The following is a 115343-nucleotide window of genomic DNA, read 5'->3' as shown; positions in this document are numbered from 1 at the left end:
GTGCCATCTTTCTCGACGAGATGAGCAAGCTGCTGGATCATCTCGAGCGCGATGCCAGAATCGATGCCATCGTCTTTCAGTCTCGGTTCCCTGAAGTGTTCTCGCGCCTGGCGGGATACAAGACATTGAAGGGTGCCTCATCCCCCCAGGTCGGCGATGACGACAGCAGAAAACGTGAGTTCAAGCGTCTTCTTGCGCGAATCGAAGACCTCCCGCAGACCACCATCGCCAAGGTGGAAGGCATGGCCCGGTATGGAGGCCACGAGCTCGTCATGGCGTGTGACGTACGCATTGCCGCAAGAGGCCTTGCGAGATTCGTACCGATGGAGGTCGGCTTGACGGGGCTGCTGGCCCGTGGCGAGTCTTACGGGCACGAGAATCGTGTGGGTCCGGTCGGTGGACTGAGTTCCTTGCTGGGTAGCCGAGACTACGGAGCCGATCAGGCGGAATATCTTGGCACCATTCACCGTGCCCTGGACCCGGAAGATGTCGCCGCCTATGTCGATGATCTGGTGAGACGCCTGACGGGCCAGACCAGCGAGACAGACGAGCGCAGAGACATCGACCCTGCGTCGACACCCTTGCACGATAGCCCAAGGGAAGATGCGCAGACGGATTACACAGGCTTCGCCCTGGCCTAGGGCTTGTCTGAAAAGTGCCTGCGCTCGGTAATACGGCGTTAAAAATCGGATCAAAATGCTCATTTACACCCCGTAAACTGCGCTTTCTCACCGATTTTTGCCTTGTCTAACCTTCGCTCATCGACTTTTCGGACAGCGCCTAGTCGAGAGGAATGACGCGCGACCTGACAGACGGTATGACAAGCCCGGTGTGAACCTCCCGGGCCGGCAGGACCATGGCTTCCCGCGTGCGAGCATGCCGACATCGACAGCACGATCCTTGATGTAACGTTCTGTTGTTTAATTGCTTTCTTTTGGATGTTTTTCCGTTTTGCCGGTCATTGGTGAGATAGGCTGGGGGCGCCGATAGCTCGGCGACTTTTCACCAAAAAAGACGGGAAGGATCCATGTCACGACACCTCTTGCTTGCCTCTCTGCTGATCGCGGTATCCACCAGCGCCATGGCCAGCGACCTCAAGCCTGGACAATGGGAAATTATCCAAAGCATGTCAGGCGACCAGATGCCTGAGCAGATGACTCAGGAGACGACCGAGACGCAGTGCATGACCGCGGAAGAATCCAGTGACATGATCGCCACGTTGCGCGAGGACTGGACATCGTCTGGTTGCGAAGACATCAAGATCAGACGCGATGGCGATACCATCGATGCCCAGGCAACCTGTCCCGCCGGCGCTCGCACGACCACCTTCGACGCCAGTATCACGATGCACAGTGACGAGCACTTCAACAGCATGATCGAGATGGACAACGGCCAGCAGGTCACCATCGAGCAGGAAGGTCACTGGGTCGGCGAGAACTGCGAAAGCTAGGCCAGGAGCTCAAGCCCTGCAGTGCCAAGCCAAGTAGCCAAGCACGGCCCTCGAAGCCCTTGGCTTGCAGCATGGCTGATCAAGCAGAAGGCCCGCCTATGGCGGGCCTTCTGCTTTTCTCCATCAAGGCGATAGCGAGTGTGGGCGTTGCAACCTGGCCAGGTTCCCTCACACATTCTCGGGTGGGATCGGTAGTTACTGCGCCTTCTCGATATCACCTGGCTTCCAGCTACCATCCAGCGCCGGTTCGGCGGGGGCATAGAGGCGCAGGATGGCGAAGAAGCCGCGCCCCGGGGCGGTGGCGAGCCAGTTGTCCTGCTGGCCCTCCGGGGCCTTGGGACCGAGATAAAGCTGGGTGCTGCCGTCATCCTCCTGGGCGGGTTCATCGAGCTTGCCGAGCGAGGGAAACGGTTGGCCATTGTCGAGGCCCGAGGCATTCTCAGCCTCGTACAGCGTCACCGACCAGAACAGTTCCGCCGGGATATCGGGGGGCAGTGTCAGGGTGTAGTGCTGGTCGCCGACCAGTGGCTCGCCGTCCGCATCCTCGAAGGCGATCATGTAGAAGGCGCCCTTGCCGGGGGTCATCGACACCATGCCGGGGCTGATCGAGAAGTAGTCGGTGAAGAACCAGGCGCGAGCGTCCAGTTCACGGTATCCCGCCTCACTCGACATCCAGTCGAGCCCGACCGGCACGTCGGGCCAGCGGGCCGAGACGTTGTTGACTGGATTCAGCCATTGGCGGTCCTCGTACACGCGGAAGTCCTCGCCGTTCAGACCGTGCTGGAAGCCGATGACGCGGCTGGTCTTGTAGCCGGTCTGGGCGGCGGCTTCCAGTGTCTTTCGGGTCGACTCATCCGGGGCGAAGTCCCGATCCGAGGCGATACCGATACCCTCGAGCATGCCCAGCCAGTCGGGGCCGGCAAGGGCTTCTCCTTCGGTATCGACCAGATACTTGAGCTGGTCGAATGCCGTGGCATCGGAGCGCGGCAGCATGTTGTAGGAGCCGCCCGCGGCGTCCGGGAATTCCATCGGCCTGGCGCTATCCTTCTCGCCGAGGGGATAGATCAGCGACTGTTTCAGCAGGTCCGTCGCCGGCGCGATGTTGTCGAGGGACTGATAGAACGAGCGCAGGAAGAAGAAGACGTTGTTGGTGCCCGAGCGATAGACGTAGTGATCCTCGGGGACGTCGCCCTCCCAGCCCGGCGGCACGATCAGAAAGTTGCCGCCCTCGCCACCGTCTGGCCCCGGCAGGCCTAGATCACCGAAGTATTCGCCGCCATCGACGGGAATCGGGCGTTGCCAGGCATCCAGCAGGATACCCTGCAGCTTCGGTGGCGCCTCGAAGACCAGTGGACCGCTCTCGCCCAGGTCGGCGAATACCATGCCGTAGATCAGGTCCGAGTTGGGCGTCGTGATCAGTGTCCTGGCGTCCAGGCGCTCGGTCCAGATGGGCATGACGTTGTAGCCGGTGCCGAAGGCCTCCGCCGCGCCGTCGCGCATTCCCATGGTGTTCAATAGTGGCAGCGCCCACAGATAGGTCTGCGTCGCTCGCTGGAAGGTCAGCTCCTCCATCAACTGCTGGGCGGTCTGCTCGGTGGGACGGTTCTGTTCAAAGGGCAGGTTGGCAAGTTCCGTCGCGCGCTCGGACTGGGCCATGGCGACCGGTGTCAGGGCCAGTGGCAGGGTCAGGGCAAGACCGGCACACAGAAGGGGTCTGGACAGGCATTTCATGATCGGCTCCCGCGGCGTGAAAAGGGGCGACCCGCCGGCAAGGGCGGCGGGTCGAACAGGGGATTACTCGACGAGTTCAAAGTCCGGGAGTGAGAAGGACTTGTCGAAGAAGGCCTGGCCTGGTGCGTAGAGGCGGAAGTACACGAACCAGCCGTCATCCTCGACCGTCTTCATGTGGTTGCTTTCCAGGCCGCTCGGGGCATCCGGACCGATGTAGAGATCGATGGAGCCGTCTTCGTTGTACTGGAGCTGTTCCATGCGGCTGTCGAGGCTGACATCGGAGATCTCCGTTCCTCCGTTGTCATAGGGGCGGCGCGTGTCTTCGCTGTAGAGCGTCAACGACCAGAACTGCTCCACCGGGACCTCCGCCGGGACATGCAGCACGTAGTTGCGATCGGCGCGCAGCATGTCGCCGTTGGCATCACGCTTGGTGGTCATGTAGACCTGTCCCGCGCCGGGCGTCGGGTTGACCATGCCCTCGCTGGAGCCGACCGCCTCGTAGAACCAGGTCGCACGTTCGTCGATCTGCTGCAGCGTATCGGTGGCCTGGGCGACGACGAAGTCGAAGCTCTTGTACCAGGAGGTGCCCTCCCACCAGACATCCGCATAGCGCGGATTCACCTGGAGGTTGCGGGTCATCAGCTCACCCAGGGCCGCGCCCTGAAGCAGGATCTCTCGCTGGCGCTCGTCCGGTGCAAAGGCCTCGCCCTTGACGATGCCGAGCGGCGCGAGCATCGCCATCCACGCCTTGTCGATCTCGCGCACCGGCTCTTCGTCGATGATCGAGGCGAGCTTTTCCCAGTAGGCGAGGCCCCGTGGGGCAGTGGCGCTCCACTCGACGTCCTTGCCCTTGACGAAGGTGCTGGGCGAGGTGTCACCCACCGGCCCCATCTGGTACTGGGACACATAGGTGTCGTAGTAGGCCGGGTCGGGATCGAGGATACGGATGCCCACCAGCACGTTGTTCGTCTCGCTCTGGAAGACGTGGGCATCTTCTTCGCTGTAGTCGTCGGGATCGTCACCGGGGCCGACCACGATGTAGGTGGCGCCTTCGCCCTTGTCGGGGCCGGTCAGGCCGAGGTCGAATACCGGGCGCATCCACATGTCGAGCACCCCGCCGGCGGTCTGGCCGGGTGGGTAGTCGATCTGCACCGGCCCATCGGAAAGATCGGTGAAGTTGAAGATGTAGGGGGTGGTCAGGTTGGCGGTGACGATGCCGCGTTTTTCCTTGAGCGTCTCGAGGACGGCAAAGGCACCGGGTTCATCGGTACCGAAGGCTTCGCCCTGGTTGTCCCGCCAGGTCGTCGTGCTGACCAGCGGCGTCGACCAGATATAGGCCTGGGCGGCCCGTTGCACGTCCATGGTGTCGAACAGTCGCTGCGACGCCTGTTCATCGAAGTAGCTGTCCTGCAGTTCGATCTCGCCGGCGGGCGTCTCGATCACCTCGTCGCCCTTGAGGGTTGCCTGATCGAGTGGAACGGCCGACTGCGCAAGCCCCGAAGCGCAGAGCAGCGCCCCGGCGACGGTGGCCGTGGTCATGTGACGAAGCATCTTCCCGAACTCCCTTTCTGTTATCGATGGTGGTCTGAGCCGGGCGGAGTTCGCCTCCATCCCGCTAATCCGCGCCGTCGTGCTGTAGATCAGATCGTGCCTGGTTGCGTCCGAGTCTCGTGTGGGGGCCCTGCGCATCGACAGGACGCAACAAAGCCCGCCCGGCGCGGCGCCTGATTCGCCACCGCTCGAGAATCGTCTTCAAAATATTTCTGATTTAGAAAGCTGGCACAGAGCCCGAGATCCCGCCACTAAGCCGCCTTCGGGCTGATGGTGATTCTGCATACTTTTATGTGACCGGATCCAGGCCTGCCTGGTGTCGTTTCGAGTCGTAGCTGTCAGGGAGCGGACGAGGCATGGCTGAGGTAGACACCAGGGATCGCTGGCAGGAAGAGAGCCGTGGCCTGATTGCGTCCGGGGGCACTCCGGATATGGTGTTGGCAGACATGCCCAGGTCCGATGTTCCAGACGGATGATCGTAGGGAGAGGGTGGCTACTTGGCGGCGGGCGTGAAATGAAGATGGGGATGGCGGTTGTCATGGTGAGCGGCCGCCAGGCGACCGCTCACACCCGATGGGGTCAGGCAAATTTCCGGGAGAAGGTGGCGAGGGTGGACTTGAGGTCCCTGTCGTCCACCGCTTCACCGATCGAGCGGAACTTCCAGCTCTCACCGTGGCGGTAGACGCTGGCCATGATCATGCTGATCTTGCCCGAAAAGCTGGCGTCATTGGCGACATCGAAGGTGCCAAAGACCGAACCACTGCCGTCATGAATACGAATGTTGGCATAAGGGATGTCGGCGAAATCCTGCTTTCGAAACGAGTTCAGGACAAGGCCGAGCCTGGTGATGTTGGCAGGGATTCGATTGAGGTCGATGGAGATGACCTCGTTGTCGCGGCCGTCGTCACCGCCGATATCGCCGGTCAGGTCGTCACCGCTATGATGGATGGCTCCACACCTGGATTTCAGCTGACCGAAATAGACGATATCGACGACCTCGCCTGACTCATCGAAAAGCCCTACCGAGGCGTCGAGGTCAACGTCTACATTCCTTGTTTTTTCGCCGCCAAAAAAGCCTTTTGTTGTCTTTTTGATGGCGCCCCAGTTTACACCGATTTCAATACGGGAAAGGGAGGTCCCATTCTTTTCAAGACTGATGCGCTGCCCCTTGGAGAGATTGATGCTCATATGAGATTTTCCTGGTGATGTCTGTTTAGGCTCTTGCGAAACGATATCGGCCGGTTGAAATACGCCGAGACAAGGACGAGAGGTGATGACGCTGCACCTTTAGCCGAAGAGCCCGAAGAGGCCTTTCTTTTGCAGCTTCGCCTGGTCGACGTTGGCGAACGTCTTGGTGATATTTCGCTGGCGGTTGTAAGAGGGGCCTTTTGACGCTTGCTTGCCCTTGAAGACCGCTGGGCCGTTGACATCGACATCGACTGAGCTTCCGTGCCAGGAGATCCAGGCGGTTTCTTCTTCACCTGGTCGTGAGGTCTTTCCCGATGGAGCGAGGATTACCTCGGACTCCGTGACGATGGCGTAGCCGATGACGTAGGTGTAGATGTTGGGGTTGGCTGCGCTTATATCCTTGGAGAAGTCGTAGGAGCAGACGACGACATCCGTGCCGCAGCTCATTTTCATTTGAGGCTTCAGCGATGCGACCGAGACGGCGCCGTTGCCAAGCGCGGAATAGACGCTGAACACCATGGCCACTGGCCCACCGGCCCTCTTGGCGATGTCCTTGGCTACCGTGATGACTTCCTCTCCCGGCATTTCCTGGCTGGCATTCTGAACATCGCCGTGGTGATGGGCATAAGGCGCCTGGTCGAGCGCGCAGCGGTACTCCGCATCGACCAGATACATCTGCCCGTCTGGAAAGAGAATCGAACAGCGAAGATCCAGATCATCGTTGTCACTTGAGGCATCGCCGTTGTCTACCCACTGGGCCTTGACGACCAGGTCGGTGGTGCCCTTGGAGAGATCGATCGTGGCAGTTTCGTCGACTTTGTTGAGGTTGATCATCGTCAGCTTCCTTACTGTTGATGTTGATACTCGGCTTGCAGGGAATGGATTCGCTGCGCCCAGGACCCATGGCAGGTCTGCTCGAGCATTTGCCCGTTATCCTGGAAGACGGCGTCTCCACGTGTCAGGAGTTGGTTGGCCTGTTGGCGCTGTCGCTGGATGGCCTGCTTCAGGTGGGCCTCGATGACATCGATCTGCGATGGGTGGATGCAGGTCTTGGCGTAGAATCCCCAGGCGATGTCCTGAGCGACCTCACGGGCCAGTGTCTCCGGCTCGCCGATCAGGTCACAGACCGGCGCCGCTATCTCGTAGCCGGCCGGTCGGAACAGGGTCACGATGCGCTCCAGTGTCGAGCGTAGCGGTGTGTCGTAGATCGTCATGCCCGGTTCGCGCTTGATGCCGAGCGTGCCCAGAAGATCGTTGGCTCCGATGCGCAGTGTGATGACGGGATTGCGCAGTTCTTCCAGAGACTCGCCGATGGCATCCGCCGTCGCATCGCGAAACAGCGCGGTTGTCTCAAGAGTGGGCATCAGTGGCAACTGTGGGGCGCTGTCGAGGACCGACTTCCAGCGCGCCGCGCTGCGGCTGTCGAACTTCGGCACCACGATACCGTCCAGGGCGTCCAGCGCTCCCGCTGACTCGACCAGTTGGCGTAGCACCAAAGGCGAGCGTGGCCTGACGAATCGCAGATGTCGGGTATCTCTCGGTGTGCTCTTGAGTGCCTTGATCAGGCGCTGCACGGCCCAGACGACTGCATCGGGTGCCACCGCATCCTCGGTGCAGAAGATGATCGAGCGTGCCCCGTGGCAGCCGTGGGCAAGGATATGGTCGAGACGCGGGTGGGTTGCCGGAACATACAGCGAGGCGCCCAGCGCGGCGTAGACTCGGGAGACGCTCATGGGCGTGCCTCGGCGGTCAGGGTCTTGATGATCGAGCAGGCGTGGAAGGGCATGTCCGGACGCTCCACAACCGCAACGGCCTTCTCACCAGCCAGCAGCAACAGGTGTTCCACATCAGGATGGCGCTTGTCTCGCACCAGCAGCAGGGCCGGTACGCGACGCAGCATGACGCGTGTGGCCTCGGCAATGCCGGGTTTGATGTGATTGATGTCACTGACCTGATAGTCCCGGGCCAGGGTATCCAGCATCGTCAGCATCGATTGCCGCTGGCGGGCACGTTCGGCGGTGGTGGTGGCGCGGGAAAGGGAGCTATCGAGGCCGGTGAAGTGCGTTGAAACCTGATCCAGAAAGGCATGAGAGCGGTCGTGTTCGGCCAGGTCATCATGGATCACGCAGCCGTGGAAGGCGCCGGCGGGCACCTGGTCATTGACCACCGAGCGGGAGACGAGACCCGAGACGGTCGCGTTGAGTACGCCGGAAGGAATGGCGTAGTCATCGAAGGTGGCCGAGTAGTCGGCGGTGCCTCCGATGTCCGAGATGACGGCCAGGCGCACCGGGACCGGCGACTTGCCAACCGCTTTGCGTTCATCGTTGTAGCGCGCCAGGCTGGCACGCAACTCCCGCGTGATGACGCCTTTGGCGGTCCAGGCATCGATGAAGACCAGCCGCTCCGGTGCCAGGCCGACGGTGTCGAGAAGATAGTCCAGTGCCTGGGTGTCGATGCCACGGTCGCGAATAATGGAGATGCTGTAGTGCTCGCAGGGCTGTTGCCCCTGCCCCACCAGGGCGCGCCGCAGCAGTGCGCCCACCGGCGTCCCGGCCCGAGCGAGGCTGACCAGTCCGATCGGCGCCTGACCGTGGCCGATGTCGGCCAGCAGACGGCCAGCGAGCGAGCAGACTTCCTGGGCCAGACGCTGGGCGTAGCGGTCACTCAGGGCGTCGAAGAGGCTCAGATACCGAGCGCTGGGCGCCGCCTCGCGATGGATCATCTCGCTGTAGTGGGCTTGTCCCGTCTGAATTCGCCTTTCCTTCTCCTCGATGGACAGAAATCGTGGGCGGATCGGGGTCAGCAGGAACTGGCAGTCGTCGGGACAGTAGGATCCGTGGATGGGAGTAAGGCCGATCATCGAGGTCATTGGGCAAACTCCTGTAATTGGCGCCAGATCTGGCTGTTGGTCGGCGCCACGGCCATATCGCCAGTCCCCATGAAGTCGATGTCGGACAGGCTGTCACCGAAGGTGAGCACAGTGTCTTCAGGGTGGCGTTCCAGCAGCTGTTCGAGGACAAACCTGACGGCGCTGGCCTTGCAGGTGTAGTGAGGGCGCAAGGCTGCATTGCGTGCGTTGGCGTGGAGTCTCAGCCCAAACCGAGCGGAGGCCTCGCGAAGCGCCGCGACAAGGCGCTCTGGCAGTTCAGCGCAAGACTTGACGGAGAGATAGACGGGAACATCGAGGTCATGCAGGACACGCAGATGGATGTCGCCACCTGGCGCGAGTCTGGCGACGAGCGGTTCGAGATGATTTCTGGCCTGTTCAAGGGCCGTCTTGGCCTCATCCAGGTGAGGTGCCAGATGCTCTGCCCAGGCCGGGACGATAGTGCCATCCAGTGTCACCAGGGCACCGTGGCTAGCGATGGTGTAGCCGCCTCGGGCCAGCAATGTCACTCGTTCGACCGCGTAGCTGGTGCGGCCGGTCACCGGAATGATGATATCGGCGGTGCGTTCGATCAGCTTCCACAGCGCACTTTGCTGGGCTGTCTGGAAGCAGAGGGGGGCTCCCTGGCGATCGACTGCAGCAAGATGGAGTCGCTTGTCCTTGGTGGGCTCTGCGCGATGGGTGCTGAACCAGGTATCGTCGAGGTCGCTGAGAACGATCAGGCGGTTGGTCATGGACAGGCCTGTCGGCTGAAGGACTGGAGATGGTTGGCTTCCAGTTCACGGCTAAGGTCGATCCGTCCGATACCGTCAAAGGCCAGTGGCAGGTGTCGAGCCGGAGCGTTGTAGAGGTAGTGCCTTTTGCCTCCGGCATCCGGCGCCGCGTGCTCGATCCGGGACGTCACCGCGTCGGCCACGGCAATGGGCGAACGTGTCGAGCTTTGAAACAGCACTTCTTGTCCACGCTGCTCCAGCTGAAGCGCCAGGCGAAAGGGGGCGTCAAGATACTCACCCATGCCGAACACCACGACAGGCACGTCGGGGGTGATATCGATAGCCTCGAGCATTGCCGGCGGGGGCTGCTGGCGAGAGCTCATGACCTTGCCGTAGAGGCCTTCGTTCTCGATCGGCAGCGGTCGATGTTGGCGATGCGCAATCGCCTGGCAGAAGCCAGTGTCAACGTCGTCGGGCAGGGATGGAGCAAAGTCAGGGCGGGGGTGGAACGTGAATTCTCCCGCCATCAACTGGACGAAGCGTACCTCCAGCGTCTCAGGCAGTTGATCGAGAAGCGCCTGTCGAGCGGTCGGCGAAAGCCAGCTTACCAGAGAGACGATATGGAGCCGCTTCACCCGCGCAAGCTCGGGTTGAATCATCAGCGCCCGTGCCAACTGGGCCAGCGTTCTGCCGGTCGTGATCTCATCGTCGACCAATACCAGATCCTGCACCTCGCTGACCGCAGCTTGAGCCTCCACACCAAGCCTCGCCAGGTGCATGGTATCTGCATGGGAATGGGCCTCCCTGATACGGATCCAGGGCGTCGCGACGGTGAAACGTGTGGTGTGATGGAAGACGCTGTCGTCATGGGTAGCGGCGAGGTGACGGCTAACCCCGGCACCGAGGCCGACGGCGGTTTCCGCCATGCCTACGACGTAGGCGGTCGAGCCCAGCAGTTGGATCGCGGAAGCCAATTCTGCGTGAATGCTATCCATCGCGCTCGGGCGGACAGGGATATGCTTGCCCAGAACCCTGGAGATAAACAGATAGCCACGGCGCGGATTGAGGCGCGAGCCGAAGGCCAGCAGTTCCTCCAGTCTCTCTCCCTGCTCGTGGAGGGTCAGCTCGAGAGTGCCGGCGCAGATGGTTGCACTATGCTGCGTGATAGGCACGGAATCCCCTATCGTTGGTGCAAGCGAGGGTCAGCCCATGAAGACGGGACCTGGCGCTTTCCTTGACGCTTGATGGATGAAGGTGGGGCGAAAAGCCCCACCGTAGCTGCTCAGTTTCGGGCTATGGCTGGGGGCCAAACGTCTGCAAACAATGAAACGACAATGAGAAGATCGGCAGCTAGCCTGAGCTCACCAGATGCAAGAGCACCTATTGAGCCGATCCATCATGTCGTAGTGCCTGATGCAGACTCATGGCCGCCAAGCCTCAGGCAGCGTTGAGGCCATACTTGCTGACAAGATCAGCCAGACCGCCGTCGAAGCCCTGGCCAATGGCGCGGAACTTCCACTCTTCGCCGTGACGATACAATTCACAGAAGATCATGGCGTCTTCGGTGCTGTAATCCTCTGACAAGTCGTAACGAGCCACTTCCTGGTTGTTTTCCGCGTTCACCACCCGGGCAAAGGCATTCTCCACCTGTCCAAAACTCTGCCCACGGCTCTTTGACTCATGGATGGTGACGGTGATAGCAATGCGATCAATGTCGCGAGGGACAAGAGGCAAGTCGATGACGATGGTTTCATCGTCGCCTTCACCGTCGCCTGTAGTGTTGTCTCCAGTGTGTTCGACAGACCCGTCAGTAGATTTGAGGTTGTTGTAGAAGATGAAATCTTTCTCGTTACGGCATTTTCCGTTTTCATCAACCAGGAACACGCTGGCATCCAGGTCGAAGTCATGCCCGGTAGTGATGCGAGCATCCCAGCCAAGGCCAACCCGAATTTTCTTGATGCCAGGCGCTTCCTTGGTCAACGAGATGTTGGCGCCTTTGGAAAGTGAGATTGCCATGATGACCTCCGTTAGTGGCTTTCGCTCTTTGTCGGCTAGTGGAAGAGGTGTTACTGAAGTCCGTATTCCTTGAGGAATGCAGCCAGTCCTCCTGCGAAGCCATCTCCCTTTGCCGCGAAGCGCCAGTCACCATCTTTCTTGTAAAGCTCGCCGAAGATGACAGCCGTCTCGGTAGAGTAGTCTTCGGAAAGGTCATACCGTGCGATGACATCCTCACTGCCATCCTGAAGGATGCGGACATAGGCGTTGCTGACCATGCCGAAGTTCTGTCCACGACTTTCGGCTTCATGGATGGTTACCAGAAGAATGATTTTTTCGATGTTGCTATCTATGGCAGTGGTATCGACAATAATGCTTTCATCATCACCGTCTCCTTCCCCGGTCAGGTTGTCCCCAGAGGATGCGACACCGCCACACGGTGATGTTTGCTGACCATAGAACACCAGTGACTTTGGTCCGCCGACCGGTTTCTCGCTGGCGTCCAGCAGCAGGGCCGAGGCATCCAGGTCAAAGTCGGTACCATCGGTCTTGCGCGCGTCCCACCCCATGCCGAGAATAAACTTGGTGGCGCCGGGGGCTTCTTTTGACAGGTTGATGCGGCTACCTTTACTCAGATCAATCATGATTTGCCTTCTCCTTGGCTGGTGGCAGCGCTCAGTAAAGAGGCGCTGGAAAGTCTTGAATGGCTTTCCAGTGCCTCCTCAGTGGAGGCATCGGCTGACTTATGGATCAGAGGCATGTTGTTCCTTCTCGGGAAATAGAAGGCTTGCAACCACGCCAAGCGTAATAAGGCCAAGCACCACGATAAGACTTACTTCATGATGGATGTGATACAGACCCAAGGCGGAACTGCCGAGCTTGATAGCGATGAATACCAGCACGAGTGCGACGGCCTTCTCCAGGTGGATCAGGTACTTCGCTGCCGCTGCCAGCATGAAGTAAAGATTCCTGAGTCCGAGTATGGCGAAGATGACAGCCGAATAGACCAGGAATGGCTCCTTCGTTACTGCGATAATCGCCGGGACGCTATCGAAGCTGAAGATGATGTCCGAGACCTCGATGCAAAGAAGACACAGCAATAAAGGTGTCGCATATAAAGGTGCGCTTCTGGAAAGTGAAAATCCTTCCTTTTTAGCAACGCCATCGGCTATTGAGCGTTTCACAAGGAACTTGTTTTCCACCAGGCGGGGCAAGACGGGCAGCAGCTTCTTGGTCAACCGCACCGACCAGTGGTTTGAATAGTCGACGGTTTCATTGTTTTCCTCGTTGCCGCTGAACATCTTGATGCCTGTCCACAGGACGATGGCGGCGAACAATAGTTCGATCCAGTGGGAGAGACCAAATACAGCGGTGCCGGCCGCAACAAAGGCGGCACGAAATACCAGCGCACCAACGATGCCGTAGTAGAGGATACGGTGCTGCAAGATCCCCTTGATGCCGAAGCTGGAAAAGATGGCAACGAACACCATCATATTGTCTATCGACAGCGCTTTCTCGAGCACGTATCCCGACAGGAAGAGGCTGGCAAACTCTTCGGAGTATCTAAAATGAAGATAGCCGTAGAACGCTAGTGCCAGGCATATCCAGAAGACGGACCAGGCGGTCGCATTCTTCAAGGTGACCTCTTCGCTGTTTCGGTGAAAAAAAAGATCTAGCCAGACCGAAGAGACGACGGTTACCCCCAGAATTACTACGGCCTCGGAGGGGAATCCAAAATCCATGGGGACATTCCTTTATCAAGAGGGCAGGTCAAACTCTGACGGGGAAAGCCCCAACTCCTTGGCGATCTGTGATGCCTTGGCCTTCTCTTGGTCGTCAAAGTTGCCGTCGGCCCCGCCAATGGCGATAGCCAGACGAAGCACCATTCGCGCTTGTGCATCGTTTTTCTTTATCTTTCCAATGATTTGCATTGAAGTTATGCTCGCGATATCGACGTCGGTGCCAGGGTTGTCCGGGTCAAGGCGATCCAGATGCTTCTTGAAACACTTTCCTACCTCAATCGGATCAAAGATCTGAAGGGCTTCCAGGTTTTTGACAAAGTTGAATGCCTTTTCCTTCTCTTCCCGAGTGATGCTTCCGTCGGCAATGGTAATCATCGCACTTGCGGCCATTGCCGATTCGAGAAAATCAGCATTGCGATATTTTTTTGCATTTGTTGCTAGGTCGCTTAAGCCTTTCTTGGTCTTTTCAAGGAAGCTGTTCAGCATGTTTATCTCCGTTTTTTCGTGGTTTTTTATTCCTGTCTCAGCGTATCCCATCGTGACTTTTATCGATAAGTGTCGACTAATCTATTTCGGTAGGTCGGTGACAAGGGATGATCGAGATCATTTTTTACAGGGAGGCGGAAGTTTATGGACTGGGCATAATCTGGTGAAAAGGGGCTGGGCGACAACGCCATGTTTGGATCACTGTGATGGGGAGTTCTGGTGACCGTTTCTGGATATCGTCATCTGTCGAGTGGCAACACGGTGTCAAATGACGACGCCAATAGCGTCGGCTGCACTGATCGCGGCGTTTCATCTGGCCCCCGGCGGCCCCTTGGCGACGGGGCCGGTATAGACAAGGGGGCGTGCCGTTGGCGGGGGAGGGCTGAGGCGGCGGTGAAGGAAAGCCCTAGTCGCTGCCGCCCTCGACCATTTGCAGCAGCAGCAGACGCTGCCCAGGCCGTGTACCGGCAAGCAGCTTGAGATTGGCACGCAGTTCGATTCTGGCGCCGACAGGACAAGGAACGTCGGTATCGGCATTTTTCAACTCGGGCATTCCCTCGTTCACCAGAAACCAGCGTCCCTGGTGCTGCACGAAGTAGCCGACCCGTCGCCTATGAGCCGCAGGCAGGCGTTCATTCGGGGTGATGGTGCGGTCGATGTGCCAGGGAAAGAGGCTCAGGTTGGAGTACACCATCAGGCGATGGTTGTCCGGTCGATATTTTTCGCCACGCTTCGAGTACAGATTGATGATCGGCAATTGGCCCGTGTAGTGCGTGCCACAGAACGGGCAGCGTGGTGCCGTGGCATTGTCGAAGACAAACCATCCCTGCTCACAGGCGCTGTTGTGGCAGGGCTGTATCAGGTCGACGGTGCGTACCAGCGCCGACTCCCACTCGTCCGCGCTGGGCCGCATCGCCGGGTTGTGCAGTCCGTCAATGAAGGCTCTGTCGAAAAGCACCTTGAGGTAGGGGCCGGTGGCGGTGTAGGGGAGGCTGTCGGGGTCCACCCAGGGCAGTTCCGTGGGTCTTGCCCCATCGACGCTGAGGCGGTTGGAGCTATCTGCAGGGTGCTCGATGAACACGGCCTTTTCCCCCATGGCCAGCCGCTCGTCCTCGACCGGGTCCTTGGCGTGGATCTTCTTTCCACGCAGAGGGTGACGCAGCAGCAGCAAGCTATAGATCATCACGGCCAGCGCGTGGCTATCGGTGCTGATGCTGGGTAGCACGCGGCGAGGGTCATCCCGCGGCAGGCAGCTGCTCATCACGACCTCTGGCGCGATGAAGTCGGGTGTGCCGACCACCTCCGGTGGAAACCGAGCGGGGACCACCAGGCCATCGACATCGATGATGCAGACCCGGCCGCTGGTGGGGGCCAGCAGTACGTTCTTGTAGCTGAGGTCGGAGTGGGCGAGGCCCGCTGCGTGCAGGCGTCGCAGAGCGCGTGCCAGTTTGAGGCAGAGCTGCAGGTAGCCAAGCCAGTTGCCGCGCTCTCTGGCATCCAGAAACTTGAACTGATGGTGAGGAGAGGCAAACCATTTGCCTTGCTTGTCCTTGCCTCGAATCTTGAGCATGTCGTTGTTGAACGAACCATGCTTGAAGAAAAAGTGGTCGTGGTAGAACGGGGCCACGACACCGATGCGCCCGCCATGCTGGACCGTTGTGGTGGGCCAGCAGAACAGTTGTTTCCAGTAGTCCCCGGCCTCGCCTTCGAATATCCGCTCGCGGTAGGGGCCGGTGATCATGTCGAGCCGCTCGATGGCATGCACGTCCGGTGCCTTGCGGTAGAAGGCCACGACATAGTCCCTTTCTGGGCTTGCGTAGACATCCTTCATGCCGCCACTGGCGATGATTCTGTCACGGAACTTGATCGTCTCGCCGTTGGCGGCCGTCAGCGTGGTGATGGCATCAGTCATGCTGTCCCCCACCGACGGTTGATGCCGCTTCGGCGTCGGTGACGCCACCGCGACGATGCAGCAGCGCGATCGTGCGGTCATCGTGGTGCCGCTCGACGAAGAAATCGAGATACTCCAGCAGCGGATCCATGGTCTCCGTCGTTGATGGGGCCACCAGGTGCGGTCTGATGTCCTCGAACAACGACCACCAGAGGGGGCCATTGTGCAGATCATTGTCGGAGTCGAACTTCGGGTCGGTGACCCCATCGGTGGCCAGCACGAGCGCCTCCAAGGCAGGCAGCACCTGAACGTGAATACGCCGGTACAGATCATCGACCTCCTGGAACAGAGCCCTGTCGAGGAACCGTGTCTGGCCAGCGTGGTCTCCGCAATCGGGCGTATTCATCAGACGGACGTCATCTGGCGCCGCCAGCGCTGCGATCGCGCCATCGCCGATGCCGAAGCTGATGATCAGGTGACCGTCTTCGGTCGCTTTATGGACCGCCAGCAGCAGGGTCGTGGCGAAGGCCTTGACGGGGTGGCCGGAGGCCTCGGCTTCCTCGACGATGGCCTGGTAGCCGGCATGAATCGAGGAAACGACGGTACTGCTCAGCGCTGTGATTGCTGTCTGGGGTAGTGTCGATCGATCCGTCGACCTCCACCATTCGGTCAGCGCCTTTTCCAGGGCGCCACCTTCTCGGTTCAGTGATTCGCCAAGGACCTCAAGGGTACGGGTGGTGGCCAGCCGGCTGCCTTCCCGGGAAAAGTGACAGGAACCTGCTCCGTCACCGATGACCAGCAGGTCCCAGCCGCCCTCATGGTGGGTGATGACGCCATGATCATCGCGGTGACTGCCACGGTGGGCGTGTGATCGTCCTCGTTGTGACCCCACCGTCAGCTGCCAGCCTGGGCGGGACGCGCATCGATCGATGTCGCCTTCGGGTTTCGCGTAGGGTGCGGTCTGATCGGAAGGCATGTTCTGCCAAAGATCACGCGAGTTGGGGATGACGGCAAATTTCAAGACGGCATCCACCAGCGGTTGGCCATCATGGCCCACGCCGCGTACCCGTAGGCGATGAGAGCCTGTGCTGGAGGGGTATCCGCTGAGGCATGCAGGAGGCTCGAGCACCAGGCCGATATCGTCCCCCTCCATCATGGTTACCTCGGCACACGCTTGCAGGCCGGAACACAGGCGGGTCAGGTCCGCCCGGTAAAGCTGACCCAGGCGCCCGTTGGGTATGCTCAATGTCAGCGTGGCGATGGCTGGCTCATGGGTAGGGCGCGGCGTCATGTTCGTCGGGAGTTCTTCGCACGCCTGTGGTGTATTCGATGGACGGCTAGTGTCGACGGGCTCATGGGGAGCGCTGCCAGCCTCCTTGTCGGGTACCGCCGGGTCCTGCGGCAAGGAAGTCCGAACGTCTGCTGACTGGGCTTCGCCATAGGCGCGCATGGCCTCGCCGAGGTCTTGCCTGAAGCGCTTGATCAGGTGCTGGATCGTCGGCGATTCGGCGAGTCGATCCAGTTGCGAGGGGTGTCTGGGCCGAACATTCGGGTCCGGGTACAGGGTGGCGAGGATGATGCGAGCGTTGTGTCGCGGGGTATCGTATTTCACGTTCATCCAAGCCCCCGGGTCATATCGAAGCCGGCTCCATGGCTTTCGGCAACGAACTCGACCGACTGGTCGCACCAGGGACACTGCTGGACGCCGGGACCGTTGCAGCACATCAATTTTCCACAGCTGCACTTGGCGAGGGTGGTGCGGGCACCGCAATGGGGGCAGGGGGGAACGCCCTCGATCTGGCTTGTGGAAAGCGCCGCGTGAAGAGGCACGATAGATGACCACTCGAAGTAGCTTTCTTCCAGTGGGTAGCATCCTTCAAGACCGTAGAAGTGGTCCCAGTCACCCGTGCCGAAGGTACCGGGGACGGCCACACTGGCGTACTTGAGCAGATAGGGGCGAGATGTTCGGTGGCATCGACCGGTGAAGACCGCTACCCGTTCATCCATCGGTGCCCAGGATGATACGTCCGATTGCTTGATCAGGTTGATTCCCGCTTCTTCTGCCTTGGCGATCGACAGACGCGACGAAGTCCCCTCTGCGATATCGATGGCCTGGCTCTGGGCGGCCACGGAGGCGGTGACCCATTTTGCGAACCGTCCCAGTGCCTCGGCGCTGGCGGATTCCATGGCGACCACGTCATCGGTGAGGCGCTTGAGTAGCGCCAGGTCCGCCGCCGGACCCAGGGTCACGGCAATCAGGTGGGCGCGGCTGGCGAAGTGGCGTTGCCAGCGTGCTATCGCGTGATCGGTGTTGTCGGTAGGACGGCCGTCGGTCAACAGGTAGACGATGGGCTCCCAGTCCCCGCGCTGATCGGCAGTCGTCTTCTTGACGTCGACTTCGATGCGGGTCATCAGCTCGTCTAGGGCCGCCCCTAGCGCTGTACCGCCGCCAAGCGGCAGTCGTGGCGGGTAGAACGTCATCAGTTCGACCATCGGCACGATCAGCTGGGCCTTGCCGGCGAAGGCGATGACCGACAGGTGAACCGACTCCAGGGCGTGGGGATCCTGGCGCAGCGAGTCGACGATGGACTCCATCGTGTGTCCGAGTTCGGCCAGGGGGTCACCCGCCATGGATTCGGAGACATCGAGAACAAGATAGATCGGTAGACGACGCATCGGCGATTCCTCAGATCACGACCTGGACTTCATCGGGCGGTGGGGGCAGGTCGATGTCCTGGTCATCGTCCTGCTGTTGGCCGGATGCGGAAGCCGCGATCGAAGCCGACACCCACTGGAAGTAGTTGGCGAAGCTGGAACTGTCCATATGCTCCAGCGATACCGTCTGGGTAGCGAAGCGTTTCAGCTCCTGCGTCCTGGCCTTTGGCCCGGCGGCGCAGGCGATGATCTGGGCGAACTCCACGCCCTTGAGGCGCTCGACGGCACTGTTGAAATCCATGAGATCGGACGGTGAGCCATCGGTCATGACGAACAGCATCGGGCGAAAGTCGCCCTTCTGGTGGTCTGTCGAGGTACGGACATCCCTGGCGATTCGATCGCAGACGAAGTGGAGACCTTCTCCCAGGTGCGTCGCCCCCGAGCGAGGCAGTTCGATATCATCGATGTGCGCCGTTTCCAGGGCCTGCAGGGGGACCAGCTCCTTCACCTGGTTGTCGAAGGTGATGATCGAGATATGTACCGTTTCGAGGGCATAGGGATCCTGGCGCAGGGCGGACAGCATGGCGCTGATGCCGACGTTCACGGATTCAATGGGTTCACCGCGCATCGAGCCTGAAGAGTCGATGAGCAGATAGATGGGGAGTCGACGATCCATGTGAGTCCTCTTGTGATGGGGGCATGTCTTGGCGATATCGGTGATCTGGCTCTCGTCAGGGGCGGGGAAGCGGGGTCGGGTATCGAGACCAAGCCCCGGGACCAAGCCTCGGGACAGGCATCGATGCCCACCCGCACAGGTCGCAGATGTCAGCGGCTTCGAGAACGTCGAAGCAAGCGACCTGAACAGGCGGGTGTGGCGCGCTTTCCCGTGTCCTCGCCGTCGACGTGGAGACGAGCCCCCGGCCCGGTGCTCTAGCAATTATTAGGTTAGTCTGATGCTGACAAGCCGGTGCAACCCGGAACCTGACCTGGGTCCTGGGTTGGGCGAGTCGAATGCTCGATGGAAGCTAGGCGCTGTCCGAAAAGTCGACGAGCGAAGGTTAGACAAGGCAAAAATCGGTGAGAAAGCGCAGTTTACGGGGTGTAAATGAGCATTTTGATCCGATTTTTAACGCCGTATTACCGAGCGCAGGCACTTTTCAGACAAGCCCTAGAAGGAAGGCTCGCCAAGGTAAGTAGACGGTGCATGGCTCGTCACTCGTCGTGGGCGAAGGTGGGGTGACCTTCCCCCTGATCCAGGTTCACCCCCGTTTCATGCGTCATCGACACAGGCCCGGGACAGCAATTGCGTCAGGAGGCCCACTGGCATCGATAAAAAGAAGACGACAGGCTTGAGGGGTTCGTGATGTCGGCCTGGTCGAGGGAGCGGGCCTGGAAAAGCGGGCCTGGAAAGGCGGGATAGAGGCGGATGCGGTCGGAGAATGCCGGCCCTGGCAGTGGAGGGGCGAAGCGAGCAGATAGGGACCAGCGAGACGGTGTAAGGGCGTCGATGGCACCCTCTGCAGGGGGCGATAGAGACTTTTAACTATTTGTTATTAATGATTTTTTATTGGGTTGTGGGATTTTCCTTATACCATTCGCTATACCATCTTCTCTCAATACACGGCTGTGCATCCATGCCTTCGCAGCGAAGGCCACGCCCCCTGTCCACTTTCGGCCAAAAGCGGACATTTATCTAAAACTGATATAATGTTTCTGATAACCGGAATGCATCACTTCAGATCGTAATTATCACCGACGGCTTATGCGTGCCACCGGTTTGTCCAGATCGTTAGCGCATGACATTCCTAGCAGTTATTATCCTTCATTGCTGCATGCCACGATTTGAGCATATAAATCGAACACCATTGTCTAAACCACGCCTATAAGACACTACCATAGTAGTTGGCTGACCTGGAGCAACCGAACCAAACGTAGCTGAATTCGAAGAGATACGTTCGCTTGAATTTGGAACCCATCCGTAATCCAAGATGATACCTTTGGCAGTTTGATTCAGTCCATAGAAGACCATTTCTCCGCTCTTATAATACGTGGATGGCGCAACGACTACAGCCTCATTATGCTCCCATTCAATCTTAGGGATTCCGCCATCAACGTCCCACCCAGCCCGGCGAAGAATAGAAATTAGTTGCTCTCTGGAATATACTCCCCTGCATTTGAACTCTTCTCCATTTGGAGTTAATTGCGTCCAATAGCCTGTATGATGAGATGCATCATGCTCAGATGCATAAGTGACAGGAAAGACAAAAATAAGTGTCGCAAAACCAAAGAATTTTATTAATGTGGAATTGAGTTTTCTCATGTAATTCACTCTTTATCTACCTGCTCCACGATAGGCGACGAAGGGTCGAGCAACACATTGTCACTCTTTCTACTTTCAAGATTCGGTTGCCTCCCCCCATCCCACGAATACTCAACCATTGTTTTGCTAGAAATTACGAATGCGACCAAGAACACTCCTAATGTCACCATAAATAGACCAGGGGAGCTCATCGATAAGTGCCCTTTGAACTCGCCTTTCGTAGCTTCCAACTCTACTCTAGACTCTGCAGTCCTTAGAACATACAAAGCGCCAGTAAAAATCAAAAGAAAAGACAAGAATAACGCTGAGGTCTTAGCAACAGCGAAATCCCACGCTCGGGAATAGGTCAGAATGCTTGCATGATCTACATATTGATGATCGGCCGAGGCTATCTCAATTCCATCGCGGTAGTTAGAATATTGAAACAGCAAGCTTGACACGAGGATAGCGATGAGCGACAGCAACAAAACGGCAACCGCACCGAATATTGCGATGTCTAGCTTGTTTAAGAGTCTTCTGCCCATATCGTGCCTCGTAAGGGTTAACATGGATGAACGTGTATGCAGCGTTTTCCGGCAAGGCCGCTCGCTGACGAATGCCGAACAAGCTCCTTCAGCATAGTCTGAGGTTCAGCATGCGGCCAGAAGCGGACATTCAGCCAGCGCTGATATAACGCTGAGCACAGGGGTGCCTCGACAGTGGCCTCCGGCGACCATCGGCCGCGTACTGATGCGATTTGTTATGTGGTTGCTTCTTGGTCGTCTTGATACACAGGATAGTCAAATGATTTTGAGTACTTGTTTCGCAAAAGCTGATCCTGAACAACTGCCCGGAGTCTGCGCTCGCTAGCGCTTTCCAGAACCTCCTCTAAAACTTCATGAGGAATAAAAATCTCATGGAATTTCCCAGATTCTAGTGCGACAGGACATCCGTCCTCGACTTCGTAGAGATTTTGCGCACTGTGGCACCAGTCCACTGCTCTCGGTATGCGGCGATACTTAAGTCTATGCGCAGGCTTTCTCCAAACGGACTCCCTTCGAAGCGGATATAGAAGTTGAATGTTAGCCAAGTGAACCGTGTGCGGGGAAGGATTTTTGACTGACACGAAGATACCGTGATCGAAATCGTCGCCTTCCCCCGTAACTTCAAATATGAGGTCTACTTTATACCGAGGGATAGCTCGGCGGTCTCAAATCCCAAGTAGCCTCCTATCTAACTGAAATATAACGCCCGCATTATAGGTGCGAGCTTGCGAGCATCCTAATTGATGAGATTTTTAGGTTTCGTCTTCCCATATCTGTATGACATGCTCAGGTAAGAAAACTACTGAGTCTTCAACTTTAAGATGTTCTTGCTCGTCGGAACAGGCTGGTACGTTATTTAGCTCTCCCGTGTAATAAGGCCCTGCTTTCCCAGTTACAATTACCCACATCCTTTCCGCAGAAACATCACCAAACTCTTCATCTTCAGGAACAGAGATTTCAAAAGGAAGCTTTACAACATCGCCTTTTACCAATGACCGACGATCTTGCTCTGGTGGCATGTAGAATGTTTCAGGAGTGCGTTGATGCTGTGCTAGGCCGCTTAATAATTGATAACCATCCAAGTCTAAAGTTGCTAACCTCAACTCCTCAAAATCATTTGTGTCACCTAAGGAAATTGAAACAAAGGCGGGCTTTGCACCAAGATTAGGTGCTTGGTGCAACGGCTCTTTGTAAACTGTCCGGAGTAGTGTTTCTAAATTACCATCAAAGTTTTCGTCATCACGCATATCAATTGCGTAAATACCAAAAAAATGGGGAGGGATTGAACAATTGTCACCAGGCTCGAACTCACCATTTTTTATAATTGGTATGAACTTGCCTCGTTCTATTCCCGCTGCTATTTGCCCACTAATTATTTGTTGTTCATATCCTACCCCACCACTTCGACTTGTGGATTTTTGGCAGTAGTTAGGAGTACAAATAATAATAACGTAGTCACTACTAGTTGCTTCTTCTTCCATGAATTGCGTAAGACTCTGCCCCGGTGCGACATGCCATTGATCCAAGCGCGCATCAACACCATTTACTATTAATCGCTCCGATAACTCTCTAACCCAAGATTTATGTTCTTCTGAGTCCCAAGAATAAGAAATAAATACCTTCGGATTACTCAAAATTTCTCCTAGAAACTTAACAGGTATTAGACAGCGCGCTCGTTTATTGGATTGAACGATCACGCCCGTTCAATACTCTTATGCCGACACGCTAACCCATTGATTTTTATGTGAACTTTCGTCGACGAGGCTATGTTATACCAATAAACGCGCTTGCTGCCTTTGTCTGCATCACCGCTTTGGGTCGTAAGCCTCCTCCGGACCAGTCAGGCTTTTCTAAGAGCATACTGTTGCGAACTTGGCATAGATTCACCTATCGCGCCACTGACGCTACTCCAACGCGTAGCATCCTCAGTATAAATTCGCATGATCCTTGGTGACCCTCTATCACCGGCAGAGCCCAGTAGTGGTGCGTGTAGGCGGCCGCGGCCAGCGCATGGGTGCATTAAAGACCGACAGGTCTAGCGCGCAGGCGGGGCGGGGTGTCGACAGAGCGCCATATTGTGGTGGCGATGGGTAGAAGCGCAGCTTGGGGAGGGCGGAATTGGCCTCAGAATGAAGCGCTTACCAGCGCTGCCTCCAGCTCCTCAGGCGTCTCGCTGTCGCCCTGCAGTTCTGGATGGCCTCTCGCGGTATTTCACCGCTTAGCGCTGGGATCTCTGTTTGATGCTCATCGCTGGCGTTGGGTGGCGGTAGCAGTAGCAGCTTGAGGAAGAGGCCATCGATAGCGGCCAACTGTCTTCGCTCAACGTCATGTTTGACCTGTTGAGTTTCCTGCCGGACGAGGTCGCTGAAAGCTCCTCTACGGACTGCTTGCTGTTGCCGATCTGATGGCCGGTGTCGATCTTGTGTCAGCACCGAGCCGGGCCATAAACAAGGCGTGGGTCATCTTTGAGCAGCAGGATTGATGAAGTGCAAAGTACGGTTGAGCCCGGGCAGGAAGGGCTTGCAGCAACATCCAGGAGCAATAATCGGGGAAAAAACGCCGGAATGTCAGGGGAGGGGGCATGGATCGCAGATCTGACATGGCGCCCTCTGCAGGATTCGAACCTGCGACCTGCCGCTTAGGAGGCGGCTGCTCTATCCTGCTGAGCTAAGAGGGCGTTGGGGCGGCATTATAAGCGGCTGACTCGCCAAGATAAACCCGCAGGTGGCTGGGACGGTGGCTGGGACGGTGGCTGGGCAGGTGATCCGGGCGGGTGTCAGCGCTGGCCTGGCTCGGTAGAATGCGCGCCACGGCTCTTTGTTATCCACACCTGTCTGGCGTTTTCGATGTCTCAACACCCCACGAGTGACGCTGCCGTCACTCCCGCTGCCGGTTCTGTCGCTGCTTCTGATGCTGCCGCTTCTGTTGCTGGTCATGCGTCCGGCGGTGCGCCGCTGTCTGCCCATGGCGATCGTCACTTCGATGGACTGGCGGACAAGTTCTCGGCGTCGCTCTACGGGCACCTGCGCGGCGAGCTGCGCCTGTCGTTGCTGGACCGTCTGCTGCCAGAGATGCTCGATCTCGAAGGCCAGCCGGTGCTGGACGTGGGCGCGGGGCTCGGTCAGCAGGCCCAGTGGTTTCTCGAGCGTGGGCATGCGGTGACGCTGGCCGAGCCCGCCGGCGAAATGCTCGACCGGGCCCGGGAGGCGATCGACGCCCAGGGTGTCGAGGCGTCCCGGGTCCGCTATCTGACGTCGCCGCTGCAGGACCTGGCGGGCGAGGCCCCTGGGCCCTGGCCGCTGGTGGTGTGCCACGCGGTGCTCGAATGGCTGGGCGACCCCAGGGCGGCCATCGATCGTCTGGCCGCGCTGATGGCGCCGGGGGCTCAACTGTCGCTGATGGTGTTCAACCGCGACGCCCTGCGGCTGTCCAACGTTGTAAAGGGCAACCTGGACAAGGCGCTGGAGGATCGGCTCGAGGGCAAGGGACAGCGCCAGCGGCTGACGCCGATCTCGCCGCTGACCCATGACCAGGTGATGGCCTGGACCGAAGAAGCCGGGCTTCGTTGCGAGGGCGTGGCGGGAATCCGGGTGTTCCATGATTACCTGCGCCGCCCGCCCCAGGACGACAAGGAGCTCGACAAGCTGGTGGCGCTGGAGCACGCCTACTGCCGCCTGGACCCCCACTGGCGGCTGGGCCGCTATCTGCTCTATACCTTCCGCCGTCCCGCCGACCCCGAGGGGAGTCCATCGCCGCGCGACGGCGACGCTGTCACCCGTGAGGAGACCCCGACATGAGTGCCGAAACCCCGGTGTGCCAACTGCTGGAGCGTCAGGACGCCGACTATCGCGGCTGGTGGTGGGTGGCGCCGCCTCGGGATGGCTGGCTCGAGCAGGGCGAAGGGACCCTGATCAGCGCCGATGTGTCGGTGCGCGCCGCCTGGCAGGCCCAGGGGCGTCCGGCGCTGTCGCCGTTCTCGCCCGAGGCATCGCCGCCGCCGGGTGTGGTGCTGTTCTGGCCCAAGTCCCACGCCCTGGGGGAGTGGTGGCTGCTGTGGCTTTGTCAGGTATTGCCCGAAGGCACGCCGATGCAATTGGTGGGCGAGCACCAGGGCGGTATCAAGCGGGTACTCAAGGTGCTGGCGGCCCTGGGCATGGGCTGTCGCAAGCTCGACAGCGCCCGGCGCTGCTCGTTGTTCGCGACCCGCTCGGCGCCCCAGCCCCTCGACCCGGAAGCGGTGTGGACGCGCTTCGAGGCCGCCGGCCTGACGCTGGCAAGCCACCCGGGCGTCTTCGGACACGGCAAGTTCGACGAGGGCACGGGGCTGCTGATCGAGCAGCTAGAGACCGCCTTGCCTCGGGGTCAGGTGCTCGACATGGGCTGCGGCGACGGCATTCTGGCGGCCTGGATGGCACAGCAGGGGCGTGATGTCACCGCGGTGGACGTCAGCGCCTTTGCGGTGGAAGCGACCCGGCGCTCGCTAGCGGCCAATGGGCTCAACGGCGAGGCACTGGAAAGCGACGTCTACTCGGCGCTGGCGGGTCGTCGCTTCGACGCCATCGTCTCGAATCCGCCCTTTCACCAGGAGCGTTCCATCGATTACGGTCCGGCGGCCCGTCTGATCCAGGAGGCGCCGCAGCACCTGACGCCGGGCGGGCAATTGATCCTGGTGGCCAACGCCTTCCTGCCCTACGCAGATCCCCTGGAGAAGGCCTTTGGTGGCTTCGAGATCCTGGCCGACAATGGCCGTTTTCGGGTCTACCGTGCCCGCCTCGCCAGGGGCTAGCTAGGTACCTGCCGGGCTAAGTGCCTGCTGGGCTAGGTCTTCTGACCCGGCGTGCGGTAGTGGATCTCGGTGATCAGCCAGGTGGTCTCCCCGCCGGGGGCGGCCACCGTCACTTCGTCGTCCAGCGACTTGCCCAGCAGCGCCTTGGCCAGCGGCGCGTCGACACTGATCCATCGCTTGCTGGTGTCGGTCTCGTCGTGGCCGACGATGCGCACTGACATCTCTTCGCCGTCTTCGTCCTCCAGGGTGACGAAGGCACCGAAGAACACCCGATCGGTGTCCGCCGGCAGGCGGTCCACCACCTGCAACTCATCCAGGCGTTTGGTCAGGTAGCGAATGCGACCGATGACCCGGTTGAGTTCCTTCTTGTTGTAGGTGTAATCGGCGTTCTCGCTGCGGTCGCCAAGGGCCGCCGCCTCGCCCACCTTGGCCGATAGCTGCGGTCGCTTGACCCGGCTCAGGTGGTCGAGAATGCCTCTCAGGCGCTCGGCACCTTCCAGGGTGATCAGGTTGCTTTTGGGTTCCTGACGGGGATCCTTCGCCGGGTCACGCCAGCGAGTCATGTTGCGGCCTTTCATGGCGATCCTCGGTGCGTCGTTGAATCAGACAAGGTCCACGAGGGTGCCGCGACTTGGGGCAGGTCGCAAGCGCTTTGGGTGGTTGGGGAAAGGTCAGGGGAGCGATGCAGTGAGCGGTCGACGAAGAATGCGACTGGCGAATAAATCAAACGTTCGTTACATTTCAGGGAGGGCGCCAGAACGCGTGTGGCTTTGCGTATCGGGTCACAACGCCTGGGTCAGTGCTCGGCACCGCTTGGCCTGATCGCTCGGCCTGATCGCTCAGCCTGACTGCGCACTACGGCCGCCCATCATGACCACCCAGCATCAGGGTGCATCACAATAACAGTATCCGGAGCCGCCAAATGTCACGAACCCTGTTTTCCGCCTCGCCTGATGTTCCATCTACCGCGTTGCGCCGACGCCCGCGTCGGCTCTTAGCCACGACGGCGCTGACGCTTGTCACCCTGTCCGCCTGCCTCGCCAGCGGCGTGGCGCTGGCCTGGCAGGGTGAGCTCGACCAGCTCAGGAACCGCTGGGAAAGTGTCACCACCTCGAGCGCCTTGTCGGCCCAGGAAGCCCCGTTGACGGCGCTGGCCGCCGAGGCCCACGAGCTGAGCTCGGCCAATCCCAACGTTAGCGAGCTGCTGGTATGGGAGGGCATCATCGAGGCGTCCCTGGCCAAGGCCAAGGGTGGGCTTGGCGCGCTGGACAACGCCAAGGCCGCGCGGCGGGCGCTGGAGCGGGCCATCGCACTGGACGCCAATGGCCTCGATGGCTCGGCCTACGTGACCCTGGGGGCGCTGTATGACCGTGCTCCGGGCTGGCCGGTGGCCTTCGGTGATGACGACAAGGCCGAGGAAATGTTCAAGCGCGCGCTGACGATTCGCCCCGGCGGTATCGACGTCAACTACTACTATGCCGCCTACCTGGCCGATGAAGGGCGCGATGCCGAGGCCCGCCAGCACGCAGAAAAGGCCATCGCCGGCGCGGTTCGCGCCGGACGCGAAGCCTCGGACCAGGCGCTCAAGGCCGAGGCGCGCGCCCTGCTCAACGAGCTCTGATCAGGCGCTCGACGAGCTCTGACCCGCGCCGATTTCCCTGTCGTTTCCCGCCTTGACAGGAGGCCCCACCTGGACTCGCCTTGTGGGGCCCCTGACCGATCCGGATAATGGGCCGATCTGTCTGCGGAGGTCCCCATGCCGGAAACGAGCAACATCGATGCCCCCTTTACCGCCCAGGACGTCGAACTGGTGTCACGCGATTGCCTGCACCAGGGCTTCTTTCGTCTGGACAAGCTGACCTTCCGCCATCGCAAGTTCGAAGGTGGCTGGAGCGAGGCGGTGGTGCGCGAGGTGCATAGCCGGCACGACGCCGTGGGCGTCATGCTCTATGACCCCGAGCGCGACAGCGTGGTGCTGGTGGAGCAGATCCGTGCCGGCGCAATGGAAGACGCCCACACCCCGTGGAAGCTCGAGTGCGTGGCCGGACTGGTCGACAAGGACGAGTCTGCCGAGGAAGTGGCCCGTCGCGAGGCCCTCGAGGAGGCCGGTTGCGAGGTCGGGGACCTCATCTTGCTGCATAGCTACTATCCTAGTCCGGGTGCCTGCGACGAACGTGTGACGCTTTTCTGCGGCCTCGTCGATACCAGCGGACTGGGTGGGGTGCATGGCCTGGACGAAGAGCACGAGGATATCCGCGTCCATGTGTTGCCATTTCATCGTGCCTGGGAACTTCTCAATCAAGGGAGACTCGATAACGCCATGTGCCTGATCGGCTTTTACTGGCTGGCCGCCGAACGGGCGTCGTTGAGAGCAAGGAGGTAGCGTGACCCAACGCAGCGCCTACGTCACCGATCTGCGCACCCTGCAGAGCGAGTGCACGGCCAACTACATCCGCCTGACGCGCCTGCTGGGCGAGCTGGAAGAGGGCGAAAGTCGCGAGGTCGAACTGCTCAACGGCGAGCGTCGACTCGGTGCCCTGCGCCTGCATGTCGAAGAGCTGGCGCCCTATACCAGCATCATTCGCGTCAGCCAGGAGGGTATCCTCGACGGCGTCATCGACAGCCCGCGCATGCGCGTGCACCTGTATCACGATGTGCGCATGGCCGAGGTCACCGACTTTCAGCGCCGGCGCCACTTCGATGGCCGCTACCGCTATCCCAACGCGCATATGCACCAGCCCGACGAGAAGCTGCAGATCAATCGCTTCCTCGGCGAATGGCTCGATCACGGGCTGGCCCACGGCCACTCGCTGGATCTGCCGCAGTTGCCCTGAGCCGGTTCGCCGTTGCCGCCCGTCGAGAGATCTCCATGCGCCTGATCCAGATTAGCGATTGCCACCTGTACGCCGACCCGATGGCGCGCTCGCGCCGAGGCCTGCCCGCCCATCAGCTGGAGGCGGTGGTCAAGGCGGTGGACGCCGACCGCCCGGACCTGGTGCTGGTCACCGGTGACATCAGTCAGGATGAGTCCGAGGCCGCCTACCGGCTCGCCATCGAACGATTGAGCCAGCTCGACTGTCCCTGGTTCTGGATTCCCGGCAACCACGACGACATGGCGTTGATGGGCGCCGAGCGGGACATCCTACCCGAGGTCGAGGCCGGCCACTGGCGGCTTCTGCAGCTCGACACCCAGCTTGTCGGCGAGGCCTCCGGGCAGCTGGGAGAAGAGGCCCTGGCCGCGCTCGGCGCGCGTCTGGCCGAGGACGATCGCCCGACCCTGATCGCCATGCACCATCCGCCGCTGTCGGTGGGCAGCGCCTGGATCGACGCCCTGGGCCTGGTAGATGCCGACGGCTTCTGGGAGGTGCTGGACGGCTATCCCCAGGTGAAGATGGTGCTGTGCGGTCACGTGCATCAGGCCTTCCACGGCGTGATGTCTCTGGCCCATGGACGGGTCGACGTCTACGCCTGTCCATCTACCTCTGATCAGTTCCTGCCCGGCAGTGAGGACTTCGCCGTGGACGAGGCGTCGCGCCCCGGCTACCGGGTGGTGGAGTTGAAACGAGAGGGAGAGTGGCAGACTTGGGTAGAGCGCGTCGATATCTAGGAGTCTTACGCTTGGTTCTAAAAAGATAGTTATTAATTCTTTTACGTTATTACTCGCCCCGCAGTATCCTCGCTGACATCTCCACTTTTCCCGTCATGCGAGGTGTCCGGCCATGACCAGCCTTTCCGCACCAGCCCGTGAGCGCGCCGCCCAGGCGTCGCTCACGCCGAAGCGACTGACCCACCTCAAGCAGCTCGAGGCGGAGTCCATCCATATCATCCGTGAAGTGGCCGCCGAGTTCTCGAACCCGGTGATGCTCTACTCCATCGGCAAGGACTCCTCGGTGATGCTTCACCTGGCGCGCAAGGCCTTCCATCCTGGCCCGCCGCCGTTCCCGCTGATGCACGTGGACACCACCTGGAAGTTCCGCGAGATGATCGCCTTCCGCGACCGCATGGCCAAGGAAGCGGGCATGGAGCTGATCGTCCACACCAACGAGGAAGGGCGTGCCGCCGGCATCAACCCCTTCGACCACGGCTCCAGCGGCTATACCGACGTGATGAAGACCCAGGCCCTCAAGCAGGCGCTGGACCAGTACGGCTTCGACGCCGCCTTCGGTGGCGCCCGCCGCGACGAGGAGGCCAGCCGTGCCAAGGAGCGGGTGTTCTCCTTCCGCGACCGCCACCACCGCTGGGACCCCAAGAACCAGCGTCCGGAACTGTGGAATCTGTACAACGCCCGCATCAACAAGGGCGAGTCGATCCGTGCCTTCCCGCTGTCCAACTGGACCGAGCTGGATATCTGGCAGTACATCTACCTCGAGAACATCGACATCGTGCCGCTTTACTTCTCCGCCCCGCGCCCGGTGGTGGAACGCGACGGCATGCAGATCATGGTCGATGACGAGCGCCTGCCCCTGGCCGAGGGCGAAGAGCCCGAGCAGAAGTGGGTGCGCTTCCGCACCCTGGGCTGCTATCCGCTGACCGGTGCGGTGGAGTCGAAGGCCCAGACCCTGCCGGAGATCATCCAGGAGATGCTGCTGACCCGCACCAGCGAGCGCTCCGGCCGTGCCATCGATCACGACCAGGCCGGCTCCATGGAGAAGAAGAAGCGCGAAGGCTACTTCTGACGCCGGCACCGACCGCACGCAGCCACGCGCCTTGCTCCGGCCGACAGTGATCGGGAGCGAGGACGCAGATGACAGATCAAGGGCCCGGCGTCCTGCACGACGTCGGGTCACCATCAGGGGTACAGCATGTCTCACCAGTCCAGTCTGATTGCTGACAACATCGAGCAGTATCTGCACGAGCACGAAAACAAGGACCTGTTGCGGTTCATCACCTGCGGCAGCGTCGACGACGGCAAGTCGACCCTGATCGGTCGCCTGCTGCACGATTCCAAGATGATCTTCGACGACCAGCTGGCGGCCATTACCCAGGCCTCCAAGACCAAGGGCACCACCGGCGAAGAGGTGGATCTGGCGCTGCTGGTCGACGGTCTGCAGTCGGAGCGCGAGCAGGGCATCACCATCGATGTGGCCTATCGCTTCTTCTCCACCGACAAGCGCAAGTTCATCATCGCCGACACCCCGGGGCACGAGCAGTACACCCGCAACATGGCCACCGGTGCCTCCACCGCTGGCCTCGCGGTGATCCTGATCGACGCCCGTTACGGCGTGCAGACCCAGACCCGTCGTCACAGCTTCATCGCCGACCTGCTGGGCATCCAGCATCTGGTCATCGCGGTCAACAAGATGGACCTGGTCGACTACTCCCAGGCGCGCTTCGACGAGATCGTCGCCGACTACCGCGCCTTCGCCGAGCAGCTCGACGCCAGCGACATCCACTTTGTGCCGCTGTCGGCGCTCAAGGGTGACAACGTGGTCGATCGCGGCGAGCGCCTCGACTGGTACCAGGGCCCGGCGCTGCTGGAGCTTCTGGAGACCGTGGAGGTCAGCCGCGACCAGAACCTGAGCGATCTGCGCTTCCCGGTGCAGTACGTCAATCGCCCCAATCTCGATTTCCGCGGCTACGCCGGCACCCTGGAGGCGGGCATCCTGCGCCCCGGCCAGGCGGTCAAGGCGCTGCCGTCCAACAAGCTCAGCCGGGTCGAGCGCATCGTCACCTTCGAAGGCGATCTTGACGACGCTTACCCGGGCCAGGCCATCACCGTGACCCTGGAAGACGAGATCGATATCTCGCGTGGCGACTGGCTGGTGGCGGCAGACGCGGACATCACCCTGTCCAATGCCTTCGACGCCGACATCGTGTGGATGCACGACGACGCCCTCGAGCCTGGGCGTCAGTACGATATCCGCATGGCCGGGCGTGCCGTGGCAGGCCACGTCGACGCCATCCACTATCAGGTCGACGTCAACAGCCTGGAGCGTCATGGCGCCGAGCGACTCGAGCTCAACGCCATCGCCCGCTGCCGGGTAGCGCTGACCGCCGAGGTGCCCATCGATGACTACGCGCGGGTGCCTGGCACCGGCAGCTTTATCGTCATCGACCGGCTGACCAACGTCACCGTGGGCGCCGGCATGATTCGCGGTGCGGCCAGTGTCGAAGGCGGCGCTGCCGAGCAGGTCGACTGGGCCGGCTTCGAGCTGGAACTCAACGCCCTGGTGCGCAAGTACTTCCCCCACTGGGAGGCCAAGGACGTGCGCGAGCTGCTCAAGCGCTGACGTCCGCGACCGGCTTCACCATCGTTGGTTCGCTGCAACAGCGGCGTCTCAGTGGCCTGGTTGAATCAGGATACTAGTGCTTTCCGATGGATTTAACTCCAACTGAGCAGCTAGATGGTGGCGGGCTGGTGCCTGGGCTAGACCAAAGGCAGGATGCGTCGCGTGTGACGTCATGACGACGTCTTCCATTCCCCCACGGAAGCAGGGAGGGCATGAACATGGTGGCCTGCCATCTCTATGACAATATCGAAATCGCCTGCCTGTACCATTTTCCGGTCAAGCTGTCGCTGCGAGACGGTGACGAGAAGCACGGCGAGGCACTGGATACCGCCTTCAACGAGGATCGCGAGGAGTGTCTGTCGCTGAAGACAGAGCGCGGCGAGCGCATGGTAGTGCTCGACGACATTACCCGCATGGAAGTGCTGGTCGACAACCCCCATTTCATGGTGCTGGACTTCGTTTGACGCGGATCCGCCACTGACATAGCCCCTGACACCGCCCCTGACACCGCCCCTGACGACGACGCCCCGCTGACTGGATCAGCGGGGCGTCGCGCGTTATGGGGGCAGGGGGGGGGCGCGGAATCAGGCTGGGCGCGTCGCGATCACTACGGCCCGACGCGGGGCCGGGTGTCCCTCGCGGGTCAGGTGGGGGCGCTCGGGGTCGAGGAAGTCACCCAGCGACTGAAAGGTCATCCAGTCGGTGGAGCGCTGCTCCTCCAGGCTGGTGGGGGCTTCATCCACCACCCGAACGTCGCAAAAGCCGACCTTCTCGAGCCAGCCCACCAGGGCGCGCGACGATGGCAGGAAGTAGACATTGGGCATCGCCGCGTAGCGATCGCCCGGCACCAGCACTCGGGTCTCGTCGCCTTCCACCACCAGCGTCTCGAGCACCAGTTCGCCGCCCCGACGCAGGGCGTCGCGTAGCTGCATCAGGTGGTCGAGGGGGGAAGGGCGGTGGTAGAGCACGCCCATGGAGAACACGCTGTCGAAGAAGCCCAGGCCCTGGGGCACATCGTCGATGCCCACCGGCAGGAAGTGGGTGCGCCCGCTGTCGGCATCGCCGACGAAGTGCTTGACCGCCTGGAACTGCCAGTAGAAGCGCGGTGAGGGATCGATCACCAGCACGAAGTCGGCGCCGGCGCCGGCCATGCGCCAGGCGTGATAGCCGTTGCCGCCACCCACGTCGAGCACCCGTCGACCGCGCAGCGGCGACAGGTGCGGCGCCAGCCGCTGCCACTTCCAGTCCGAACGCCACTCGGTATCGATCGCGATGCCTGCCAGCCGGTACGGGCCCTTGCGCCACGGCATCAGCGCGCGCAGCAGGTTCTCGCTCTGGCGACGACGGCTGTCATCAAGCTCCAGCTCGACCGTGACCTCGTCGCGATCGAGCTGGACCTGGCGCTTGTCGGGCAGCGCCGGCAGCTTGGCCACCGCCTTCTCCCAGGCCGGCAGGTCGCCGTGACGCTGGCGGTCGAGGCCACGGGCGAACTGCTCGGGCAGGCGGGCAAGCCAGTCGCCCATGCCGGCGTGGCGGAAGGATTGCTCGAGAAAGGCGCGGTACACATTGCGCTGATGCTCGGGAATCATTTGAAGGCCACCATGGAGGCGAAGTTCAGATACTGAAACCAGGTCAGCGAGCGCGCAAAGCCTACCTGCGCAAGGCGCTGGTGGTGCTGCTCCAGGGTGTCGGGCACCAGCACGTTCTCCAGTGCGTTGCGCTTCTGGCTGATCTCCAGGTCGCTGTAGCCATTGGCGCGCTTGAAGTCGTGATAGCGCTCCACCAGCCAGGCATTGTCCTGTTCGTCACCGGCCTTGATCTTCTCAGACAGGATCAACACACCGCCGGGCTCCAGCGCCTGGTAGAGCTTCTCGAGTACGCCGTCGCGATCTTCCGGGGCCAGAAACTGCAGCGTGAAATTCAACACGATCATGCCGCTGGGACGGTAGTCGAGGTGGCGGATGTCGCCTTCGATCACCTCGATGGCGTGGTCGGGGCACTCGTGCTCGAGGGTCTGGCGGGCGCGCTCGACCATCGCCGGGGACAGGTCGACCCCGGTCAGGCTGAAGGCGTCCTTGGGTAGCTGGCCGGCCAGCGCCAGGCCCACGGCGCCAAGCGAGCAGCCAAGGTCATAGACGTGGGCGCCGTGGCGCAGGTGGCGCTCGGCGATTACCCCCAGCATGCCTAGGATCTGGCCGTAGCCGGGGACCGATCGGCGAATCATGTCGGGGAAGCAGGCGACGACCCGCTCGTCGAACGAAAAGCGCGCCACCTTGTCCAGGGGTGTGGAAAAGATGGCGTCACGGTAAGATGCGTCACTCATGGATTGCCAGTGTTGTCGGGCTCGGGGGGAGTGATTGTACGCGCCCCGCGGTCAGGCTGCACGATGAGGCTTGCCGTCGCCGTTCGGCCCAGCTTTGCCCACCAGACAGGGCCCAAGGAGAGGAATCATGCCATCGATCGATCAAACGCCGGCCTGGCAGGCGTTGAAGCAGAAGGCACAGGAAGTCGGCAAGCGGCACCTGTGCGACATGTTTCGCGAGGATGCCGGGCGATTTGCCACCTTCAGCCACGAGGCTGCGGGGCTGAAACTCGACCTGTCCAAGCAGCGCTGGGACCAACAGACCCTCGAGGATCTGCTGGCGCTGGCCGACGAGGCCGGCGTGCCCGACGCCATCCGTCGCCTGCTGGCCGGTGAGCGGGTCAATGTCAGTGAGGACCGCCCTGCGCTGCATACCGCGCTGCGTCTGCCGCAGGATGCGTCTCTGGTGGTCGAAGGCGAGGATCTGGTGCCGGCGGTGCACGCCACCCTGGACAAGATGGCGACCATGGTCGAGCGCTTCCATTCCGGCCAGTGGCGCGGCGCCACCGGCAAGCCGATCCGCGACGTGGTCAATCTGGGGGTCGGGGGCTCCGACCTGGGGCCGTTGATGGTGACCCACGCCCTGGCCGACTATCGCCCGGCGGATACCCATCCGGTCGAGGTCCACTTCGCCTCGACCATGGACGGCTCCCAGCTGGTCGACTACCTGATGCGCTTCGACCCCGAGACCACGTTGTTCGTGCTGTCGTCGAAGTCCTTCACCACCATCGATACCCTGTCAAACGCCAACACCGCGCGGGACTGGCTGCTGTCCCGGCTGGTCGAGGCGCGCCAGGAGGGCGTGGATCGCGAGTTGGTGCTGCGCCAGCACTTTATCGGTGTCTCGGCAAGCCCGGACAAGATGGCCGAGTGGGGCATCGCCTGCGACCACCAGCTCGAGTTCTGGGAGTGGGTCGGCGGGCGCTACTCGCTGTGGGGTGGCATCGGCCTGCCCATCGCCCTGGTCATCGGCATGGACGGCTTCCGCGACTTCCTGGCCGGCGCCCACGCCATGGACGTGCACTTCCAGAAGGCGCCGCTCGAGGACAATCTGCCGGTGCTGCTGGCGCTGGCCGGTATCTGGAACAACAACTTCCTGGATATCCGTGCCCACTCGATTCTGCCCTACGACGGACGCCTGGAATACTTCGCTGCCTACCTCGAACAGCTCGAGATGGAGTCCAACGGCAAGTCGGTGACCAACGACGGCGATATCGTCGACTACTCCACCTGTCCGGTGCTGTGGGGCCAGCTCGGGCCCAACGCCCAGCACGCCTTCTACCAGTTGCTGCACCAGGGCACCCAGGCGGTGGAGTGCGACTTTATCGCGCCGCTGGCCCGCTACGATGACGTCGAGGATCCGGCCACCCGCGAGCACCTGATGGGCCAGCACCGGCTGACGCTGGCCAACTGCTTCGCCCAGTCCCGTGTATTGATGCTCGGAGACGACGCCATCGCCGATGACGGTCCCAGGCCCGAGCACAAGCGCTATCGTGGCAACCAGCCCTCGACCACCCTGCTGCTGGAGCGGTTGACCCCGCAGACCCTGGGCGCGTTGATCGCCCTCTACGAGCACAAGGTGTTCGTCCAGGCCACCATCTGGGGCATCAATCCCTTCGACCAGTGGGGCGTTGAACTGGGCAAGAAGATCGCCAACGAGACCCGTGACATCATCGAGGGGCGCCAGGGCCTGGAGGCGATGGATGACTCCACCCGTGGGCTGATCGAGGCCACCTGGCAAGCCGCGCGGGACTGATGGCCGTTGGCATGCGTGATGGCGACAGCGCCCCTGCAGGCGCAGGGGAGGGTCGAAAACTGGCCATTTATACAGGTTTTCCGTTATGCTGAGCCCATCAACAGCGTCGAGTGCTGCCGCAGCGAGCGGCGTGCTCTACCTGCATGGATTCAATAGTGCCGGCGCCTCGCCCAAGGCGCGGCTGATCAAGGCCGCCTGTGCGGAGCTGGGGCTTCCCTGCGAGACCCCGGACCTGTCCTCGCAGGCGGCCGACGCCCTGCGGCTCGCCGAATCGCTGTTACCCCGGCTGGGGCCCAGCCCGATGCTGATGGGCAGCTCCATGGGCGGCTTTCTGGCCACGGTGCTGGCAGAGCGCCATGAGCTGCCGGCGGTACTGGTCAATCCGGCGGTGCGACCGGCCAGGCTGGTCGACACCATGCTCGGCGAGAGCTTCGTCAACGCCTACACCGGTGAGCGCTTCGTGGTCGAGCAGGGCCACCGCGACCAGATCGCCGAGATGACGCCGGAGGTGGTGACCCCCGGGCGCTATCTGCTGCTGCTGGTGACCGAGGACGAGACGCTGGACAGCGCCGACGCCTTCGCCGCCTACCGCGGGGCCAAGGCGATCCTGCATCCCGGCGGCGAGCACGGCTTCAATGCCCTGGCCGACTACCTGCCGGCGGTGTTCGCCCACGGTGGTCACGCCCTGGCGCCCGGGCGAGTGGCGCCGGTACCGGCCGAGTGAGCCGTTCAGTCGACGGCGCAAAGACGATCCCAGTCATCCTGATGATGGACCACGCATGACCCAATACAGTGCCAGTTCGATCGAGGTGCTTTCCGGGCTGGAGCCCGTTCGCAAGCGCCCCGGCATGTACACCGACACCTCCCGTCCGAATCACCTGGTCCAGGAGGTCATCGACAACAGCGTCGACGAGGCGCTCGCCGAACACGCCAACGAGATCCGCGTGGTACTGCGGGACGACGGCGGCATCGAGGTGACGGACAACGGTCGCGGCATGCCCATCGACGTTCACCCGGAGCATGGGGTATCGGGGATCGAGCTGATCATGACTCGGCTGCACGCCGGCGGTAAGTTCTCCTCGTCGAGCTACCGCTTCTCCGGCGGCCTGCACGGGGTCGGGGTGTCGGTGGTCAACGCCCTGTCGCGACGCCTCGAGGTCGAGGTCCTGCGCGACGGCGAGCGCCACGCCATGGCCTTCGAGCACGGCGACAAGGTCGAGGACCTGCACGTCATCGGCACCGCCGCCAAGCGTGCCAAGGGCACCCTGGTGCGCTTCTGGCCGGATACCAGCTACTTCGACAGCCCCAACCTGGCGGTGGGACGGCTCAAGCACCTGCTGCGGGCCAAGGCGGTACTCTGCCCCGGGCTCAAGGTGGAGCTGGTGGAAGCCGACGGCACCGCCACCACCTGGCAGTTCGCGGACGGTCTGCGCGACTATCTGGCCCAGACCACCGACGGCTACGAGGTGCTGCCGAGCTCGCCCTTCGTCGGACACTTCGCCGACGACGAGCAGGGGGTGGACTGGGCGATTCAGTGGTTGCCCGAAGGCGGCGACTCGCTGATGGAAAGCTACGTCAACCTGATCCCCACCGCCCAGGGCGGCACCCACGTCAACGGCCTGCGCTCGGGGCTGCTCGAGGCACTCAAGGAATTCTGCGAGTACCGCAGCCTGCTGCCGCGCGGGGTCAAGCTGACCGCCGAGGACCTGTGGGAGCGGGTCGCCTACGTGCTGTCGGTGAAGATGCTCGATCCGCAGTTCGCCGGCCAGACCAAGGAGCGGCTGTCGTCACGCACCGTGGCGGGCTTCGTCTCCGGCGTCGTCAAGGACGCCTTCTCGCTGTGGCTCAACCACCACGTCGACCAGGCCGAGGCCCTGGCCGAGCTGGTGATCAGCGCCGCCCAGCGGCGCCAGAAGAGCTCGAAGAAGGTGGCGCGCAAGAAGGTCACCTCCGGCCCGGCGCTGCCCGGCAAGCTGGCCGACTGCAGTGGCCAGGACCCGGCCTTGAGCGAGCTGTTTCTGGTCGAGGGTGACAGCGCCGGAGGCAGCGCCAAGCAGGCGCGCAACCGCGAGACCCAGGCGATCCTGCCGCTGCGCGGCAAGATCCTCAACACCTGGGAGGTCGATTCCCACGATATCTACGGCTCCCAGGAGGTCCACGACATCGCCGTGGCCATCGGCGCCGACCCGGCCAGTGCCGACCTGTCCAAGCTGCGCTATCACAAGATCTGTATCCTCGCCGATGCCGACTCCGACGGGCTGCACATCGCCACCCTCCTGTGTGCGCTGTTCGTGCGCCACTTTCCGTCGCTGGTCGACGCCGGCCACGTCTTCGTCGCCATGCCGCCGCTTTACCGCATCGACCTTGGCAAGGAGGTCTACTACGCCTTGGACGAGAGCGAGAAGGCGGCCATCCTGCGCAAGCTGGAAGGCAAGCGCGGCACCCCCAACGTGCAGCGCTTCAAGGGCCTTGGCGAGATGAGCCCGCTGCAGCTGCGCGAGACCACCATGGCGGTGGAGACCCGGCGGCTGGTGCAGCTGACCCGGGAGGAGGGCGACGGCACCATGGAGATGATGGACATGCTGCTGGCCAAGAAGCGCGCCTCGGACCGCAAGAGCTGGCTCGAGGACTACGGCAACCTGGCGGATATCGAAGTGTGACGGGCCGCCATCGCGGTGACTTGCACGCAGTGACGCTCCCGGATTTCACGTCGTCGGTTCAGGCGACCAGGATTGAGAACGAGGGATCATGACTCTGGACATTGAGGTGGCGGAGGGCGACGTCGAGCGACTGTCCCTGCGCGAATACACCGAGAAGGCCTACCTCGACTATTCGATGTACGTCATTCTCGACCGGGCCCTGCCCCATATCGGCGACGGCATGAAGCCGGTGCAGCGGCGCATCATCTACGCCATGCGCGAGCTGGCGTTGAACGCCAACGCCAAGTACAAGAAGTCGGCGCGTACCGTCGGCGACGTGCTCGGCAAGTTTCACCCCCACGGCGACAGCGCCTGCTACGAGGCCATGGTGCTGATGGCCCAGTCGTTCAGCTATCGCTATCCGCTGGTGGACGGCCAGGGCAACTGGGGTAGCCCGGACGATCCCAAGTCCTTCGCCGCCATGCGCTACACCGAAGCGCGGCTGTCGAAGTTCGCCGAGGTACTGCTCAGCGAACTCGGCCAGGGCACCGTGGACTGGGCGCCCAACTTCGATGGCACCATGAACGAGCCGGTGGTGCTGCCGGCACGTCTGCCCCACGTGCTGCTCAATGGCGGCACCGGCATCGCCGTGGGCATGGCCACCGATATTCCGCCCCACAATGTGCGCGAGGTGGTCGAGGCCACCTGCGAGGTGCTGCGCAATCCCGGCGTCACCACCGCCGACCTGATGGCGCACCTGCCTGGCCCGGACTTCCCCACCCGGGCGGAGATCATCACCCCGCGCGCGGACCTTCGAAAGCTCTACGAGAGCGGTCGCGGCAGCGTCAAGATGCGCGCCCGCTACGAGCAGGAAGAGGGCCAGGTGGTGATCACCGCGCTGCCCTACCAGGTCAGCGGGGCCAAGGTACTGGAGCAGATCGCGGCGCAGATGCAGGCCAAGAAGCTGCCCATGGTGGCCGACCTGCGTGACGAGTCGACCCACGAGGAGCCGACCCGTCTGGTGATCGAACCGCGCTCCAATCGGGTCGATATCGAGTCGCTGATGGCGCACCTGTTCGCCACCACCGACCTCGAGAAGAACGTACGGGTCAACCTGAACGTGATCGGCCTCGACGGCCGCCCGCGGGTGATGCCGCTGCCTGAGCTGCTCGGTGAATGGCTCGACTTCCGTCGCACCACGGTGCGCCGTCGCCTCGAACACCGGCTGGGCAAGGTCAACGACCGCCTGCACCTGCTCGAAGGCCTGTTGATCGCCTACCTCAATATCGATGAGGTGATCCGCATCATCCGCGAGGAGGATGAGCCCAAGAGCGCGCTGATGGCAGCCTTCGGTCTGACCGACCGTCAGGCCGAGGCGATCCTGGAGCTGCGCCTGCGCCACCTGGCCAAGCTCGAGGAGATGAAGATCCGCACCGAGCAGGACGAGCTCGAGGCGGAGCGCAAGCGTCTTGAAGAGCTGCTCGGCAACGAGGCAGCGATGACCGACCTGATCGAGCAGGAGCTGCGCAAGGCCGCTGAGGAGCACGGCGACGAGCGCCGCTCGCCGATCGTCGAGCGCGAGGAGGCCAGGGCGCTGTCCGAGGTTGAACTGGTGGGCGCCGATCCGGTGACGGTGGTGCTGTCCGAGAAGGGCTGGATTCGTGCCGCCAAGGGTCACGATATCGACCCCTCCGGGTTGTCCTACAAGGCCGGCGACGCCTTCCACCTGGCCGCGCGAGGCAAGACCAACCAGCCGCTGGTGCTGCTCGACGACACCGGCCGGGCCTACACCCTGCCGGCCCACCAGCTGCCAAGTGCCCGTGGCCAGGGCGAGCCGGTCACCGGCAAGGTCAACGTGGTGGCCGGCGCGCACATGGCCGGCGTCATGCTGGCACCGGGGGACGCCCGCTTCCTCCTGGCCTCCGACGGCGGCTACGGCTTCGTCGCCCGGCTCGAGGACCTGACCGGCAAGAACCGTTCCGGCAAGGCGGTGCTGAGCCTGCCCAAGGGCTGCAATGTGCTGCCCCCGGTGGAGCTGCCGGCGGCCGAGGAATTGACCGTGGCCACGGTCTCCAACGAAGGCCGACTGCTGCTGTTCCCGCTGGACCAGTTGCCGGAGATGTCCAAGGGCAAGGGCAACAAGATGCTGGATATTCCCGGCGCGCGGGCGGCCCGGCGCGAAGAGTTTGTGCGCGGCCTGGTGGTGCTGGCGCCAGGGGATACCCTGGTGGTGCACGCCGGCAAGCGCAAGCTGTCGCTCAAGAACGGTGAGCTCGACTACTATCGGGGAGATCGCGGACGGCGAGGCAGCAAGCTGCCACGCGGGCTGCAGAAGGTCGACCGGCTCGAGCGCCTCGAGGCGTAACCCTTACGACGGTACGGCGCCCGCCGGTTGCTGCGGGTGCCCAAGGAAGACACATCATGACACGACGAATCCTGATGCGCGCCACCGGCCGGGCCCGGCCCGGTCAGCTTGCCGGCCTGGGGCGGATCCTGGCCCGCAGCGGCGCGCGCCTTCTGGACATCAACCAGAGCGTGACCTTCGGTATCGTCTCGCTGGAGGCGCTGGTAGCGCTTGACCACGAGGCCGACCTGGAAGGCGCCCTGTCGGGCGCCGGCGATGAGCTGGGCCTGGACGTCCAGGCGATCCAGATCAGCGCCGAGGAGTACCATCGCTGGAGCGAGACCGCGAGTCAGCCGCGCCTGATCATGACCCTGCTGGCGCCGCGACTGCCCGCCGGCATCCTGGCCGAGGTAGGGGCACTGACCGCCGAGCACGGCTTGACGGTGGAGTTGATCCATCGCCTGTCCGGGCGCGAGCCGCTGGACGGCGAGGCGCCGGCCCAGGGTAGCTGCGTCGAGTGCTGGCTGCGCGGCGAGGACGTGGACCTTGAGTCGCTGCGCGAGAAGGCGCTGGCGCTGGGTGCGACCCACGGGGTCGATATCGCCCTGCAGGAAGACTCCATCTGGCGCACCCACCGTCGCCTGGTGTGCTTCGACATGGACTCGACCTTGATCAAGGCCGAGGTCATCGACGAGCTGGCGCGCCGCCACGGGGTCTACGACGAGGTGGCCGAGGTGACCGAGCGGGCCATGCGCGGTGAGCTCGACTTCCAGCAGAGCTTCCGTGAGCGCATGGCCAAGCTGAAGGGCCTGGACGAGTCGGTGCTGGCCGAGATCGCCGAAGAGCTGCCGCTGATGGACGGGGTGGAACAGTTGATGGCCCAGCTCAAGCGCTTGGGCTACCGCACCGCCATCCTGTCCGGCGGCTTCACCTACTTCGCCCGACATCTGCAACAGCGGCTGGGCTTCGACGAGATCCATGCCAACGAGCTGGTGATCGAGGACGGCAAGGTCACTGGCGAGGTGCGCGAGCCGATCGTCGATGCCGATCGCAAGGCCGCGCTGTTGCACCAGATCGCCCAGCGCGAGGGGATCGCCATGGAACAGACCATCGCCGTGGGCGATGGCGCCAACGATCTCAAGATGCTGGCCGCCGCCGGACTCGGTATCGCCTTTCGGGCCAAGCCGCTGGTGCGTGCCCAGGCCCGTCAGAGCATCTCGACCCTGGGGCTTGACGCCGTGCTCTATCTGATCGGCTATCGCCAGGCGGATCTTTCATGCCAGGCGCCGGGCCACGAATAGTCCAGACGACATCGACATCGCCGCTTGGACGCGATGTTTACTTCTACTGCAAGGGAGCCCAGGGCTCCCTTTTTTTGTGTCTCCCATTCCCACTCGGTCCAGCGAGCCTGGATGCTGTCGCGAACCTGGTAGCGACATGGCGCTGCAGGCACCCGCGAAGCAAAGTTCCCTCGCTCAGGACGAGCCATTGACCGCAACTCCGAGGGAAAGGTCGTTGCAAGCGGCCGAGATCAAACAGTGGTGGTGGAGCGATATAACCTGATCGGGGTCGTTATTATGTACGTCGAAAGGCGTAGTTGACACGAGTCAGCAGAGAGGTGTGTACGGCGGTTTCGGTAGCCTCACGGGGCCAAAAAGAGAGTAGCCTGAATTGGCAAACTTTTGGTCCCCACGAGGAAACCCTTCCCATGGAAAATGACACAGGAAAGCTGAGACTCGGCGCCTTGCTCGCGCTGGTCGTCGGCTCGATGATCGGGGGCGGTATCTTTTCGCTTCCGCAGAACATGGCGGCGAGCGCCGCACCAGGGGCGGTGCTGATCGGCTGGGGAATTACCGCGGTCGGCATGCTGGCACTGGTGTTCGTCTTCCAGACCCTGGCCAATCGCAAGCCGGAACTCGACGCCGGCATCTATGCCTACGCCAAGGCCGGTTTCGGCGACTATCTTGGCTTCTCTTCCGCCTGGGGCTACTGGATCAGTGCCTGGCTCGGTAATGTCAGCTACTTCGTTCTGTTGTTCAGCACCCTGGGCTTCTTCTTCCCCATCTTCGGCGAGGGTAATACGCCGGCGGCCATCGGCTGTGCATCGATCCTGTTGTGGGCCGTTCACTTCCTGGTGGCCAGGGGAATCCAGCAGGCGGCCTTCATCAATCTGGTGACCACCATCGCCAAGATCGTCCCGCTGATCATGTTCATCGTGCTGGCCGCCATCGGGTTTCACCTGGACGTCTTCACCATGGACTTCTGGGGTACCGGCAACGCCGATCTTGGCAGCGTGATGGACCAGGTTCGCAACATGATGCTGGTCACCGTCTGGGTATTTATCGGTATCGAGGGCGCCAGCATCTATTCCGCCAAGGCTCGCGATCGTCGCGATGTCGGGCGCGCCACCGTGATCGGCTTTGTCGGTGTGCTTCTGCTGTTGGTGATGGTCAATGTGCTGTCCATGGGCATCATGAGCCAGCCGGAACTCGCCGAGCTCAAGAACCCGTCCATGGCGCTGGTGCTGAGCCAGGTGGTCGGCCCCTGGGGCGGTCATCTGATCAGCCTGGGCCTGGTGATCTCGCTGCTCGGCGCCTTGCTGTCCTGGACACTTCTGTGCGCCGAGATTCTTCACGCGGCCTCCAGCGACGGCACCATGCCTGAACTGTTGAGCAAGGAAAACGCCAACAAGGTGCCGGTCAACGCCCTGTGGCTTTCCAACGGCCTGATCCAGCTCTTTCTGCTGCTGACGCTGGTCAACGAGTCCACCTACCTGAGCCTTCTTTACCTCGCAAGCTCGATGATCCTGGTGCCTTACCTGTGGTCGGCGGCCTACGCCCTGTTGCTCGCGGTAAAGGGGGAAACCTACGAGAAGGAGCCTGAGGTACGCCGCAAGGATCTGTTTGTCGGCGGCCTGGCTACCCTCTACGCGATCTGGCTGCTGTTTGCCGGCGGTATCGACTATCTGTTGCTGTCGGCGCTGCTTTACGCCCCTGGTGCCGTGTTCTTCTACAAGGCCAAGAGCGAGCGTGATGAAAAGGTCTTTACCCCCATCGAGAAGATTATCTTCGCAGTCACTATCGCCTCGGCGCTGGTGGCCACGCTGGGGCTCTATCAGGGGTGGTTGAGTCTGTAGTTATGTAGTTAGACCTCGATGTTCAACATGTTACAGCGGTCAGGTTCATTGATGATGCGGTAGTGACAGTCCCGCAAAAGGGAAGGAGAAACAGAATGAAAAGTGGATCTTCACGATTGGGTGTCTATTCCGAGGTAGGCAAGCTTCGCAAGGTCATGGTGTGCTCGCCAGGGCTTGCTCATCAGCGACTGACCCCCAGCAACTGTGATGACCTTCTGTTCGATGATGTGCTGTGGACCAACCAGGCCAAGCGTGACCACTTCGACTTCGTGACCAAGATGCGCGAGCGTGACATCGAAGTGCTCGAGATGCACAACCTGCTCACCGAAACCCTCGAAAATCGCGACGCCATGCGCTGGATTCTCGAGCGCAAGGTGACCTCCAACCTGGTCGGCTTCGGCCTTGCCGATGAGGTCCGCGCCTGGCTCAGTGAACTGGAGCCACGGCGTCTGGCCGAGTTCCTGATCGGCGGGGTGTCCTGGGCCGACATCACCGAGAGCCACGGAGGCGAGACCCTCAAGACCTTCCGCGACTATCTGGGCCAGTCCAGCTTCGTGCTGCCACCGCTTCCCAACACCCTGTTCACCCGGGATACCACCTGCTGGATCTACGGCGGGGTGACGCTCAATCCGATGTTCTGGCCGGCCCGCCGCCAGGAGACGCTGCTGACCTCGGCGATCTATCGCTTCAACCCGCGCTTCGCCGGCGCCGACTTCAAGGTGTGGTACGGCAATCCCGACCAGGACCACGGTTCGGCCACCCTGGAGGGCGGCGACGTGATGCCGGTGGGCAATGGCGTGGTGTTGATCGGCATGGGCGAGCGCACCTCGCACCAGGCCATCGGTCAGGTGGCGAGCGCCCTGTTCCGGGCCGGCGAGGCCGAACGGGTGATCGTGGCGGGACTGCCCCGGTCGCGTGCCGCCATGCACCTGGACACCGTCTTCAGCTTCTGCGATCGCGACCTGGTGACGGTCTTCCCTGACGTGGTCAAGGACATCGTTCCCTTCAGTCTGCGCCCCGACGAGAGCAAACCCAGTGGCATCGACGTGCGCCGCGAGAAGGGGAGCTTCATCGAGGTGGTGGCCGAGGCGCTGGGGCTGCCGAAACTGCGAGTGGTGGAGACCGGTGGAGACAGCTTCGAGGCCGAGCGCGAACAGTGGGACGACGGCAACAATGTGGTCGCCCTGGAGCCAGGCGTGGTAGTCGGCTATGACCGCAACACCTACACCAACACCCTGCTGCGCAAGGCCGGGGTCGAGGTGATCACCATCAGCGCCAGTGAACTGGGCCGTGGGCGAGGCGGCGGTCACTGCATGACCTGTCCGATTCAGCGAGATCCCGTCGACTTCTGACGACGTCGTTACGCGTTACTTCGCTTCTTTAACTGTGAATCGACGGCTGCCCTGGTGGCCGTCAAGGAGACCCTCATGTCCTTCAATATCCACAACCGTCACCTGCTGTCGCTGATGCATCACTCCGAGCGCGAGCTGCGCTACCTGCTGGACCTGTCGCGGGACCTCAAGCGGGCCAAGTACAGCGGCTGCGAGGCCCAGCGACTCAAGGGCAAGAACATCGCCCTGATCTTCGAGAAGACCTCCACCCGGACCCGCTGCGCCTTCGAGGTGGCCGCCTATGACCAGGGCGCCAACGTCACTTACATCGATCCCACCTCGTCCCAGATCGGGCACAAGGAGTCCATGCGTGACACCGCCCGGGTACTGGGGCGCATGTACGACGCCATCGAGTACCGCGGCTTCAGTCAGGAGGTGGTCGAGGAGCTGGCGGCGTTCTCCGGGGTGCCGGTCTACAACGGCCTGACCGACGAGTACCACCCGACCCAGATGATCGCCGACGTCCTGACCATGCGCGAGCACGCCGAGAAGCCGTTGCACCAGATATCCTTCGCCTACCTGGGTGATGCCCGCAACAACATGGGCAACTCGCTATTGCTGATCGGCGCCAAGCTGGGCATGGACGTGCGGATCGCCGCGCCACGTTCGCTGTGGCCGGACGAGGAGCATCTGGCCAACTGCCGACGCTTCGCCGAGGACAGCGGCGCGCGCATCTGCCTGACCGAGGACCCCCGCGAGGCGGTCAGGGGCGTCGACTTCATCCACACCGACGTCTGGGTGTCCATGGGCGAGCCGGTGGAGGCCTGGGCCGAGCGCATCGACCAGTTGCTGCCCTACCAGGTCAACAAGGCGCTGATGGAGGCCGCCGGCAACCCCAGGGTCAAGCTCATGCACTGCCTGCCGGCCTTCCACAACTGTGACACCAAGGTGGGGCGCCAGGTCGCTGAGCAGTACCCGATGCTGAAGGACGGCATCGAGGTCACCGAGGAGGTGTTCGAGTCACCGGCCTGCATCGCCTTCGAACAGGCGGAGAACCGCATGCATACGATCAAGGCGGTGATGGTCTCGACCCTTGGCGATGTGTAAGCCACGTACCAACGGATCGGCAAGATAGCCTGGCGGCCCCTGGGCCGCCAGCAACCCCGAACGGGAAGGACACTGTTATGCGTATCACGATTGCCCTTGGTGGCAACGCCCTGTTGCGGCGTGGCGAGGTCATGAACGGCGAGGCCCAGCGCGCCAACATTCGTATCGCCTGCGAGCAGATCGCGCGCATCGCATCAGGCAACGAGCTGGTGATTGCCCATGGCAACGGGCCCCAGGTGGGCCTTTTGGCCCTGCAAGGAGCAGCCTACGACGAGGACAACGCCTTTCCTCTGGATGTGCTGGGTGCCGAGACCGAAGGCATGATCGGTTACATGATCGAGCAGGAACTCGGCAACCTGTTGCCGCCGGAGGTGCCCTTTGCGTCGCTGTTGACCCAGGTCGAGGTGGACGCCGATGACCCGGCCTTCCAGCAGCCGAGCAAGCCCATAGGCCCCATCTACCAGCGCGACGAGGCCTGCCGGCTGGCAGAGCTCAAGGGCTGGACCATGGCGCGAGACGGCGATCACTACCGCCGGGTGGTGCCGAGCCCTAGACCCAGGCGGATCTTCGAGATTCGCCCGCTGCGCTGGCTTCTGGAGAAGGGCACCGTGGTGATCTGTGCCGGCGGTGGCGGCATCCCCACGGTCTACGGGGAGGATGGCAAGCTCGAGGGCATCGAGGCGGTGATCGACAAGGACCTGTGCTCATCGCTGTTGTCACAGCAACTCGCCAGCGATCTTCTGATCATCGCCACCGATGTGGACGGGGTCTATCTGGACTGGGGGACCCCGCATAGCCGTCGGGTGGCGATGGCCGATCCCGATAGCCTGGAAGCCCAGGGTTTTGCCGCAGGATCCATGGGGCCCAAGGTGCAGGCGGCCTGTGAGTTTGCTCGTTCAAGCGGCAAGACGGCAGTTATCGGGGCGCTGGCCGATATCGAGGCTATCGTCGCAGGCCACGCCGGCACTCGGGTGAGTATCAGGGCCACCGGCATAAGCTTCGCCAAGGAGACGACGACTCCTTGAAGGAGGAGCGGGACATGCCTGGTTGCCTGCCCTCGTCTGGAGGCGGCTGGCTACCGCCGATGGGGGAGCGCTCTCCAGGTTGACGATCGTTAGGATGGAGCCCTCGGAATGGCGTTAGGGGCGCCAACGCCACGGAAGGCGTTCTGGCCGGGTGGTTATCCACCCGGCCGTTTTTATGCGTTCCGACCAGGTTCGCTGGTGGTCATTGCCGCTTATTTGCCAACTCGTCGGCCATGCAGTTGGCGTAGAAGGTGACCGCCGCCGGCCAGTCAGAGAACACCGCCTTGACCCCGATATCGCGGGCCATCACGTCAAGCGCCACCATCTTGTCGCCATCGTTGTCGACGACATTGTCGATGGTCTGGTGGTACCAGGCACCGTCACGGGTCAGCGGCGCCGAGCGCTCGAAGGACCAGGCGATCAGCTCCAGTCCTGCCTCCTTGGCCTTCTCGGCGTAGACCGATGGCACGATGGGCCGGTCTTCGCTGTCCCCCTCGGCCAGCAGCATCCACATCGGCGGGGCCAGAATTTTCACTCCCATATCGGCCAGCTCCTGCATCGACGGCTCCCAGCTTGCGGGGTCGGTCACGTCGAAGCCTTCCACGTCATAGCGATCGTCCAGGTACACCGCCTGGTCGGCGAACTCGGTGTTGTCGACCCAGTAGCGCACGTCATCGAGCAGAAACGACTGGGGAAAGACGTCTTCTGCGGGCACGCCGGCCTCGACGTACTCGTCGATCAGCTTCTGGGCATAGTCCTGCTGGCTCATGCCGTCGAAGGGCATCTCGACGCTCGGTGTCTTCAGCTCCGGGGTCATCTTGACGCCCAGGTCCTGAAACAGCGCGATGCTTTCGGCGTGGCTCATCAGGGTGCCGCGATCGGCATAGAGCTCGGTGCGCCAGCGCGGGTTGCCGGCCAGGTAGGCCTCCAGGGTGTCGGCGCTGGTGTCGACGCCGTCCATGCGGCCTTCCAGGGTCTTGAACTCGGCCAGGGTGATGTCGCTGGTGCAGCACTGGACGTCGGCGGCGTTGGTCAACTTGCCATCGGCATCGAAGGTCGGTGGCACGCTGCACTGCTCGGCAAGCTCGGTCTCGAGGATATTGGTGGTGCCGTGCAGGTCGCACTGGGAGTGGCGGCAGACCAGTTCCTTGTCTTCGGTAAAGGCCACGTCGCACTCGAGCACGCCAGCGCCCATGCGCGCGGCGGCCAGGTAGGATTCCCGGGTGTGCTCGGGGAACATCAGGGGGGCGCCGCGGTGGCCGATGGAAAAGTCGCTCCGGGTGGGCTGCTCAAGGTTGGCCGCGCACTGCTCAAGGGTCGCCTTGAGCTCCGCGGACTGGGCATTGTCCTCGTCCATGTCGTCGATCAGGAAGTAGGGGCGGGGGCCCAGACTGACCGGCAGGGAGGAAGAAGCGCTGGCGTTGGAGGCGTTGTCCTCGGCCATGGCGGGCGCGACACTGGCCCCGCAGAGCGCGATGGCAGTGATCGCGCATGACAGTAACGCGGCGAGGGGAGCGGGGCGGCGGTGGTGATGGGCATCCATGGAGCGTCTCCTTTGTGTCAGCCATGCTGAACCATCAGCACGAGTCTGGTGGTGTTGTCAGAGATTACGATGGTTCCGGGGCGCCGGAATCGCTCTATTACCCTAGTCCGGCTCGAGGACATTCACATGACAGCGAGCGCTCTTGGCGCCCGTGCTGGCGCACCGCAGTTGACAACGTCGCTGAAGACTGATTTTCTAGAGCGCATGAACATGACATCTCGCCACCTCGACCTACGACTACTACTACGCGTTTGAATGCGCGTGGCGACGCCCTTTGTGCTTGCGTCGCCGGCAGGATCGCCACCAGTCAGGTTGAGTCGAGGTTGCAAGATGTCCGTCAGTACCCAGTGCCCCACCATGAACCCGTCCCGTCACGCCACCTGTGGTGTCCGCTCTCGTCGTTGCGACGATGTACGGATCGCCGGTGCGCGAATTGTCGTGGTCGCTATCGTCTCGGTCCTGGAACGACTTATGACGCCCCGCTCGCCTCTGGCGAGCGGGGCGTCGCCGTTTTTACCTGGCCTTTGCTCACAAGGCGCTGGCCGGGCCGCCCAACAGGCCTTCCAATAACGCTTCGCTCGACACACCCTATTCCGGAGAAAACGCCATGATGCTCAAGGACCCTTCGACCAAGTACCGCCCCTTCGTGGCCGTGGACCTGCCTGATCGGCAGTGGCCCAGCCAGCGCATCGAGACCCCGCCCCAGTGGTGCAGCGTCGATCTGCGCGACGGTAACCAGGCGCTGATCGATCCGATGGACCAGGAGCGCAAGCAGCGCTTCTTCGATCTGCTGGTCAAGATTGGCTTCAAGCAGATCGAGGTGGGCTTCCCCTCCGCCTCCCAGACCGACTTCGACTTCGTGCGCAGCCTGATCGAGGAAGACAAGGTCCCGGACGACGTCACCATCCAGGTACTGACCCAGGCCCGTCCGCATCTGATCGAGCGCACCTTTGAATCGCTCAAGGGCGCCAAGAACGCCATCGTTCACGTCTACAACGCCACCGATCCGGTGTTCCGTCGCGTGGTATTCAATGTCGACAAGTCCCAGTGCATCCAGATCGCGGTCGATGCCACCACCCAGATCCGTGACCTGATGAAGGCGGCCCCCGAGACCAACTGGACCTTCCAGTATTCTCCGGAGCTGTTCACCACCACCGAGATGGACTTTGCGGTGGAGATCGTCAATGCCGTGAGCGAGACCTTCGGGGCCAGCGCCGACAACAAGATGATCGTCAATTTGCCGGCCACGGTGGAGTGCGCCACCCCCAACAACTACGCCGACCAGATCGAGTGGTTCTGCCGCAACGTCGAGCACCGCGATCACCTGATCGTCAGCGTCCACCCCCACAATGACCGTGGTACCGGTGTGGCCGCCGCCGAACTGACGGTGATGGCCGGTGCCGACCGGGTCGAGGGCACCCTGTTCGGCAACGGCGAGCGCACCGGCAACGTCGACATCGTCACCCTGGCGATGAACCTCTACACCCAGGGCGTCCATCCGGGCCTCGACTTCTCCAACATCACTCCGATCATGCGCGAGGTCGAGCACTGCAACCAGCTGCCGGTCCACCCGCGTCATCCCTACGTCGGCGATCTGGTGTTCACCGCCTTCTCCGGCTCCCACCAGGACGCCATCAAGAAGGGCATGGCGCTGCGCAAGGAAGACCCCGACAGCGTCTGGGCGGTGCCTTACCTGCCCATCGACCCGCTCGACGTTGGCCGCAGCTACGAGGCGGTGATCCGCGTCAACAGCCAGTCCGGCAAGGGCGGCGTCAGCTACCTGCTGGAGCAGGAGCACGGCATCGAACTGCCGCGCCGGCTGTCCATGGAGTTCAGCCTGGTGGTGCAGGAGGTGGCCGATCGGGTCGGCAAGGAGATCACCTCGGCGATGATCTACCAGACCTTCGTCGACGAGTACCTGGCCAAGACCGAGCCCTACAGCCTGGTCAGCCACCGTCTGTCGTCCGAGCCGGACAGCCCGACGGTGACGCTGGAAGCCTGCATCGCCAAGGACGGTGAGCGCCACACCATCAGCGGCGAAGGCAACGGCCCGCTGGCGGCCTTCGTCAAGGCGCTGCGCAGCGAAGGCCACGACATCGAGATCATCGACTACCACGAGCACTCCCGCGGTCAGGGCGCCGACGCCGAGGCGATCGCCTACGTCGAGGTCCGGGTCAAGGGCGAGGCGGTGTTCGGCGTCGGTACCGACGAGAGCATCACCAGCGCCTCGATCAAGGGTGTGATGAGCGCGATCAACCGCTGCCTGTCCACCGAAGAGGTGGCGCCCAACGTCACCGCCGACAGCGTGGCCTGATCCGCGCCGCTGGCAACTGGCGTAAACGCACCGCCCCCGGGGGAGACCCCGGGGGCGGTTTTTTTGCAGCATGCTTGGTGTGGTCCAGGGAGGGGCGTTCTGCGGAGTGGGTCACCAGCAGTCGTTACTAAAGACGTTTATCGGGAGCGAAGGGCATCTCTCGGGCTTTATCGACCATCGCCTTGAAGCTGACATGCGCCGGGTTGATCAGGTAGTTCGTTTCCCTCGGCACGATGACGCTTGGCACCGCGAGATTCGTCACCGACGTTGTGGATTAACTGCTTTCGCAAGGCGAGTGTCTGTCATGAGCGATACTCACACGCAGACGCCGTGCTCGAGCCGTCCAATCAGGTTCAGCACGGCAGCTGTACCAGCCGATGTCACCACCATATCTACCGGCCGCGTGTTTCCAAGACCAGGGGCAGGGGTAAGCAGCCACTGGTTAGTCTGCTGCGTGTCACCCTCGAACAGATCAATGGCGCAGTGGTATACCTCGGCAACACGATAAAGCCGGTCGCCCTCGTCCACGGTGAAGCGGCCAGTCGTCGCTCGACGCCTCAGTGTGGTGGGGGAGATGGCGACAAAGCGTCTCAGGTCCTGCTTTCCTAACCCCGTGAAGGAGGCGAGCATGGAGTACACCTCGTAGGCGACACCATTTCTTAACGCTTCGTGCAGTTGCGGGCCTCGCCGGGGAAGCCCAATGGCGTGCCAGAGGTCACTTTTGTGGTCGGCCTGCTTCGGTCGGAAAACCTTGATGGCAGACTTCATGTTTCACCTTTCCTTGTGGCATCGGTCGATATCACAAAAGAGGACGAGAGGCTGTTGCAGCTTCCCTCGCCCCACGACGGGCCTGATAACCAGCGTACTTTGACGATTGCGTCACAGCTACAACGGCGTCTTGCTGGCTTCGCCGGGGATCTCGCGGACCAGGGTCGGCATCAGGAAGCCGGGCAGGCGGGTGCGCAACTCGTCGACCAGGGCGTTGGCGCGGGCGTCGGCCACGTCGAAGTGGGCTGCCCCGGACACCGGGTCGAAGGCGTGCAGGTAGTAGGGCAGTACGCCAGCCTCGAATAGCCGCTCCGAGAGCGCTTCCAGCGTATCTACCGAGTCGTTCACTCCCTTGAGGATCACGCTCTGGTTGAGCAGGGTCACGCCGGCCTGCTTGAGCCGCGCGCAGGCGCCGGCGACGGCCTCGTCGATCTCGTTGGCGTGGTTGATATGCAGCACCATGACCTTCTGCAGGCGGGTGCCGGTGAGCCACTCGAGCAGGGGGCCGTCGACGCGATCGGGGATCACCACCGGCAGCCGGGTATGCAGGCGTAGTCGCTTGAGATGGGGGATGGCGTCGAGCCGCTCGACCAGCCAGGCCAGCTGGCGATCGCTGGCGGCCAGCGGATCGCCACCGGACAGGATCGCCTCGCGCAGGGTGTCGTCCTCGCGCAGGTAGTCCAGGGTGTCGTCCCACTGGCTGCGTGAGGGCGCGTTTTCCTGGTAGGGGAAGTGGCGACGGAAGCAGTAGCGGCAATTGATCGCGCAGGCGGGGCTGGTGATCAGCAGTACCCGTCCGGCGTACTTGTGGATCAGGCCGCGACGGGCGGTGTGCTGGGCCTCCTGGAGCGGATCGGTGACGTAGCCCTCAGGGCTTGTCTGCTCGGCATCCAGGGGCAGCACCTGGCGCAGCAAGGGGTCGTCCGGGTCTGCGTGGCGCATGCGCGCGGCAAAGGCCTCGGGCACACGCACCTCGAACAGGGAGTGGCCGGCCTCGGCGCCGGGGATCAGGGAGGCGTCGAGCCCCAGGCGGCGGCACAGCTCGCGCGGGTCACGAATGGCGCCGGCCAGCTGGCGCTGCCAGCCGCCGGGGGCGGGAAGTCCCGGCTCATCCGGGGCAGAGCAATGCAAAAGCGTCGAGCTTCGGGTTATCATGCGGGCCATCCATCGATGCGTGCGAGGGGCTTGTCCTCGCAAAATGTCAGTTGAGTGCCGCTCTGAGCCGATGGCCGGGCCGGGCACCGAAAGGAACGAGATCTCATGGCGAACTATTCTACCAACGAATTCAAGGGCGGTCTGAAGGTGATGCTCGACGGTGACCCCTGTGCCATCGTCGAGAACGAATTCGTCAAGCCCGGCAAGGGCCAGGCCTTCAACCGCGTGAAGCTGCGCAACCTGATGACCGGCCGCGTGTGGGAGCGTACTTTCAAGTCCGGCGAGTCGCTGGAAGGCGCCGACGTCATGGATCTGGACATGGAGTACCTCTACACCGACGGTGACATGTGGTACTTCATGAAGACCGACGGTTCCTTCGAGCAGTACGCCGTCGAGAAGAAGGCCCTGGGCGACAGCGACAAGTGGCTCAAGGAGCAGGTGGTGTACACCGTGACCCTGTGGAACGACAACGCCATCTCGGTCTCCCCGCCCAACTTCATCGAGCTGGAAGTGGTCGAGACCGACCCGGGCCTCAAGGGCGACACCGCCCAGGGCGGCTCCAAGCCGGCGACCCTGTCCTCCGGCGCGGTGGTGCGCGTTCCCCTGTTCATCAACCAGGGCGAAGTGCTCAAGATCGACACCCGTAGCGGTGATTACGTCTCCCGCGCCTGAGGCGAGGGCGATATCCCCGGATCGGCAGATCGAGATACAGACAAAGGCCACGCGATCGCGTGGCCTTTGTCGTTTGGGCAAGTGGTAAGGAACGAACGATGACAGACTGGCAACCCACGGCCTCGTTGGACACCCTGCGCCGTCGCGCCGTGCTGATGCAGCGGGTGCGCGGCTTCTTTGTCGAGCGCGGTGTGCTCGAGGTGGAGACCCCCTGTCTCGGTCACGGCGGCAGCACCGACGTGCACCTGGCGTCGCTGTCTTGCCAAGCCGTCACCCCGGCGGGCAGCGAGACCCTGTGGTTGCAGACGTCGCCGGAATTACACATGAAGCGCCTGCTGGCGGCCGGCAGTGGGCCGATCTTCCAGATCGCCCGCAGCTTTCGCGACGGCGAGGTGGGACGCCGCCACAATATCGAGTTCAGCATGCTGGAGTGGTATCGCCCGGGCTGGAGTCTCGATGCTTTGATCGAAGAAACCCAGGCGCTGATCCGCGAGGTGCTGCCGTTCGATCCTGGCCCGACGCGAAAGCGTCGCTATCGCGAGCTGTTTGGCGAGGTGCTGGATATCGACCCCTTCGACGTGGATCTCGCATCGCTTCGCCGTCTTGCCGGTGAGCGCGGTGGCCTCGACATGGGTGAGGCGCCGCGGGATGAGTGTCTCGACCTGCTGATGAGCCTCGTCATCGAGCCCGAGCTAGGCCGCGACGGCATCGACGTGGTGCTGGACTATCCGGCCAGCCAGGCGGCGCTGGCCAGGCGTCACCAGGACCCCCGCGACGGCGCCTGGGTGGCCTCGCGCTTCGAGGTCTATCTAAACGGGCTCGAGCTTGCCAACGGCTACGACGAGCTGACCGATGTGGACGAACAGCGCGTACGCTTCGCCGACGACAATCGCGCCAGGCGTGAGGAAGGCCTTGCCGAGGTCGACGTCGACGAGCGCCTGCTGGCGGCGCTGGGCGCCGGCATGCCCGAGGGCAGCGGGGTCGCCCTGGGGCTCGACCGGCTGATCCAGCTGGCGCTGGGCAAGTCGCGTCTTGAAGAAGTGATCGCCTTTCCCACCCCGCGCTGTTGAGGGGGGGCTGGGCACCTCGTGGGGTGGTGATCCAGACAGCGTCCGGATCATGCAATCATCCGGGACCTGACAGCTACGCCAAGAAGGGCGGCCATAGCCGCCTCTGTCAAAGGTGTTACCAATACGCCTTGGCGCTTCAGTCCGCGCTGGTGGTCGCTTCGCCGTCTGCCGTCGCCGCTGTTGCGCTAGTTCCCGGCTCGCCGCCCAGGCGTTGGCCCATGCTCACCGCGACGGGGCTGCCGGCCTTGCCGCTCAAGGCATCGAAGTCGACCTTTTCGGCGAAGGCCATGACCACGGTGGAGCCGAGCTTGAAGCGGCCCATCTCGGCGCCCTTGGCGAGGTGAATCGGGCGATCGAAGCGGACACGCTCGACCCGGCCGGACTGCGGTGTCACCTGGCCGGCCCACACCGTTTCAATGGCGGCGACGATCATCGCGCCCACCAGCACCAGCACCATGGGGCCGTGTTCGGTCTCGAAGTGGCACACTAGCCGCTCGTTGCGGGCGAACAGGCCCGGGACGTGGCGGGTGGTGGCGTCGTTGACCGAGAACAGGCGCCCGGGCACGTAGACCATCTCGGTCAGGGTGCCGGCAAGCGGCATGTGCACCCGGTGGTAGTCCTTGGGCGACAGGTAGACGGTGGCGAAGCTGCCGCTCTGGTAGCGGGTGGCCGCCCTGGGGTCGCCGCCGAGCAGCTCGGTCATGCTGAAGCGATGGCCCTTGGCCTGGACCAGCCGGCCATGGTCGATGGCGCCCCATTGGGACAGGGTGCCGTCGGCGGGGCACAACAGGCCGTCTTCCAGCGGGCGGGCGCCGGCCGCCAGCGCCCGGGTGAAGAAGGCGTTGAAGCTCGGGTAGACCCTGGGGTCCGATTCCACCGCCTGGCTCATGTCGACCTTGAAGCGCTTGATGAAGGCGCGGATCAACAGGTTCTTGAGCCAGCCGATACGACAGTCGGCAAGCAGGCCGACCAGGCGCGACAGCAGGTGGTGGGGGATGGGGTACTGGATCAGGGAAAACAGCTTGGCGAGGGTCACGAAGGGACGATCTCCGGGTGGTCAATGACGCGCACGCGGCCTCACGGCCGCGCCGCTGGTGCAATCAAGTGCCCTAGGCTCAGTCCGAAAAGTCGACGAGCGAAGGTTAGATAAGGCAAAAATCGGTGAGAAAGCGCAGTTTACGTGGTGTAAATGAGCATTTTGATCCGATTTTTAACGCCGCATTACCGAGCGCAGACACTTTTCAGACAAGCCCTAGATGGGCAGAGGAGCAAGGGCGTCAGTGTTCGATGGGGGTATCGTCGCGATTGCCCCACTCCTTCCACGAGCCCGGGTAGGCACGCATGCGTTCGAACCCCAGTGCCTTGCCTACCAGCCAGGTGAAGCCGCTGCGATGATGGGTCTGGCAGTGAGTGACCACTTCCATATCCGGGGTGATACCCATGGCGCCCAGTTCGGTGATCAGCTCGGCGTAGTCGCGCAGGCGAAGTGAGCGTTCACGGTCCATGGCGTCGGTCCACTCCATGTTGACCGCTCCGGGCAGGTGGCCGAGGTGCCGGTTCTGGCCCTTGTTGCCATCGAACTCGTCGACGGAGCGGGCATCCCAGATGGCGAAGTTGTCGCTGCCCAGGCGCTCTTCAAGCTCGAGTCGGTCGATCGCGACCTCGGGATTGAGGACCTCGGCCTGGTAGTCCGAGGGCTTCGGCGCATGGTCTTCGGTGGACTGGGGCAGACCCTCGTCACGCCAGGCGTGAATGCCGCCATTCAGGTAGGAATAGCGCTTGTGGCCAATCAGCTCCAGGGTCCACAGCAGGCGCCCGGCCCAGCCGCCGCCCTCATCATCGTAGGCGACCACGTGGGTGTCCCGGGTCAGGCCCAGCGACGAGAACAGTTGTGACAGGGCCTCTTCATCGGGGACGTCGTTGGGGACGTCGCCGGAACCTTTCAGCAGACGACGATGGTCGAGAAAGATCGCGCCGGGCACATGGCCCTCGGCGTAGCTTTCCGCCTTCAGCGGCACGTCGATCACCAGGATGTCCTCGTGATCCAGCACGCCGGCGAGTTCCTCGGGCTCGGCGATCAAGGGCAACAGATTGTCTTCTGAGCTCATGGTTCTCTCCTGGCGGATCCACACGGATGAAAGGGGCGGGCGCTGTGTCTGGCGCCTGGCACTTCGCGAGGGGACGCTACTGGCGTTTCCCTATTGGCTATCCAGACTATCGACGATACGACGATAACTGGCAAAGCGTTCGGGGTGAATCGCCCCCTCGTCGATGGCGTCGCGAATGGCGCAGCCCGGCTCCTGCCGGTGGCGGCAGTCGCGGAAGCGACACAGGCCGAGGTAAGGGGCGAATTCGATAAAGCCCTCGGTGACCTCGCGCTCTGTCAGGTGAGTGAGGCCAAACTCGCGGATGCCGGGGGAGTCGATCAGCTCGCCCGAGGCCAGGCTCTCGTCCGGTGCGGGCAGGTGGTAGAGCTGGGCGGTGGTGGTGGTGTGGCGACCCTTGCGCGAGTCCTCCGACAGCGCGCCGATGCGCAACTGTTCGTCGGGCAGCAGGCGGTCGATCAGTGAGGACTTGCCGACCCCGCTCTGGCCGACGAATACCGAGGTGCGGTCGGCGAGCTGGGCGTAGAGGGCGTCGAGTCCGCCGTCGACCTCGGTGGAGGTGGCCACCACCTGGTAGCCGATGCCGCGGTAGCGATCGAGCAGCCCGCGCAGTTCGCCGCCCTCGTCGGGCAGCAGGTCGGTCTTGTTGAGTACCAGCACCGGGGTGATGCCGGTGGCCTCGGCCGCCACCAGGTAGCGATCGATCAGGCCGGCGTGGGGCTCGGGTTCCACCGCGAAGACGATCAGTATCTGGTCGATATTGGCCGCCACGGGCTTGAGTAGCCCGCGCATATCCGGGCGTTCGAGCACATTGTCGCGCTCGCCTCGGGCCACCACCACGCCGCTGCCGTCCTCGCCGGCCCGCCAGATGACGCGGTCTCCGGTGACCAGGCCCTCGAGGTTGGCGCGCAGATGGCAGCGGGTGGGCGTCTCGCCGGCACGGCTGGCGACGTCCAGGGTCCGTCCGAAGTGAGCGATCACTCGGCCGTCGCGCTCGGCGCCGTATTCGCCGGCGGCAAGCTTCTCGTCGTCCTGGCCGGCCTTTCTGGCGGCGCGCTCGGCGCGTTCGGCCTGGATCTTCTCGATGCGCCAGCGCTGCTGGCGGCTCAACTTGCGTTTGCTCATGAGCACCCGATGGTCGGTACAATGGTCGGCATTGTACCTACACGCACGGCCCCTGTCCCGACAAGGGCCACCGCCTGATCAAGGAAGCGACGATGTCCGATGCCAGCGCCAGCCCCGACGATACCCTCAACCCGCGTCCTGACGATGCCAAGACCGGCCCGCGAAACGACGCCCTGATCTGGATCGACCTGGAGATGACCGGGCTCGACCCGGAGCGTGAACGCATCATCGAGGTGGCCACCCTGGTCACCGACGGCGAGCTCAATGTCATCGCCGAGGGGCCGGTGATCGCGGTTCACCAGAGCGACGCACTGTTGTCCGGCATGGATGAGTGGAATACCCGTACCCACGGCAATTCCGGGCTGGTCGAGCGGGTGCGCAAGAGCCAGATCGATACCCGCGAGGCCGAGCGCAGGACGCTCGAGTTTCTCTCAGCCCATGTGGCCCCGGGAACGTCGCCGATGTGCGGCAACTCGATCCACCAGGACCGGCGCTTTCTGGAGCGCGAAATGCCCGAGCTGTGGGCATTTTTCCACTACCGCAATCTCGACGTCTCGACCTTGAAGGAGCTGGCCAAGCGCTGGAACCCCCAGGCGCTGGAGGGCTTTTCCAAGCGCAACGTGCACCTGGCCATGGACGACATCAAGGAATCCATCGCCGAACTCGCGCACTATCGCAAGACGTTCCTCAAGGCTGGGGAATAGTCAGCAGTTGACGCCGGGTTCGAGGCGAGGGGCGCGTTCAGCTCGAGGCGTTCGGCTCGACACGCTCAAGCAGAGGTGATCAGCTCGGCGCGCCGCTGGCGCTGGCGGGCGAGCGCCCAGCGTACGTGCTCGCGCACCAGCTCGGAGGGATAGGCCAGGCGGGTGAGCAGGGCGCGTTCGATGGCGGCGCTCCAGGGGGCGTTACCGAGCCCCACCGCCAGGTTGCGCAGCCAGCGTTCGTAGCCGATACGACGAATCGGGCTGCCGGCGGTGCGCTCGAGAAACTCCTCCTCGCTCCAGCCGAACAGGGTCAGCAGCTCCACCCGGTCGAGATCGTGGCGCGGCGCGAAGTCAGGTTCGCTGCTTGCCCGTGTGAAGCGGGTGAAGGGGCACACCAACTGGCAATCGTCACAGCCGAACACCCGATTGCCCATGGCCTCGCGATAGCGCTCGGGAATGGCGCCGAACAGCTCGATGGTCAGGTAGGAAATGCAGGCGCGGGCGTCGACCACCTTGTCCTCGACGATGGCGCCGGTAGGGCAGGCGGTGCGGCAGGCGCTGCAGCTGCCACAGTGTTCCTGCTCGAATGGCTCGTCCACCGGCAGCGGCAGGTCGGTGTAAAGCTCACCGAGAAAGAACATCGAGCCGGCTCTGGGATTGAGCAGCATGGCGTTCTTGCCGAACCAGCCGATACCGGCCTTGCGCGCCAGGCCGCGCTCCATCACCGGGGCCGAGTCGACGAAGGCGCGGTAGCCGAAGTCCCCGACTTCCGCCTCGATGGTCTTTGCCAGGCGCTGTAGCCGCTTGCGCATCAGCTTGTGGTAGTCACGCCCGGTGGCATAGCGTGACACATAGGCGCGGCTGGGCTGCCCCAGCACCTTGGTGGTCTCCACCTCCGGCGGCAGATAATCCAGGCGCACACTGATGACCCTGATGGTGCCGGGTTCGAGCTCGGCCGGACGGGTACGTTTGGTGCCGTGCTTGGCCATGAAGCCCATCTCGCCGTGGAAACCTGCTTCCAGCCAGCGCTCGAGGTGAGCCTCGTCGTCGCTCAAGTCGACGTCGGTGATGCCGACCTGCTGGAAGCCGAGCTCCCGCCCCCAGGTGCGGATGCGCGCCGCCAGGTCGTTGAAGTCGACGTCGGTGGACGGGGACGATGCAGACATAAATGAGGACATACCCGGCAAATGGCAAGACAGCCCGGCTCTGCGCTTGGCGCGAGAGGAGAAGGGCTTAGACTTCATAGGGAAGGAAGTGACCGCCATGGTAGACCATCACGATCGAAGGGAGAACCGCATGGACATCTTGGACGGCGGCGTGATTGAGCCAGGACAGACTCCGTTGTACACCGCCGAGCAGGTACGCGAGCTGGACCGACGGGCGATCGCCGGCGAGAGCGACGGCTTCGCCCTGATGCACCGGGCCTCCGGCGTCGCCTGGCGCTGGCTGAAGGCGCGCTGGCCGGCGACCAAGTCGCTGACAGTGTTCTGCGGTGGCGGCAACAACGGCGGCGACGGCCATGTGCTGGCAGCGCTGGCCGCGACCGAAGGGCGCCAGGTACAGCGGATTTCCCTGACCCCGCGCGAACGCCTGAAGGGCGACGCCTTGCGCGCGGCCGAGATGGCCGACGACGCCGGGGTCGGCTTTATCGAATGGCGAGAAGGATTGAGCGTGGAAGGGGACGTGGTGGTCGATGCCATGCTCGGTACCGGTTTTGCCGGCGACCTGCGTCCGACCTACGCCGCGGCCATCGCCGCCATCAATGAAAGCCGGTGTCCGGTGCTGGCGGTGGATATTCCCTCGGGCATCACCGCCGATGGCGGCGCCGAGCCGAGCATGGCGGTCAGGGCGGTGATGACGGTGACCTTCATCGCCGACAAGCTGGGGCTGCATACCGGGCGAGGCGCTGCCCTGGCCGGCGAGGTGGTGGTGGAATCACTGGGGGTGGACGCCCTGGCCCATGACGATATCACGCCCACCGCCTGGCGCCTGCAGTCGAGCCTGGTGAACCTGGCGTTGCCTCCGCGTGAGCGCGACATGCACAAGGGCGCCGCCGGATTCGCCGGCATCTTCGGTGGCGCACCCGGGTTCGGCGGGGCGGCCCTGCTGGCGGCAGAGGCCTGCGCCAGGGTGGGCGCTGGCCGGGTGCTGCTGGCCACCGCGCCGGAGCACGTCGGTGCCAGTCTGGTGCGCTGCCCCGAGGTCATGGCGCGTGGGGTGACCCATGCCAGCGAACTCGATGAGCTGCTCGATCGCCTGAGTGTGCTCGCCGTGGGGCCAGGGCTTGGCCAGGGGAGCTGGGGCCAATCGGTATTGCAGACCGCGCTGAAGCGCTCGATTCCGCTGGTGCTGGACGCCGATGCCCTCAATCTGCTGGTCAGCCGCTTTGCCGATCAGCGGCGTGACGACTGGGTCCTGACCCCCCACCCGGGAGAAGCGGCACGCCTGCTCGAGACCAGCGTGGCCGAGGTCGAGGCGGACCGCCCGGGTGCCGCGCGCGCCCTGCAGCAACGCTGGGGCGGGGTGATCGTGCTCAAGGGGGCCGGCACCCTGATCGCCGGTCCCGAGGGCCTGGCGCTGTGTCCTTTCGGCAACCCGGGCATGGCCAGCGGCGGCATGGGCGATACCCTGACCGGTGTGCTGGCGGGCCTGATGGCCCAGGGCCAGGCCCCGGGCTGGTCACTGGAACGCACCGCGCGGCTGGGCGTGCTGGTACACGCCCTGGCCGGTGACATGGCGGCGAGAGAGGGCGGTGAGCGTGGTCTGTTGGCCAGCGATCTGGCATCCTGTGCACGAAAATTAGTCAATCCGACGATGGGCGAGGAAGATGCAGCTGCGACTCGATGATGAAGACCGCCAGGTCGCACTGGGGGAGTGCCTGGGACGGGCCTTGCAAGGACGAGGACGCGTCCACCTGTCGGGGGAGCTTGGGGCCGGCAAGACCACCCTGGCTCGCGGTGTGTTGCGCGCCTACGGCCATCAAGGTGCGGTGAAGAGTCCTACCTATACCCTGGTGGAGCCCTACGAGCTTTCGCTGGACGGGGAGCCGGTCACGCTGCACCACTTTGACCTCTACCGCCTGGGCGATCCCGAGGAGCTTGAGTTCATCGGTGGGCGCGATCTGCTCGCCGAGGGGCATCTGTGCCTGGTGGAGTGGGCCGAGCGCGGCGAGGGCTGGCTGACGCCGCCGGATCTCGAGGTGGCGCTACGCCACGCCGAGACAGAAGGGCGCGAGGCGCGCATCAGCGCCGCCACGACCCTGGGTGAAGCGCTGCTGACACGCCTGGAAGACGAAGTCTCCCGCGATCAACGACTGGCGGGAGGCAAGGCATGAGGCGTCGCCTTCCGGCCCGTATGGGTGCTGGTCTATTGACGTTGGTGGCCACACTGGGCCTTACGCTTTCGAGCCTTGCCCAGGCCGCCAGCGTGGACAACATGCGCCTGTGGGCCGCGCCGGATCACTCGCGGCTGGTGTTCGACCTGTCGGCGCCGGCCACCGCCAACGTGTTCGAGCTCGACAACCCGCGCCGGCTGGTCATCGATCTCAGCGGCACCAGTCTGGCCGCCGATCCTGCCAGCATGGACCTGTCCAACAGCGCCATCAGCTCGGTGCGCACAGGCGTGCGCGATGGCGGCGATCTGCGCGTGGTGCTCGAGCTCAGCCGCGCCATCGAGCCGCGTCACTTCTCGTTGGCGCCCAACAACCAGTACGGCGATCGTCTGGTGGTGGATCTGGAGTACCCCGGCGAGAGCGCGGTGGAAGACCCCATCGATCCGATCGAGTCGATGATCCGTGAGCAGGAGATCGCCGCCGAGCGGGCCAAGACCGTGGCGGTGGCCGAGGGCCGTGACCCGGTGGAGGCAGCACCGGTGATCGACACCGCTCAGCCCCATCCCAAGCGCGACATCATCATCGCCGTGGACGCCGGGCACGGTGGCGAGGACCCCGGGGCGCTGGGCCCGAGCGGTACCCGCGAGAAGGACGTGGTGCTGCAGATGGCCGATCGCCTGGCGCGCATGATCAACGACTCCCCCGGCTTCAAGGCGGTGCTGATCCGCGACGGCGACTACTACGTCGGGCTGCGTCAGCGCACCCTGATCGCCCGCGAGCAGAAGGCCGATTTCTTCGTCTCCATTCACGCCGACGCCTTCAACAGTCCGCGTCCCCACGGCAGCTCGGTGTTCGCGCTGTCCCAGAGCGGAGCCACCTCGGAGACCGCCAAGTGGCTGGCGGCCAGCGAGAACCGCTCGGATCTGATCGGCGGGGTCGACGGCAACCTGTCGCTCGATGACAAGGACCAGGTGCTCAGGGGCGTGCTGCTGGACCTGACCATGACCGCGACCCTCAATGACTCCCTGACCATCGGCGATGAGGTGCTCAGTCGCATCGGGCGCATCAATGATCTGCATAAACCCAGGGTCGAGCAGGCCGGCTTCGTGGTGCTGAAGTCCCCGGACATTCCTTCCCTGCTGGTGGAGACGGGCTTTATCTCCAACCCCGAGGAAGAGCGACGACTCAAGGACGGCGGCTACCAGCAGCGGATGATGAGCGCCGTGTTCGGCGGCATCCGCTCGCACTTCGAGCGCAACCCGCCACCGGCAAGCCTGCTGGCCTGGCAGCGCGATCAGGGGCGGTCCACCGCTACCAACGAGTATCGCATCCAGCCAGGCGACACCCTGTCCGCCATCGCCTCGCGTCACGGCGTGGCGCTCAGCGCGCTCAAGCAGGTCAACGAGCTGTCCGGGGACGTCATTCGCGTCGGCCAGGTGTTGAGGATTCCCAGTTCATGAGTGATATCCCGTGTCAGAGCGAGCCTGGCGTCCAGGTGTCACAGCGCCGCTCGATCAAGATTCTCGACCCCCGGCTGGCCAACCAGATCGCCGCCGGCGAGGTGGTGGAGCGCCCGGCCTCGGTGGTCAAGGAGCTGATCGAGAACGCCATCGACGCCGGCAGCACCCGCATCGAGGTGGACATCGAGTCCGGCGGTGCCCGGCTGATCCGGATCCGTGACGATGGCTCCGGCATCGGCGAGGAGGACCTGCCGCTGGCGCTGTCACGACACGCCACCAGCAAGATCCTGTCGCTGGAGGAGCTCGAGGGCGTCGCCAGCCTCGGCTTTCGCGGCGAGGCGCTGGCCTCGATCAGCTCGGTGTCGCGACTGGAACTGACCTCCAACGTCGAGCAGGACCCTCAGGGCGGCTGGCGGGTGGTGGCCGAAGGGCGGCGCATGGAGCCCCGCGTCACGCCGGCACCCCATCCGCGTGGTACCTCGGTGGCGGTGCGTGATCTGTTTTTCAACACCCCGGCACGGCGCAAGTTCCTGCGTACCGAAAAGACCGAGTTCAACCATGTCGAGGAGGCCTTTCGGCGCCAGGCGCTGTCGCGCTTCGACATCGGCTGGACCCTTCGCCACAACCAGAAGACCATCCACCAGTTGCCGGTGGCACGGGATGACCACGCGGTGGAGCGACGTCTCGCTTCGCTGCTGGGAAAGAACTTCCTGGACAATGCCCTGACCCTGGACATCGCCACCGGCAGCCTGCGCCTGTGGGGCTGGGTGGGGCTACCGACCCACTCTCGCGCCCAGGCCGACCAGCAGTACTTCTTCGTCAATGGCAGGGTGGTGCGCGACCGGCTGGTGGCCCACGCCATCCGCCAGGCCTATCGCGATGTGCTGTTCAATGGTCGCCACCCGGTATTCGTGCTCTATCTGGACGTGGACCCCACGGTGGTGGACGTCAATGTCCACCCGACCAAGCACGAGGTGCGCTTTCGCGACGGGCGCATGGTCCACGACTTCCTGTTCTCGAGCCTGCACCGGGCGCTGGGCGAGGCCCGCGCCGGGCACCAGGACGGCCAGCATCCGGGTCAGCAAGCGAGCACCGATACCGATGGCCTCGACGTCGACCCCGAGACCGGCGAGATCCGCGAGCCGGCCCCCCAGGGCGGGAATCCCGGGCGACACCCGTCCCGGCAACAGCCCTCCTGGCAGCAGCAGCCCATGGCGCTGCACCCGCGCCGCGACGAGGGCGAGGGCGGTGTCACCCCGGACCGGGTGCGCGCATTCATGGATGGCTACCGCAAGCTGCACCCGGACCACGAAGACAGCCTGCTGACGCCGCAGCCAGGAGGCCCAGGCGCCGGCGGTCTGGCCGCCGGCACGGCCCAGGCCGAGCGCCATAGCCCCACGCCGAGAACCTGGCCCGACGCCGGTGGCGAGGCTAGCGAGTCCCCTGCCGGGGTCGGCGGCGCATCGCTCACCTCATCGACGCCTGAGGTGATGCCGGAAGACGACGCCACCCAGGCGCCGCCGCTGGGCTACGCCATCGCCCAGTTGCACGGCATCTACATTCTGGCCCAGAGCGCCCAGGGGCTGGTGCTGGTGGACATGCACGCGGCCCACGAACGGATCGTCTACGAGCGCATGAAGACCCAGGTCCACGGTGGCGCGCTGGATGCCCAGCCGCTGCTGGTACCGGTGTCGCTGGCGGTCAGTGCCGCCGAGGTCGAGACCGCCGAGCGCGAGCGCGAAGCCTTCACCCGGCTTGGTGTCGAACTCGATACCGCCGGTCCAGAGACCCTGCTGGTGCGCCAGGTGCCGGCGCTGCTGGCCGATGCCGACGTGGAACCGCTGGTGCGCGAGATGCTCTCGGACCTGGAGCGCTACGGCCGCTCCGATCGCATCGAGGCCCATATCAACGAGCTGCTGTCGACCATGGCCTGCCACGGCAGCGTACGCGCCAATCGCCAGTTGACCATTGCCGAGATGAACGCGCTGCTGCGTGACATGGAGCGCACTGAGCGCAGCGGCCAGTGCAACCACGGCCGCCCCACCTGGACCCAGATGAGCCTCAAGGATCTGGACCGGCTGTTTCTGCGAGGGCAATGATGGCGCCGACAGACGCTCCGGCCGCGGCCACGCCGCCCGCGCAGGACGACCGACCGCTGGCGCTGCTGCTGATGGGCCCCACGGCGGCGGGCAAGACCGATCTTGCCATCGAGATCCGCGAGCGCCTGGGTGGCGAGATCATCAGCGTCGATTCGGCGATGATCTATCGCGGCATGGACATCGGTTCGGCCAAGCCATCGGCCGAGGAACTCGCTCGGGCGCCCCATCGACTGATCGATATCCGTGATCCGGCCCAGGCCTACTCGGCGGCGGAGTTTCGCGACGATGCCCTGGCCGAGATGCACGATATCGCCGCCAGTGGCCGGCTGCCGCTGCTGGTCGGTGGCACCATGATGTACTACAAGCGCCTGGTCGAGGGGGTCGCCAACCTGCCCTCGGCGGACAGCGCCGTGCGTGAACGCCTGTCCCGCCAGGCCGAGCAGGACGGCCTCGAGGCGCTGCATCGGCGCCTGGGCGAGGTCGATCCCGAGTCGGCCGCGCGCATTCACCCCAATGATCCTCAGCGCCTGATGCGGGCGCTGGAAGTGTTCGAGCTGTCCGGGCGGCCGATGAGCGAGCTGTGGAATGAGCAGCGTCGTGAAACCTTTCCCTTTCGTCTGCTGTCCATAGGGCTCGCTCCCGCCGAGCGCTCCGTGCTGCACGAGAGAATCGCCAGGCGCTTCAACGCCATGCTGGACGGCGGGTTTCTCGATGAAGTGGCGGCGCTCAAGGCGCGTGGCGATTTGACGCTGTCGCTGCCATCGATGAAGAGCGTGGGCTATCGTCAGGCATGGCAGTACCTGGATGGCGAGTTTGATCGTGAGACGTTCATTCATCGTGGTGTGGTGGCGACGCGTCAGCTGGCCAAGCGGCAGCTGACCTGGATGCGTAGCTGGCCTGCGCTCACCTGGGTGGACCCGTTGGCGGCCGACCCCGCCGAGCGCCTCGTGAAACTCGTGCGCGAAGCGGGGACTTAGCGTAAGATAACGAGTTCGTGCGACCACTTGCAGGGTCCCGCCGAACAACCGAATACCTGTCGCCCGCCGTCTTGAAGACCTCGGCGGGCGGCACCATAACCTAAAACCCTAAGACACTTCAGGGAGAGCAACATGTCCAAAGGGCAGTCCCTTCAAGACCCGTACCTGAACATTCTGCGCAAGGAGCGCATTCCGGTATCGATTTTCCTGGTCAACGGCATCAAGCTGCAGGGCCAGATCGAATCCTTTGACCAATTTGTCATCCTGCTGCGCAACACCGTCAGCCAGATGGTCTACAAGCACGCCATCTCCACGGTGGTGCCGTCACGCAATGTGCGTCTGCCGGCCCAGGATCCAGCTGCGCAGCCGGAGAGCTGATATTTCGTGAGGTATTGATTGTTTTTTGAACGTCCCGACGCCGGTGAAACGGCGGTACTCGTCCATATCGACTTTCAGGACGAGAAGGAGCGCGAAGATCCCGGTGAGTTCCACGAGCTGGTGAGGTCGGCGGGTGCCGAACCCGCAACCCTCGTGACCGGCTCGCGGCAACGACCCGACCCCAGGAGTTTCGTGGGGTCGGGCAAGCTCGAGGAAATCGGCGAGGCCCTGGCGGTACACAAGGCCGAGCTGGTGATCTTCAACCACGCGCTCAGTCCTTCCCAGGAACGCAACGTCGAGCAGACGCTGAAGTGTCGTGTGCTCGATCGTACGGGCCTGATTCTGGATATCTTCGCCCAGCGGGCGCGGACTCACGAGGGCAAGCTGCAGGTGGAGCTGGCCCAGCTCGAGTACATGTCCACGCGGCTGGTGCGAGGCTGGACCCACCTGGAACGCCAGAAGGGCGGTATCGGCCTGCGCGGTCCGGGTGAAACCCAGCTCGAGACCGACCGCCGCCTGCTGCGTGCGCGCATCAAGTCGATCCACAAGCGCCTGGACAAGGTGCGTAGCCAGCGCAGTCAGAATCGCCGCGCCCGCTCGCGTGCCGAGATCCCCAGCGTCTCGCTGGTGGGCTACACCAACGCCGGCAAGTCAACGCTTTTCAACAGCTTGACGGCGTCTGAGGTCTATGCGGCGGACCAGCTCTTCGCTACTCTCGACCCTACGCTGCGGCGTCTTGAGGTCGAGGACGTGGGGCCGGTGGTGCTGGCGGACACGGTGGGCTTTATCCGCCACCTGCCGCACAAGCTGGTGGAGGCGTTCCGTGCCACCCTGCAGGAGGCCGCCGAGGCCAGCCTGCTGGTGCATGTGATCGACTCAGCGGATCCTGATCGTGAGCTCAACGTCACCCAGGTGGAGGCGGTGCTCGACGAGATCGGCGCGCTGGACGTGCCGACGCTCAAGGTGATGAACAAGATCGACCTGTTCGACAGTTCGCCACGCATCGAGCGCGACGAGCACGGGGTACCGCAGACGGTGTGGCTGTCGGCGCAGAAGGGGCTGGGATTGGACCTGCTGACCCAGGCCCTGACCGAGCGGCTGGCGGAAGACATCATCGACTTCTCGCTGACCCTGACGCCGGAGCAGGGCAAGCTGCGCGCGGCGCTGCATGAGCTGAATGCCGTGCGCGACGAGTCCTTCGACGAGGACGGCCAGACGCAGCTGGATGTGCGTCTGCCGCGTCGTGACTTCAATCAGTTGATGGCACGCCTTGGCGAGCGTGCCGCCGATTACCTTCCCGTCGCGCTGCAGGAACGCGACGTCTGGGAAGCCTGAACCGACCCGCCTGACGGGTCGGCAAGAGCGTCGCCCGGATGGCGACGCCACAAGGAAAGCACTGAAGAAATGTCGCGAGCGACGACAGTTCGGTCTCCGCCGGAGCGGAAAGGTCGGAGTTGACACAGGGTTAAATGAGAACCTTGAGCACCGCCGGCGGCCGAGATGCCGAGCGCAACAATGTATGCAGTGTTTTCCAAGGATCGCAATCGATGCGCCTCGTCTAGGCGGGGGCACAGAGTGGAGACGACGTATGGCCTGGAATGAGCCTGGTGGCGGCAACGGCAACCAGCACGACCCCTGGAGTGGCGGGGGGCGCCGTGGCGGTAATGGGGGCGGTGGCAACCGCGGTGGCGACAATCAGGGTCCCCCCGACCTCGATGAGGCCCTGAAGAAGTTTCAGGACAAGCTCAACGGCATGCTCGGCGGCCGCGGCGGCAAGCGCGGCGGTGGCAAAGGTGGCGGCAAGGGCGGCGGCAATCGCCCGCGCAATACCTTCGCCTTGCCGGGCCTGTTGATCATCATCGGTCTCGCCGTATGGGCGGCCAGCGGCTTCTATCTGGTCGACCAGTCGGAGCGTGGCGTCGTGCTGCGCTTCGGCAAGTTCCAGGAAGTCGTCACCCCGGGCCTGCAGTGGAATCCGCCGCTGATCGACGACGTGCGCATGGTCAACGTTACCCGCGTGCGTTCGGTCAGCCAGACCCAGTCGATGCTGACCCAGGACGAGAACATCGTCTCGGTCGAGATCTCGGCCCAGTACCAGGTGGCAGCGCCGCGTGACTACGTGCTCAACGTGCGTGATCCCGAGCTGTCGCTGGAAAACGCCCTCGACTCGGCGCTGCGTCACGTGGTCGGTGGCACCGACATGATCGACATCCTGACCTCGGGTCGTGAGATTCTCGGCAGTGCCGTGACCAGCCGTCTGCAGACTTACCTGGACAACTACGGTACCGGTATCCGCCTGGTGACCCTGAACGTCGAGTCCACCTCGCCGCCCGATGCGGTGCAGGACGCCTTCGATGACGTCATCCGTGCCCGCGAGGATCGTCAGCGCACGATCAACCAGGCCATGGCCTATGCCAACGCCATCATCCCGGCGGCTCAGGGTCAGGCGCAGCGTATCGTCGAGCAGGGCCAGGGTTACCGCGAATCAGTGGTCGCCGAGGCGCGTGGTCAGGCCAACCGCTTCACCGCACTGCTGACCCAGTATCGCAATGCCCCCGAGGTGATGCGCGAGCGTCTCTACCTCGACGCCATCTCCGAGGTGCTCGGCCAGACCAACAAGGTACTGGTGGACGTCGATCAGGATGGCCCCTTGATGGTGCTGCCGATGGACCGTATCGGCCGTGGTCTGGGCACGTCCACCGCTGCCGACGCCGAGAATCAGCTCGATCCGCAGGTGCTGGAGCGCATCCGTGCCGAGTCCGCCAACGCGGCCTCCAATTCAAGCTCGAACCGCAACGGTCGTGACACCGGTATTCAGCGGGAGGGTCGCTAAATGATCAATAATCGATCCCTGCTCATCGTCGGCGGCCTGGCCGCCGCCGCCTGGCTGGCCAGCAACAGCCTCTACGTGGTCGACGAGACCGAGCGTGCGGTCAAGCTGCGCTTCGGTGAGATCATCGAGGAAAATATCCAGCCGGGCCTGCACGTCAAGGTGCCGATCACCCAGACCATTCGCAAGTTCGACACCCGGGTGCTGACACTGGATACCGACGCCAGCCGCTACCTGACCCAGGAGCAGAAGGCGGTGATCGTGGACTCCTACGTCAAGTGGCAGGTGGTCAACCCCACTCGCTACTACGAGGCCACGGCCGGTGACGAACTGATGGCGGTGCGCCTGATCCAGCCGCGGGTCGACGAGAGCCTGCGTAACGAGTTCGGCCAGTTGAACCTGCAGCAGATCATCTCCGAGAAGCGTGACGAGCTGATGTCCGGCCCCACCGAGGAGCTCGACAAGCTGATGCGCGAAGAGATCGGGGTGGCCATCCTCGACGTGCGGGTCAAGCGTATCGACCTGCCCGAGGACGTGTCCTCGGCGGTGTACGATCGCATGCGCTCCGAGCGTGAGCGTGAGGCCCGCGAGTGGCGTGCCCAGGGCCAGGAGGAGTCCGAGCGGATTCGCGCTAACGCCGATCGCCGCCGTCAGGTACTGCTGGCCCAGGCCAACGAGCGTGCCGAGACCCTGCGTGGTGAGGGTGACGCCGAGGCCGCCGGTATCTACTCCGACGCCTACGAGGGCGATACCGAGTTCTATCGCTTCTGGCGTAGCCTCAACGCCTATCGCGACTCCTTCGGTGCCGGCGAGGGCAACATGATGGTGCTGGATCCCTCCAGCGACTTCTTCCGTTACCTCAAGAGCGCCGATCCCCAGGGAGCTGGCAGCCAGCCCCAGGGCTAGCGGTGGCCCCTGGCCGCCGACCGCAAGGGCGAATGCCGCCCTTGCGGGGTTCAACTGGCGGCCAAACGTGATAGAATCGGTAAACCGGGCGTGGCCCGGTTTTTTTGTGGCCGTCATTCCCGACATCGTTCCGTCCGACGCATTCGCCAGCACGCCAGAAGTTCCGAGACCGCTCCGAGATGAGTTCCCGGATTTCACCAGTGCGCGAGGTTTTGCGTGCGCGCGGACCAGGCCCACCGTCTAAGCAAGATATCGACCAAGCAGGATATCGACATGACCATCGCTGACCGCTGGCTCCTGCCCGACGGCATGGACGAGGTGCTGCCACCTCAGGCCAGTCGTATGGAGGAGCTGCGCCGGGCGCTGCTCGACCTCTTCCATCTCTGGGGTTACGACCAGGTGATGCCGCCCCCGGTGGAGTTTCTCGACTCCCTGCTGACCGGCACCGGCACCGATCTCGACCTTCAGACCTTCAAGCTCACCGACCAGCTCACCGGGCGCATGATGGGGGTGACCGCCGACGTCACGCCGCAGGTGGCGCGCATCGATGCCCACTCGCTCAAGCGCGAAGGGCCGGTGCGTCTGTGCTACTGCACCAATGTGCTGCGAGCCAAGGCCGACAAGCATCAGGGCGGGCGCAGCCCGGTCCAGGTCGGTGTCGAGCTGTTCGGCAGCGCCAGCCTGGCGGCGGATCTCGAGATCCTGCGCCTGGCGCTGGAGAGCCTCTCGGCCTCCGGCGCCGGCGAGGTGCACCTGGCGCTTGGCCACGTCGGCATCTACCGCAACCTGGTCGAGGTCGCCGAGCTCGACGCCGAGGCCGAATACGCCATCTCCGCGGCGCTGGCGCTGAAGTCGCCGGGGCAGCTCGAGGCAGAGGTGTCCAGGGCGGTAAGCGATCCCGCTCTGGCGGCCATGTTCCGCACCCTGGGCGAGCTGCACGGCGGCCCCGAGGTGCTCGACCAGGCCCGCGAAGCCTTCGCCGAGGCGCCCCAGGCGGTCAACGACGCCCTCGACAAGCTGTGCGAGCTGTATCAGGGCGTGCATCGCGAACACCCCGAGGTGGCCTGCTACTTTGACCTGGCCGAGCTGCGCGGCTATCAGTACCACACTGGCATGATGTTCGCCGCCTACGTGCCGGGGTACGGTCAAGCCCTGGCCAAGGGCGGGCGCTACGACGACACCGGCCGTGCCTTCGGTCGCGCCAGGCCAGCTACCGGCTTCTCGATGGATCTGAAGCTGTTGGCGACGCTGGCCTCCAGCGAGGCCGCCAGCGACAGCGTCTGGGCGCCGGCGGAAGGTGACGCCGAGGGCCTCGACGAAGCGGTTCAGGCCTTGAGGCGTCAGGGGCGCCGGGTGATCCAGGGGCTGCCCGGCCAGCGCGCTGCGGGACACGGCTGCAGCGAGCAGCTGGTGGCCCGAGACCAGCGCTGGGTGCTCGAACCGCTGGCGACATGATCCTGCCGGCAGTGCCTGGCACTGTCTGGCAAGCAATACCGGGGCGCCGGGGCGTGGCGCTTTAATCGACTGTGGCGCCAAGGCGCAACCAAGAAGAGACGAGAACTGCAATGGGCAAGAACGTAGTCGTACTGGGTACCCAATGGGGCGATGAGGGCAAGGGCAAGGTCGTCGACCTGCTGACCGAGTCCGCCTCCGCCGTGGTGCGTTTTCAGGGCGGTCACAATGCCGGCCACACCCTGGTCATCGACGGTGAAAAGACCGTCCTGCACCTGATTCCGTCCGGCGTGCTGCGCGAGGACAAGACCTGCGTCATCGGCAACGGCGTGGTGCTGTCGCCGGAGGCACTGATCAAGGAAATCCGCGAGCTCGAGAGCAAGGGCGTACCGGTGCGCCAGCGCCTGCGTCTGTCGCCGGCCTGTCCGCTGATCCTCGACTACCACGTGCGCCTGGATCAGGCTCGCGAGAAGGCTCGTGGCATCGCCAAGATCGGCACCACCGGTCGCGGCATCGGTCCGGCCTACGAAGACAAGGTCGCCCGCCGTGGCTTGCGTCTGGGCGATATGCTCCATCGTGAGCGCTTCGCCTCCAAGCTGGGCGAGGTGCTGGACTACCACAACTTCGTGTTGACCAAGTACCACGGCGAAGAGCCGGTGGACTTCCAGGCGACCCTGGAAAGCGCCATGGAGATGGCCGAAGAGCTGCGTCCGATGGTCACCGACACCGTGAGCTTGGTCCACGACCTGCGCAAGGGTGGCGAGAACATCCTGTTCGAAGGCGCCCAGGGCTCGCTGCTGGACATCGACCACGGCACCTATCCCTACGTCACCAGCTCCAACACCACCGCCGGCGGCACCGCTACCGGTTCAGGCGTCGGCCCGCTGTATCTGGACTACGTGCTGGGTATCACCAAGGCCTACACCACCCGTGTCGGCTCTGGTCCGTTCCCCACCGAGCTGTTCGACGAGCACGGCCGTCACCTGGCGGAGAAGGGCCACGAGTTCGGTGCCACCACCGGTCGCGCCCGTCGTTGCGGCTGGTTCGATGCCGTGGCGCTGCGTCACGCGGTGCAGATCAACTCGGTATCCGGCATCTGCCTGACCAAGCTCGACGTACTGGACGGGCTCGAGAACATCCGTGTCTGCGTGGGCTATCGCAGCAAGGACGGCGAAGTGCTCGATAACCCGGTGGACTCCGAAGGCTACGAGGCCATCGAGCCGGTCTACCAGGACCTGCCGGGCTGGAGCGAGTCGACTCTGGGCGTCAAGCGCGTCGAAGACCTGCCCAACGCCGCCCGCGCCTACATCAGCTTCCTCGAGGAGCAGGTCGGCACCTCCATCGACATCATCTCCACCGGCCCGGACCGCAACGAGACCATCGTCCTGCGCAACCCCTTCGGTGACTGATCGTCAGGTCGTCTGACCCAAGCGACGGGCACAACAGAAAAGGCCGGCAGTGATGCCGGCCTTTTGCGGTCTATCGATAACCCTCACCGATTCCTTCTGCTGTTGAATTCATGGTGACACTCCATCGAGAGCCTCGTGTGATTTTCTGTATACGCGCCCCAAAGCAAGCAGAATGACGCCAAGCAAAGCGACGCCGATCATGATCGAGAAGCCGGAGAGATAGTCGCTGAAATAATCGAAAGCGCTTGTGTCCATAACGTTAGAAAGCTCTTCCGGTCGCTTGAACGATATCAATAGAAAAGTAATAAAGACATTGACTGCTTGCCCTGATAGTAGCGTGATGCCTGACAATGTCATCCAGTTTGATCCAGGGTATACCACCAAGCCAAGTAACAGGAATCCTGCCAGAGGTATGCAATATTCCCCCATTACTTCAAACTTTACATTCCCGGTTTCTGGGACATCGAAGAAGGCCAGCAGGCCCACTGTATATACAAAAAAGGCGCAGATCGTTAGAAAGAGAATACCAAATAATTTTCTCATGATGATACCGTCATGAGACAAGAGAATTGAAATAGATATTGGCTTTTTGACGATATAGGAAAAAGGTAGATATTATAAAAAACAACAATAATAAATTTGTTATTGATTTGTCGAAGTTAATGAAAAACAAAAACAAAAGAGTTAAGCCGTGCCAGAATACAAAGATATTTCTCCCTCTTTTTAGACGAGCGAGTATCATCGTTGCTGTATATAGTAGCATAGTAGCATTAACGGTTAGTAATAATGACTGCATTCCCCTAGGCAGCCCAATCATATGCATTTTTATGGTAAAGTCGATGCTTTCATAGCCTCTCATCATTAACCCAAATTGTACTGTGGAAAATATCATCAGGGCGCAGCAGATGATTGATATGGAAATAGGACGTTTAGGCATTACACACTCCTTTGTGTAGTTTACTTCCTGTAATAAGTTACGGCCGGTTTATCAAATCTCCTTTTTTCCTGAGTGAATTTCACATATGTAAGGTAGACAGCATACGTCTATATCAAGTGTCGAAGCGTCCCCAAAAACTGGATGTGTGGTAGTACCGGGTCAGGGAAACGAACATATAAAACGAAGAAATAGCATTCTTGCTACTTGTAGCTACCATCCGGCTGGTGCTCCAGGCCACTCTGTTCTTCTTCGATGGAGTCGTAGGGCAGTACCTGGCCTTGCTCATCGCGAACGCCGTATCGGCAGCAGGTCACCCAGCAGGAGACAGCTCGCGCAGCGTATACGGTGAGGGTTGAGGGCAAGCCGCTTTCTTGGAACGGTGAACAAAGCACCGCGTTCGATGATCTCCGCGCCAACGAAGACGGTGGTGGTTCTTACGGTGACATAGAGAGCTGCCCCGAAGAACCGCCGGTTGGCGGTACCGGTGGAAGGTCTCAGTAGTGTTGTCAGTGTTACTTAAAACTGCCGTCGGGTTGATACTCAAGTCCATAGTAACTTGGTACGAAAACGCCACGTTCTTCCTGTCTTTCGCGTGAAAGTCGAATGGCTTCCTGAACTTGCTCCGGTGTCATTATGGCCTCAAGGCGGCGTTTGTCTGGCGCTCCAGCAGGATCTTCAAGGTCGTAGTATTTGTAGGCCTGTACCAGATCTACTTCGGTACCGATGCCTTGTTCGTAGTACATGGAAAGGCCGCTATGGCTCATTCGGCCCTCAAACGGCATGTTTTCTGCTCGCTTTAGCCAGTTGAAAGCCGCTTCGTCATCTCTTTCTACGCCTATCCCCTTATGGTAGATGCCGGCTAACTGGGTAGCAGACTCGGCATCGCCCTGTTCTGCCGCCCTAGTAAACCAGTATCGTGCTTGTTCGATGTCTTCCTCAACCAAGCCCTGAGGATCGGCGCCTCGGTAGGCGTGGCCGAGATCCCGTTGAGAGATAATCAGGCCTTTTTCGGCTGATGCCTGGAGATAGGCGAGGGCAAGCGGTTTGTTGACGGGCGCAACAACGCCATTGTAGTAAACGGTGAATAGTGAATAGCCAGCATCTACAAGGCCTAGTCTCCACGCTCGGCGAAGTAGCTCGATAGCTCTGGCTCGATTCGGCTCTCGCTCGAATCCAGTAATATGGCCGAAATTTATAAGTCCGAGCAAGTAGATAGATTCTGCATCGTTCTGCTCGGTTTTCTCTGTGATCTTTTCTATCGTTGTATCAAAGCTTTCGCTCAACGCATCGATGTCTGGGTTGTTTGTGATTATTTTTGCTTCATGCTCCATTGGCAATGCGGTGTTTTCATGTGGATCAGTCTTGTTAAATTCTCTTGTGTTGTCACACCCTGGCAAATAAAGCAAGCCTATTATAGTTGCTATATAGAAAAAGAATTTCATGACTGAAGTCATTATTTAGCTCTCATCTTGAAAACTGACTCTTTCGGTTCATTGTTTCTTTTGGTATCTGGAAAAGTTACGTGTCAGGTCCCGGATGATTAATTACACGCTTGGTGAATAGCTCAGGACGCCTGTTCTGCCAGTCTTTCATCGCTGAAATGGGGGCTTGGTGCTTCAATGCCTTCTGCGGGATGTGATGATTGTACAGCCAGCAGTATCGTTTTAGCGTTTGCTCCAGGTCTTCTCCGGAGACATAGCGACGCGTCGCCAAGACGTCACTGATACGGCCATTGAAGCGTTCGACCATTCCGTTGGTTTGAGGGTGGCCCGGTCGAATCAGGCGGTGCTCCACGTGGTGCTCTGCACATGCCTGGTCAAACGGATGCTGTCCGGTGGGCTTGCGCTCTCCACCAGAGGTGAAGCGATCCGTGAAGCTCTTGCCATTGTCCGTCAGCACCTTTTGGACCTTGAACGGGGCCTTCTCAACGACCCGATGGAAAAACGCTTCAGCATCGCTTGCCGCCTGGCTGGAGCGCAGCTCCAGATAGACCCAGCGCGTAGCTCGGTCGATGGCAACGTACAGATAGCGGCGCTGCGTCTCATCAGGCATCTGCGGCAGATATTTGATATCGATATGGAGGTAGCCCGGTTCGTAGTCTCGAAAGGGCTTGGGCGTTTCCTTCTTGCCCTCCTGATCCCTCTTAGCCAATTGGGCCAAGGTGGGCACCTGGCGGCGTTTCAACATCCGGTGGAGCGCCGCTCTGGATAGCGTGGGATGCAAGAACTCCCGGGCGACGACGAGCAGGTCGTCGAGCCCGAGACGAAGGAATTCGCGTGCCGCAATCAGCACCTCTTCCTGCTCGTGGTTGAGCGTTGCCTTGAGGTTGTGACGGGTGTGGGGGCGATCATAGACGTCATCGCGGTGCCGCCACCGACGTATCGTCATGTCACTGACACCAAAACGCTCCGCCAGCGCCGTATCGGTAATGTGAGCAGGAGCCGCCTGGATCTCAGCGCGAATCTTCGGGGTTGTAGTGGCTTGCTTATGAAGCTTGATCTCCATGGCAATGCTCCTGGATGAACTGACGGAGAAGCCCTCGGGCGGCTATCAAAGGATAGCTCCTTTTGGTCAATTGAACATCCGAGACACCACAGTTACGATAAGGGATATAATCTGTCCAGAATGGCGGGCGTCAATTTCTTGTTTTGATGATATGAAATACATGTTGTCTTTGTTTGAAATTTCCGTGCTCCTGTCTTCTTTTTTTGACCGGACTCTCTACCAGTTTTTCTATCGATAAGCGTGTCGTAATCTACGGATTTTATATAGTGTTTTTTTAGAATGTTATCTTTGTTGATTCCTTCTCCGTGTTCTAGTGTTATTCCAATCTCCATCTCATCCAAATCCGGCACGGTGACCAGAATGCTAAGTGTGCGTGGTAGCTGACGGGAGCGCTCCCTGACGATATCCCATTGCCCTTGAGTCGGTACCACCCCATAGCTTTCGTAGTCATCTGGCTCTTGCAGCAACATCTCCACCGTCACGCCCTTGAACACCAGTTCCAGGCCATTCTGTTCCTCTTCCATGGAGTCGTAGGGCAGTACTTGGCCTTGCTCATCGCGAACGCCACATCGGCAGCGGGTCACCCAGCAGGAGGCGGTTCGCGCAGCGTATACGGTGGGGGTTGAGGGCAAGCCGCATTTTTTGGAACGGTGAACAAAGCACCGGGTTCGATGATCTCCGCGCCAACGAAGACGGTGGTTGTTCTTACGGTGACATAGAGAGCTGCCCCCGAAGAACCGCCGGTTGGCGGTACCGGTGGAAGGTCTCTGAAGTGTCGTCAGTGTCACTTAAAACTGCCGTCGGGTTGATACTCAAGTCCATAGTAACTTGGTACGAAAACTCCGTGTTCCTCTTGCCACTCGCGTGAAAGGCGAATGGCTTCCTGAACCTGCTCAGGAGTCATTATTGCCTCAAGGCGGCGTTTGTCTGGCGCTCCAGCAGGATCCTGGAGGTCGTAGTACTTATATGCTTGAACCAGATCTACCTCGGTGCCGATGCCATGTTCGTAGTAGTTGGCAAGGCCTCGGTGGCTCAGAAATCCATTAAAAGGCATATCTTCCGCGCGTTTTAGCCACTCAAAGGCTGTTTGTTCATCTTTAGGGACACCAGTTCCTTCTCGGTAGATGCCGGCAAGCTGGGTGGCGGACTCGGCATCACCCTGTTCGGCGGCTTCGGTAAACCAGATTTTCGCCTGCTGGATATCTTCATCCACCAGGTCCCGAGGATCGGCGCCACGGTAGGCATGGCCAAGATCTTTCTGGGAAAGAATATAGCCTTTCTCCGCCGATGCTTGGAGATAGGCCAGGGCAAGTGGTTTGTTGACTTGTGTGCCAATTCCCTTGTAGTAGACGGTGAAGAGAGAGTAACCGGCATCTATAACGCCAAGCCTCCATGCCTCTTGAAGTAACTTCGTGCCTTCGCTCGTATCAGGCTGCCGCTCGAATCCTATGATCTGACCAAAGTAAACAAGACCCAATAGGAAGGTGGCTTCGCCATCTCCGTTGCTGGCTCTCTCTTTCATTTGATCTTCGGTTATGTTGCTGAAGTGGTCCCAGTATGATTTGTTTTGGGGTGTGTTTAAAGTAAAGTATGGCGTTCCTTCCATTTTGACAATGGTTGTGGTCTGAGATTTTATAAAGCTTAAAGTGGAGGCGTTATCACAGCCCGAAATGCTGGCTATTGTCAGAAGAGATAAAACAAAAGTTGCTAGGCGCAGTTGAATGTGTGGCACGGTTATATTCTCATCGTGAATGCCCCGGAATTGGCGCCGACTGGACTATCTAAGTTTAGGTGTGGTGCTCAACAACCCTTTTCACCCTTACGCCCTTGAACACCAGCTCCAGGCCATTCTGTTCTTCTTCCATGGAGTCGTAGGGCAGTACCTGGCCTTGCTCATCGCGAACGCCATATCGGCAGCGGGTCACCCAGCAGGAGACAGCTCGCGCAGCGTATACGGTGAGGGTTGAGGGCAAGCCGCATTTTTTGGAACGGTGAACAAAGGACGGCGTTCGATGATCTCCGCGCCAACGAAGACGGTGGTGGTTTTTAGGGTGGCATAGAGAACTGCCCCGAAGAACCGCCGGTTGGCGGTACCGGTGGAAGGTCACTGTAGTGTTGTCAGTGTTACTTAAAACTGCCGTCGGGTTGATACTCAAGTCCATAGTAACTTGGTACGAAAACGCCGTGTTCCTCCTGCCACTCGCGTGAAAGGCGAATGGCTTCCTGAATCTGCTCGGGTGTCATCATTTCCTCGAGGCGGCGTTTGTCTGGCGCTCCAGCAGGATCTTCAAGGTCGTAGTATTTGTAGGCCTGTACCAGATCTACTTCGGTGCCGATGCCCTGTTCGTAACACATGGCAAGGCCGCTATGGCTCATTCGGCCCTCAAACGGCATGTTTTCTGCTCGCTTTAGCCATTCAAAAGCGACTTTGTCGTCCTTAGGTACTCCTAATCCCTTATAGTAAATTTGTGCTAACTGAGTGGCAGACTCGGCATCGCCCTGTTCCGCGGCTTTGGTAAACCAGTATCGTGCCTTCTCGATATCCAACTCGACGATGCCTCGTGGTTGAGGACCTTGGCTATTTCCCCTGTAAGCATAAGCAAGGTTTTTTTGCGAACGTATATAGCCTTTTTCTGCCGATGCTTCGAGATAGGCCAATGCAAGGGGGTGATTGACGCGGACGCCATGTCCGTAGAAGTAAACTTTGAATAAGATATGGCCCGCATCCACCACGCCAAGCTGCCATGCTTCCTGAAGCAGTGTTAACCCGTATGCTTTGTCCACGGGTTCTTCAATCCCTGTGACCATGTCTAAATATATCAATCCAAGGATAAGTTTGGCCTCTCCGTCGTTTTTTTTGCTATCTTCTGCTAGTTGCGTCATGTCGATATTTTCAAGCCTTTCCGACAGTGCATATCGACTGGGCGCATTGGAAATGAAATATGGAGTGTTTTCCATGGTTGCGATCGCTGTAGGATTTAGTCCATTCGGTAGATGGTCCCTACCGTTGTCGCATCCAGATAATATTAAAGAAATTAATATATATATCGCTATAATTGTCGAGTTATTTTTGGTTCTCTCTGAAATCATCATCATTTTATACCATTATCTTGAATGTGCCGTTATTCTCTTCAGTTGGCGTCTTATAATCTGTGAAGCTGACGAATAGTGATAGTAATCTTGGTGGTTGATTACTTTGGATATGTTGTTCGTAACTTAATAGGTATGAGTTTTTGATTTTTTTGATATCGACTGTTTTTGAGATTCTTGGGTCATTATTACTTTCGTAGATTCTATTGGATAAAATGCCTTGATTTTCGGTTTTGATGTAACTATCTTGAAATATTGGTTCTCTGTCGAGCCCTTCCCCTAGCTCCAGTTTTAATCCGATCTCCATCTCATCCAAATCCGGCACGGTGACCAGAATGCTAAGTGTGCGTGGTAGCTGACGGGAGCGCTCCCTGACGATATCCCATTGCCCTTGAGTCGGTACCACCCCATAGCTTTCGTAGTCATCTGGCTCTTGCAGCAACATTTCCACCGTCACGCCCTTGAACACCAGTTCCAGGCCATTCTGTTCCTCTTCCATGGAGTCGTAGGGCAGTACCTGGCCTAGCTCATCGCGAACGCCATATCGGCAGCGGGTCACCCAGCAGGAGACGGCGAAGGCGACCAGGATGTTGAGTCCAGGCCCAAGGATGAGTTTCAAAACGGAGGTAACCACCCCGTTGGCAACACCCGCGAAAAGAGCGACAGGTGCGCTAATGGGCCCGACAGCGACAGCTACGACAATGACCAAGGCGACGACACCGTTGGCAACATCGATATTGCCGGCGGTCCTGTGTTTATTCTGAATACTCTCCGGCAGGCCCAACAAGGCCGCCCGATGGGCGTTGGCACGTTTGTCAAGACCATCCGCGATACTGAGTACCCCTATGATGGCGTCGCCTGGCAGCCTGAGGATCTGCAGGCGCCGGACGAGCGATGCCAGGGCGCCGTCGGTACTGGCCAAAAGAGTGGCAGCGAATTGCAAGGTGTCGACGGAGGCAATGATGAGTTTTGTCAAGGCAAGCGTTACCTGGATGCCGTCTGCGTCGCCTGAGGAAAATTCGCTGTTGAGGATGCTGAAGTTGTTGTAGTAGATCAGCAGCAGTTGAACCCTCGTGGACGTATTCCTGAGGCCTGCGACGGCGGAGTGGTTGGTGCCGCCGATGCCCTGGGCAATGTAGCTGCCTAGATCGCGCGCATTTTGCCGATCGTTCCAGTTGCTTTTTGCAATATCGTCTTCGCCGAAGTCATCGGTAGTGGTGTTGTAGCGATCCAGGAAGTCCGGGGCGGTTGTATCGATGGGGATGACCACGGTGATTTGATGGTCATTCTCGATATGGGTGACGGAGAAGTTGCCTCCCACGCCGTCGTCCTCGTGGAACTGCAGAGCACCGGAGGCGTCGGGGTTGGCCTTGCCTTTGGGATAGAGTTGGCGCGTCAGCGTATCCAGCCAGTCGTGGAAGTCCTTGCGGCGGACGGAAACGCTCGCCAGCACTGGCAGGTGGAGGTATTGGGCAGGGTCATTGGCGTCCTGTGACGCCTGGATCTGCTGCACGTCGTAGCTGCCGGTAATGATCAACTGCTGATAGCGGTTGAAACTTTCCAGCGCCTTGACGGATGGGAGGTCTGCCGCGTCGATCGCGTTGTTGTTGCTGTTGATATTTGTTGTACCACCATCGTTGCCGGCGTCCGCGTCAGCGGTAGAATTTGGGTCCGATGCCTGGCCGGCGATGACCTTGGAGGCGTCCTGTAGCGCCTGGGCGTAGAGACTGTTGCCCATGGTGGCGATGAGTCCGGCCATGGTGGTGTCGTAGCGAAACTCGCGCTCGCCATGCAGCAGCTCACGATACTGCTCCCGCCATCTGAGCAAGACCCTGGGCGGTACGTAGGCTTTGGCCGGTAGCGCCTGGCGAACGGTAAGGGCGTCGTCGATCAAGCGACGCTGGTTGGAGAACATGGCCTTCATCAGCAATGAATCAGTTGAGTCGATGGCGCTGGCTAGCCTGTCCCACAACCATTTGCTGGCATCACTCAGAATGCCGCCCAGCAGTGCGTTGGAGAGTACTCCGCTCAGTCCCAGCCCGGGTGCATAGACATCGTCGGAGTAGCGTACTGTGACGCGATCAAGGTGTGCCTCGACCCACAGGGAGTAGTCCTCATCAAAGGCCCGTACCAGCTGATTGATCCGCTCCACCAGCGCTTTGTACTTCGCCTTGAAGTCTTCAAGCTCGGGGTTAATGCGTTTCCCTGTCTCGGGATCTACGGGAGCGTCCGGCAAGGTATAGTAGTCCGCTAGCTCCTTGTTGTAGGCGGAGATAAGTTGCTCGGGTTCCTGGGTCAGCAGTTCGATGCTCCTCCTTTCTGCATCGATCTGACGCTGCAGGTCGCGCCTTTCAATACGTAGTGTTTCGATCCGCTGTCTATCTAGCCAGTTGGGATCGCCGTCGGAGCGTATCGCTTCGATCTGCCGATCTATCTGATTTATCCGTTGCTGCTTGGAGTCGATGGTCGGTTGGCTGGCCTCTTCAATCCGCTGGTTCATGGGGGCCTGGGCAATCTGCCGCTGTATTCGGTAATTTTCCTCGAAGATCTCGATGGCCTTGTAGCACAGCAGGTTGCGCCGATTCAGGTATCCCTGGGGGTCATACTGTTGAAGAAACTCCTCGAGCAGCTCCAATGGTCGTTGGCGGTAGGCGTTGAGTTCGTTGATCAGGCCGACTTCATCATGCACCGCCAGTACCAGACTCTTGTCCTTTAGTTGCTGCGAGGCGGCGCGAAGACGCTGTCCCATGGCCTGGCGCAGTTCCTCGCGGGTGAATAGTTGGCGATTGTTCTGATCGGGCCAGAAGAAGGCCTCCATGCCGGCGGCATTGTCGCTGTACTCGGCGACCAGCGAGAGCTCCTCGGCGCTGAAGGCGAAGGGCTGCTGGGTCTTGTTGTCGCGCCAGGCGGCGACGTCGAAGCGCTGCATGGCCACGTCGCGCAGGCGCCGACCCTCACTGTGGGAGGCGGTGCGCAGGTGATTGAGAAAGGTGATGGGAAGCGCGTGCTCGCTGTACAGGTAGTAGATGTTGGTGGCGGTGTCGACGCTGTCCAGGGCGATGGTCGAAGCGCTGACCGTCTTGAAGCGCCGTTCCTCGTCGTTCAGCCCGCAGGCAAATTCGGGTTGTTCCGGGGAGGGGGGCGCCTCACTGACAGCAAACTGATAGAACATGCCGTCGGTCGTGACGACATAGGCATACCAATTGTGGTTGACGCGATCTCCCGTCGTCTCGCCGTCGCTGGTATTGCGAGTGTTCTCGTCGTCGAGCAGATAGAAGTAGCCGGGTCTGAGCTGGCGCAGGATATATTTGCTGACCTGGCTACCGGTGGTGTCGCCCAGATAGCTGCGTACGGGTTCTCCCAGCGTGCGTGGTGACGTCCCCTGGTCGGTCACGGCCTGGTTGAGCCGGATATCGGTGAACTCCGCTACCCTGTCCGCCGGTAACTCGGTGAAGCCGGAGGTCAACGAGGTGCGCTCACACACAGTCAAGCGCACCGGCAGGATGGGGAGACCCACTCTCTCGCACAGAGGGCACTGTCCTGATTGCACACCGGGTAGATCGATGCAGGCGTCATCAATCCGCTTGAGCAGGTCTGGATTGACCATGAGCCGTATTCCTCGTCCAGGTTGAGATCTCGTTCCACTCGGCAACCGGCAGGGCGGCGGTCAGATCGCCGTAGCGCTGGCTCGGACCGATGCTTTCCAACAGGCGCTGCATGAAGGGGTGTCGGTGAAAGTCATCCCCCACGTGGAGACCATGCAGGACAAACCTTTGCTGGTCGGCAGGCGTGTGGAGTCCATGCCGTTCAGCAGTACGCATCAGCGCGTTGATACGCTCTGGTGATGCCTCCGCTGCACTGTCGGGCTCAAGCGAGCGCCACTTGTCGATCAGGTGGTTGATGGTGCCGCTGCGTTTGAGCGAGGCCCATTGTTCCGGTGACAAGGTGAAGGGCGCTGGAGGCGGCTCCCGGGGAATCTCCATTTCACGCAGGACCTGCTGGTGGTCGAAATAGAACCAGCCGGTGAAGGGGTGCAATAGCAGCGTTTTCTGACCGGGTTCCAGCAGGAAGGCCAGCAACTCCATCACCCTTGGATCGAAAAAACGCAGAAGGCATGTCTTGCCTTCGGGACTGGTCACCGTCAGTTGGCGTTCGATCCACCGACTCAGGGAGATCGACAGGACCGACGAGGTGACCAAGGCGCAAAACCCGCTTGGCTCCGTGCGCTTGCTTGGCAGGCTGCTACGTTGCTGCGCTACCAGCTCGGGTATGTCGACCTCCCGCACCTCCAGCGGTTGGAGGTAGAGCCGCCGCCATGGAGGCAGGTCGATAAAGGGGTTGGCGATGATGCGAAACTGCCTGGTCGCCAGTTCCAGTTCGTCGCAGGAAAGTTGCCAGCGCTCGTCCTGGGAAGGATCGATCAGTGCGTAGAGCCTGGAGGTGCTGGCCTGCAGTCGAAGGCGCTGGAGTGTGTTGTCAGTTGAGCTTGCCGGTTCGCTCGACATCAGTTGCCCTCCACGATGCCGCCGCCGTCCTTGCTGGCCTGGCCGTTGCTGCGCGGGCAGATTTTCGGCGCGAAGTCCGGCAGGTAGGGAAGCGCGGGATCCAGCGATGAAGGCCCAGCCAAGCTGTGCGTGGTGGCCTTGAGGCTGACAAGACCCGGGCCGTGGATCTGGATATCGCCGTCCTTGATGCGCAGGACGCCTGCGCCGCTGATGAACTTAATGCCCTGGGCGGCCTCGATACGCACCTTGCCCTCGGTGGAGGTGATGGATAGGGTCTTTTCCGCGCTCAGCGCCATCTGGTCGCTCTGGGCCTGCACCTCTACCTTGCCTCGGGCGGCGAACAGCTTGATGCCGGCTCGCTGCACGAACAGCGACAGGCGCTCGCGGATAGTGGCCACCAGGCTGCGTCCGCTGGCCAGGTTGATGTCTTCGCCACAACTGGCGCTGAACGATTCGTGCTGGGCGAGGTGTGTCGATGCGGGGGTACTCAAGACGATGCCGGCCGGTGAGGCAAGATGCAGCCAGGGTTGCTTGAGACAGGATGCCTGTCCGGTGCCTGCCTGGCTGCCGGCCTCGGCGGTGGACTGCTCGTCGCTGTCGGCGGCACAACTGTTTGGCTCGCCGTAGATCTGCCGGGTGTCCTCGGCGGCCTGCTTGAGGTCGAGGCGAGTCTCCAGCACATCGGCGCCGTGTTCCATGGCGCTCTTGCTCAGGCGATCGGACAGGTGCCAGGCGCTGGACAGCTCCTGATGGATGGGCCCTGTCGCAAGCTGGTCGCCTGCAGCCCCCAGCTGCCCCCAACTGGTCAGCAACAGCCCCTGATTCGCGCGGATTGCGCCATAGGCATCGCTACGCAGTTCGAAGCCGGTGCCACGAAAGTCCCCGCGGGTGTTGCCGTGCTGATGTATCAGGTAGCCCAGATTGAGCTGGCTCTTGGCGTGCTCCGAGTTGAGGCGGATACGCTCCTGGTCGGTGGCGTCGTCAAACACCAGTTCGTTGTAGTTGCTGCCTCGGTAGGTCTTTGACTTGATGCCCGAAAGCAGGCCGTTGGAATGCCACTCGGGTTGTGCATCACCGTTGTAGACTCGGCCGGTAATGAGGGGACGATCCGGATCGCCCTCGAGGAAGTCGACGATGACCTCCTGGCCGATGCGTGGCACGAACACGGACCCCCAGCTGGCGCAGGCATTGGCTTCGGACACCCGTAACCAGCAACTCGAGCGATCGTCGTGCTGTCCGTTGCGATCCCAATGGAACTGCACCTTGACGCGGTTGAGGCGGTCGGTATGGATCTCTTCGCCTTCGGGGCCGACGACGATGGCAGTGTGGGGGCCGCCGACAACGGGGCGTGGATGATCCAGTGTGGATCGAAAGGGCACGACGGTGCGCTGCGCCTCGAAGTCAACCAGGTAGTGGCCGGTGCCGGCACGCTGATAGTCGTCTTGGTGAGGGCTCTCGTCCTGCAGACCGTGGGCGCTTCTGGCCTGATCCAGGGCTTGCTGCAGGCTGCCCGGCAGGGTGCTGAGGTGGGCGGATACCGGCAGGGCGTTCTCGGCCTGGATATTGAGGTCGAGCACGACGAATTCACGCTCGCTGGCATCGCCGTGCAGGTGACGTTCGTGTTGTTCCAGCGAGAAGATATGGCCAGCCTGCAACTGTCGTGTGCCACCGGCGCCTCGGAAACGCTTGGCCAGGGATTCCACTGCCTGCAGGCGGTTGTCCACCAGGGTACGGCCGCGATCGAAGGTATCGTAGTAGTACGCCCCGGGATAGTCGTAGAACTCCTGGGGACTGAGATTTCCCTGGTCGGGCAGGGTATCCAGTGCGTATTGGCGGGGCCGTGATGGTTGCCGGTAGTCGCAGGTGCCGATGGTCATGCGGGTCGGTTGCTGGCGACGGATACCTCCCCACTGAGTGATGCTGTCCTGGTGCTCCGTGGCGGCTTGACGGTGATAGCGAATCGCCCTGGGGGAGACCGCCGGACAGACGGTGAGGTCGTCGGTGATCACCATGCGATGCCCTGGATAGCGGTCCTGATCGGCGCTGTGTTCGAAGAAGTAGTAGAGGCCTTCCTGCTGCATCAGCCGGCTGATGAAGTGGAAGTCACTTTCGCGGTACTGAACGCAATAGCTGCGGGCCGCATACGGGCGCTGGCTGCGGATGAGCCAGCGTCCGTTGGCCATGTCGTAAGCCGAGAATACCGTTTCCAGAATATCCAGCACGTTCATGTCCTGGAAAATGCGGCTGTCCTGACCGAGTTGCAGGAGCGACAGCCAGGGCACTATCCCGAGCTGGTAATAGAAGACTCCACCATCCTCTCCCAGTAGCGCTGCCGTATCGACGAAGCCTGATCGTCGTTGATAGCTGCCGTCTGCCTGGCGAATGTCGAGTTCGGCCGGCATTGCCAGCAGGTGTTTGAGCTCAACATCTCCGCGTTGGCAAATGCAGTCGAGGGTGTAGCGGAAGGGGTGGGACATTCGCTCATTGCCCACCAGTCGATGGGGAATCAGTGGATGCTTGCCGACGCTGAGTTTCAGCAGTCGTTCGTCCTGCGTGAGTTCCGTATCGAACAGTGATCCCAGCCAGCGGCCCGAGCCATTCTCCATTGCTTTGCGCTCCCTGTGCGTGTCCATGCCCACGCTTCCGCCAGAACGTGTCCGGGAACGCTCTTCAGGTGTTTCGAACTTCGGGTCGGACTTGTACGGGGCGAGCGACGGCGAACCGTTATCTAATGGTTATGGCTACATTAGGCATCATCGGTTGTCTGGGGGAATCGGTGATATGGATGGATGAATGGAAGTGGTGGATTTGTAAGAAGATCAGTACAAACTAACTGGGAGTGACGAAGTGGCTCGCGCGGTATCTCTGGCGGGGACGTGGCGGCTCAAGGCGGGGCGCTGCGCTGGCGCAGATGAGGAGAGCCGCTGACGAGAGAGGCTCCCCCGTGGCCAGGATATCGTCCACGGGGGAGAGAATGATCGACCCTTCAAGGCCAGTAGTGGCTGCCCACATCGGGCACGCTGCCTGGCCATCGACAATCGAGCAAGCCTGGCTGGGTCGGGGCGCTACAACTCGTTGAAGTAACAGTGATGCCGGGTCTCGCAACGGGACACTCGGTACTCCAGCGCCTGCTCCTGAATATCTCTTGCCACCCGCCGTATCTCGAGGATCGGACTGCCTTCGGCGATTTCCAGGTGGTGGGCTTCGTCCTTGCCCGCCGCCACCGCGAACAGGCGTTCCTCGGCGTGGCTGACGTTGCAGCCGAAACGCTGCTGATACAGCTGATAGAGGGTGTTTGGCAGGGTCTCCGGCAGGCTTTCCAGCGTCGGAAAGCGTGTCGCCGCGACCACCACGTCCTCGAGCAGGGCGGGGCGTTCGTCGAGCTCCCTGACGCGGCGAATATGGATGACGTCGTCTGCGTCCTCCAATCCCAGCACCTCCATTTCCTCTTCGTTGGCCGGACGCCTTTCGCGCACCAGGATGCGCGACGTCGGTAGCGAGCGGGTGCCATCGAGTCGGGTCAGGTGGAAGAAGCGAAACAGCGAGCTGTCCTGATCGTGGGTGGCGACCACGGTGCCCTTTCCCTGGTAGCGGATCACCACGTTGTCGCTAGCCAGGGAGTCCAGCGCCTTTCTCAGGGTGCCGACACTGACCTGATACTCCTTGGCCAACGCCGACTCGCTGGGGATAAAGGTGCCGGGTGCCCACTCTCCCGAGACGATGCGCTGAAGCAGCACCTCCTTGATCTGCTGGTAGAGCGGTCGGTAGCTGAGGCTTGGCTGATCCATGCGGGTTCCTTCTTTGCGTTGGGCGAGGCCCGTTTCTTCGTCGCCAGTATAGCTCGAGGGAAATCTAGTTGATACTTGACTAACCTATATCCTATGTCCTATACATGAGTTGTGAGGGCAGCAAGCGACACCTGCCCAGGGCCAACCGGCGATATCACAACGTCAACAACATTCGTTCAGGAGAGGGGCAGCATGAGCATCGATTTCGTAGTGCACGATGCCGACGACAGTGTCGGGGTCGTGGTGGTCGAAGGCGTCGAGGCGGGGCAGACCCTGACAGGCTGGGTCATGCATCAGGACCAGACGGTCACCTTCGAGGTGAGCGACGCCATTCCCATCGGTCACAAGCTGGCCATTCGTGACCTCGATGAGGGCGACACCGTGATGAAGTACGGCGTCGATATCGGTCGCGTCGTCCAGCCGATCAAGCAGGGCGAGCACCTGCACGTACACAACGTCAAGACAAAGAGGTGGTAAGCATGGAAATCAAGGGTCGCAAGTTCCAGGGGTATCGGCGTGAAAACGGCCGTGTAGGGGTCCGTAATCACGTGATCGTGCTGCCGGTGGACGACATTTCCAATGCTGCCGCCGAAGCGGTTGCCAACAACATCAAGGGCGCACTGGCGCTGCCGCATCCCTACGGCCGCCTGCAGTTCGGCGCCGATCTGGACCTGCACTTCCGCACGCTGATCGGGACCGGCTGCAATCCCAACGTGGCGGCGGTGGTGGTGATCGGTATCGAGCCAGGCTGGACCAACAAGGTGGTGGACGGCATCAAGGCCACCGGCAAGCCGGTCGAAGGCTTCTGGATCGAACAGAATGGTGATCACAACACCATCTGTGCCGCCTCCAAGAAGGCCAAGGAATTCGTCCAGTACGCCAGCGAGATCCAGCGCGAGGAGTGCGACGTCAGCGAACTGTGGGTGTCCACCAAGTGCGGCGAGTCGGACACCACCTCCGGCTGCGGCGCCAACCCTACCGTGGGCGACGCCTTCGACAAGCTGTACGACGCCGGCTGCACCCTGGTATTCGGCGAGACCTCAGAGCTGACCGGCGGGGAACACCTGGTGGCCGAGCGCTGCGCCACCCCCGAGGTGCGTGAACAGTTCCAGGCGATGTTCGATCGCTACAGCGACATGATCGACCGCCACAAGACTAGCGACCTGTCCGAGTCCCAGCCGACCAAGGGCAACATCGAAGGTGGCCTGACCACCATCGAGGAGAAGGCGCTGGGCAACATCCAGAAGATCGGCCGTCGCTGCAAGGTGGATGGCGTACTGGACAAGGCCGAAACGCCGGACAAGCCGGGCCTGTGGTTCATGGACTCGTCTTCCGCCGCCGCCGAGATGGTGACCCTGTGCGCCGCCGCCGGCTACGTGGTGCACTTCTTCCCGACGGGGCAGGGCAACGTCATCGGCAACCCGATCCTGCCGGTGGTGAAGATCTGCGCCAACCCGCGCACCGTGCGCACCATGAGCGAGCACATCGACGTCGATGTGTCCTCGATCCTCAAGCGCGAGATCAACATGGACGAGGCCGGTGATCAGCTGCTGGAAATGATGCTGCGCACCGCCAATGGCCGCAATACCGCCGCCGAGGCGCTGGGGCATCGGGAGTTTGTGCTGACCCGTCTGTACGAAAGCGCCTAAGCCAACGCCCGAGGCGGCGATCTGGCAAAAAAACCGGCTCCTCCCGCCGTTCGTCGGGAGGGGCAGGCCGTTGTAGTAAAGAAGGTTGTGCAAGAACGGCGAGCAATGAAAGCGAGTTGCTCGTAGCGAAGATCCTGACCACCCCATAACGACAACATCAGGAGTAACGTCATGCGCCTTTCCCACACCCTGACCCTGACCGCGATGCTGGCGGCGTCACCCCTCGTGGCCCCGCTGGCCCTCGCCGACGCCGAGGACTTTCCCGCCAAGGACGTGCAGTACGTGATCCCCTTCGGTCCGGGCGGCGAGTCCGACATCAGTGCCCGACTGCAGCAGAAGTACTTCGAGGAGATCACCGGCCAGCAGCTGATCATCCAGTACATGCCCGGTGGCGGCGGCGCGGTGGGCTGGTCCCAGCTCAACGACATGACCGCCGACGGCCATACCATCATGGGCTCCAATCTGCCCCATATCGTGCTCAAGCCGATGGGCAAGGACGCCGGTTTTGCCACCGAGGACGTCAACAACTTCTACTTCTTCCACTACTCGCCGGACGCCATCCTGGTCCGCGAGGACAGCCCCTACCAGACCCTGGAAGATCTGGTCGAGGCGGCGCGCCAGGCGCCCGGTGTGGTGACCTTCTCCGGTAGCGGCACCTACAGTGCCAATGACGTGGCCAATACGCGCTTCCAGCAGTTGGCCGACGTCACCACCACCTACATCCCTTTCAAGGGCACCGGCGCGGCGGTCACCGCTCTGCTGGGTGGCCAGGTCCAGGCCGAGTGGGGCTATACCACCGTGGCCGCCAACCATCAGGACAAGGTGCGCATGCTGGCGGTGGCCGCCGAGGAGCGCCATCCGCTGTTCCCCGACGTACCGACCTTCCAGGAACTCGGCTATGACATGGTTGGCGGCGCCTATCGTGGCATGGCGGTGCCCAGCGAGACGCCGGCAGACGTTCAGGCGCGGTTGTCCGAGATCTTCGATCAGATCAACCAGAATCCCCAGTTCCGCCAGGAGATGGAGGATCTGGGCTTCGTTTTGATGGACGTCGGCAATGACGATGTTGCCGATTTCCTGGCCGAACAGAGCCAGCAGTATGAGACCAGCGCGCGAGAACTCGGCCTGATCGACTGAGGTCAACGCCATGGATCTTATCGTTCACGCGCTCGGCGCTCTGTCGCCGCTCAATCTTGCGCTGGCCCTGCTCGGGGTGACGGCGGGCATCGTCATCGGTGCCCTGCCGGGGCTTTCCGCCACCATGGCAGTGGCGGTGCTGGTCCCGGTGACCTTCGGCATGGCGCCAGAGTCGGCCCTGATCATGCTCGGCGCCATCTATACCGGGGCCATCTACGGCGGCTCCTACTCGGCGATACTGGTCAATACGCCAGGTACGCCCTCGGCCATCGCCACCACCTTCGACGGCTATCCCATGGCCCGCCGGGGTGACGGTGATCTGGCCGTCACCCTGTCGACCATCGCCTCGGTGGTCGGTGGGCTGGTCGGGGTGCTGGCGCTGCTGCTGCTGGCGCCGCTGCTGGCCCAGGTCGCGCTCAGCTTCGGGCCGGTGGAGTACTTCTGGCTGGCGATCTTCGGGCTGACGCTGATCTCGGCGCTGTCCGAGGATTCGACCCTCAAAGGGTTCATGGGGGCGGGCTTCGGCCTGTTGCTGTCCACCGTGGGCGTCGCGGTGATCGGCGGCGATATCCGCTACACCTACGGCTCGCCGGTGCTGCTTGGTGGCATCGAGACGGTCTCGGCGCTGATCGGCCTGTACTGCATTCCGGTGCTGATCGATCTGGTGGCAACACCCGCCGCCCACCTCAAGGTGGATGGCGTGTCGCGCGGGGTGCGCTTTCGCGAGGGCATGGCGATCGCCATCAAGGGCAAGCTGAACCTGCTGCGCTCGGCGACCATCGGCACCGGTGTCGCCATCCTGCCCGGGGCGGGCGGCTCGATTGCAAGCCTGGTGTCCTATTCGGAGGCACGCCGGGTGGCCGACGAGCCGGCGAGCTTCGGCAAGGGCAATCCTCAGGGGGTGCTGGCGACCGAGGCCGCCAACAATGCCACCGTGGGCGGCGGCTTCATTCCGACCTTGGTGCTGGGCATCCCCGGCACGCCGCCGGATGCGGTGATCCTCGGGGCCTTGCTGGTGCAGGGCTTTCGTACCGGGCCGGAGCTCTTCACCACCAACGCCGGCATCACCTACACCTTCGTCGCCGGGCTGTTTCTGGCCACCTGCCTGCTGTTGCCGCTGGGTCTGTTGATCGGGCGCTACGCCTTCAAGTCGATCATCTCCATTCCCAAGGCGCTGCTGGTACCGACCATCGCCTTCATGACGGTGATCGGCACCTACGCCATCCGCAACAGCGCCAGCGACGTGGTGATCATGCTGTGCCTGGGGGTGCTGGGCTGGGTGCTCAATCGTTACGGCTTTCGGCCCTCGCCCATCGTGCTGGGGCTGATCCTCGGACCCATTGCCGAGCAGGGCTTCGTCCAGGGCTTCCTGATGGGGCGGGCCAGCGGATCGCTGTTCGCTACCTTCTTCGGTGGGCCGATCAGCCTGACGATCATTGCGTTGTCGTTGCTGAGCGTCTTCTACCCGATGGTCAAGGCACGGCGTGAGGCAAGACGTCAGGACAAGACGATCAATGGGGAGGCGTCGCCATGAGCGCTGTTCACAACAGAAGCACTGGTCACGACACGAGCACTGGCCACAACACCAGCGCTGCCGGCAAGAAGAAGCACGCTATCCAGGCCTCCTGCTCCCGCGCAAGCGAGTATCTGCTGCCGACGCTATTCGTCGCCGGCGCCGCTCTATGCCTGTGGGAGACCCGTGAGATGAGTCAGCTCGGGGCGGTATTTCCTGCGGTGATCTCGCTGGTGGTGATCGTCGCGGGACTGCTGCGCCTGGGGCAGCTTGGGCTGCGCGGGGTGGTGGCCAACCATGAGCGGGGCTCTGATTCGAGTTCTGATCCAAGTTCTGATCCGAGTGCGGGCTCGGGTTCGACCCCTCGTCGCCTGGCGCTGGTCGGAATCATGCTGGCCTGGGCCCTGGCGCTGCCCTGGCTCGGCTTCCTGTTGACCGGCCTTGCAAGCTTCGTCGGGCTGATGGTGGTGGCGCAGTACCGGCGCTGGCATCCACGTCGCCTGGCCGGATACCTGCTGACCGGCGCCGTGCTGGTGGCCTTCTTCTATGTTCTGTTTGCGCTGGTGCTCAATGTGCCGCTGCCGGCGGGGCGTTGGTTCACGCTGTGAGGCCGATTCGACGCCATTATCGAGGGAGTACAACGATGGCCAGGATAGTTATCTCGGAATTTATGGACGAGCAGGCGGTGGCCTGGCTCGGTGAGCACCACGAAGTGCTGTGTGACACCCGTCTGGTCGAGGATCGAGGACGCCTTCTGGACGCGGTGGCCGACGCCGATGCGCTGATCGTGCGCAATCGGACCCAGGTCGATAGCGAACTTCTGACACGGGCGCCGCGCCTCAAGGTGGTGGGGCGTCTTGGTGTCGGACTCGACAATATCGACCTCGGGGCCTGCGCCGAGCGCGACGTTGAGGTCAAGCCGGCCCAGGGTGGCAACGCCGGCTCGGTGGCCGAGTACGTGATCGCGGGGGCGCTGATGCTGCGCCGAGGTGCCTACGCCTCGACCCCGGCCATGCTGGCAGGGGAGTGGCCCCGCCAGGCGCTGATGGGGCGTGAGGTCAGCGGCGCGAGGTTGGGTCTGGTGGGCTTTGGTGCCATCGCCCAGGTCACCGCCGGGCTCGCCCGGGCCCTCGGTATGGAGGTGCTGGCGTTTGATCCCCACCTGCCGGCGGAGTCTGCGGCCTGGGGCCAGGCCCAGCGCTGCGAGACGCTGGAAGCGCTGCTGGCCGAGGCCGACGTGGTCAGTCTCCACGTGCCGCTCAATGACCAGACCCGACACCTGTTGGACGCCGATCGCCTGGCCGTCATGAAGCGCGGCGCAGTGGTCATCAACGCCGCCCGCGGTGGGGTGGTAGACGAGTCGGCACTGGCCGAGGCGCTCACCAGTGGACGCCTGGCGGGGGCCATGCTCGATGTGTTCGAGCAGGAGCCACTTGGCGCAGGCTCGGTGCTCGAAGGGGTGCCCCATCTGGTATTGACCCCGCATATCGCCGGGGTGACCGAGGAGTCCAACGCGCGTATCAGCCAAATGACCGCCGAGAACGTGGTTGCGGTACTGACGCCGGAGGGGGTGGCATGAGCCAGACGACAACACTTGCCCGCGAGCAGGCACAAGAACTCGCCATGGAGGCGATGCGTGCCAGGGGCTTCCCCGAGCGCGAGGCCGCCATCACGGTGGAGGCGCTGCTCGACGCCGAGCGTGACGGTCTGCCCTCCCACGGGCTCTCGCGCCTGCCGTTCTATCTGGACCAGGCCGCCAGCGGCAAGGTCAACGCCGGTGCCATACCCAGGGCCGAAGCCGATGGCGCGGTGGTGCGGGTCGACGCCGACCATGGACTGGCCTTTCCGGCCATCGCCAGCGGGCTGGACGCCGGCTTCGAGGTGGCGCGGCAGCAGGGGCTATGCGCGGTTTCCATCAGACGCTCTCACCACTTTGGTGTGGCCGGTGCGCCGGTGGAGCGAGCGGCTCGGGAGGGCTTCATGGCGCTGGCATTCAGCAATGCACCGTCGGCCATGGCGCCCTGGGGTGGTCACAAGCCGCTCTACGGCACCAACCCCATCGCCTTCGCCTGTCCGCGACCCGAGGGCGAACCCATGCTGCTGGACCTGTCGCTGTCCAAGGTGGCCAGGGGCAAGGTGATGCTGGCGCGCAAGGCCGGCAAGCCGATTCCCGAGGGCTGGGCGGTGGGGCCGGATGGGGCGCCTACCACCGATCCGGAGACCGCCATCCAGGGCAGCATGGTGCCGGCAGGAGACGCCAAGGGGGCGGCGCTGGCGATGATGGTGGAGCTGTTGTGCGCGGGGCTTTCCGGTAGTCGCTTCGGTTTCGAGGCGGGGTCTTTCTTCGAGGCGCAGGGAGAGCCACCCGGGGTCGGTCATTTGATGCTGTTGTTCGACGTCGATCGCTTCGCGCCCGATGTGCTCGCGCGCTGTGAAGTGCTGTTCGCCGCGATGCTCGAGCAGCCGGGCGTACGCCTGCCCGGCGACCGGCGCCACCAGCTGCGACGCCAGAGCGATGATCGGTTGACGCTGCCGACGGCGGTGGTGGATGACCTGACGGCGATTGCGGCTTCCTAGAAGTACGGCTTCCTGGATAGCGTTCGCGGATACAGTTCGCGGACAGCGCCTAGAACGACTTTCCCGAATAGCTTTGCTGAATGGCTTTATCAGCCAGCTCAGCCGGCCTACTGGCCGATTCCGGCAAGTGGCGGCGCCGTCGATCCCCGTAGCTGGACGCTGGCATCCAGGTGAAGGTCGCTGGGCCGTTCGCGATGGCGAATCCACGTCATCAGGGCGTCGGCGGCATGCACTCCGATGGCACCGGCGGGCACCGAGACGGTGGTCAGCGATGGCGACATGTAGGCCGCCTGGGGCAGATCGTCGAAGCCGGTGATCGACAGTTCCCGAGGCAGGTCGAGCCCGCGTCGCTGGGCCTCGAGCAGGGCGCCGAAGGCCAGGGTGTCATTGCCGCAGAGCAGCGCCGTGGGCGGGGAGGGCATCTCCAGCAGTCGGGCGCAGGCGTCGGCGCCCTCGGCGACACCATACTCCACCACCTCGACGTCTGGCGCCGGGCAACCGGCAGCGGCAATCGCATCGCTGAACCCCTCGAAGCGGGCCCGGGCACGGTCATTGTGTTCATAGGGTGCGGTGACGATGGCGAGGTGGCGGTGGCCCAGGTCGATCAGGTGGCTCGCCAGCTGTCTGGCGGCGCCGCGATTGTCGAAGCCGATACAGGGGGCTTCGGCCTTGTCATGGGTCTGCCAGCTGGTGAGGAAGGGCAGTTGACGCTGGTGAAGCAGACGGTAGGCGTCGGCAAGGTGTTCATGGCCGATCAACACGACGCCGTCCACGCCATGCTGGACCAGCGTCCGCAACGCCTGCAGTTCGTCCTCGAGGTCGTAGCGGTAGGTGGCCAGCAGCAGACGACAGTCATGCTCCTTGAGGCGCCGCTCCAGGCTGTTGGCCATGGTGCCGAAGATCGGGTTGTCGAGGGTCGGTACCAGCAGACCGATGGCGCCGATGCGGCGTGAGGCCAGTGCCCGGGCCGAACCATCCGGCACGTAGCCGAGGCGGCCGACGGCGGCCTCCACTTTCTTTCGCAGGCGGTCGCTGACGTGGGGTGCGCCGTTGAGCACCCGCGAGACAGACGCCGTCGAGACCCCGGCCTCCCGGGCCACATCTTCCAGCAACGCTCTGGTGGGACGATCGTTCATCTGGCCTCTCCTGGGTGGCGCCACCGGTGTGATCCGATCGGCGCCACGGTTGCGGCTAAAGTCGAAGGTCCTTTACAGGATTCTGGCTGGACAAGTCCTATAGAGGAATCTACCTTGAATGGTGCGCCATGTAAGCGCTTACAATTATAGCAGCAGACAGCGTTGATCGTAGTTCACTGCTGCATTTTTGCCTCGTTAGCCTGACCACGGCTTCGAGCGGAGCCGGTCCAGGCTCAGCAAGATCGACAACGACGCGTACCACCAAATACAACGAGAGTCGGGAGTCGCCACCCATGTCCAGGTCGTCTTCGTCCTCAGCCAAGTTGATGTTATGGCTGTCGATATGTCTGTTCGCCGCCTTTTTCGTCAACGTCGCCATCCAGCGCTATGTACCGGGAATGTGGGCGCTGGAAGCCGCCTACGAGGCGGTGCTGTTGACGCTCGCTACCGCCTTCTTCGTCTCTGCCTGCCTCAAGTTCGAGGGCAAGGCGCCGTCTGGCGCCGAGCCGGGCACGCCAACCACACAATAAGGACAATGACCATGCGAGATTTCATCACCAATGACAGCGGTGCTCCCAGTCAGCCGGAAAGACGGCTGTTCATGGGCACCGTGGCGAAGTTCGGTTTTACCGCCGCGGTGGTCGGTGCGGTCGGCGGTGCGTTGTTCTCGGAAAGCGCCATGGCGGCCACCGCCAAGGAAGAGTCCGAGCGAGAGAACGCGGCCGAGAGCACCATCGTGCTCGCCACTGGCTATACCCTGGGCGCCTCGCGGGCCTATCCGATCATGCAGCTCAACTTCAAGGAGAACCTGCAGAACTTCTCCGGCGGTCGGCTCTACGTGAAGCTGGCGCCCGGTGGTCAGCTCGCCACCGGCGGGGCGCTGATCTCGATGGTCCAGAACGGTTCCATCGCCATCGCCCAGCATTCGCTGTCCAACCTGTCGTCCTTCGCCCCGGAAGCCGACCTGGTGAACATTCCCTACTGGTGTGGCGAGAACCAGCGTCTGATCAATCTGGTGACCTCGGACGCCTGGCGCGACACCGTTCACCACAAGGTCGAGGAGCGCGGCTTCAAGGTGCTGTCCTATATCTGCATCGACCCGAGGACCGTCGCCGTGCGCGAGGGGCTGCTCGATGGCCCGGTGCGGGTCCCCGATGACATCTCCGGCATCAAGTTCCGGGTGCCGTCCTCGCAGATCCTGCAGCAGGTCTATCGACTGGCCGGTGCCAACCCGACGCCGGTGGCCTGGGGCGAGACCTCGTCGGCGATCAAGCAGGGCGTGGCCGATGCCCTCGACCCCAGTGTCCAGGCCCTGCTGGTGTTCGGCTTCACCGACGTGCTGTCGAGCATCTCCACCATCCAGTCGGTGCCGGATGCCCAGGTCTACACCTGCAACAAGGCCTGGTTCGACAGCCTGGATGGCGCGCTTCAGGACGCCGTCATGCAGGCGTCTGATGTCACCTTCCGCGAAAACCTCGCCAAGGTCCCGGCGGCGCGAGCCTACGCCCATGACCAGATGCGCCTGGCCGGCGTCGAGGTCTACTCCCTGAGCGACGAGGAAAAGGCCCAGTGGGTCGAGCGTTGCGGCCATCAGCTGCCCGCCTGGGACGAGACCAAGCGTGAACTGGCGGGGTCGCTGGAGGCATTCGACAAACTGCTGGCCGCCACGGAGGTGCAAAATGGCTATTTCGTCGACAGCAACGCCTAAGGACACGCGCTGGCGCGCCCTGCGCCTGCGCTGTGACGACGTCGATCGCCGCACCGAGCGCTGGCTGCTGCTGACCTTCTACGCGCTGATCATCCTGACGGTGGCGGTGGAGGTGATTCGTCGCTTCGCCCTCAACTACTCCTCGGTGTGGGGCGAGGAGCTGGCGCGCTATGCCTTTATCTACCTGGCCTGGCTCGCCGCCGCCGCGGCGGTCAGGGACCGCGCCCATATCCGCATCGATGTGCTGATCAACCTGGGCGGGCCTCGCATGAAGCGCCTAGGCTGGTGGATCTCGGATATCGCCACCCTGGTGCTGGCGGTGTGGGCGCTGTACCTGTCAATCGCACCGGTGCTGACGTCGATCAACTTCGGTTCGGTCACCGCGGGACTGCGGGTTTCCCAGGCGTTCTTTCTGGCCGCCATCCCGGTGGGCTTTCTGCTGATCGCCTGGCGAGTGGTGCAGAGCATGCTGGCGGATATCCGGCGCATGCAGCGTGGTGATCCGGTCTTCGATGGCCAGAAGCTCTTCGACTGAGGGGGACCGTCATGGAATTCATGGAACTTCAACAGGCCGCGGCCTCCCTGGACTGGACCTTCTACGCGCCGCTGGCGGCGCTGATCGTGATGATCCTGGTCGGGGTGCCGGTGTGGGTCGCCATCGGTCTCGGCACCCTGGGCATGCTGACCTTTACCGAGACCTTGCCGCTGTCGGTGTTCGGCGAGTCGCTGTTCGAGGGCATCAACGCCTTTGCGCTGATCGCGGTGCCGCTGTTTATCCTGACCGGCGATGCCCTGGTGCGCTCCGGGCTTTCCGGCAAGTTGCTGGATGTGGCCGAGGCCAGCGTCGGCGGGCTCAAGACCGGCCTTGGCAGCTCGACGACGCTGGGCTGCGGCTTCTTTGCCTGCATCTCCGGTTCGGACGCGGCGGGTGCCGCGGCGGTGGGGCGCATGACCATTCCCCGGCTGGTGGAGCGCGGCTATCCGTTGCCGGCGGCCTGTGCGCTGGTGGCCTCCGGTGCCTGCACCGGCATCCTGATCCCGCCGTCGATCGCCTATATCGTGATGGGCCTGGTGCTGGGCATGTCTGCCTCGACGCTGTTTCTGGCGGCGGCGATCCCCGGGGTGATGGTGATGATCTCGGTCATGGCCACCAATATGGTGCTCAATCGCATCTACGGCTTCGAAGGCGATCGCGAGCGTTTCTCCTGGCGACGCTGGATCGACACCGTATGGGACGCCCGCTGGGCGCTGTTCGTACCGGTGGTGATCCTGGGCGGCATCTACACCGGCATCTTCACTCCTACCGAGGCGGCATCGGTGGCCGTGGTGGTGGTGGTCATCATCGGCCTGCGCCAGGGGCGCCTGACGCTGGGTGACATTCCGCGCATGCTGGAGAGCTCGGCGCGGGTTTGCGGCGTCATCGTGCCGATCATCGCGGTGTCCCTGCCGCTGGCGCAGAGCCTGGCCAGCCTCGATATCCCCCAGACCCTGGTCAGCGGAATCAGCGGTGTCACCGACGCCCCCTGGCTGATGATCCTGATGATGATCGGCATTCTGGTGCTGGCTGGCTGCGTGATGGAAACCACCCCCAACATCGTCATCCTGGCGCCGCTGCTGCTGCCACTGGCGCTGGAGGCGGGGATGAACGAGTTCCACTTCGCGATCCTGATGGTCACCACCCTGGGCCTGGGCTTCATCACGCCACCGCTGGGACTCAACCTGTTCGTGGTGTCCGGCTTGACCCGCTGTTCGGTGCTGTCGATCGCTCGCTACGCGCTGCCGTTCGTGCTGGGGATGCTGATCGTGGTGTTGATGATCGCTTATTTGCCTTGGTTGTCGACCTGGGCGATAGGGTAGGGCTCGTCTGAAAAGTGCCTGCGCTCGGTAATACGGCGTTAAAAATCGGATCAAAATGCTCATTTACACCCCGTAAACTGCGCTTTCTCACCGATTTTTGCCTTGTCTAACCTTCGCTCGTCGACTTTTCGGACTGAGCCCAGGGAGAGGTTGGGGGAGAGCTGTCTTCCCCCTTTTTTCAACGTATTTGTAAGCGCTTACAAAAGTGTGGGCGTAAAGATACGAAGCGAGGGCAAGGGCGACGCTAGGCGACTGGCTGGCCCACGCCTCGCCAGAGCAACACTCACCAAAACAACGACGCCGTCGGCGCTTCACGGCCGAGTCGACGGCACACCCTAGGCACTGCGCATGCTCAAGACTCAAGCATGTGTGGCGACCGATACCGGCCGATGACCTCAAGGAGACTCAACATGGCGATTCACTACTACAAGCAAGCCGACAAGAATGCCTCCAGCAACGACACTCAGACCCATGAAGTCGTCTCGCGCATGCTCGCCGAGATCGAGGCCGGGGGGGAGGCCAAGGCGCGGGAGTACTGTCGCGAACTCGACGGCTGGGAAGGCGACGTCATCGTCAGCCGTGACCAGATCGAGGCGGCCAGGGAGAAGGTTCCCGAGCAGCTCAAGCAGGATATCCACTTCGCCTATGAGCGCGTCAGCCGGTTTGCCGCCGCCCAGCGCGACAGCATCCAGGGCTTCGAGACCGAGCTGTCGCCGGGCCTGTTCGCCGGGCAGAAGCTGATCCCGATGGAGACCGCCGGTTGCTACGTGCCCGGTGGCCGCTACGCGCATATTGCCTCGGCGATCATGAGTGTGGCCACCGCCAAGGTGGCCGGGGTCAAGAACGTGGTGGCCTGTTCGGTGCCGCGGGACGAGAACGGCATCCACCCGGCCATCCTGTATGCGATGGATCTCGCCGGTGCCGACGTCATCCTGCAGATGGGCGGGGTTCAGGGCATCGCCTCCATGGCCTTTGGACTGTTCACCGGCAAGCCTGCCGACATTCTGGTCGGCCCGGGCAACCGCTTCGTCGCCGAGTCCAAGCGTCAGTTGTTCGGACGCTGCGGCATCGACATGTTCGCCGGGCCCACCGAGATCGGCATCATCGCCGATCACAGCGCCGATCCCGATATCGTGGTCGAGGACCTGGTCGGCCAGGCCGAGCACGGCCCGGATTCGCCGGCCTGGCTGTTCACCACCTCGCGCGAATTGGCCGAAGCGGTGGATCAGCGCATCCAGGCGCGTATCGATGACCTGCCGGAAACCCAGCGCAAGGCCGCCGACGCCGCCTGGCGCGATTACGGCGAGATCATCGTCTGCGATACCCGGGAGGAAGCCGTCGAGGTCAGCGATCGTTATGCCTCCGAACATCTGGAACTGCAGGTGGAGGATCTGGACTGGTGGATGGAGCGCCTCAACAGCTACGGCTCGCTGTTCGTCGGCGAGGAAGCCTCGGTGGCGTTCGGCGACAAGTGTTCGGGCACCAATCACATCCTCCCGACCAAGGGGGCGGCGCGTTACACCGGCGGGCTGTGCGCCCAGAAGTTCCTCAAGATCGTGACCTACCAGCGCCAGAGCCGCGAGGCCACCCGTACCGTAGCCGCCACCGCCGCCAGGCTGTCGCGCTGCGAGGGCATGGAAGGCCATGCCCGTACCGGCGATATCCGTCTGGCCAAGTACTATCCGGATGAGCGCTTTGTGCTGGCGGTGGAAGAGGACGTATGACCATGCGTCCCGATTTTAACCTCGACGGACGGGTGGCGCTGGTCACCGGGGGCAGCAGCGGGCTGGGTCTTGCCATCGGCGAGGCACTGGCGGCGAGCGGCGCCCGGGTGGTGCTGGCCGCCAGGCGTCAGGACGCGCTGGATGCGGGAGTGGAGCGGATTCGGAGCATGGGCGGCCAGGCGGCCGCCCTCAGCGCCGACCTGGCCGACGCCAGGGGCCTCGAAGAGGTGGCACATCGCGCCACCGAGGCGTTTGGCGATCCCCAGATTGTGGTCAACGCCGCCGGGGTGAACCTGCGCCAGCCGGCAGAAGAGGTCGATCTGGCCTCGTGGGAGCTGACCCTGCAACTCCACCTGGGCACGCCGTTTTTTTTGTCACGGGCGCTGGTGCCGGGGATGCGCGCGGCGGGCTACGGTCGCATCATCAACCTGGCCTCGCTGCAGTCCAGTCGTGCCTTTCCCGACAGCGCCCCCTACGGGGCCGGCAAGGGTGGCATCGCCCAGCTGACCCGCGCCATGGCCGAGGCCTGGTCGCGCCACGGTATCAACGCCAATGCGCTGGCGCCGGGATTCTTTCCTACCGAGCTGACCTCACCGGTGTTCGACGATGCGGCCAGGTCCGAGGCGCTGGCGCGCCAGACCGCCATCGGCCGTAACGGAAGGCTTGAGGATATCGCGGGACCGGCGGTATTCCTGGCGTCCCCGGCTTCGGCCTACGTCACCGGCCAGATCCTTCACGTCGATGGCGGCTTTACCGCCAAGTGATTCAGGAGACTCACCATGCAAGCCTTGTTTTACGTCGGTCGCGAGCAGATGGAGATGCGTGGCACCGAACCCGAGCCGCTCAAGCCGGGAGAGTCGCGGGTGCAGGTGGAGGCCACCGGCATCTGCGGTTCCGACCTGCATGCCTACCATGGCCATGATCCCCGGCGGGTGCCGCCGATGATCCTGGGCCACGAGGCCGCGGGTCTGGTGGTCGAGGGCGCCTGGAAGGGCAAGCGGGTCACCATGAACCCGCTGATCGTCTGCGGCCACTGCGAGTACTGCCAGGCCGGGCGCCAGAATCTATGCGAGAACCGCAGCATGATCGGCATGAATCGCCCCGGCAGCTTCGCCGAGACGGTCAACATCGCCGATCACAGCCTGATCGAGCTGCCACAGACGCTTAGCGCCGAGGTCGCCGCCATGACCGAGCCGGTGGCGACTGCAGTGCATGGTATTCACCGCCTGGAGCGGGTGCTCGATCGCCCGCTGGCGGAGTCCCGGGTGCTGGTGATCGGTGCCGGCGCCATCGGCCTGATGACCGCCTTGATCCTGCGCCAGCGCGGGGTGCGCTCGCTGCGTATCGCCGATCTCAACCCGCTGCGCCGGGAGGCGGCGTTCAGGGTCGGGCTCGAGGCCTTCGACCCGCGCGAAGCGCCGCCCCGGGCCGACTCGGTGGAAGCGGTGTTCGACTGTGTGGGGGCTGGCCCCACGCGCAAGATGGCGGTGGCCTCGGCTCGTCCTGGTGGCGCCATCATGCACCTTGGCCTGCAGGACAATGATGGGGTTACCGATACCCGCGCCATTACCTTGAAGGAGCTGAGTTTTCTTGGTGCCTACACCTACAGCTTCGGTGATCTTCGCGCTGCCGTCGCACTGCTCGACGCCGGTGCGCTGGGGGAGCTGTCCTGGGTCGAGAAGCGGCCTCTGGCCGAGGGGCCGGCCGCCTTCGAGGAGCTGGCAAGCGGGCGCAGCGCTGCCGCCAAGGTCATTCTGTATCCGTAAGGGCCGCGTTGGCACCGAGCAGTGCTCTGAACAGGCGATGTCGAGTGGACGCGCTGTGCGTCGCCTGTTGTTTCAGCAGCGCTTTCACCAGCGCTATCCGTCATCCTTTCAGCTATCTTTTCGTCCATCCTGTCGGCAATGCGGCGCAGATGGTCGGCGTTTTTTCTGAGCGAATATGTTGCTGGGTGAGCGCTTGTTCAGGCTCGAAAGGGAGGTTGTTGGCAGTCACAAATCCGCGTTGTTTCTCGTCAGAGGTTGCCATCAGGGTGTGATCACGCCGCCAGGCCGGTCACGCCGGGCCTGGGAGGCTCGGAAGGGCATAAGGTTACACCCCGCTTCGTGTCGGTTCTCTTAATGGATTCAGGTGGTTGCTTTCACATTGCAGTGCACAAATTACTGGCGATCCCCTCTTGTGCAGACTAGCCACAAGAGGTAACACTGGTAGGAATGACAACAAGAAACCATAACAAGCAATCGTAATAACGTTGGCCACATGGGAGATCCATCGTGAAGATAGGAGCACCAAGGGAACGGCATAAGGGCGAGGCGCGTGTCGCGCTGACGCCCGAGAGCGCCGGACACATTCAGAAGCTGGGTCACGAGTGCCTGATCGAGACGGGCGCAGGTGAGCTTGCCGGCTTTACCGACGCCGCCTATGAAGAGGCCGGTGTCACTATCGTCGACAGCATGGAGGCGGTATTCGAGCAGGCCGACGTGGTCGTCAAGGTGCGCGAGCCACAGAAGGAAGAGTCCGACCTGCTGCGCCAGGGCCAGACCCTGATCAGCTTCTTCTGGCCGGCCCAGAACGAGGAGATGCTCGAGACCTGCAAGGACAAGGGTGCCAGCGTCGTCGCCATGGACATGGTGCCGCGGATTTCCCGCGCCCAGAAGATGGATGCGCTGTCCTCCACCGCCAACATCGCCGGCTATCGCGCGGTGATCGAGGCAGGCAACCAGTTCGGGCGCTTCTTCACCGGTCAGGTCACCGCCGCGGGCAAGGTGCCGCCGGCCAAGGTGCTGATCATCGGTGCCGGCGTCGCCGGTCTTGCCGCCATCGGCACCGCCACCAGCCTCGGTGCGGTGGTGCGTGCCTTCGACGTGCGCCCCGAGGTTTCCGAGCAGATCGAGTCCATGGGCGCCGAATTCCTGTTCCTCGATTTCGAGGACTCCCAGGACGGCTCCGAAAGCGGTGGCTATGCGGCGCCCTCCAGCCCCGAGTTCCGCGAAAAGCAGCTCGAGCTGTTCCGTCAGCAGGCCCCCGAGGTGGATATCGTCATCACCACCGCCCTGATCCCCGGACGCCCGGCTCCCAAGCTGTGGCTCGAGGACATGGTCAAGGCGATGAAGCCGGGCTCTGTGGTGGTCGACCTGGCCGCCGAGAAGGGCGGCAACTGCGACCTGACCAAGCCTGATGAGCGCGTGGTCACCGACAACGGCGTCATCGTGGTCGGCTATACCGACTTCCCGTCGCGCATGGCCACCCAGTCGTCGCTGCTGTACTCGACCAATATCCGTCACATGCTGACCGATCTGACGCCGGAGAAGGACGGCAAGATCGTTCACGACATGGAAGACGACGTGATCCGTGGCGCTACCGTCACCCACCAGGGTGAGGTCACCTTTCCGCCGCCTCCGCCCAAGGTCAAGGCCATCGCCGCGGCCAAGCCGAAGCCCAAGGAGAAGGAGCCGACACCGGAGGAGCGCAAGGCTGCCGAACACGCTGCCTTCGTGAAGCAGACCAAGAGCCAGGTCACCATGCTGGCGGTCGGCGGCATCGTCATGGGGCTGCTCGGTCTGGTGGCCCCTGCATCCTTCATGCAGCACCTTATCGTCTTCGCGCTGGCCTGCTTCGTCGGTTTTCAGGTCATCTGGAACGTCAGTCACTCTCTGCACACGCCGCTGATGGCGGTGACCAATGCGATTTCCGGGATCATCATCCTCGGTGCCGTGCTCCAGGTGGGCTCGGGCAGCTGGTTGGTCGCCTTGCTGGCGGGCATCTCGGTGCTGATCGCTTCCATCAACGTCGTGGGTGGCTTCCTGGTGACACGCCGGATGCTGGCCATGTTCCAGAAGTCCTGAACCGCGGAGAGACGAAATGCTAGGACAACAATTCGTAACCGCCGCGGCGATCGCGGCGAGTGTGCTGTTCATCCTCTCGCTGGGGGGACTGAGCAATCAGGAAAAGGCCAAGCGCGCGGTGTGGTACGGCATCGTCGGTATGGGCCTGGCGGTGTTCTCCGTCATGCTCGGCCCGAACATCGGCAACTACTGGCTGATGATCCCCTTGATGATCGTCGGTGCCGTGGTCGGCACCATGGTGGCGAAGCGGGTCGAGATGACCCAGATGCCGCAGCTGGTGGCGGCGCTGCACTCCTTCGTCGGTCTGGCGGCGGTGTTCGTCGGCTGGAACGCCGAGATGGAACGTGCCCGGGTGCTGGCGCTGAAGGCGGCCGGTGAGTCCCTCGACGGCCTGTCGGCGTTCGCCGCTACTCTGGCCTACAAGACACCTGCCGAGCTGACCTTCCTGCAGGTCGAGGTGGTGCTGGGCGTGTTCATCGGTGCGGTGACCTTCACCGGCTCGGTGATCGCCTTCGGCAAGCTGGCCGGCAAGATCGACGGCAAGCCGAAGAAGTACCCCGGCGGTCATGCCCTGAACGCCGGTGCGGCGATTCTCTCGCTGGTGCTGGCCATCGCCTACCTCAACGGTGCCGGCTTCTGGACCCTGTTGCTGATCGCGCTGCTCGCCTTCTTCATCGGCTGGCACCTGATCCTCGGCATCGGCGGCGCCGACATGCCGGTGGTGGTGTCGATGCTAAACAGCTACTCGGGCTGGGCCGCGGCCGCTATCGGCTTCACCCTGTCCAATGACCTGCTGATCGTTACCGGTGCGCTGGTGGGCTCCTCCGGTGCCATCCTGTCGTACATCATGTGCAAGGCGATGAACCGCAACTTCGTCAGCGTCATCCTCGGTGGCTTCGGCGGTACCCAGGGGCCGGCCCAGGAGATCGAGGGCGAGCAGGTGTCGATCGACGCCGGTGGCGTCAGCAGCGCCCTCAACGACGCCGACAGCGTGATTATCGTGCCGGGTTATGGCATGGCGGTGGCCCAGGCCCAGAACGCGGTCAGCGAACTGGTGCGCAAGCTGCGCTCCGCCGGCAAGGAGGTGCGCTTCGGCATCCACCCGGTGGCGGGTCGTCTACCGGGCCACATGAACGTGCTGCTGGCCGAGGCCAAGGTACCCTACGATATCGTGCTGGAGATGGATGAGATCAATGATGACTTCGCTTCCACCGACGTGGTCATCATCATCGGCTCCAACGACATCGTGAACCCGGCCGCCCAGGAAGACCCCAACAGCCCCATCGCCGGCATGCCGGTGCTCAAGGTGTGGGAGTCCAAGCAGGTGTTCGTGTGCAAGCGTGGTCAGGGAACCGGCTACTCGGGCATTGAGAACCCGCTGTTCTTCAAGGAGAACACCCGGATGTTCTACGGCGATGCTCGGGCCAGTATCGATTCGCTGATTCCGCTGATCGACTGAACTGAGCCGCGTGTAGTTCAGGGCTCCTCTTTAGAGGGGCCCGAAGACGCCCCTCCTTGTAGGGGCCCGAAGACGCCCCTCTTCACAGGGGCCCGAAGACGCCCCTCTTTTAGGGCGCAAATAAACGCCCCTTTCGAGGGGCGTTGCTCGTTGTGGCACCAGGTCAGTCAAAGTGGCGACGAGATCCCTCGTCGTGACGTCAGATTCGGTACAATCCACCAAGACTCATCGACTGCGGAGCAAGCATGACCGACATGGACACCAGGGTGGCGGTGCTGGGGGGCGGGAGCTTCGGCACCGCTCTGGCCAGCATCGCCGCCGATAACGGCTTCCACGTGCGCCAATGGCTCAGGGACGGCGCGCTGGTGGAAAGCATCAATCGTGATCATCGCAATCCGCGCTACTTGCCCGACTACGCCATCAACCCCAGGGTCGAGGCGTCCACCGAACTCGAGTGGGTGCTCGAGGAGGCCATCCTGGTGCTGGTGGCGATTCCCTCCAAGGCCTTCGCCGAGGTGGTGCGCCAGGCACGTCCCTGGCTCAAGCCCGAGCAGATTCTGGTCAGCACCACCAAGGGTATCCAGGAGGATGGCTTCAAGCTGATGAGCCAGATCCTCGAGGACGAGACGGGGTTTGCCCACGTGGGCGTGCTGTCCGGGCCCAACCTGGCCTCCGAGGTGGCCCAGAAGCAGCTCACCGCCACGGTGATCGCCAGCCACGACGCCGAGACGCGATCGCGGGTGCAGGCGGCGCTGGGCTGTGACTATTTCCGCGTCTACGCCAGCAATGACCGCTACGGGGTCGAGCTTGGCGGTGCGCTCAAGAACATCTACGCCATCGCCGCCGGCATGGCAGCGGCGCTGGGCATGGGCGAGAATACCCGCAGCATGCTGATGACCCGTGCGCTGGCCGAGATGAGCCGCTTCGCCGTATCCCAGGGCGCCAATCCGATGACCTTCCTGGGGCTGGCCGGCGTCGGCGACCTGATCGTGACCTGCTCGTCGGAACTGTCGCGCAACTATCGCGTCGGCTTCGCGATGGGCAAGGGTCAGAGCCTGGACGAGGCGGTGGCGTCTCTCGGCCAGGTGGCCGAAGGGGTCAATACCGTCAAGCTGGTGCGCGACAAGGCCGATGCCGAAGGCGTCTACATGCCGTTGGCGGAAGGGCTCTATCAGGTGTTGTTTCGCGGCGTGCCGGCCCGTGACATGGCCAAGCTGCTGATGCGCGGCGAGCAGAGCAGCGACGTCGAGTTCGTACTCCCCCGCGAGGACGTCAAGCAGGACCGGCGACAGACGGAGGCCAAGAATGGCGGATAGACTCTGGATCATGCGTCACGGCGAGGCCACTCCAGGCTTTCCCGACGAGGCGCGCAGGCTGACCACCCGCGGCGAGGAGGAAGCTCGCGCCATGGGCCGCTGGCTGGCGAGTCGTGACGACATCGACTGGGGCCGGCTCAAGGTGCTGGCCAGTCCCTACGTGCGTGCTCAGCAGACCGCCGCCCTGGTGCTGGAAGCACTGCCGGACGAGGTGAGTCTCGATACCCTGGACATCATCACCCCCGACGATTCCCCCGAGGCCGTGGTGGACTGGCTGACGCTGGAAAGTGACGAGGGTCCGCTGCTGCTGGTCAGCCATATGCCGCTGGTCGCGGCCCTGACCGGGCTGCTGGCGGAGGGCAGGGCAGGGGCCGGGGTGGGCTTTGTCACCGCGGCTATCGCCGAACTGGAAGCCGACGTCAGAGCCGCTGGTTGTGCGCGGCTGGTGGGCATGACCACGCCATCGTCACTTCGCTGACCCTGACCGCAGTGGTTGGCGTGGTGCGAGCGACGTGTCTGACATATTTCGCACTCGATAGAACGGGCCCGTCACTGGCGGGCTTTCACCTGAAGGGACGCCCATGAGCTTTTTCGTCAACAACCGCATCTTCGTCAATCCGGGCTTCGAGGACGAGTTCGAAGAGCGCTTTCGCCGTCGCGCCGGAGAGATCGACAAGCAGCCGGGCTTTGTCGCCATGCGTGTGCTGAGGCCGCTGGGCAACCAGGCGCCCTACGTGGTGGAGACCCAGTGGGAGAGCCAGTCGGCGTTTCGTGCCTGGGTCGGCAGCGACGACTTCAAGCGTGCCCACGCCAACCCGCTGCCGGCAGAGGCCACCCGCGAGGGCGGCGGTATCGAGCAGTTCGAGGTGGTCGAGGGGACTGAAGCCAAGGGCTGAACTAGATGAGCCCGTTGAGCCGCAGGGCGAAGACCCCCACCGTCACGCTGATGCTGGCCACCAGGGTGGTGAGGGCGATGATATTGGCCGTCAGAATTTCATCGCCGCCCATGGCCTTGGCCATCACAAAGGCCGCCGCCGCGGTGGGGCTTGCGAAGAACAGAAACAGCACGCCCAGCTCGGCACCACGAAAGCCAAGCCCCAGCGCCGCCAGGGTGGCCACCAGCGGGATCACCACCATCTTGGCGAGGCTTGCGCTGACGGCGGTGCGATAGCTGGTCTTGAGCGCCCGGGTGGAGATGGTGGCGCCGATGCAGATCAGCGCCAGCGGCAGGGTCAAGGAGGCAAAGTAGTCACCGGTGGTCTCGATCCACTCGGGCAGACTGACCTGCAGCGCCGCCAGGGGGGTGGCGACCACCACCGCCAGGATCAGCGGATTGGTCAGGATATGGCGGAAGATGCTGTTCCAGTCGATGGCCTTGCGCCGGCCGTCCTCGTCCAGTTGGTATGCCGCCAGCACCACCACCGACAGCACGTTGTAGCAGAGAATTACCACCCCCAGCAGCAGACTCCCCAGCGATAGCCCTACCTCGCCGTACATGCCGTGGGCGAGTGCCAGGCCGACCACTCCGCAGTTGCCGCGAAAGGCGCCCTGTACATAGACCCCGCGCTGGTGACGCTTGACCCGAAGCGCAGCGTAGCCCCAGGCGAGCACGAAGCTTGCAATGGTGGCCAGTGCGAAGAAGGCCAGCATCCAGGGGTTCAGGGTGCGTTCCAGATCGGCGCGGATCAGGCTGAGAAAGAGCATGGCCGGCAGGGTGGCGCGAAACACCAGTCGCGACGCCGTATTGACGAAGGCCTGGTCGATCCAGCCGAGTCGCTTGAGCGCAAGGCCGATAAACACCATGGCAAACACCGGCAGGCTGATGTTGAGCGTCGACAGGAAGACATCGATCAATGACATGGGCGCGTCCTTGGGCCTCCAGGGAGAGGGTGTCGGATGGCCCCGGGGGCCCGCTTCGAGTCTCTCGTCGGCATTGCGGCGGGTGAAACAGGAGTGTGAACTTTGGTCTAAAGTTACCACAGGGGCTATTGTCAGTCAGCGTCCCGACGTCTAGCTTATGCTTTGTATGATGTATGACATGGCGGGAATCGAAACCCTCATGTCCGTTCACGACGAAGACAGGAGGACGTTTCGGTGAAATTTTCCCATGCCCAGGTCAAGCAGGCGATCAGCGATGGACTGCTGTCGTTTCCGGTCACGGACTTCGACGCCGAAGGACGTTTCGACGCCGAGAGCTATCGCGCGCGTCTCGAGTGGTTCATCAGCCACAAGATTTCGGCGGTGTTCGTCGCCGGTGGCACCGGCGAGTTCTTCAGCCTGTCGCTGGAGGAATTCCGTGCGATCGTCCGTCTGGCCGTGGAAGTCGTCGATGGTAAGCTGCCGGTGATCGCCAGCGCCGGTCTGAGCGTGGCCACCGGTTCCGAGTTCGCCCGCATCGCCGAGGAAGAGGGCGCCGACGGTATCCTGCTGATGCCGCCTTACCTGACAGAGTGTCCCCAGGACGGCCTGGTGGAATACGCCAGCCGGATCTGCCAGTCCACCAGCGTCAGCGTGATCTACTACAACCGTGGCAACGGCGTGCTCAACGCTCAGTCCGCCAAGCGGCTGGCCGACGCCAACCCCAACCTGGTGGGGCTAAAGGACGGCAAGGGCGACATGCAGGCGCTCAACCGCGTGATCAAGACCGTCGGCGACCGACTGGCCTACGTCGGGGGCGTGCCCACCGCCGAGATCATCGCCGAGGCTTACCTGGCGGTGGGCGTAAACACCTACTCCAGCGCGGTGTTCAACTTCGTGCCGGACATGGCGGTGACCTTCTACAAGGCCCTGCGTGCCGGTGACAGCGACACCGTGCGCAAGATCTCCCGCGAGTTCTTCCTGCCCTTTGTCGCCCTGCGCGACCACAAGGCAGGCTACGCCGTCAGCCTGATCAAGGCCGGCACCGACCTGATTGGCCGTCCGTCCGGCGCGGTGCGTGCCCCACTGGAAATGCCAAGCGATGATGAGCGCAAGCAGCTCGAGCAGTTGATCGAGCGCGCCCGTTCCTTCTGATTCCTGACGTTCGATGCTGGCGCTGCCGCGTCGACAGTCCCTGAAGCTAACCCTTCGCCAGGGAGGGACGCCAGGACGTCGGGGGAGGGCACGAGAGGTGGCGCGGCAGGGCTTGGCTCATAACGCACGCCATCATCACTTTTCAGCGAGACAGGGTCGGCAAGTCAGCGGCAGTGAGACGGGGTCAGGGAGAGATATCAGCGCGCCAGCCAGAGTCCGATGACCACCGCCACGGCCACGGTGGTGAAGAACAGACGGTTGCGCAGGCGGGTATCGCGGGCGGGTTTACGGGACACGCGTTGCTCCTTGGTAGCGGGGAGTCAGGGGGAATTCCGGGGAATCTAGGCTTTGGTTCACTTGGCGGCCTAGGGTAATGCCGTTAGCCTGCCAAGGCTACAGCGGCGGGTCGCCGCCTCTCATCGGATGAGACAGAATCATGCCAGATACCCCAACCTTGCTGTTCGCCCACGCCAATGGCTTTCCCGGCGGCAGCTACAGAAGCCTGCTGGCACCACTCGCAGAGCGCTTCGACGTCCAGCCGCTCGATCGCCTGGGCCACCATCCCGATTTTCCCGTGGGCCACAACTGGTTGGCATTGCGTGATGAATACCTCGAGAGCACCCGTCACCTGGCCGGACCCTTTATCGGTGTCGGCCACTCCATGGGCGGGGTGATCACCGCCATGGCGGCGCGCCTGGAGCCGGAGCGGTTCCAGGCGGTGGTGATGCTCGACCCGCCGCTGATGCTGGGCATCGACGCCTTGGCCATGCGCGTCAGCAAGTGGCTCGGCATGGTGGATCGAGTGACGCCGGCAGGCAAGAGCAAGGGGCGCCGTACCCGTTGGGAAAGCCGTGATGCGATGCGCGCTCAACTTCGGCGCAAGGGCCTGTTTCGCAGCTTCACCGAAGAGGCACTGGACGACTACATCGACGCCGGCACCACGACCCTGGAGGACGGCGCGGTGGTGTTGAGCTATGACCCGGATATCGAGGTCGAGATCTTCCGTCATCTGCCCCACCATCTGGATCGTCTGCCCACGGAGGTACGAGTACCTCTGGGTGTGCTGGCAGGGGAGACGTCTGACTTGCTGACCGAGGCACGTTGCCGACGTCTCAGCCGGCGCGGTATCGCCCTGGACAGGGTGCCCGGCAGTCATATGTTTCCGATGGAGCAGCCCGAGGCAACGCGACGCGCCTTGCTGGCCATAATCGACCGTCTGCTGGGCGAAGGGACAACGCAATGAAGCCAGCGGGAGAAGCGCTTCGCCTGGCACAGGGGCGCCTGGCCGCACTGGCCTGGGGACGCACGGAGGCGCCGGTGTGGCTGGCGCTGCACGGCTGGCTCGACAACGCCGCAAGCTTTGCGCGTTTAGCGCCGGTACTGGCCGAACGGCTCGATATACGCCTGGTGGCCATCGACATGGCCGGCCATGGCCACTCCGAGCGGCTGCCCGGTGACTACGACTACGCCATCTGGGACTACTGCCACGACCTGCTCGATGCACTGGATGATCTCGGACTGGATAGTGCCCCGGTGCTGGCTCACTCCCTCGGCGCCGGGGTGGCCTGCCTGGTCGCCGCGGCCTGGCCCGAACGCATCGAGCGCCTGGTGCTGATCGACGGTCTGGGGGCCTTGACCACCCCACCTGAAGATACCGCTGGCCAGTTGGGGCGTTCGTTGCGGGCCCAGCGTCGCCGTCGCTCGCGGATTCCTCATTATGCCGATCTGGATACCGCGGTGGCGGCGCGGGTCGCCGGTGGCGCCACCCCGGTGGATGCCGAGACGGTGCGCGACATCGTGGCCAGGAACCTGACCCCCTGCGACGAGGGCGGCCTGCGGCTGCGCACCGACCCGCGCCTGCTGCGCCCCTCCCCCGTGCGGCTGACCGATGACCAGGTCGCCAATCTGCTCGAGGCTATTGCCTGCGAGGTACTGCTGGTCGAAGGGCGTGACGGTATTCTCGGGGAACGTCCACGAGGGGTGGCCTCGCGAGCACGCGTTCACCGCCTGACCCGTCGCGTGCTGGAGGGCGGACACCATCTTCATGCCTCGCCGCAGCACGCCCCCGCGGTGGCCGATGCCATCGTCGAGGCGTTGTCCGCAACACCTTGATCGAAAAGACGATCTTGGCAGCCGGTCGGTGGATGAGTCTTGGCCGCTGCGCCGTGACAGGCCGCGTAAGCTTTTCCACGGTGGGTTAGTCTAAGCTTATAGACAGGCCTGCGAGTGCGAGGCATGCGCTGTTCAAGCGCTGCCCGCGCGGCCAATCCGCAGCAGGAGGGCATTGCCATGACCGTCTATCGCCACGATTGTCCCCCGGGATCGAGCGGCAAGCGCATTGCGCTGACATTGGGTAGTGGTGGTGCCCGAGGCTATGCCCACATCGGTGTGCTGCAGGAACTGGTCGCCCGCGACTATGAAGTGGTGGCGATCTCGGGGTGCTCCATGGGCGCCCTGGTCGGGGGCATCTTTGCTGCGGGGAAGCTCGAGCCCTACCGTCAGTGGGTCGAGGAGCTGGGCTCCTTCGGTGTACTTCGTCTGCTCGACATGTCGTTCACCTCCATGGGTGCCATGCAGGGCAGGAAGGTGATGAGCAAGATCGAGTCGTTTATCGGTGACGTCGCCATCGAGGACCTGCCCATTCCCTTCACCGCGGTGGCGACCGACCTGATGCGCCAGCGAGAAGTGTGGTTTCAGCGGGGGTCCCTGCTCAAGGCTATCCGTGCCTCCATCGCCATTCCCGGGGTATTCACGCCGGTCGAGGATGGGCCTCGGCTGCTGGTCGATGGCGGTCTGCTCAATCCGCTGCCGATCATCTCCAACGTCTCGGTCCACGCGGACCTGGTGATGGCGGTCAACGTCACCGCCAACAGCCCCAACCTTGTCTCTCTCGAGGAGTTGCTGCCGGTGGAGTGCCCGAGCTGCGATGAGGCCCGGGGCGGTAAAGGTACCAACGGAGAACGCCGCAGGGGCGATCGACGCGGTGCGCTGATGGCGCGGCGTTTTCAGGAAAGCGCCGAATCGGAGGCCGAAGCCGACCGTGCCGAGCGCGGTAATGCCGCGCTGGGGCGTAAGGACTGGGGGCGGCTGGCCACCATCCTGACCTCCTTCGACATCACCCAGGCCGCGTTGGCGCGCTACAAGGAGGCGGGCTATCCGCCGGACATCCTGGTGGAGATACCCAAGACCGTCTGCGGCTCCTTCGAATTCCACCGTGCCAGGGATCTGATCCGTCTGGGGCGTCACCTGACCTGCCAGGCGCTGGATCGCATCGAGACCTGCGGTATCGTCGAGCAGACTGAAAAGCCAGCAGGCTGACTCAGGGCGTCTGTCCGCGCCGTCTCTACAATACCTCGGTGGCTCAATACACCTTGTGATCGGGCTTCAGGGGGTCTGTCCGCGCCGTCTCAGCAACACGTAAACCGCACCGGTGCCGCC

99 protein-coding genes and 1 tRNA gene (1 of these 100 cut by a window edge) are annotated in these 115343 nt (G+C 62.6%); 58 read left to right on the top strand and 42 right to left on the bottom strand.

The window, feature by feature from the left end; translation table 11 throughout:
* Both NFI08_RS12670 and NFI08_RS12665 read left to right on the top strand, forming a co-directional pair.
* A protein-coding gene (locus NFI08_RS12670) for an enoyl-CoA hydratase/isomerase family protein (RefSeq protein WP_349589783.1) crosses the window boundary here: on the top strand, positions 1-641 show its 3' portion. It extends 169 nt beyond the left edge of the window; the window shows 641 of its 810 coding nt (coding positions 170-810); the start codon falls outside the window, past its left edge; the stop codon is at positions 639-641.
* Positions 642-1027: 386 nt separating this feature from the next.
* Positions 1028-1450, top strand: coding sequence for a DUF3617 domain-containing protein (locus NFI08_RS12665; RefSeq protein ID WP_108131431.1), 423 nt, complete (start codon positions 1028-1030; stop codon positions 1448-1450).
* A 195-nt stretch (positions 1451-1645) separates the two neighbouring features.
* Here NFI08_RS12665 and NFI08_RS12660 read toward each other — a convergent pair whose 3' ends face one another.
* The 20 genes from NFI08_RS12660 to NFI08_RS12565 all read right to left on the bottom strand — a co-directional run bounded on the left by NFI08_RS12660 (position 1646) and on the right by NFI08_RS12565 (position 23810).
* A complete protein-coding gene (locus tag NFI08_RS12660) occupies positions 1646-3181 on the bottom strand; it encodes a DUF1254 domain-containing protein (protein WP_349589779.1) in 1536 nt (511 codons plus the stop codon).
* Between the two features lie 63 nt (positions 3182-3244).
* Complete coding sequence (locus NFI08_RS12655; RefSeq protein WP_349589776.1) at positions 3245-4732, bottom strand: DUF1254 domain-containing protein; 1488 nt, start codon at positions 4730-4732, stop codon at positions 3245-3247.
* A 579-nt stretch (positions 4733-5311) separates the two neighbouring features.
* On the bottom strand, positions 5312-5920 hold the full coding sequence (locus tag NFI08_RS12650; RefSeq protein ID WP_349589773.1) for a TerD family protein: 609 nt from the start codon (positions 5918-5920) through the stop codon (positions 5312-5314).
* Between the two features lie 99 nt (positions 5921-6019).
* Positions 6020-6754 (bottom strand): hypothetical protein, encoded by a 735-nt coding sequence (locus NFI08_RS12645; protein ID WP_286985184.1) that lies wholly within the window; start codon positions 6752-6754, stop codon positions 6020-6022.
* 11 nt (positions 6755-6765) lie between these two features.
* Positions 6766-7653, bottom strand: a complete 888-nt coding sequence (locus tag NFI08_RS12640; RefSeq protein WP_349589770.1) for an aldolase/citrate lyase family protein — start codon at positions 7651-7653, stop codon at positions 6766-6768.
* On the bottom strand, positions 7650-8789 hold the full coding sequence (locus tag NFI08_RS12635) for a cysteine protease StiP family protein (protein WP_349589768.1): 1140 nt from the start codon (positions 8787-8789) through the stop codon (positions 7650-7652). The genes NFI08_RS12640 and NFI08_RS12635 overlap by 4 nt, the downstream gene beginning before the upstream one ends.
* Positions 8786-9541, bottom strand: a complete 756-nt coding sequence (locus tag NFI08_RS12630) for an HAD family hydrolase (RefSeq protein ID WP_349589765.1) — start codon at positions 9539-9541, stop codon at positions 8786-8788. Before NFI08_RS12630 ends, NFI08_RS12635 begins: the two co-directional genes overlap by 4 nt.
* On the bottom strand, positions 9538-10692 hold the full coding sequence (locus NFI08_RS12625) for a phosphoribosyltransferase domain-containing protein (RefSeq protein WP_349589762.1): 1155 nt from the start codon (positions 10690-10692) through the stop codon (positions 9538-9540). The genes NFI08_RS12630 and NFI08_RS12625 overlap by 4 nt, the downstream gene beginning before the upstream one ends.
* 265 nt (positions 10693-10957) lie before the next feature.
* Positions 10958-11536: a TerD family protein gene (locus tag NFI08_RS12620; RefSeq protein WP_108449840.1), complete on the bottom strand. Its 579-nt coding sequence runs from the start codon at positions 11534-11536 to the stop codon at positions 10958-10960.
* A 50-nt stretch (positions 11537-11586) separates the two neighbouring features.
* Positions 11587-12159: a TerD family protein gene (locus tag NFI08_RS12615; protein WP_290442791.1), complete on the bottom strand. Its 573-nt coding sequence runs from the start codon at positions 12157-12159 to the stop codon at positions 11587-11589.
* Positions 12160-12258: 99 nt separating this feature from the next.
* Positions 12259-13257: a TerC/Alx family metal homeostasis membrane protein gene (locus tag NFI08_RS12610; RefSeq protein WP_108449839.1), complete on the bottom strand. Its 999-nt coding sequence runs from the start codon at positions 13255-13257 to the stop codon at positions 12259-12261.
* Between the two features lie 15 nt (positions 13258-13272).
* A complete protein-coding gene (locus tag NFI08_RS12605; RefSeq protein ID WP_349589758.1) occupies positions 13273-13743 on the bottom strand; it encodes a tellurite resistance TerB family protein in 471 nt (156 codons plus the stop codon).
* A 406-nt stretch (positions 13744-14149) separates the two neighbouring features.
* The gene (locus NFI08_RS12600) at positions 14150-15655 is read right to left on the bottom strand and encodes a helix-hairpin-helix domain-containing protein (RefSeq protein ID WP_349589755.1); all 1506 of its coding nucleotides are present in this window, start codon (positions 15653-15655) and stop codon (positions 14150-14152) included.
* Positions 15648-17252, bottom strand: coding sequence for a PP2C family serine/threonine-protein phosphatase (locus tag NFI08_RS12595; RefSeq protein WP_349589752.1), 1605 nt, complete (start codon positions 17250-17252; stop codon positions 15648-15650). Before NFI08_RS12595 ends, NFI08_RS12600 begins: the two co-directional genes overlap by 8 nt.
* Positions 17249-18310, bottom strand: coding sequence for a TerY-C metal binding domain-containing protein (locus tag NFI08_RS12590; RefSeq protein ID WP_286985176.1), 1062 nt, complete (start codon positions 18308-18310; stop codon positions 17249-17251). Before NFI08_RS12590 ends, NFI08_RS12595 begins: the two co-directional genes overlap by 4 nt.
* Positions 18311-18320: 10 nt before the next feature.
* Entirely contained in the window at positions 18321-18965 is a 645-nt protein-coding gene (locus NFI08_RS12585; protein ID WP_045994743.1) for a vWA domain-containing protein, read from the bottom strand.
* Between the two features lie 1146 nt (positions 18966-20111).
* Positions 20112-20609, bottom strand: coding sequence for a hypothetical protein (locus NFI08_RS12580; RefSeq protein ID WP_162816524.1), 498 nt, complete (start codon positions 20607-20609; stop codon positions 20112-20114).
* 5 nt (positions 20610-20614) lie between these two features.
* Entirely contained in the window at positions 20615-21133 is a 519-nt protein-coding gene (locus NFI08_RS12575; protein ID WP_108449834.1) for a hypothetical protein, read from the bottom strand.
* A 752-nt stretch (positions 21134-21885) separates the two neighbouring features.
* Positions 21886-22830: a toll/interleukin-1 receptor domain-containing protein gene (locus tag NFI08_RS12570; RefSeq protein ID WP_349589747.1), complete on the bottom strand. Its 945-nt coding sequence runs from the start codon at positions 22828-22830 to the stop codon at positions 21886-21888.
* Between the two features lie 903 nt (positions 22831-23733).
* Positions 23734-23810, bottom strand: a tRNA-Arg gene (locus tag NFI08_RS12565).
* 169 nt (positions 23811-23979) lie between these two features.
* Between NFI08_RS12565 and NFI08_RS12560 the strand changes: the two genes are divergently transcribed.
* Both NFI08_RS12560 and NFI08_RS12555 read left to right on the top strand, forming a co-directional pair.
* The gene (locus tag NFI08_RS12560) at positions 23980-24930 is read left to right on the top strand and encodes a methyltransferase domain-containing protein (protein WP_349589744.1); all 951 of its coding nucleotides are present in this window, start codon (positions 23980-23982) and stop codon (positions 24928-24930) included.
* The gene (locus NFI08_RS12555; RefSeq protein ID WP_349589741.1) at positions 24927-25919 is read left to right on the top strand and encodes a methyltransferase; all 993 of its coding nucleotides are present in this window, start codon (positions 24927-24929) and stop codon (positions 25917-25919) included. The genes NFI08_RS12560 and NFI08_RS12555 overlap by 4 nt, the downstream gene beginning before the upstream one ends.
* A gap of 32 nt (positions 25920-25951) precedes the next feature.
* Here NFI08_RS12555 and greB read toward each other — a convergent pair whose 3' ends face one another.
* Positions 25952-26497: a transcription elongation factor GreB gene (gene greB, locus NFI08_RS12550; RefSeq protein WP_108449830.1), complete on the bottom strand. Its 546-nt coding sequence runs from the start codon at positions 26495-26497 to the stop codon at positions 25952-25954.
* A 344-nt stretch (positions 26498-26841) separates the two neighbouring features.
* Here greB and NFI08_RS12545 point away from each other — a divergent pair, with 344 nt between their 5' ends.
* From NFI08_RS12545 to NFI08_RS12515, 7 genes are all read left to right on the top strand, one after another.
* Entirely contained in the window at positions 26842-27540 is a 699-nt protein-coding gene (locus NFI08_RS12545) for a hypothetical protein (protein ID WP_349589738.1), read from the top strand.
* A 135-nt stretch (positions 27541-27675) separates the two neighbouring features.
* Positions 27676-28302: an NUDIX domain-containing protein gene (locus NFI08_RS12540; RefSeq protein ID WP_108131435.1), complete on the top strand. Its 627-nt coding sequence runs from the start codon at positions 27676-27678 to the stop codon at positions 28300-28302.
* 1 nt (position 28303) lies between these two features.
* Positions 28304-28753, top strand: coding sequence for a DUF1249 domain-containing protein (locus NFI08_RS12535; protein WP_045994525.1), 450 nt, complete (start codon positions 28304-28306; stop codon positions 28751-28753).
* A 35-nt stretch (positions 28754-28788) separates the two neighbouring features.
* Complete coding sequence (locus NFI08_RS12530) at positions 28789-29526, top strand: metallophosphoesterase (RefSeq protein WP_349589733.1); 738 nt, start codon at positions 28789-28791, stop codon at positions 29524-29526.
* Positions 29527-29638: 112 nt separating this feature from the next.
* The gene (cysD, locus tag NFI08_RS12525) at positions 29639-30595 is read left to right on the top strand and encodes a sulfate adenylyltransferase subunit CysD (RefSeq protein WP_045994523.1); all 957 of its coding nucleotides are present in this window, start codon (positions 29639-29641) and stop codon (positions 30593-30595) included.
* Positions 30596-30721: 126 nt separating this feature from the next.
* On the top strand, positions 30722-32149 hold the full coding sequence (cysN, locus tag NFI08_RS12520) for a sulfate adenylyltransferase subunit CysN (RefSeq protein ID WP_045994522.1): 1428 nt from the start codon (positions 30722-30724) through the stop codon (positions 32147-32149).
* A gap of 212 nt (positions 32150-32361) precedes the next feature.
* Complete coding sequence (locus NFI08_RS12515; protein ID WP_231498472.1) at positions 32362-32613, top strand: Rho-binding antiterminator; 252 nt, start codon at positions 32362-32364, stop codon at positions 32611-32613.
* Between the two features lie 120 nt (positions 32614-32733).
* Here the strand turns inward: NFI08_RS12515 and cmoB are convergent, their stop codons facing one another.
* Positions 32734-33738: a tRNA 5-methoxyuridine(34)/uridine 5-oxyacetic acid(34) synthase CmoB gene (gene cmoB, locus NFI08_RS12510; protein WP_349589729.1), complete on the bottom strand. Its 1005-nt coding sequence runs from the start codon at positions 33736-33738 to the stop codon at positions 32734-32736.
* The gene (gene cmoA, locus NFI08_RS12505) at positions 33735-34472 is read right to left on the bottom strand and encodes a carboxy-S-adenosyl-L-methionine synthase CmoA (RefSeq protein ID WP_349589726.1); all 738 of its coding nucleotides are present in this window, start codon (positions 34470-34472) and stop codon (positions 33735-33737) included. The genes cmoB and cmoA overlap by 4 nt, the downstream gene beginning before the upstream one ends.
* Positions 34473-34599: 127 nt before the next feature.
* On the opposite strand from cmoA, the gene pgi reads away from it, so the two are divergent.
* The 9 genes from pgi to arcC all read left to right on the top strand — a co-directional run bounded on the left by pgi (position 34600) and on the right by arcC (position 47849).
* Positions 34600-36267 carry a glucose-6-phosphate isomerase gene (pgi, locus tag NFI08_RS12500; protein ID WP_045994518.1) on the top strand — a complete coding sequence of 556 codons (1668 nt, stop codon included), beginning with the start codon at positions 34600-34602 and terminating at the stop codon, positions 36265-36267.
* A gap of 85 nt (positions 36268-36352) precedes the next feature.
* Positions 36353-36991, top strand: coding sequence for a YqiA/YcfP family alpha/beta fold hydrolase (locus tag NFI08_RS12495; RefSeq protein ID WP_108131440.1), 639 nt, complete (start codon positions 36353-36355; stop codon positions 36989-36991).
* 55 nt (positions 36992-37046) lie between these two features.
* Positions 37047-38927: a DNA topoisomerase IV subunit B gene (gene parE / locus NFI08_RS12490; protein ID WP_045994516.1), complete on the top strand. Its 1881-nt coding sequence runs from the start codon at positions 37047-37049 to the stop codon at positions 38925-38927.
* A gap of 88 nt (positions 38928-39015) precedes the next feature.
* On the top strand, positions 39016-41271 hold the full coding sequence (gene parC / locus NFI08_RS12485) for a DNA topoisomerase IV subunit A (RefSeq protein WP_045994515.1): 2256 nt from the start codon (positions 39016-39018) through the stop codon (positions 41269-41271).
* A 56-nt stretch (positions 41272-41327) separates the two neighbouring features.
* A complete protein-coding gene (serB, locus tag NFI08_RS12480) occupies positions 41328-42551 on the top strand; it encodes a phosphoserine phosphatase SerB (protein ID WP_349589721.1) in 1224 nt (407 codons plus the stop codon).
* Positions 42552-42958: 407 nt separating this feature from the next.
* The gene (gene arcD, locus NFI08_RS12475; RefSeq protein WP_108449822.1) at positions 42959-44386 is read left to right on the top strand and encodes an arginine-ornithine antiporter; all 1428 of its coding nucleotides are present in this window, start codon (positions 42959-42961) and stop codon (positions 44384-44386) included.
* A 95-nt stretch (positions 44387-44481) separates the two neighbouring features.
* Complete coding sequence (gene arcA / locus NFI08_RS12470) at positions 44482-45738, top strand: arginine deiminase (RefSeq protein WP_045994512.1); 1257 nt, start codon at positions 44482-44484, stop codon at positions 45736-45738.
* A gap of 75 nt (positions 45739-45813) precedes the next feature.
* Positions 45814-46824: an ornithine carbamoyltransferase gene (locus tag NFI08_RS12465; protein ID WP_349589716.1), complete on the top strand. Its 1011-nt coding sequence runs from the start codon at positions 45814-45816 to the stop codon at positions 46822-46824.
* Between the two features lie 77 nt (positions 46825-46901).
* Positions 46902-47849 carry a carbamate kinase gene (arcC, locus tag NFI08_RS12460; RefSeq protein ID WP_349589713.1) on the top strand — a complete coding sequence of 316 codons (948 nt, stop codon included), beginning with the start codon at positions 46902-46904 and terminating at the stop codon, positions 47847-47849.
* Between the two features lie 202 nt (positions 47850-48051).
* Here arcC and NFI08_RS12455 read toward each other — a convergent pair whose 3' ends face one another.
* The gene (locus NFI08_RS12455) at positions 48052-49392 is read right to left on the bottom strand and encodes a glycerophosphodiester phosphodiesterase family protein (RefSeq protein ID WP_349589710.1); all 1341 of its coding nucleotides are present in this window, start codon (positions 49390-49392) and stop codon (positions 48052-48054) included.
* Between the two features lie 607 nt (positions 49393-49999).
* Between NFI08_RS12455 and leuA the strand changes: the two genes are divergently transcribed.
* The gene (gene leuA / locus NFI08_RS12450; RefSeq protein WP_349589707.1) at positions 50000-51706 is read left to right on the top strand and encodes a 2-isopropylmalate synthase; all 1707 of its coding nucleotides are present in this window, start codon (positions 50000-50002) and stop codon (positions 51704-51706) included.
* 315 nt (positions 51707-52021) lie between these two features.
* On the opposite strand, the gene NFI08_RS12445 is transcribed toward leuA, so the two are convergent.
* Both NFI08_RS12445 and epmB read right to left on the bottom strand, forming a co-directional pair.
* Positions 52022-52474, bottom strand: a complete 453-nt coding sequence (locus NFI08_RS12445) for an Xre family toxin-antitoxin system antitoxin (RefSeq protein WP_108449818.1) — start codon at positions 52472-52474, stop codon at positions 52022-52024.
* Between the two features lie 117 nt (positions 52475-52591).
* Positions 52592-53629 carry an EF-P beta-lysylation protein EpmB gene (gene epmB, locus NFI08_RS12440; RefSeq protein ID WP_349589703.1) on the bottom strand — a complete coding sequence of 346 codons (1038 nt, stop codon included), beginning with the start codon at positions 53627-53629 and terminating at the stop codon, positions 52592-52594.
* Positions 53630-53734: 105 nt separating this feature from the next.
* On the opposite strand from epmB, the gene efp reads away from it, so the two are divergent.
* Positions 53735-54301, top strand: a complete 567-nt coding sequence (gene efp / locus NFI08_RS12435; RefSeq protein ID WP_045994506.1) for an elongation factor P — start codon at positions 53735-53737, stop codon at positions 54299-54301.
* 98 nt (positions 54302-54399) lie between these two features.
* A complete protein-coding gene (gene epmA, locus NFI08_RS12430; protein WP_349589699.1) occupies positions 54400-55371 on the top strand; it encodes an EF-P lysine aminoacylase EpmA in 972 nt (323 codons plus the stop codon).
* Positions 55372-55507: 136 nt separating this feature from the next.
* Here the strand turns inward: epmA and asd are convergent, their stop codons facing one another.
* The 3 genes from asd to rsgA form a co-directional block, all read right to left on the bottom strand.
* Positions 55508-56407: an archaetidylserine decarboxylase gene (gene asd, locus NFI08_RS12425; RefSeq protein ID WP_108449815.1), complete on the bottom strand. Its 900-nt coding sequence runs from the start codon at positions 56405-56407 to the stop codon at positions 55508-55510.
* Between the two features lie 241 nt (positions 56408-56648).
* Positions 56649-57479, bottom strand: a complete 831-nt coding sequence (locus NFI08_RS12420) for a sulfurtransferase (protein WP_045993089.1) — start codon at positions 57477-57479, stop codon at positions 56649-56651.
* Positions 57480-57569: 90 nt separating this feature from the next.
* Complete coding sequence (gene rsgA, locus NFI08_RS12415; RefSeq protein ID WP_045993090.1) at positions 57570-58601, bottom strand: small ribosomal subunit biogenesis GTPase RsgA; 1032 nt, start codon at positions 58599-58601, stop codon at positions 57570-57572.
* Positions 58602-58693: 92 nt separating this feature from the next.
* On the opposite strand from rsgA, the gene orn reads away from it, so the two are divergent.
* Complete coding sequence (orn, locus tag NFI08_RS12410; protein WP_108131452.1) at positions 58694-59305, top strand: oligoribonuclease; 612 nt, start codon at positions 58694-58696, stop codon at positions 59303-59305.
* A gap of 65 nt (positions 59306-59370) precedes the next feature.
* Here orn and queG read toward each other — a convergent pair whose 3' ends face one another.
* Positions 59371-60471, bottom strand: a complete 1101-nt coding sequence (gene queG, locus NFI08_RS12405) for a tRNA epoxyqueuosine(34) reductase QueG (RefSeq protein WP_045993091.1) — start codon at positions 60469-60471, stop codon at positions 59371-59373.
* A gap of 130 nt (positions 60472-60601) precedes the next feature.
* Here queG and NFI08_RS12400 point away from each other — a divergent pair, with 130 nt between their 5' ends.
* The 11 genes from NFI08_RS12400 to NFI08_RS12350 all read left to right on the top strand — a co-directional run bounded on the left by NFI08_RS12400 (position 60602) and on the right by NFI08_RS12350 (position 74147).
* On the top strand, positions 60602-62152 hold the full coding sequence (locus NFI08_RS12400; protein ID WP_349589694.1) for an NAD(P)H-hydrate dehydratase: 1551 nt from the start codon (positions 60602-60604) through the stop codon (positions 62150-62152).
* Positions 62133-62639 (top strand): tRNA (adenosine(37)-N6)-threonylcarbamoyltransferase complex ATPase subunit type 1 TsaE, encoded by a 507-nt coding sequence (tsaE, locus tag NFI08_RS12395; RefSeq protein ID WP_108449813.1) that lies wholly within the window; start codon positions 62133-62135, stop codon positions 62637-62639. Before NFI08_RS12400 ends, tsaE begins: the two co-directional genes overlap by 20 nt.
* A gap of 20 nt (positions 62640-62659) precedes the next feature.
* On the top strand, positions 62660-64096 hold the full coding sequence (locus tag NFI08_RS12390) for an N-acetylmuramoyl-L-alanine amidase (RefSeq protein ID WP_108131638.1): 1437 nt from the start codon (positions 62660-62662) through the stop codon (positions 64094-64096).
* A complete protein-coding gene (mutL, locus tag NFI08_RS12385) occupies positions 64093-66195 on the top strand; it encodes a DNA mismatch repair endonuclease MutL (RefSeq protein ID WP_349589690.1) in 2103 nt (700 codons plus the stop codon). The genes NFI08_RS12390 and mutL overlap by 4 nt, the downstream gene beginning before the upstream one ends.
* Entirely contained in the window at positions 66195-67172 is a 978-nt protein-coding gene (gene miaA / locus NFI08_RS12380) for a tRNA (adenosine(37)-N6)-dimethylallyltransferase MiaA (RefSeq protein WP_108449860.1), read from the top strand. The genes mutL and miaA overlap by 1 nt, the downstream gene beginning before the upstream one ends.
* A 132-nt stretch (positions 67173-67304) precedes the next feature.
* Positions 67305-67550 (top strand): RNA chaperone Hfq, encoded by a 246-nt coding sequence (gene hfq / locus NFI08_RS12375; protein ID WP_045993095.1) that lies wholly within the window; start codon positions 67305-67307, stop codon positions 67548-67550.
* 18 nt (positions 67551-67568) lie between these two features.
* Complete coding sequence (gene hflX, locus NFI08_RS12370; protein WP_045993096.1) at positions 67569-68885, top strand: ribosome rescue GTPase HflX; 1317 nt, start codon at positions 67569-67571, stop codon at positions 68883-68885.
* A 253-nt stretch (positions 68886-69138) separates the two neighbouring features.
* Positions 69139-70383, top strand: coding sequence for an FtsH protease activity modulator HflK (gene hflK, locus NFI08_RS12365; RefSeq protein WP_108131457.1), 1245 nt, complete (start codon positions 69139-69141; stop codon positions 70381-70383).
* Entirely contained in the window at positions 70384-71286 is a 903-nt protein-coding gene (gene hflC / locus NFI08_RS12360; protein ID WP_045993098.1) for a protease modulator HflC, read from the top strand.
* 273 nt (positions 71287-71559) lie between these two features.
* Entirely contained in the window at positions 71560-72741 is a 1182-nt protein-coding gene (locus NFI08_RS12355) for an ATP phosphoribosyltransferase regulatory subunit (RefSeq protein ID WP_045993099.1), read from the top strand.
* 110 nt (positions 72742-72851) lie between these two features.
* Entirely contained in the window at positions 72852-74147 is a 1296-nt protein-coding gene (locus tag NFI08_RS12350; RefSeq protein WP_045993100.1) for an adenylosuccinate synthase, read from the top strand.
* Positions 74148-74255: 108 nt separating this feature from the next.
* On the opposite strand, the gene NFI08_RS12345 is transcribed toward NFI08_RS12350, so the two are convergent.
* The 10 genes from NFI08_RS12345 to NFI08_RS12300 form a co-directional block, all read right to left on the bottom strand.
* Positions 74256-74690, bottom strand: a complete 435-nt coding sequence (locus tag NFI08_RS12345; RefSeq protein ID WP_349589683.1) for a hypothetical protein — start codon at positions 74688-74690, stop codon at positions 74256-74258.
* 906 nt (positions 74691-75596) lie between these two features.
* Complete coding sequence (locus NFI08_RS12340; protein WP_349589680.1) at positions 75597-76526, bottom strand: tetratricopeptide repeat protein; 930 nt, start codon at positions 76524-76526, stop codon at positions 75597-75599.
* Positions 76527-76602: 76 nt separating this feature from the next.
* On the bottom strand, positions 76603-77589 hold the full coding sequence (locus NFI08_RS12335; RefSeq protein ID WP_349589677.1) for an IS481 family transposase: 987 nt from the start codon (positions 77587-77589) through the stop codon (positions 76603-76605).
* Between the two features lie 92 nt (positions 77590-77681).
* Positions 77682-78113: a hypothetical protein gene (locus tag NFI08_RS12330; protein ID WP_349589674.1), complete on the bottom strand. Its 432-nt coding sequence runs from the start codon at positions 78111-78113 to the stop codon at positions 77682-77684.
* A 260-nt stretch (positions 78114-78373) separates the two neighbouring features.
* On the bottom strand, positions 78374-79321 hold the full coding sequence (locus tag NFI08_RS12325; protein ID WP_162816521.1) for a tetratricopeptide repeat protein: 948 nt from the start codon (positions 79319-79321) through the stop codon (positions 78374-78376).
* A 392-nt stretch (positions 79322-79713) separates the two neighbouring features.
* Positions 79714-80547: a tetratricopeptide repeat protein gene (locus NFI08_RS12320; protein ID WP_162816520.1), complete on the bottom strand. Its 834-nt coding sequence runs from the start codon at positions 80545-80547 to the stop codon at positions 79714-79716.
* Positions 80548-80686: 139 nt separating this feature from the next.
* A complete protein-coding gene (locus tag NFI08_RS12315) occupies positions 80687-84286 on the bottom strand; it encodes a T6SS effector BTH_I2691 family protein (protein WP_349589670.1) in 3600 nt (1199 codons plus the stop codon).
* Entirely contained in the window at positions 84255-85184 is a 930-nt protein-coding gene (locus NFI08_RS12310; protein ID WP_349589667.1) for a hypothetical protein, read from the bottom strand. The genes NFI08_RS12315 and NFI08_RS12310 overlap by 32 nt, the downstream gene beginning before the upstream one ends.
* Positions 85184-87790, bottom strand: a complete 2607-nt coding sequence (locus NFI08_RS12305; protein WP_349589665.1) for a type VI secretion system Vgr family protein — start codon at positions 87788-87790, stop codon at positions 85184-85186. The genes NFI08_RS12310 and NFI08_RS12305 overlap by 1 nt, the downstream gene beginning before the upstream one ends.
* Positions 87791-88249: 459 nt before the next feature.
* Positions 88250-88972, bottom strand: coding sequence for a GntR family transcriptional regulator (locus NFI08_RS12300; RefSeq protein WP_108449804.1), 723 nt, complete (start codon positions 88970-88972; stop codon positions 88250-88252).
* Positions 88973-89164: 192 nt separating this feature from the next.
* On the opposite strand from NFI08_RS12300, the gene NFI08_RS12295 reads away from it, so the two are divergent.
* The 7 genes from NFI08_RS12295 to NFI08_RS12265 all read left to right on the top strand — a co-directional run bounded on the left by NFI08_RS12295 (position 89165) and on the right by NFI08_RS12265 (position 95848).
* Positions 89165-89449, top strand: coding sequence for a UxaA family hydrolase (locus NFI08_RS12295; RefSeq protein WP_045993107.1), 285 nt, complete (start codon positions 89165-89167; stop codon positions 89447-89449).
* A 2-nt stretch (positions 89450-89451) separates the two neighbouring features.
* On the top strand, positions 89452-90621 hold the full coding sequence (locus NFI08_RS12290; protein ID WP_108449803.1) for a UxaA family hydrolase: 1170 nt from the start codon (positions 89452-89454) through the stop codon (positions 90619-90621).
* A 171-nt stretch (positions 90622-90792) separates the two neighbouring features.
* On the top strand, positions 90793-91758 hold the full coding sequence (locus NFI08_RS12285) for a tripartite tricarboxylate transporter substrate binding protein (RefSeq protein ID WP_349589660.1): 966 nt from the start codon (positions 90793-90795) through the stop codon (positions 91756-91758).
* 10 nt (positions 91759-91768) lie between these two features.
* Positions 91769-93292, top strand: coding sequence for a tripartite tricarboxylate transporter permease (locus NFI08_RS12280; RefSeq protein ID WP_045993110.1), 1524 nt, complete (start codon positions 91769-91771; stop codon positions 93290-93292).
* Positions 93289-93879, top strand: coding sequence for a tripartite tricarboxylate transporter TctB family protein (locus NFI08_RS12275; protein WP_286985944.1), 591 nt, complete (start codon positions 93289-93291; stop codon positions 93877-93879). The genes NFI08_RS12280 and NFI08_RS12275 overlap by 4 nt, the downstream gene beginning before the upstream one ends.
* Before the next feature lie 35 nt (positions 93880-93914).
* A complete protein-coding gene (locus NFI08_RS12270) occupies positions 93915-94850 on the top strand; it encodes a hydroxyacid dehydrogenase (protein WP_286985943.1) in 936 nt (311 codons plus the stop codon).
* A complete protein-coding gene (locus NFI08_RS12265) occupies positions 94847-95848 on the top strand; it encodes an Ldh family oxidoreductase (RefSeq protein ID WP_349589656.1) in 1002 nt (333 codons plus the stop codon). The genes NFI08_RS12270 and NFI08_RS12265 overlap by 4 nt, the downstream gene beginning before the upstream one ends.
* A gap of 107 nt (positions 95849-95955) precedes the next feature.
* Here the strand turns inward: NFI08_RS12265 and NFI08_RS12260 are convergent, their stop codons facing one another.
* On the bottom strand, positions 95956-96984 hold the full coding sequence (locus NFI08_RS12260; RefSeq protein WP_349589654.1) for a LacI family DNA-binding transcriptional regulator: 1029 nt from the start codon (positions 96982-96984) through the stop codon (positions 95956-95958).
* A gap of 293 nt (positions 96985-97277) precedes the next feature.
* Between NFI08_RS12260 and NFI08_RS12255 the strand changes: the two genes are divergently transcribed.
* From NFI08_RS12255 to NFI08_RS12200, 12 genes are all read left to right on the top strand, one after another.
* Entirely contained in the window at positions 97278-97514 is a 237-nt protein-coding gene (locus NFI08_RS12255; RefSeq protein ID WP_349589651.1) for a hypothetical protein, read from the top strand.
* A gap of 11 nt (positions 97515-97525) precedes the next feature.
* Positions 97526-98692: a TRAP transporter substrate-binding protein gene (locus tag NFI08_RS12250; RefSeq protein ID WP_045993115.1), complete on the top strand. Its 1167-nt coding sequence runs from the start codon at positions 97526-97528 to the stop codon at positions 98690-98692.
* Positions 98664-99227, top strand: a complete 564-nt coding sequence (locus NFI08_RS12245) for a TRAP transporter small permease (RefSeq protein ID WP_083970439.1) — start codon at positions 98664-98666, stop codon at positions 99225-99227. The genes NFI08_RS12250 and NFI08_RS12245 overlap by 29 nt, the downstream gene beginning before the upstream one ends.
* A 20-nt stretch (positions 99228-99247) precedes the next feature.
* Positions 99248-100549, top strand: coding sequence for a TRAP transporter large permease (locus NFI08_RS12240; RefSeq protein ID WP_231498473.1), 1302 nt, complete (start codon positions 99248-99250; stop codon positions 100547-100549).
* A gap of 410 nt (positions 100550-100959) precedes the next feature.
* Positions 100960-102273: a histidinol dehydrogenase gene (gene hisD / locus NFI08_RS12235; RefSeq protein WP_108131471.1), complete on the top strand. Its 1314-nt coding sequence runs from the start codon at positions 100960-100962 to the stop codon at positions 102271-102273.
* Positions 102274-102275: 2 nt separating this feature from the next.
* Positions 102276-103037, top strand: coding sequence for an SDR family NAD(P)-dependent oxidoreductase (locus tag NFI08_RS12230; RefSeq protein WP_349589645.1), 762 nt, complete (start codon positions 102276-102278; stop codon positions 103035-103037).
* Positions 103038-103052: 15 nt separating this feature from the next.
* Positions 103053-104039 (top strand): alcohol dehydrogenase catalytic domain-containing protein, encoded by a 987-nt coding sequence (locus NFI08_RS12225; RefSeq protein ID WP_349589642.1) that lies wholly within the window; start codon positions 103053-103055, stop codon positions 104037-104039.
* 507 nt (positions 104040-104546) lie between these two features.
* Positions 104547-106118 carry a Re/Si-specific NAD(P)(+) transhydrogenase subunit alpha gene (locus NFI08_RS12220; RefSeq protein WP_108449794.1) on the top strand — a complete coding sequence of 524 codons (1572 nt, stop codon included), beginning with the start codon at positions 104547-104549 and terminating at the stop codon, positions 106116-106118.
* 16 nt (positions 106119-106134) lie between these two features.
* Positions 106135-107577, top strand: coding sequence for an NAD(P)(+) transhydrogenase (Re/Si-specific) subunit beta (locus tag NFI08_RS12215; RefSeq protein ID WP_045991814.1), 1443 nt, complete (start codon positions 106135-106137; stop codon positions 107575-107577).
* A gap of 245 nt (positions 107578-107822) precedes the next feature.
* Positions 107823-108893 carry an NAD(P)H-dependent glycerol-3-phosphate dehydrogenase gene (locus NFI08_RS12210; RefSeq protein ID WP_045991813.1) on the top strand — a complete coding sequence of 357 codons (1071 nt, stop codon included), beginning with the start codon at positions 107823-107825 and terminating at the stop codon, positions 108891-108893.
* The gene (gene sixA, locus NFI08_RS12205; protein ID WP_108449793.1) at positions 108883-109371 is read left to right on the top strand and encodes a phosphohistidine phosphatase SixA; all 489 of its coding nucleotides are present in this window, start codon (positions 108883-108885) and stop codon (positions 109369-109371) included. The genes NFI08_RS12210 and sixA overlap by 11 nt, the downstream gene beginning before the upstream one ends.
* Before the next feature lie 103 nt (positions 109372-109474).
* Entirely contained in the window at positions 109475-109789 is a 315-nt protein-coding gene (locus NFI08_RS12200; protein WP_108449792.1) for an antibiotic biosynthesis monooxygenase family protein, read from the top strand.
* A gap of 1 nt (position 109790) precedes the next feature.
* Here the strand turns inward: NFI08_RS12200 and NFI08_RS12195 are convergent, their stop codons facing one another.
* Positions 109791-110753 (bottom strand): AEC family transporter, encoded by a 963-nt coding sequence (locus NFI08_RS12195; RefSeq protein WP_108449791.1) that lies wholly within the window; start codon positions 110751-110753, stop codon positions 109791-109793.
* A 234-nt stretch (positions 110754-110987) separates the two neighbouring features.
* Here NFI08_RS12195 and kdgD point away from each other — a divergent pair, with 234 nt between their 5' ends.
* The 4 genes from kdgD (at position 110988) to NFI08_RS12175 (ending at position 115223) form a co-directional block, all read left to right on the top strand.
* A complete protein-coding gene (gene kdgD / locus NFI08_RS12190) occupies positions 110988-111905 on the top strand; it encodes a 5-dehydro-4-deoxyglucarate dehydratase (protein ID WP_108449790.1) in 918 nt (305 codons plus the stop codon).
* 436 nt (positions 111906-112341) lie between these two features.
* Positions 112342-113148: an alpha/beta fold hydrolase gene (locus tag NFI08_RS12185; protein WP_108449789.1), complete on the top strand. Its 807-nt coding sequence runs from the start codon at positions 112342-112344 to the stop codon at positions 113146-113148.
* Complete coding sequence (locus NFI08_RS12180) at positions 113145-114017, top strand: alpha/beta fold hydrolase (RefSeq protein WP_108449788.1); 873 nt, start codon at positions 113145-113147, stop codon at positions 114015-114017. Before NFI08_RS12185 ends, NFI08_RS12180 begins: the two co-directional genes overlap by 4 nt.
* 177 nt (positions 114018-114194) lie before the next feature.
* Positions 114195-115223 carry a patatin-like phospholipase family protein gene (locus NFI08_RS12175; RefSeq protein ID WP_045991798.1) on the top strand — a complete coding sequence of 343 codons (1029 nt, stop codon included), beginning with the start codon at positions 114195-114197 and terminating at the stop codon, positions 115221-115223.
* Positions 115224-115343 lie beyond the last annotated feature (120 nt).

Origin of the sequence: Halomonas sp. EF61 (assembly GCF_040147045.1) — a bacterium.
In the GTDB taxonomy this organism is placed as follows: domain Bacteria; phylum Pseudomonadota; class Gammaproteobacteria; order Pseudomonadales; family Halomonadaceae; genus Halomonas; species Halomonas litopenaei.
This window is presented reverse-complemented; position numbering and strand designations above follow the sequence as displayed.

Bases quoted from the DNA above. Each gene is read 5' to 3' on its own strand.
- NFI08_RS12665 (WP_108131431.1), top strand. From the start codon at position 1,028: ATGTCACGACACCTCTTGCTTGCCTCTCTGCTGATCGCGGTATCCACC.
- NFI08_RS12660 (WP_349589779.1), bottom strand. From the start codon at position 3,181: ATGAAATGCCTGTCCAGACCCCTTCTGTGTGCCGGTCTTGCCCTGACC.
- NFI08_RS12655 (WP_349589776.1), bottom strand. From the start codon at position 4,732: ATGCTTCGTCACATGACCACGGCCACCGTCGCCGGGGCGCTGCTCTGC.
- NFI08_RS12650 (WP_349589773.1), bottom strand. From the start codon at position 5,920: ATGAGCATCAATCTCTCCAAGGGGCAGCGCATCAGTCTTGAAAAGAAT.
- NFI08_RS12645 (WP_286985184.1), bottom strand. From the start codon at position 6,754: ATGATCAACCTCAACAAAGTCGACGAAACTGCCACGATCGATCTCTCC.
- NFI08_RS12640 (WP_349589770.1), bottom strand. From the start codon at position 7,653: ATGAGCGTCTCCCGAGTCTACGCCGCGCTGGGCGCCTCGCTGTATGTT.
- NFI08_RS12635 (WP_349589768.1), bottom strand. From the start codon at position 8,789: ATGACCTCGATGATCGGCCTTACTCCCATCCACGGATCCTACTGTCCC.
- NFI08_RS12630 (WP_349589765.1), bottom strand. From the start codon at position 9,541: ATGACCAACCGCCTGATCGTTCTCAGCGACCTCGACGATACCTGGTTC.
- NFI08_RS12620 (WP_108449840.1), bottom strand. From the start codon at position 11,536: ATGGCAATCTCACTTTCCAAAGGCGCCAACATCTCGTTGACCAAGGAA.
- NFI08_RS12615 (WP_290442791.1), bottom strand. From the start codon at position 12,159: ATGATTGATCTGAGTAAAGGTAGCCGCATCAACCTGTCAAAAGAAGCC.
- NFI08_RS12610 (WP_108449839.1), bottom strand. From the start codon at position 13,257: ATGGATTTTGGATTCCCCTCCGAGGCCGTAGTAATTCTGGGGGTAACC.
- NFI08_RS12605 (WP_349589758.1), bottom strand. From the start codon at position 13,743: ATGCTGAACAGCTTCCTTGAAAAGACCAAGAAAGGCTTAAGCGACCTA.
- NFI08_RS12600 (WP_349589755.1), bottom strand. From the start codon at position 15,655: ATGACTGATGCCATCACCACGCTGACGGCCGCCAACGGCGAGACGATC.
- NFI08_RS12595 (WP_349589752.1), bottom strand. From the start codon at position 17,252: ATGAACGTGAAATACGATACCCCGCGACACAACGCTCGCATCATCCTC.
- NFI08_RS12590 (WP_286985176.1), bottom strand. From the start codon at position 18,310: ATGCGTCGTCTACCGATCTATCTTGTTCTCGATGTCTCCGAATCCATG.
- NFI08_RS12585 (WP_045994743.1), bottom strand. From the start codon at position 18,965: ATGGATCGTCGACTCCCCATCTATCTGCTCATCGACTCTTCAGGCTCG.
- NFI08_RS12580 (WP_162816524.1), bottom strand. From the start codon at position 20,609: ATGAGAAAACTCAATTCCACATTAATAAAATTCTTTGGTTTTGCGACA.
- NFI08_RS12575 (WP_108449834.1), bottom strand. From the start codon at position 21,133: ATGGGCAGAAGACTCTTAAACAAGCTAGACATCGCAATATTCGGTGCG.
- NFI08_RS12560 (WP_349589744.1), top strand. From the start codon at position 23,980: ATGTCTCAACACCCCACGAGTGACGCTGCCGTCACTCCCGCTGCCGGT.
- NFI08_RS12555 (WP_349589741.1), top strand. From the start codon at position 24,927: ATGAGTGCCGAAACCCCGGTGTGCCAACTGCTGGAGCGTCAGGACGCC.
- greB (WP_108449830.1), bottom strand. From the start codon at position 26,497: ATGAAAGGCCGCAACATGACTCGCTGGCGTGACCCGGCGAAGGATCCC.
- NFI08_RS12545 (WP_349589738.1), top strand. From the start codon at position 26,842: ATGTCACGAACCCTGTTTTCCGCCTCGCCTGATGTTCCATCTACCGCG.
- NFI08_RS12540 (WP_108131435.1), top strand. From the start codon at position 27,676: ATGCCGGAAACGAGCAACATCGATGCCCCCTTTACCGCCCAGGACGTC.
- NFI08_RS12530 (WP_349589733.1), top strand. From the start codon at position 28,789: ATGCGCCTGATCCAGATTAGCGATTGCCACCTGTACGCCGACCCGATG.
- cysD (WP_045994523.1), top strand. From the start codon at position 29,639: ATGACCAGCCTTTCCGCACCAGCCCGTGAGCGCGCCGCCCAGGCGTCG.
- cysN (WP_045994522.1), top strand. From the start codon at position 30,722: ATGTCTCACCAGTCCAGTCTGATTGCTGACAACATCGAGCAGTATCTG.
- NFI08_RS12515 (WP_231498472.1), top strand. From the start codon at position 32,362: ATGAACATGGTGGCCTGCCATCTCTATGACAATATCGAAATCGCCTGC.
- cmoB (WP_349589729.1), bottom strand. From the start codon at position 33,738: ATGATTCCCGAGCATCAGCGCAATGTGTACCGCGCCTTTCTCGAGCAA.
- cmoA (WP_349589726.1), bottom strand. From the start codon at position 34,472: ATGAGTGACGCATCTTACCGTGACGCCATCTTTTCCACACCCCTGGAC.
- pgi (WP_045994518.1), top strand. From the start codon at position 34,600: ATGCCATCGATCGATCAAACGCCGGCCTGGCAGGCGTTGAAGCAGAAG.
- NFI08_RS12495 (WP_108131440.1), top strand. From the start codon at position 36,353: ATGCTGAGCCCATCAACAGCGTCGAGTGCTGCCGCAGCGAGCGGCGTG.
- parE (WP_045994516.1), top strand. From the start codon at position 37,047: ATGACCCAATACAGTGCCAGTTCGATCGAGGTGCTTTCCGGGCTGGAG.
- parC (WP_045994515.1), top strand. From the start codon at position 39,016: ATGACTCTGGACATTGAGGTGGCGGAGGGCGACGTCGAGCGACTGTCC.
- serB (WP_349589721.1), top strand. From the start codon at position 41,328: ATGACACGACGAATCCTGATGCGCGCCACCGGCCGGGCCCGGCCCGGT.
- arcD (WP_108449822.1), top strand. From the start codon at position 42,959: ATGGAAAATGACACAGGAAAGCTGAGACTCGGCGCCTTGCTCGCGCTG.
- arcA (WP_045994512.1), top strand. From the start codon at position 44,482: ATGAAAAGTGGATCTTCACGATTGGGTGTCTATTCCGAGGTAGGCAAG.
- NFI08_RS12465 (WP_349589716.1), top strand. From the start codon at position 45,814: ATGTCCTTCAATATCCACAACCGTCACCTGCTGTCGCTGATGCATCAC.
- arcC (WP_349589713.1), top strand. From the start codon at position 46,902: ATGCGTATCACGATTGCCCTTGGTGGCAACGCCCTGTTGCGGCGTGGC.
- NFI08_RS12455 (WP_349589710.1), bottom strand. From the start codon at position 49,392: ATGGATGCCCATCACCACCGCCGCCCCGCTCCCCTCGCCGCGTTACTG.
- leuA (WP_349589707.1), top strand. From the start codon at position 50,000: ATGATGCTCAAGGACCCTTCGACCAAGTACCGCCCCTTCGTGGCCGTG.
- NFI08_RS12445 (WP_108449818.1), bottom strand. From the start codon at position 52,474: ATGAAGTCTGCCATCAAGGTTTTCCGACCGAAGCAGGCCGACCACAAA.
- epmB (WP_349589703.1), bottom strand. From the start codon at position 53,629: ATGATAACCCGAAGCTCGACGCTTTTGCATTGCTCTGCCCCGGATGAG.
- efp (WP_045994506.1), top strand. From the start codon at position 53,735: ATGGCGAACTATTCTACCAACGAATTCAAGGGCGGTCTGAAGGTGATG.
- epmA (WP_349589699.1), top strand. From the start codon at position 54,400: ATGACAGACTGGCAACCCACGGCCTCGTTGGACACCCTGCGCCGTCGC.
- NFI08_RS12420 (WP_045993089.1), bottom strand. From the start codon at position 57,479: ATGAGCTCAGAAGACAATCTGTTGCCCTTGATCGCCGAGCCCGAGGAA.
- rsgA (WP_045993090.1), bottom strand. From the start codon at position 58,601: ATGAGCAAACGCAAGTTGAGCCGCCAGCAGCGCTGGCGCATCGAGAAG.
- orn (WP_108131452.1), top strand. From the start codon at position 58,694: ATGTCCGATGCCAGCGCCAGCCCCGACGATACCCTCAACCCGCGTCCT.
- queG (WP_045993091.1), bottom strand. From the start codon at position 60,471: ATGTCTGCATCGTCCCCGTCCACCGACGTCGACTTCAACGACCTGGCG.
- NFI08_RS12400 (WP_349589694.1), top strand. From the start codon at position 60,602: ATGGACATCTTGGACGGCGGCGTGATTGAGCCAGGACAGACTCCGTTG.
- tsaE (WP_108449813.1), top strand. From the start codon at position 62,133: ATGCAGCTGCGACTCGATGATGAAGACCGCCAGGTCGCACTGGGGGAG.
- NFI08_RS12390 (WP_108131638.1), top strand. From the start codon at position 62,660: ATGGGTGCTGGTCTATTGACGTTGGTGGCCACACTGGGCCTTACGCTT.
- mutL (WP_349589690.1), top strand. From the start codon at position 64,093: ATGAGTGATATCCCGTGTCAGAGCGAGCCTGGCGTCCAGGTGTCACAG.
- miaA (WP_108449860.1), top strand. From the start codon at position 66,195: ATGGCGCCGACAGACGCTCCGGCCGCGGCCACGCCGCCCGCGCAGGAC.
- hfq (WP_045993095.1), top strand. From the start codon at position 67,305: ATGTCCAAAGGGCAGTCCCTTCAAGACCCGTACCTGAACATTCTGCGC.
- hflK (WP_108131457.1), top strand. From the start codon at position 69,139: ATGGCCTGGAATGAGCCTGGTGGCGGCAACGGCAACCAGCACGACCCC.
- hflC (WP_045993098.1), top strand. From the start codon at position 70,384: ATGATCAATAATCGATCCCTGCTCATCGTCGGCGGCCTGGCCGCCGCC.
- NFI08_RS12355 (WP_045993099.1), top strand. From the start codon at position 71,560: ATGACCATCGCTGACCGCTGGCTCCTGCCCGACGGCATGGACGAGGTG.
- NFI08_RS12350 (WP_045993100.1), top strand. From the start codon at position 72,852: ATGGGCAAGAACGTAGTCGTACTGGGTACCCAATGGGGCGATGAGGGC.
- NFI08_RS12345 (WP_349589683.1), bottom strand. From the start codon at position 74,690: ATGAGAAAATTATTTGGTATTCTCTTTCTAACGATCTGCGCCTTTTTT.
- NFI08_RS12340 (WP_349589680.1), bottom strand. From the start codon at position 76,526: ATGAAATTCTTTTTCTATATAGCAACTATAATAGGCTTGCTTTATTTG.
- NFI08_RS12335 (WP_349589677.1), bottom strand. From the start codon at position 77,589: ATGGAGATCAAGCTTCATAAGCAAGCCACTACAACCCCGAAGATTCGC.
- NFI08_RS12330 (WP_349589674.1), bottom strand. From the start codon at position 78,113: ATGGAAGAGGAACAGAATGGCCTGGAACTGGTGTTCAAGGGCGTGACG.
- NFI08_RS12320 (WP_162816520.1), bottom strand. From the start codon at position 80,547: ATGGAAAACACTCCATATTTCATTTCCAATGCGCCCAGTCGATATGCA.
- NFI08_RS12315 (WP_349589670.1), bottom strand. From the start codon at position 84,286: ATGGTCAATCCAGACCTGCTCAAGCGGATTGATGACGCCTGCATCGAT.
- NFI08_RS12310 (WP_349589667.1), bottom strand. From the start codon at position 85,184: ATGTCGAGCGAACCGGCAAGCTCAACTGACAACACACTCCAGCGCCTT.
- NFI08_RS12305 (WP_349589665.1), bottom strand. From the start codon at position 87,790: ATGGAGAATGGCTCGGGCCGCTGGCTGGGATCACTGTTCGATACGGAA.
- NFI08_RS12300 (WP_108449804.1), bottom strand. From the start codon at position 88,972: ATGGATCAGCCAAGCCTCAGCTACCGACCGCTCTACCAGCAGATCAAG.
- NFI08_RS12295 (WP_045993107.1), top strand. From the start codon at position 89,165: ATGAGCATCGATTTCGTAGTGCACGATGCCGACGACAGTGTCGGGGTC.
- NFI08_RS12290 (WP_108449803.1), top strand. From the start codon at position 89,452: ATGGAAATCAAGGGTCGCAAGTTCCAGGGGTATCGGCGTGAAAACGGC.
- NFI08_RS12285 (WP_349589660.1), top strand. From the start codon at position 90,793: ATGCGCCTTTCCCACACCCTGACCCTGACCGCGATGCTGGCGGCGTCA.
- NFI08_RS12280 (WP_045993110.1), top strand. From the start codon at position 91,769: ATGGATCTTATCGTTCACGCGCTCGGCGCTCTGTCGCCGCTCAATCTT.
- NFI08_RS12275 (WP_286985944.1), top strand. From the start codon at position 93,289: ATGAGCGCTGTTCACAACAGAAGCACTGGTCACGACACGAGCACTGGC.
- NFI08_RS12270 (WP_286985943.1), top strand. From the start codon at position 93,915: ATGGCCAGGATAGTTATCTCGGAATTTATGGACGAGCAGGCGGTGGCC.
- NFI08_RS12265 (WP_349589656.1), top strand. From the start codon at position 94,847: ATGAGCCAGACGACAACACTTGCCCGCGAGCAGGCACAAGAACTCGCC.
- NFI08_RS12260 (WP_349589654.1), bottom strand. From the start codon at position 96,984: ATGAACGATCGTCCCACCAGAGCGTTGCTGGAAGATGTGGCCCGGGAG.
- NFI08_RS12255 (WP_349589651.1), top strand. From the start codon at position 97,278: ATGTCCAGGTCGTCTTCGTCCTCAGCCAAGTTGATGTTATGGCTGTCG.
- NFI08_RS12250 (WP_045993115.1), top strand. From the start codon at position 97,526: ATGCGAGATTTCATCACCAATGACAGCGGTGCTCCCAGTCAGCCGGAA.
- NFI08_RS12245 (WP_083970439.1), top strand. From the start codon at position 98,664: ATGGCTATTTCGTCGACAGCAACGCCTAAGGACACGCGCTGGCGCGCC.
- NFI08_RS12240 (WP_231498473.1), top strand. From the start codon at position 99,248: ATGGAACTTCAACAGGCCGCGGCCTCCCTGGACTGGACCTTCTACGCG.
- hisD (WP_108131471.1), top strand. From the start codon at position 100,960: ATGGCGATTCACTACTACAAGCAAGCCGACAAGAATGCCTCCAGCAAC.
- NFI08_RS12230 (WP_349589645.1), top strand. From the start codon at position 102,276: ATGCGTCCCGATTTTAACCTCGACGGACGGGTGGCGCTGGTCACCGGG.
- NFI08_RS12225 (WP_349589642.1), top strand. From the start codon at position 103,053: ATGCAAGCCTTGTTTTACGTCGGTCGCGAGCAGATGGAGATGCGTGGC.
- NFI08_RS12215 (WP_045991814.1), top strand. From the start codon at position 106,135: ATGCTAGGACAACAATTCGTAACCGCCGCGGCGATCGCGGCGAGTGTG.
- NFI08_RS12210 (WP_045991813.1), top strand. From the start codon at position 107,823: ATGACCGACATGGACACCAGGGTGGCGGTGCTGGGGGGCGGGAGCTTC.
- sixA (WP_108449793.1), top strand. From the start codon at position 108,883: ATGGCGGATAGACTCTGGATCATGCGTCACGGCGAGGCCACTCCAGGC.
- NFI08_RS12200 (WP_108449792.1), top strand. From the start codon at position 109,475: ATGAGCTTTTTCGTCAACAACCGCATCTTCGTCAATCCGGGCTTCGAG.
- NFI08_RS12195 (WP_108449791.1), bottom strand. From the start codon at position 110,753: ATGTCATTGATCGATGTCTTCCTGTCGACGCTCAACATCAGCCTGCCG.
- NFI08_RS12185 (WP_108449789.1), top strand. From the start codon at position 112,342: ATGCCAGATACCCCAACCTTGCTGTTCGCCCACGCCAATGGCTTTCCC.
- NFI08_RS12180 (WP_108449788.1), top strand. From the start codon at position 113,145: ATGAAGCCAGCGGGAGAAGCGCTTCGCCTGGCACAGGGGCGCCTGGCC.
- NFI08_RS12175 (WP_045991798.1), top strand. From the start codon at position 114,195: ATGACCGTCTATCGCCACGATTGTCCCCCGGGATCGAGCGGCAAGCGC.